Raw genomic sequence first — 115,343 nt, forward strand, 5'->3', positions numbered from 1 at the left:
CTATCAGCACCGCAACAATCCCTTTAAGTACGTCCAGCAGCAGTACCAGAATGGCAGGGCCTTTTCCTAGCACGCGCAGCGTATTCGTCGCGCCGGCATTGCCACTTCCATGCTGGCGAATGTCGATTCCTTTTAATTTTCCATACAGCAGACTGAAGCTGACAGAGCCAAGCAAGTAACTGAGTACGATGGCAACGATCTGTAAAATCAACCTATTCGCTCCTAACTTTCGTCAGACTTGCGCCGTGTAAAGATACGAATTGGAGTTCCCTCAAAGTTGAAGGCGGCGCGAATTTTGTTCTCCAGATAACGCTCGTAAGAGAAGTGCATCATTTCCGGATCATTGACGAATACAACCATCGTAGGCGGCTTAACAGCAACCTGAGTCACGTAGTTAATACGCAGACGGCGTCCTTTGTCAGTTGGCGGAGGATTAATCGCAACCGCATCGGAAATAACATCGTTCAGCAAATGCGTCTGAATACGCAAGACATGCTGCTGCGCCACATGCTGGACAACAGGGAGCAGCTTTTGCAAGCGCTGCTTTGTTTTCGCAGACAAGAACACAATCGGAGCATAGGTCATAAACAGAAAGTGATCGCGAATTTTAGTTTCAAATTGGCGCATCGTTTTATCGTCCTTATCCACGACATCCCATTTGTTTACAACAAACAGCGAGGCTTTACCTGCTTCATAAGCGTAACCGGCAATGTGCTTATCCTGCTCAATAATACCTTCCTCGCCGTTAATAACGACCAGTACGACATCTGCACGCTCAATAGCACGCATGGCACGCATCACACTATATTTTTCTGTCGTCTCATATACTTTACCACGTTTACGCATACCCGCCGTATCAATCAGTACATACTTCTGGCCGTCTTTTTCAAAAGGCGTATCAATTGCATCACGCGTTGTACCTGCAATGTCACTAACAATAACCCGTTCCTCTCCCAGAATGGCGTTAACAAGCGAGGATTTACCTACGTTCGGGCGACCGATCAAGGCAACACGGATCACATCTTCATCATAAATGTCCTCTTCCAGCTCAGGCAAATTGGACGTAATCGCATCCAACAGGTCACCAAGACCTATACCGTGGCTACCAGAAATGGCAATCGGGTCGCCGAATCCATAAGAATAAAATTCATAAATCAGATCCGCACGTGCCAGATTGTCCACCTTGTTTACAGCCACAACAACAGGCTTGCCCGAACGATACAGCATTTGGGCTACCTCTTCATCAGATTGCGTAATCCCTGCCTTCGCATCACTCATGAATACAATAACATCTGCTTCTTCTATAGCTAGTTCGGCTTGCATCCGGATGGATTTCAAGATTTCATCTTCCCCATCAATCTCAATGCCGCCAGTATCAATAATACTGAAGGATTTACCGTTCCACTCCGATATACCATAAATACGGTCACGGGTGATTCCAGGCTTATCTTCCACTATGGATAAACGATCTCCGATAATCCGATTAAAAATGGTGGATTTACCCACATTCGGACGACCGACAATAGCCACAACGGGTCTTGCCATAAATTCACTCCTCCTGTCAATTCTTCCGCTCTCATCATAGCAAAAAACATGCCTGTTAGCGATATTGTCACGTAACAACAATCGGCGAACCCTCTGGGTCCGCCGATGGTGTACGTTATGCTTATAAAGTGTATTGATTCAAACTCATTTAAATTTGTTCAGTTTATCGCCAAAACGTTCGCCAAGCGTAATGCTCAGACCAGAATTGTTCAAAGAAACGTTCGGATTGTTCAGTTCCTCACGAGGCGCGCGGGATGCACGTGGCGCTCTTTCTGCTCTTGGAGCAGCTTCTGGAGCTTCCTCAGTTTCTTTAATGCTCAGGCTAACACGTTTTTCAGTAGGATTCATTTCAAGAATTTTAACCTTAACTTCTTGTCCTTCTTCCAGAACTTCTTGTGGAGTTCCAATGTGTTTGTGGGAAATTTGGGAGATATGAACCAAACCTTCCACGCCAGAAGCGATTTCAACGAATGCACCGAAGTTAACCAGACGTTTAACAACGCCTGTTACAACGTCACCGTTGTTAAATTGTCCAGCAGCAGATTCCCAAGGACCAGGCTGTGCAGCTTTCATGCTCAGGCTGATTTTTCCTTTTTCAGGGTCCACTTTCAGGACTCTCACTTTTACTTGTTCTCCTTCAGAAACCGCATCGGAAGGTTTGTCAACATGAGTCCAGGCAATTTCAGATACGTGAACCAAACCATCCACGCCGCCTACGTCAACGAAAGCACCGAATTGAGTGAGACGTTGAACCGTACCCACGATTTCTTGTCCTTCTTTCAGCTCAGCCATTACTTTAAGCTTGTTGGCTTCAAATTCTGCTTCCAGAACGTCTTTTTGAGAAAGGATTACCTTGTTGTTCTCACGATCCAGCTCTTTCACGACAACACGCAATGTGCGGCCTTTATAATCGCTGAAATCTTCAACGAAATGGCGTTCTACCATGGATGCAGGGATAAATCCGCGCAGACCCACGTCTACAACGATGCCGCCTTTAACGACATCATTAACAACCACTTCAAATACTTCTTTGCTTTCAAACAGCTGCTCCAGCTTTTCCCAAGCATTTTCACTGTCGATTGCACGTTTGGACAGGACAAGTTTTTCTTTGCCGTCGTCGATGCTGATAATTCTAGCTTCAACCTCTTGGCCTACTTGTACTGCTTCTTCTGCGTTGTCCAAACCAGAAGACAACTCGCGAATTGGAATAATTCCATCGTATTTATATCCAATGCTTACTACCGCTTGGTTATCTTCCAATTTCACGATTGTACCTTTAACGGTGTCACCTTTTTTCAGGGAGACGATTTGATCGAGCTCGTCTTGATTTGCCGCTTCAGCAGCTTCTTGATTTTTAATTTCTTCCGACATGTCAATACCCTCCTCAATTCAAAAAAACCATTTATTTAAACCTGCGCGTAGCAGAGTTCAAAACACTGATAAACTTCTGTTCTAGTTTTCCGAGATTAGACACAATTCATGCAAGCCTTTTAGTTATTCGTAGGCTCGCCGGTTTCTCGCATTGTACGAATACGAGACATAATCTCTTCTGTTGCCAGCTCAAGTGGATCTCCTTCGATAACGGCGCCTTTTTTGGTAAGCATCCAAATTAACAGGTTTGCCGTATATCACTTTAGTTTTACGGAAAAGCTTGTAATCACCAACAATGGCGACCGGAACGGCAGCCGCTCCACTACGCAGCGCAAAGCTGGCAGCACCCTTTTTACCGATTCCCCCGGCTCCTCTGGAGCCTTCTGGAAAGATTCCCATAACCTTGCCGTCACGCAAAATGGTCAAGGCCAGCTTAATGGATTCCTTGCTCACACCACCGCGTTTGACCGGAAAAGCTCCCAGCTTGTCAATCAACGGACCAAGTACAGGAGTATTAAATAACTCGGCTTTCGCCATAAAGTGAACCTTTCGATCCAGCAAAATGCCAACTGTCGGCGGGTCCAGATTACTAATATGATTAGAACACAACAGTACTCCGCCCTCAGCAGGAACATTTCCCCTGCCTACCGCCTCAAGTCTGAACAGAAAGCGGTATATGAGACGCAAAATACGGACGCATACAGCATATATCATTGGCTGATCTCTCCATCCTTCGCCGTGGTGCAGTAAGATACAATGGTATCGACGACATCCTGAATGCCCATATGGGTCGTATCCAGCACGATAGCGTCGTCACTGCAACGAAGCGGGGATACCTCCCTCTCCTCATCAAGCTTGTCACGCGCCGCAATGTCACGTTCAAGCTGCTCCAGAGTGATATCATCAGCTCCGCTTAGTTCTTTAAACCGGCGAGAGGCACGTTCCTGAACACTTGCGGTCATAAACACCTTGACTTCCGCATCAGGAAGCACAGTGGTTCCAATATCGCGACCATCCATAACGACACCTTTACGCGCGGCCATTTCACGCTGGTTTTCAGTCAAACGCGAACGCAACCCCGCAATACTCGAATACTGTGACACCTTGCCTGTCACTTCCATCGAACGAATTACTGTCGTTACATCTTCCCCGTTACAATAAACCTTTTGGCCTGTAGGGTCCGGTACTAATTCAATCACCAGCTCAGGCACATATTGAAGCACTTTTTGTACATTTTCCGCCGGAATTTCCTTGCGCATCATGTACCATGTTGCTGCCCGGTACATCGCTCCGGTATCTACATAAACATAAGAAAGTGCTTTCGCTACCAAGCGGGCCACCGTACTTTTCCCTGCACCAGCAGGTCCATCAATGGCTACATTTATTTTATTACTTGAAGATACATGTTGCCTTGCCAACGGGTAATTCCTCCTAACCTAACCTCAAGAAAAAAGCAGGCATTGCCTGCGACGTGAAAATTATACCACACATTCAGAGTTGATGCAAAATGAACGGCAGGTTTAACAAAAAAAGAATAAACCGGGATGAAAGCTATCTCCCCCGGAATTCCAACTGACGCTCAAAGCAATATTTGATAAGCTTTTGACGCTCCTGATCAGCAATTTCCTCATATTTCAGCATGATTAGCCTGCGACCATTTTCCATTTGCTGAATACGTACAATTTCGGATTGGAACGGGACATGCTCCTGAGTTCCATTTTTATAAGGGACCAGAATCCAGCAGGACAATGATTCACCTTCTTCCAGGTGATGTGATCCTTGAGTCTGAAAAGAAACGCCTCCACCTCCTACATCATGTGTCTCAGCTACAAACCTTGATTCGTTTAATCCATACTTTACCGCTATTTCCAGGTTGGCCTGAACCCGTAGAAAATTTCGACGCTGAATTTTGCTGATGCTGTCTGGGACAGGCTTGTGAATGCGAACCATCCGGAGCACATCCTCTTTAAAGCCAGTAACGTGGGTATTGAAATAGTTTTTTATCCCGCCCTCGCTCATAAAAAATATCGACAGTTCTTCTCCTAAAAACAGTTTTTTCAGTTGCCCGCTCGTTTGAGACATGGGTATCTCTATTAGAAAGTTCTGGGACTCCTCTTCCGCAATACGTGACTTAAATTCAAAATGTTCATCCGCATGATCGGTACCAGCCACTTGTATGTATAGCACATCATTAATTGTAGGAAACAAACCGCTCACCATCCTTGTCCATTTAAAAGCTTTAATAAGGTATATAATACCACGACTTTGTGCCTATTTTAAGCATTATATTTGTTATAACCATGTCAAAAGCACAAAAAAACCTCCTTAATGAAGGAGGTTTAGCATGACTAATGGTTCATTTTTACGTATTTACCCTATTTACACTTAAACATTACTTCCAGAAGCCGGTTCGTCCGAATCTTTAACTTGCTCAATCGTTTCTTCCATCCCCGTATCAGCGTTAATGTAGATTCGATAAATGGAACCGTTGATTTTCCCGCCAAATTCGTAACACAGAACCTCTTTGGACAGTTCATTTTCAATCAGTGCTTTCCGGTGATAAGTTTCACGAAACTCAGGGTTCAGCTTCGCACGTGCTGCCTTCACATCCAGCTTAGCCTTCGGAATACGGCGGAGATGACTGTGCTCATACACGTAGTCACTCGATTGAAAACCGATCACTTGCCCGTTATCGAGACCGGATCTAACTGTGATTTTTTCTGGATAGATGATCACATCCCCTTTTTGAGTGGCAAATGTGATGTTGGCTAAATTTCCACTTTCATCATAAGAAACAGGCTTCATCCCTGGATATCCCTTACGTTGGAGATACTCACTCGCATAGCGAACCGCCTCATTGCGAGTTGATTTCTTCGGCCCAACCGTTCTCATATCATGGTAAGAAATAAGCTTGCCGCCTTTTTTGGTATAATCCATGGTGGCTACAGGCTTCTGTTTGTTATACAGAGTAGCTGTATAAGATGCCCATTCCGTTCCTTTACCATTTTCATGGACACGGATTTGGCTTTCCGGTTTCCCTGTAAATTCAGCCGCGTTCCGCTTAATTTGCTCCGCGTTCACAGCAGGAAGACTCAGCTTCTTCACAGAGCGTTTATCATAGATGCTAGCCACGGATGGTCCCCAATCCAGCTCCTTATAATTCTCCACTTTTTTGTCTACAGTTTGGAAGCCGTCAATAATGGTGTTGTCCTTAGGCCCGGTCTGGGAGCCTGGGGCTGTATCGACATCCATCCAACGCAAATTTTTGCTGAGGACTTTTTGCCGGACTTCGTGCATATTTTTCGAAATTTCTCTGGAATTAGTGTATAAGGTTTTCAGATTTGATAATTCTTTCTCATTCAATGGCTCGTGATCCAAATCACGGACAGACGTTTGATACGCAAATGCAGATAGATGTGACAATAGATCCTTCGCATGATTAAAAGGCATCACATTGAGCGGCAACTGGTTGACCTCATTTTGGGCCTCGCTTGTAATTCTCCACACATTCATCAGACATTTGCGATGCATGGCGTGTGACGTGTTGTGAACTGCAATAGCGTTCCCGAGTTGTGAATGCAACTGATCCATATGAAACGACAAATCATGAAACGCACGCTGATATTGATTTTCCGCTTTAATCGACATGCTATTTGCCTGAAGAGACACCTCTTTTCTCATCTGGCTTTCCCGATAACCCCACACAAATGCTCCTATCATAATCAGGGTAACAATCGGAAACATTACGGTACTAAGTCGTCTATACATATTGGGAGTCTCCTTTCTTCAAGTACACTAACGATAGTGTGACAAGAAGAATGCTCTCTTATGCATGGTTTTCCATAACTTCGATAATAAACTCACAGTGATCGCAGATACAGCGCTTAAATCCGGTCTGAACACTCCCTTGCTCCATCTGTCCTCTCAGTACGAAACGTTCACCACAGCTTTTACAATGTATTCTCACTTTAATACGCAAAAAAAAGACACCTCTTTCTCTAACAGGTTTGTCAGATCAGTGTGCCCCAATTTGTTACAAATTAACCTTTCCTTCCCGTTTGAACAGTCGAAATGGAGAGCGGTTATTGGCCCTACTGATTTTCGCCATCCCTCCATACCAGAGGAATGCCATCAGAGGGATGATAAACCAGATCCAGTCATGCGAAATTGTCGTCAGAATCAGGTCATATATGCCATGCCAGAACCACGGAAGTACCAGTGACAGAAGCAACATATATTTGCTTTTCCAGTCCTCTGAAAACTTGGCCTTCCCCATGTAATAGCCCATCATGACTCCAAACATCGCATGACCGGATACTGGAAGCAATGATCTCATCAGCATCATACTAACAGAAGCGTGGCCTGCCCATGCGTACAACAGATTTTCAACGGTTGCAAATCCAAGCGAGATTGCGGCGGCATACAAAATACCGTCATAAGGTTCATCGAACTCGGTATGATTATATATAAAGTGGTACAGCAAAAACCATTTGAAAAACTCTTCCACTCCGGCCGAAATGCCGAACACCTGGATTAACGTGTTATCCCCCAGCCAAAGCAGCAACCCACGTTGAAAAATCATGACAGGCAGTACCATCAAAAAGCCGAGCAAAAACACTTTGATAACCATGTGCAGCGGCTCGGATTCATATCTGTCCTTCAAGTAAAAATACATTAATAAGGCGAGACCCGGCGCAGTTGCTGCCGCTAAAACAGAAAACAGAAGCACCGATCATCCCTCCATAAAAATGAGTCGGCCCTGCATTCAGCGCAGAGCCGACAATGTCACTTCGATATTACTTTTCTTTAAGCCTCATTAAGAGCGGCTGTCAAAATGATTGCAGATGACATCAATCGCCTGTTCAGGAATGACCAGCTTGCCATACTCCTCCAGCATTGCCGGTGTTACGGATGAGCCTTCCCCAAATTCAGCAAGAACCGCGATCAAGGCCGCAAGCTTGGGCTCTTCCACTTCTTCCGGTTCCAAGTGCAGAATCCATTTTCCTCTATAATGATACAGCTTACCTGCATCCGTGGTGTTACTACGGAGCATGTGAGCCGCTTCTATGAGTACTTCGAAATCGCTAAACGCGTAGACGATGGAATCGCTGTGCTCCAGCGTAACTTCCATTTCATATACTTCCTCCGGAAGCTCATCATCAGGACCCGAACCATATTGCTGGTGGTCGTATTTCCCACGAGTGACGATAACTACCATGCCCTGAGCAGGAAGCGCAAATACTTCGACAGCTAAAGGTCCCGTGGCGTCGAAGCCCAGCTCACTATATGCCTGATCCATCATTTCGGTGAACAGCTCATGGACTCTTGGAATCTCTTGCCACATGTCGTCTTTTTGAATACCGCGTTCGCTCAAATCGTCAAAGGTAAGGAAAATCCGTATCTTGTCCTGACTCAGTCTTTCTATTTTCATACTGGACCCTCCTCCTGGCAGCCGAGTGTTATTAACAGATTATGATGCATTTATGGTGCTTGTGAAGAAAATGGTTCTATGTAATCATGTTATCATTTTATAATCGTAAATGCACGAAATAAAAATGATAAAAAAAAGAATCATTTGAACGGCTTTTACAAAAAAGCCGCAAAATGATTCGGGATAGAGGTTCCGGGTTACAAACCCGGTACGGCTGTATGAGTTTCTTTCAGGATTTGCTCGACCTCACGCTTAACATCGGGACTGGTGCTGATAAAATCTTTAATCAGCTTCATATTTTCTTCTTTATTTTGGGCTGTATGGGCGCTATGAGCTGTCTTATCTGTTGTGGAACGGTGATCGTGGTCCTTATGGGTGTCTTGCTTGTTAAGCGTAATATCACCCATTCCGGGGAACGCCGCGTCCATCATTTTGGTACGGGCTTTTTGAACCAGATTACCGCCTTTTTTTCCATCCATGTCCATAGATAAGCCTAACATGCTGCGGTTTCGGGAGATCATAGCGCTCGCCACTGCGCCCAAAACGATTCCCAGGAAAAATGAAGATGTTTTCACAATTAGAACCTCCCTTTGTGGTAGAATCAAGCATAGTGTTCGTCAGCAGAGACAAACTCATACGGTATAAATACAGGAAGGTGAGATGAATTAATGGGTACAAAAACAGCAGCCATTTTGTTGACCGCATGTCTGCTGCTAAGTGCTTGCACTGCGGCCAAGCCGGAATCGGCAGCCACAAGCAATAACCAGACCCAGGCAACGTCTGAAACCAGTGACAACACAGACAAAGGGCAGGGCACAGCTTCTTCCCCAACCAACAGCAGTGAACAAGCAGGCAGTAATCATAGTAATAACTCAACAGCCCAAACAACGCTGCAAACTGGCAAGACCGTCGCCGACAGCAACGAGGCTACAAATTTAACGGCTACCGTTGACAAAACGTATCATTTGGACAAGGCTTACAACGTGGTTCCTAACCAACAAGGGGCGGAGAAAAAGGTTGTTTTACTGACCTTTGACGACGGACCCAAGGAAGCGGTCATGATCAACGAAATCATTGATATTCTGGACAAGCACAAGGCCAAAGCCATTTTCTTCGTAAACGGTTACCGCGTGAAGGAGCACCCTGAGCTGCTCAAGCTCATACATGACCGTAGGCAGCCTATTGGCAACCATAGCTGGGATCACATCGTGCTAAAGAACAAATCCGAGGCCGAAGTGAAAAAGCAAATTGAATCGGTGCAAAAAATTGTTGAGGATACAACGGGGCAAACGCCAGTGTTCTTCCGTCCTCCTCATGGTGCAGGTGGGGATGTCGGCCGCAAGGTCGCCAAGGAAAACGGACTTTTATATATGACATGGTCCGTTGGTTCGCTCGATTGGACAATGAAAAAGAGTCAGCCAAATAAAACCGATGCAATTCTCAAGAATGTAACGGAGCAATTGCATCCGGGCAGCAATATTTTAATGCATGAGCTGCCATGGACAGCAGAAGCGTTGGATAGCCTGTTGACCCATCTGGAGCAAAAGGGTTACCAATTTGTCGATCCACAAAGTATTGAGGTGCCTGCCAGCTAACAGGCCCTTGTGCTTCTATTACCGATCCTAAACGATTGCAAAAAGAGCCTCCATTTCCCGCAAGTCATATAAGCGGGTAAGGAGGCTCTTTTAGTATACCGTTTGCAGTGCCTGTGCCTGTAAATAACTCTACTCACAAGCGACCACACAGGTTTAAAATTACCAGAGCATTTTACTAATGGGCGGTGCCCCTTTGATGCCCCACCACAGCAATGCTGCTGTAATGAGCACAAAAAGTGTGCTCAAAAAATTTAAAAACCACTTGCTCACCCGGATACGGCGGGACGGAAACATTTCTGCCCGTGTCCGGTACTCGCTGACAGGAGCATCCTCCTCCATCGTCACAGCAACTTCCCGTGCAGCAGCAACGTGAGCCAATTCCGGTGCGGGCCGTGAAGCACGGGAGCGAACCGGTTTTGGACTGTTTTCTTCCTTGCTCTTGCGTCCATTTCGGCGGCTGCCGTAAGTCTGCACTCTGCTAAGTTCCTGATTCATGCTTCATACCTCCGAAAACGTAGCGCCAAACCGGATATGAGGTCAATCACAAAATGACAAATAATCGGCGCCCACAGGCTACCGGTCTGCACGTATATGTAGCCCAAACCGTAACTGCTCAGAAAAACCCAGCCTGTTGGAATCCAATGCCGCAAATACCGGATGTGGATGACCGCAAACAAGATACTTGTCCAGTAAGGCCCAAAGCTGTACTGAATCGCCCCTCTGAACAATAGTTCCTCACAGATCGAAACGATGGCTGCTATACATACAATATGCCAGATGGGGCGGTTTTGAAACAGCATCTGGTTAATGCCCCCGTCATCCATAGCATCCTCGGGCATAACCCGAGACAGGAGCAGGTCCACCAGCAGCATAGCCGCAGCCAGTCCCAACCCCCACCATAAAACATGCAGACTGTTCGGCCACGCAAACAACTCCAGCACATTTCTTTTCTGAAAAATAATCCAGATTGCCCCGACTATCAGGGTCAGTCCCTGGGTTAGATACAAATTGTAAAGCAGCAAGCGGTCATTCAATTCATGAATTTGCGCTCTTTTCCATTTCACTTTAAGCTTTTTCATAGTAGTTAGTCCTCTGCATAGTCTTCTTAAGCATCATAGCCAAAAAGTCGAACGGATTCAAGAAGGCTTAAAACTTATTATTCTGCATTCTGCAGCTATGTATCTAGCCCGGTGTCCACGCATGTCACATGTCCTATTGACATGTCCATGTAAGCCATGATACATTATGAAAAAATTATTAGCGACAACAACAATGATGGAGAAAAGGTATTGATTTCGTCTTCAGAGAGCCGGTGCTTGGGTGGAAGCCGGTGACGGAGTAATTACTTTTAGCGCTCCTGAGTTATTGCACCGAAGCCTCGGGATGATTCCCGGCATTAGATGCAATCGGCAGAAAACCGTTATCCTTTCGGTCATATTTATGACCGCTGAAGGCAGTCCGTTGTGAAACGGCTGCGAATTAGGGTGGTACCACGATAAACTCTCGTCCCTTACTATGGAGATAGTATGTGATTCGGGAGTTTTTTTGATGCCCGCAAACCGCAAAGCGGTTCTGCATATGACCTTTTTAACCGTCAACTTGGTGCCAAATGCTATTTTACCCCTTTTCTGCGTCAATGCGTTATCACGTTAGTGCTGTCTGCGATCTTCTGTTTTTCAGAAGCATCTCAAGTTTTTTTCACGTTCTTTATGGAATGTATTTCAGTTGAAGTACATCCTGTCCATAAAAGAAGTTAACTTTGAGGAGGAAACCAAATGTTTAAAGTTTTAGTATCCGATCCGATCAGTGACCTGGGCATCCAGCAACTGATGGATGCAGACGATGTAACGGTAGACAAGAACACAGGTCTCAGCGAGGACGAATTAGTTCAAATTATTGGTGACTATGATGCACTGCTTGTTCGTAGCCAAACCCGGGTAACAGAACGCATTATGACGGCAGGTAAGAACCTCAAGGTTGTCGGACGCGCTGGTGTCGGAGTGGACAATATTGATCTGGAAGCAGCAACACAACGCGGAATTATCGTCATTAACGCCCCTGACGGCAACACAATTACGACATGTGAGCATACTTTTGCCATGATGATGGCTCTGGCGCGTCATATTCCACAGGCGTATGCCAAAACCATCAGCGGTACATGGGATCGTAAAACATTCCTCGGTGTTGAGCTGCGTAACAAAACGCTTGGCGTACTCGGTATGGGACGCATCGGCAGCGAGGTGGCCAAACGTGCCAAAGCCTTCGGCATGAGCATCCTCGGCTATGATCCGTTTCTGACGGAAGAACGCGCCGAGAAGCTGGGCATCAAGTTGGCAAGTGTGGACGAAATTATCCGCAACGCGGATTTCATGACGGTACACACACCGTTAACACCGGAAACGAAGCATATGATTGCCCGTCCGCAGTTTGAAGTGATGAAAAAAGGGATGCGTATCATCAACTGTGCCCGCGGCGGCGTTGTCGATGAAATGGCTCTCGTTGAAGCCATTGATGAAGGCATCGTTGCCGGCGCAGCCTTTGACGTATTCGAATCGGAGCCGCCAGCACAGGATCACCCTTTCCTGAGCCATCCGAAAATTATCGTTACTCCGCATCTGGGTGCATCCACGGTAGAAGCTCAGGAGAATGTAGCGATCGACGTATCCGAGCAGGTGCTGCACATTTTGCGTGATGAGCCGTTCAAAAATGCGGTCAACATGCCTCCGGTGCCATCCAATGTGATGACGCAATTGCAGCCTTATTTCTCGCTTGGCGAGAAGCTGGGCAGCTTTGCCGCTCAAGTGACGAATCAGGCTGTACGTGAAATCCAGGTGGATTACGCAGGTGATCTGTCTTCTGTAGATACACAACCACTGACACGTTATATCTTGAAAGGTGTGCTCAGTCGCCATCTGGGCAGCGATGTTAACATTGTAAACTCTGTCCACCTTGCCAAAACACGTGACATCCATCTTGTCGTGTCTCAGGCTCCGGCTACCAAGGGCTTTACCAACCTGATCACCGTCACGCTCAAAACGCAAAGCGGAGAGGAGCAACGTGTAGCAGGTACCCTGCTCGCAGGCTATGGCGAACGTATCGTCCGGTTGAACCAGTTCCCGGTGGACGTGGCACCAGAAGCGCATTTCCTGCTCATCTCCCACAATGACAAACCCGGCATTATCGGGCGCGTCGGCACTCTGCTCGGGGAGAACGGCGTGAATATCGCCTCCATGCAGGTAGGACGTAAAATTGTCGGTGGTGAAGCCATCATGATTCTGACCGTTGATAAAGCCGTTCCTAAAGACGTGCTGATCCAACTGGTTGGCTTGCCTGATCTGAATACCGCTCAAGAAGTGGTACTCGATTAATGATCAGCAGCGTTAGAGCATGTTAACATGCTCTTGCTTTAATAACAGCGGCGCCCGGCGAACCGGGCGTCTTTTTTATATATCCATAACCATCATTTGACGCACCTGTTTTGGAAGCTGAATGTTCCACGTTGAACAAGATAAATGCTGATTTTTCAACAAAAAGCACCCTCTTCCGAGGATGCCTGCGAACCGGGGTATATTCTGCTGTTGGCTTATAAACCCTGTTGCAGAGCCCGACTTTGTTTTTTGGAGATCGGCAGCAAAATAGTGAACTCCGTCCCTTCTCCCAATACGCTGGCAGCAGTGACAGAGCCTCCGTGAGCCTCCACAATATTTTTGACAATCGCAAGCCCCAGACCGGTTCCTTTGTCCACGCCCCGCACTCTGGCCTTGTCTGCCTTGTAAAAGCGGTCAAAAATATAAGGCAGGTCCTCACTGGCAATGCCCACACCTTCATCCTTAATCCGAATGCGAATCAGCTCATGCCGTTCCCCCAAAATCTGATCGGCACTAATGGTAACACTTTTTCCGCCGGGCGTATGCCTGAACGCATTATCTAACAAGTTGGTCAGCACCTGCTCCAATCGGTCTTCGTCTGCTTCAGGTAGCAGTAGATGCTGACCTTGCTCATGATAATCGAGCGTCAGCCCCTGTTCCTTTGAGCGCACCGTAAATTTACGGTGAACACGCTCGATCAGTTCATTGACATCCACTTCCTGACGGTGCATGTCTGTATGCCCTGCCTCCATTCGAGCCAGATCTAGCAGATCCTTTACCAGTCTTCCCATACGCAACGATTCATCATGAATGACCCGCACCAATTCCTCGGATTCTTCTGGTGAACCAGCCATTCCATCGAGCAAGGCCTCGCTGTAGCCCTGCATCATGGAAAGCGGTGTACGAATTTCATGGGACACATTAGCGACAAAGTCACTCCGCATCTTCTCCAGCTTGACTTCCTCCGTGATATCTCTGAGTACAGCGACAGCGCCACGAATTACATTATCCGTGTACAACGGCGCCATTTGTACCGACCATGAGCCCTGTTTTACATGAATATAGTCCCCGCCGTCCTCTCCCCTGTCCATAACGGTGTGGAACAACGGCAGCAACGGCCCAGGTACAGACACTCCGAATTCCTCCTGATCATGCTCTTGCCACTCCAGCTTTTTCCAGCTATCCAGCAGACTTTGCGCAGGCGGATTCGTTAAAATGATTTGTCCGCTTCTGTCGAAGGTCATTACAGCATCAGACATGCTTCTCAGCACGCTGGACAGATGATTCTTCTCCTCATTCAGACTGCGGATCGTCGCTTCCAGCTCCGTAGACATATGATTAAAAGTTTTCGCCAGTTCGCCAATCTCGTCACTCGTTACCAGCGAAAGCCGTGTATCATATCTTCCCTCACGGATCGCATTCGCCGCCTGAATCAACAGCTGCATAGGCTGCGTGATTTTAGTAAAAAGAAACAGAGCAAAAAAAGTCGTAAGTAAAAAGCCGACAATGCATGTATAGGTGAATAAATGCTTGATTTCCGTCGATTCATATGCGGCGAAATTCCTGTTGATGTAAGGCAACAAAAAAAGTCCCAGAAAAATAAGCACACAGCCTACCAGACAAATGATGGTGATCCACAGCTTGCCTACCAGCGATCTCCAGAAGCTCACGTTATTTTGGAACCTCCAGCTTGTAGCCGACACCCCAAACCGTTGTAATCATAGCCGCTGCCTCCGGTGATACTTTGTTCAGCTTTTCACGAAGCCGTTTGACATGTGTATCCACCGTGCGTAGATCACCAAAAAATTCATAATTCCATACGTCTTTTAGCAGCTCTTCGCGCGAAAACACCTTGTCCGGCGATACAGCCAAATAATGCAGCAGCTCGTACTCTTTAGGTGTGAGACTGATTTCAATCCCGCCTGCACTTACACGATGCGCATCATGCTCAATAATAAGATTCGGAAAAACAATGCTGTTGCTCGGCACCGTCTCCTTGGTCAAAAAAGCAGTTTCTGACGAACGGCGTAAAATCGCCTTCACCCGATAAATCACCTCACGCGGGCTAAAAGGCTTGACCACATAATCATCGGCTCCGACTTCAAAACCCTGTACGCGGTTTACTTCCTCGCCTTTGGCGGTCAGCATGATCACAGGTGTAGCTTTGGTCTGACGCAGACGTGTGCAAACTTCAATTCCATCCATGCCCGGTAACATCACATCGAGCAGAATAATGCTGTAATCGCTTGCAGTCGCTTTCTGGAGTGCAATTTCGCCATCCTCAGCTTCATCAATTTCATATCCTTCTTTTTCCAGATACATCCGCAGAAGGCGGCGAATGCGTTCTTCATCATCTACAATTAATATGCGGTTGCTTTGTTCTGACATATTCCCAGCCCCTTCGTTAAAAAAAGCATTCTCTCTATTTTACTATTTTCCCGTGTCCGGTCAAACCTTACTCTGTTCATTCAGCTCTCTTTACACCAAAAAGGCCGGGGTTATGACCCCCGTCCTGTCCGTTTCTTTTTCGTGTTGTCTGACTGTGCAAGTTGAATGAGACGGTTGATTTCGTCCTTGGTGAGGGGTCTCGTCAGGCCGCGCTTCAAATTTTGCAGCAAAAGATCGCCGAAGGCAATACGTTTAAGCTTGATGACCGGATGGGAAATGGCCTCAAACATTCGTCTGACCTGACGGTTTCTGCCTTCATAAATGGTAATCTGGATTACAGACTCTTTGCCGTTCGGGTCCACATCCTTGTATTCTACCTCAGCGGGTGCGGTAATACCATCCTCCAGCACGATCCCTTTTTTCAGCTTGTCCAGCTCGGTTCCGTGCGGAACGCCTTTGACTGTCGCTACATACGTCTTGGGCACATGATGCTTCGGATGGGTGAGCAGATTGGCGAACTCGCCATCATTGGTGAGCAACAACAGCCCTTCAGTATCGTAATCAAGACGACCTACCGGATATACGCGCTCCTTAACGCCTTTCAGATAGTCGGACACGATTTTACGGCCTTCCGGATCGGAAGCGCTCGTAATCACGCCTTTAGGCTTGTTCATCATTAAATAGATTTTTTTCTCGGTTTTGATAGGTCTACCCTTTACCGTAATTATATCCTGATCAGGGTCTGCCTTCGTTCCCAGCTCTGTTACGGTAACCCCGTTCACTTCCACGCTACCCGCCTGAATAAGCTCCTCACATTTACGTCGGGAAGCTACACCAGCCTGGGCCAGTATTTTCTGCAATCTTTCCATGTTCGCTAATTCACCTCATGCTAATGATACCCATCCATGAACAAAATCACAACCCCCGTTCACAAATCAATGCAGGAATCAAAATACAAGCAGGCAAATCGCAATCGCTGCCACAAAACCGACCACGTCTGAAAACAGCCCCACCTTCAAGGCATAACGCCCATTTCGGATACCTACCGCGCCAAAATATACAGTCAGTACATAGAGTGTCGTATCTGTGCTGCCCTGAATCGTCGAAGCAATGCGACCGATCATGGAGTCCGGGCCATACGTGCGGATCAGATCCGTCGTAAACGCAAGCGAGCCGGTGCCCGTCAACGGGCGCAACAGTCCTAATGGCAGTACCTCACCAGGTACGCCCCAGCTTTTGATCCATGGCGTTACCCAGGATATCAAGTAATCCAGAGCGCCGGACGCTCGAAAAATGCTGATAGCCACCATCATGCCTACGAGATGAGGAATGATACTGATGGCCGTAGAGAAGCCGTCTTTGGCTCCATCCACAAAGGAATCGTAGACCGGTACCTTTTTGGCATAAGCATATAAAGGAATAAAGGCAAGAATAACCGGAATGGCCCAAGTCGATACGAGATTAATGAGATAAAGCATGCCTCCCTCATCCTTTCCAAGTGGTGTTTCTGCCCTTGGCAGCCGTCATTCCTGATCCCTGAGCGGCAGGTGAAGAAACGGGCGGTGTAGCCGGAGAGGACGCAGCTACTGGCGTGCCCTGTGGTGCCTGTGTTTTCTGTGGCGGCAATGATGATGTGGAAGGTGGACTGGCCGGAGGACGACGTAACTCCCGGCTACGGTACCAGCGATCCGCCGCAATCGCGGCAAAGGTGGCTATTGCAGTCGCCACCAGCGTTGTCCCAACGATTTCTGTCGGATTTGCGGAATGATAATTGAGCCGGATCGCGATCAGCGTGGTTGGAATAAGCGTAATGCTGGCCGTGTTCAAAGCAAGCAGCGTACACATAGCGGGTGTAGCGGTCTGCTTGTCGGGATTGAGCGATTGCAGCTCTTGCATCGCCTTGATGCCCATCGGGGTCGCCGCATTTCCCAGCCCGAGCAGGTTAGCGCTCATATTGGACAAGATATACCCCATTGCCGGATGATTACGCGGAACATCAGGAAACAGAAAGGCTACAAACGGGGCGAGCAGTTTGGATATTTTCTGCAAAAGCCCACCATCCTCCGCCAGCTTCATCATACCCATCCAGAATACAAGCACACTAATCAGTCCAAAGCATACCGTAACGCCCGTGGCCGCCCCATCAAATGCCGCCTTGGTCACCACTTCAATATTTCCCTGCGCGGCGGCAAACACAAATCCAATACAAATCAGGGCCACCCATATGAGATGAATCAAGGCCGATCCCTCCCTTTCACCGATGAATGTAACCTAACCCCTATGCTCCGAACAGATTTCTTAAAATTTCGCTCCATCCGCTCGTCCAGGTACGCTTTTGGATGCTACGGCTTGCAGGAGCTTGGGCAGTCGGAATTTCCTGTTGTGGCTGTACTGTGCTTCGGGCGGGCAGCAAGCTGCCTTTGTCATACACAGGAACGGAGCCAATAAGCTTGCCTTCCAGCAGGAACTCGACACGTCCCCGCAAACCGAAGGATACGTCAGCTCTGTTAGACTTGGCCTTTTTATACAGGACCAGTCTTTTGTGCAGCTGCGCCTTCTCCCCATCATGCAGAGGATAGGCAAAGCTTGTGCCTGTCAGCAGCGGATAACCGTCAATCGGCTGCTGCTTGTCCGTAATCGGAATGAGCGGATAATATCGGAAACCGTAGTCGAGCATACGGGCATGATCGTTCCAATCGTCTCCATCATTTAAGGTAACAGCGGCAAGCTGGCGACCGTCCCGTGTAGCTGAGCTGACCAGACAGCGAAACGCTTTTTTCGTAAAACCCGTTTTCACACCATCAGCTCCCTCATAGAGCCTCAGCATCTTGTTCTTGTTATGCCATGAATAATCCCATGATTCATTCGGATTAGGCGCTTTTTTTAACTCCGTCTTCACAATGCGGGCAAAGGTCGGATTATGCAGCGCATAAGCGGTAAGCCGGGCCATATCATTGGCAGAGGAATAGTGCCCCTCGGCATCCAGTCCATGCGGATTAGCAAAGTGGGAATGGCTTAGTCCAAGCTCAACCGCCTTCTCATTCATCAAATGAACAAATCCTTCCTCCGTCCCTCCTACATGCTCAGCAATGGCGGAAGCCGCATCGTTACCGGAACGGAGCATCAAGCCGTACAGCATATTTTCCAGTGTCATTTGTTCACCCTTTTGGAGAAAAAGCGAGGAACCCTCTTTGGCAAAAGCCGTCGGACTCACCTTTACCGGATCCTGCAAGCGTCCATGTTCGATGGCTACGATCGCGGTCATAATTTTGGTGAGACTGGCAATACGCAGCTCTCGGTCACCCTCGGCAGAGTATATGATTCTTCCTGATGTGACATCAATTAGAGATGAAGCCTGTGCATGTGTAGTAAAAGCAGGTGGGAATTCCTCCTTTTTCACTGCTCCCCAAGCAGCCTGCGGACTCAGCAGTGTGAGCGGCAATGTCAAGACGAGCAGCAGTGCCAGCGGCAACACAAAAACGCGTGTCTTGGGCAAAAGCTGGCTGTGGCCCGTTTGGATTGTTGGCTTTCTTTTAAACATTTGGATTCCTCCGGTTTTGAACAAGTCTTGTACCATTCTATGTCCAAGCTGTTCAAAGTATGTCCACCTTTATAGCAGAAAATCCCTCCAGAGATAATGGTGTACCGTCCCTCTCTTCCTCTTACTTTTTGAAGGAAACCAGGCAACTTGCACTCCAGATGACATATATATAATAGTTACTAAACTTGATGAGTGAATGGAGGTTACCACATGCAGCGGCAACAGTTTGAAACGATCTTAAGAGCCCGGATTGTTGAGGCAGCTGAAGCCTTGAATCGAAGCGGTGTATCCTTCGCCACCTTTGATACAGCACGCAGCAACGAGCAATTTTGGGAATTGACGGACAAAGGCGGATTTCAGATTAAAGCAGGTATCACTCCGGCGCAGGGGATCAGGGATATTTTTGTGAATGGGCATAAATATGCCTTTGAGTGTGCGACAGCTATGGTCATTGTGCTCTACAAAGGAGTGCTGGATTCCATTCTGGAAAGTGAATTTAATCGGATTTTTGCCGATATGCTGCTGTATGATTGGCACTATGACAGTGATCTCAGACTCATACAGGAGCAAGGGAGTCACAATGCTGTTCCTGGCGATATTCTGTATTTCAACAATCCTGATGTATCACCCGAAACGCCGGAGTGGAAAGGAGAAAATGTTGTCAAGCTAAGGGAAGATTCGTTTTATGGTCATGGGATTGGCATCCACACAGCGCAAGGCATCATCGACTCCCTCAATCGTCATCGACGACCAGGGGCCACCACTTCTGCTTATTTGACAAATGAAGTGATCTACCCCGATTTTGCCTATCTGTCGCAGTTTGCCCCTGAAGGAAACCGGGAAGAAGAAATTGCGCTGAGCCCTTCACAAGAGCACCCTCCCGGTATACATGCGAGCATTGGTGGAAGACAGTATATCCGTGCATAAAAGTATTATGGTTAAGTGTATGTAAAAAAGAGGGTGTTCCTTAGCCAGTAGCTGACTTTGGAATACCCTCCTGTGCTAAAAATAACCGTTACAAAGAAGCTGGGCCAGTGTGATTGTGATCTGTGTTAACATCTACCGGGACCTGTGGAGGCGGAGTATGCATATCCACGTCGGCATTCCGGAAGATAGATTGGACTTTATCAATCAGGTATGGTGTAGAGTCGATCAATTTTTCAATCAGATGAGTCTGATTATCCAGCGGAACGATTTGTGCACCTTGTTTGCCAACAACCAAAAAAGCGATTGGATGAATGGATACCCCGCCACCGCTACCGCCACCAAAAGGATGTCCTTCCTTGCCGCTGTGAGCACCTGACGACGAGGATGTATGAAGTGCCTCTTCATCTACATTAAAATCGCTGCCCCCGGCTGCGAAGCCAAATCCCACCTTACTAATCGGCAAAATAACGGAACCATCGGGTGTTTCCACCGCGTCTCCCACAATCGTATTCACATCCACCATGGCTTTGATGTTCTCCATCGCGGTTTGCATGAGCCCTTGAATCGGGTGATCTGACATGATTATTCCTCCTCTGCTTTGTTCAAGCGTAGACTGCCTTTTCTTTCGCTATTGTGCGCAGGGGTTCAAGGAAATATGTATGGCTCATTATTCCTCATGCTTTACTGGTTTCTTGGAGAATACCCGTTTCCACGCCTCTGGACCGCCTGGTACGCGCCATATGCGGTAAGCCAACATAAGCATCGAATAAACGGCATAACCCAGTGAAATACTTGCCTCACAGGTCAAAGTGGTAGTAAAACGCAGGCGATCCACCCAATAGGGCACGACAAACAGCTTGGGTGTGCAGTTCATGCGCACAAAGCTGGAGGCAAAACCGATCAGTGACGTTTTCAGCCCCCACAGAATACCGGTAGAGGTAGCCGTATAAGCAGCGTCAGCAAGACTGATATTGGTGGACCATTCCATTTTCGACATCGTCACATGGGCTAGCGTATGACGTATCCATCGACGGAAGGACCGCGTTCCTTTCAGAAGTATCCGAACATCGTGTATAAATCGCTTAATTTTCTCTTTATCGATGGTGCCGCTGTCAATGGTGGCATCGGTTTTATGTATGTTTTTGTTGCGATCGAGTCGATAGAGAAGCCCTTTTTGCAAACCTGCCAGCAGAATAGCCGGAATGTCATAATTTATTTTAATCCACCCGTACAGAAATCTGATCTCCAGATGCGCCCGGTCATCATTATCATGCTTGGCAATATCCAGCTTCAATCGGATACGGGAGAGCAGAACAGCCAGCACAAGTAACAAAACGACGATGATGGCGATACCGATCCATTTCCACACTGGCGAGTCCTCCCTGCCTTTTTTCTCCATGGATATACCATGGCAAAAATAGTATGGCCCTTCGCCCGGAAAACATGCATCCTGAAACGCTAAACAGCCAGCCCCCATTATGCGAGGACTGGCTGTTTTCTAAATTTCGAACCTGTAACCATGAAGAGGAACCCGTAAAACAGGCTTCTGCCAGGCATCAAGACTCCGTATCATTCATAACCGGCTGGCTGTTCTCCAAACGTTCGAACAACAATTGTGTCTCTTCCTCCAGATTATCTGAGTCCTCAAACAGCTCAGGCTGCGGCAAATCCGCCAAAGAGCCCAAACCGAAATAATCCAGAAATGACTTCGTCGTTCCATACAAAATCGGCCGTCCGATGGCCTCAGCCCGACCTTTTTCCTCAATTAGCTCCTTGTTGACCAGAGTATGTATAGCCCGCTCAGATTTGACACCGCGAATATCTTCGATTTCAACTCTTGTAATGGGCTGACGGTAGGCCACAATGGCAAGTGTCTCCAAAGCCGCTTGAGACAGCGAGGCACGTGCGGGAGAATAGGCGAGCTTTTCAAAATAAGGTGCATGTTCGGATAAGGTTGCCAGCTGATAATGCCCAGCGATACGGACAATTTGCAAACCTCTTCCTCCCTGCTCCATGTCCTGCTTCATATCCTCCAGACTCTTTTCAACCAGCTCTTGCTGCTGCTCTACAATGTCGGCGATCTGCTTGGCGGACAACCCTTCCTCTCCCGCGAGAAACAGCAGTCCCTCAATAATTGATTTCAGCTTCAGATAATCCATTAACCCGTAAATCCCCTCTCCACTCCATTACAATATCATCGAAAAGCTTCTCCTGATAGCAGAAAATCTGCTTCATTTTCATCAGTTCGAGGATAGCCAAAAAGGTGACTACCACTTCATGCCGATACATATCCTCATGCATCAGCTTGGAGAACAAAAGCCGTCCTCCCGTCCCTACCATCTCCAACGCCCCGATGACCTGGCGAATACGGTCCTTGACCGAAATTTCATCGCGGTGAATACGGGTTACCGTCGTACGTCGCTCTGCTTTACGCAGCGCACGCTGAAAGGCCGCGACCAAATCGCTTGCATGTAGCCCATGCACCGGATTGGCGGGTTCGGTGGGCAGGAATGCGCTCAAATCTTCCGGCTCCTTACCATAGATCAGACTTCGTTCCCATTCACGTTCACTCAGATGGCGGGCAATCCCTTTATATTTACGATACTCCACCAGCTTGCGAACCAGTTCATCCCGCGGATCATAATCCTCTTCTTCATAAAAATCCAAATCATCATATTCCATTACAGGTGGCTTGGGAAGCAGCAATTTACTCTTAATGGATAAGAGCGTCGCCGCCATCACCAGAAACTCGCTCGTAATGTCCAGCTCCAGCTCCTGCATACTGTGCAAAAAAGCCATATACTGATCGGTAATATCACTAATCGGGATATCCTGAATATCGATCTCGGCCTTATCAATCAGATGCAACAGCAGATCTAGCGGACCCTCGAATGTTTCCAGCTTGTAATTTACGACTGTCAATGTGCTTCCCCCTGCCTTACTCCAATCATCATTCAACAATACCTTTCCCCGTTAGCACTTATGCTCGACTTTATCAATCCCTCTTTCTGTAGTATATACGTCATCGCCTTGCTTAACAATCCAATCCCTTTTTCCGGCTATAGTTATGCCGTTCTATTCAGGTAATCGCAAAATTAAAACTGCTTGCCCAGATTCGCCATCTCAATCGCAGCCAGTGCGGAATCCCAGCCTTTATTACCAGCCTTCGTACCTGCACGCTCAATAGCCTGCTCAATGTTTTCCGTCGTCACTACACCGAAAATAACAGGCACACCTGTTTTCAGACTGCTTGCCGCCACACCCTTGGCCACTTCATTGCAGACGATATCATAATGCGAGGTAGAACCACGGATCACCGTACCCAGCGTAATCACAGCATCGTATTTACCGCTTGCAGCCATTTTTTGAGCAATCAGTGAAATTTCAAAAGCGCCTGGCACCCAGGCCACATCAATCTCATCTTCCTGCGCTCCATGTCGCTGAAGTGCATCGATTGCCCCGCTTAACAGCTTACTTGTAATAAACTCATTAAATCTGCCCACTACAATACCATACTTCATACCATCCGATACGAGATTACCTTCCAGAAAACGTGCCATATAAATCAACCTCTCTTTTTTTAAATAATGAGTTTCAAAACTGTACTTTCAATGACAAACGACGACGATAATCAATCAAATCCTGAATACTGATCAGCTTCAAATGATGACGCTTGGCGATCACTGCCAAATCAGGCACCCGAGCCATGGACCCATCTTCCTTTATAATTTCGCAAATGACTCCGGCGGGTTTGGAGCCGCAGAGCCGGGCCAGATCAACAGCCGCCTCGGTATGACCCGCACGCTGCAAAACACCCCCATCGCGGGCGATCAGCGGAAACATGTGACCGGGCTTGCGGAAATCGCTTCCTGTGGCTGCTTCATCGGTCAGCGCACGCACGGTCAATGAACGCTCGGCTGCTGAAATCCCCGTTGTCGTCTCTCTATGATCCACCGACACCGTAAAGGCTGTGCCGTGGAAATCTGTATTCTGCTCCACCATCGGCTGCAATTCCAGTGCCTCTGCTCTTTGCCCTGTAATCGGCACACAGACCAACCCGCGGCCTTCGGTAATCATGAAATTAATGACCTCGGGGGACGCCTTTTCAGCCAGAGCGATAAAATCGCCTTCGTTTTCCCGTTGCTCATCATCCACCACGATCACGACTTTACCGTTCTTTAGTTCCTCCAGCGCTTCTTCAATGGAATCCAGACGAATTTCCATTTCCTGCTCCAACACACCATACTCCACTTCGTCAGCCGCTATATTTGAATGACTCTCTCTACTCCCGCTTTCCATTACGCTTTCCTCCTTATTTCTTGTGGCATCAAGCAAAGCCGTGTTTCGCCAAATAATCCAGACTCATAGGAGCTTTTTCCGGTCCCTCCGTCACCGATGATTCTCCGTAGTTCAAAAGCTGCTCCACATATTTGCCTAAAATGTCGCATTCAATATTGACGGTGTCTCCCTCACGTTTGGCCTGCAAGGCCGTCTCGGATAAAGTATGGGGGATGATAGATACGGCAAAGGTATCTCCCGTCCGCTGGGCAACCGTCAGGCTGATACCGTCGAGTGTAATCGAGCCTTTGAGAAGAATATATTTGTATATTGCCTGATCTGTAGGTGCAACTTCGTATACAACCGCATTCTGGTCTGATGTCACCCGACGAATCGTGCCCGTTCCATCCACATGTCCCTGTACGATATGCCCTCCGAACCTGCCATTCGCCGCCATAGCCCGTTCCAGATTGACCCGGCTACCGGATTTCAATTCTTTCAGATTGCTGCTTCGAAAGGTTTCCGGCATCACATCTACCTTAAAATCCTTAGTACCCACCTGTGTTGCGGTCAGACAAACACCATTCACGGAAACACTGTCTCCTATTTTCAAATCGCCCAATACCACAGAACCCGTAATGCCCAGCACCATCGCTTCTCCGCTTCTGGAAATCTGCTGAATCCGTCCCACTTCCTCGACCAATCCGGTAAACATGCCTTCACTCCTTTCCATCTAAAGTTCAGTTTATCCCTGATTCATCAGGCGTAAGCGCAAAAACCCCCAGTCCGGATCATATCCGTCATGGGGGTGATGAGAGTCGAATTTGCATTATACAAGCGCAGTCCATATACATCTTGAGACCACATGAATGATAAGTTTGCCAATAGAAAGCATGAATGAGCATACAACCAAATACGCTCAGAAGAGCCTCCGAAAAAAAGCTTGAAGAACAAGCAATCTTCCGTATGCTATCTGCAACGAAATAAGCCGTACGTACAATTACGTATGCTAAAAATCGGCACATGTCACGTCATGCACATGCGCTTCGTATCCTTCTCCCATCCAGACTATACTGTCGGTCCCGGAATTGCACCAGGTCCACCTTCTGCTGATCGTTCAGCATCCGGGTCACGGACTAAGCCGCACTGTTCATCGCAAAAGCGATTTACAGACACGTCATCACCGCCGGTGGGGAATTGCACCCCGCCCCGAAGGATCTTGCTCTTATTCAATTGAATTAGCATTAAACTTGTTACGTATATTAGCACCGACTTCTAAAAAAAGCAAGTTATCTAATGGTGGACGCTCCTGCTTTTGTTTTAACATATTGGCTGGAAAGCTCTTCAAACCAGGTTTTATCATTCATGTGAAGCGCCAGATCAATCAGATCGGCCAGTTCTTCGATCCCGAGCTGCGTAGCATGATCGAACGTAATGACCGCTGAAGCGGTTGGTCCACGGCCACCCTCCGCGCATATATCGTAATCCAGCCGTACATCAACATGCCCGTCGATAAACTCACATTTCAGAAAATAAATAATTTCGCACATTAAAATGGGGCGCACCTGCGTCTCCAGCACACAATCCATCACCTTGGCGGAATAATGCTGGTTCGTCAGCGTGAATTTGTGATCCGTCGCTGCCAGCGATGTCCGTCCAAAGTCATCCGTAAATTTCAGTTCCACTGGTGTGATATTCATGACCTTGGGTATTTGCTTCTTTATAATTTCGATTATCTCAACTGTATTCAGCTTAATCATACCTGCACCTCATTGCATCTTAAAATTCAGAGAAAGCACTAATTCAACATGTTTCACGTAGGCCTCCACTCCTATATCGGAAATCATTACCTGATTTTTTATGCTTCATCCCATAAACGACAAAAAAGATTCTTCGCGCAACAAGCGCAAAGAATCTTGATCGAACCGGTACCGTAACATCTTATAACAATGTTCAAAGTGTATTATTCAAAAAAACTGGATTATAGCTCCGAAATTTCATGTTTCTTTTTCAGAATATTCCAGCGGCGTTCAATCTCCTGATCAAAGGTAGCCAGCGTGGCTTCCTCCTTAAGAAGATGTTTTGTTTTGCCCATTAATTTGAGCCATTCCGCGGCTGGAATCCGTTTTCCCTTGTCCTCCGGATTGTACGTAATCGTCGTACTGCCTTGCTCAATCTCATACAGCGGAAAGAAACAAGATTCCACAGCGGCACCCACAATACTGGTACCCAGTCTATCCTCGGATTTCCAGTTCAGCGGACAGGCGCACAGGATTTTACCATAAGCCGTCCCCACGTTATTCGCATACCATTGTGCCTTGGCCGCTTTACGCAGCATATCCTGCGGATGGCTTTCGGCTGCGGTGAAGGCATATGGAATGTTGCAGGCTGCCATAATTTGCACCGTATCCTTGTGGTGGCCCTGTTTCCCTTTTTGCATCTTGCCTACGCCTGACGTGCTCGTCATATGACCGACCGGAGTCGAGTACGATTGCTGCGAGCCTGTATTCATGTACCCCTCGTTATCATATTCCAGCATAATCAGCTTATGGTTGCGCAGAGCAGCCCCGACAGCCGAACCCATGCCAATATCCATCCCGCCGTCACCACTGATCATAATAAAGGTCGGATCATCCGCCATCTCAATCTCATTGCGGCGCTTCATCTCCATATAAGCCTCCAGCGCTCCAGAGAGCGTAGCAGCCCCATTTTGAAAAAGATTATGGATCATCGGTTGCTTGTGTGATGTATACGGATAACCTGTTGTGACCACGTATACGCAACCTGTCTGGAACAGCACGACGATATCGCCCTCGATGCCTTTGAAAAACAGCTCCAACGCAGACAGCGCTCCACAGCCTGGACATGCCCCATGACCCGGCGTGAGACGGCGTGGTTTGGTCGTCAGCGAACGTAACGGCGGCACCTTGACCTTGAGCTTCCCGGTCGCCTCATCCGGCGTAACCTGAATCAGACCCGTACGGTACGCATCTCCCCGTGGCGGCTGCATAACCTGCGGCATGACCTTGTCCGGGGACCCCGGATTAAGCCCATAATAATCAAAAGGCTTCTCGGTCCGTCCGGCTTCCGCCGCCTCAATCGCAAGCTGGAAGAACGCCTCAGCGTCCTCCGCATAAAAATCCTTGCCGCCCAAGCCAAAAATGCGGCACAATACAAGCGTCCGATTCAGTGGGTCCTCCTGCAAGGCCGCCTTGATTTCGTGCGTCAAATTACCGCCATCGGCGCCGTACGAATCCGCACGTTCACCCACCAGCAGCGCCTTGACATGGCGCAATGCCTCACGCAGCTGCGCGGCCGGAAACGGCCGAATAATATTCGGACGAATCACACCGGCCTTAATGCCGCGCGCGCGGAGCTGATCGGCTACATCCTTAGCCGATTCAGCCGCCGAATTCAGCAGGAATACTGCAACCTCGGCATCCTCCATATGATAGAGATCCAAAATCGGATATTCCCGCCCAGATAATGCGGCATATTCTGCGGCAACCTGCTCATATACTCCTTCTGACAGCTTTAACGCCTCAGATAACTGAGCATGATTATTCGTCAGGTCATCGCCGTTCATATGCGCCCCGACAGTAACCGGATGGTCAAAATCGGAAATATTCGGATAATTCAGATTCGGGTTCGGCCCCACAAAACCGCGCACGGTTTCGGCATCGGCAAAATATTGCACCTTACGCTTCTGATGGGACGTGTAAAAACCGTCATAAGCGACCATCACAGGCAGCCGAACATCACTGTGCTCTGCGATTTTCAGCGCCATGATGTTCATATCATACACAGCCTGCGGCGTGCTTGCGGTCAAAATCACCCAGCCCGTATTCAAACCATAATACAAGTCTGAGTGATCCCCACGGATATCCAGCGGGCCACTAATAGCCCGGGTCACCAGATTCATAACCATAGGAAAACGAGTGCCGGACTGCACAGGCAACTGCTCCAGCATATACAGGAAGCCTTGCGAACTTGTTGCGTTCACAACTCTCGCTCCCGCTGCCGCAGCACCATAGCATATCCCTGCCGATCCATGCTCACCGTCTGCTGCGACCAGCTTAATGTCATGCTGACCTCTCGTTCTCATCTGATCCAGATATTGCGCCACCTCGGTCGAGGGTGTGATTGGAAAATATCCCATCATATGATAATTGATCTGCGCAGCCGCCGTAGCCGCCATTTCATTGCCGGATTCGAACGTTGTCACCTGTGCGGCGCCTGTCTGCTTGAGCTCTTCCTCCAGTTTCGCCATTACACACGACCTCCTTCATATACCGGAAACTGGTGGGCAACCCGATGCTGCTCCGCCCATCCCCATTGCTCACGGCGCGAGCTTAATGCCCCCGACGGGCAAATATCTACGCATTTCAAGCATCCTTTGCAATACTGGTAATCAATCCCTTGCAAAAATGGTAGCATTCTTCCCCGTTTGTCCGCCTGTTCTTCCCATACAAAGCAGTAATCCGGGCAAATCGAATCACACTTGGCACAATGCGTACATTTATCAGCTTCATATTCAGGCACAAAGCCCTGACGTGAACCGCTGACATCTCTCGTCATGCTGTTTCCCTGCGTGGCAATAACACCTCCCGAGGGTTGTGTTTCATAACCCAGCAAAGGCTGCGGCCGTTCAAAAATCCGATCCTGTGCATCATTCGTAACCGGATATACGTGCAGCTCCATTTCCTCAAAGCCCCGGTTAAACGTACGCAAATTAGGCTCCACCAGCTGTGGATTTTTCTTCTCAAAGGTACTGCGAATAACCGATCTCATCGCCTCCGGATCTAAAAAATCACAGACACGGAACAGCGCACCCAACATGGACGTATTCAGTTTGGTCCGCTCCTCCAGTGCGATGCCCATGGCATCCACTACCGCCAGCGTGCCGGATACCAGTCCCAAATCAGCCCGTATTTCCTCTGTCGGACGCGTGGAATTGACCACAACGATCCCATCCGCCGGAAGCCCGCTGATGACATTGACCGTTTTGTACAATGTTTCATGAAAAATGCCTACCACATGCGGTTGCTCGATCGGACTGTGATCACGGATATCTACCCCGGGATCACAGAACCGTACAAAGCTTTTGACCGGGGTTCCCTTCTTTTCAGAACCATAGGACGAAAAATTGGAAGCATTAAGCCCCAGACCAAGCACGCCCGTTTCGGCCAGCATTTTACCAGCCAGATTAGCGCCGAGTCCACCAATGGATTCCAGCCGGATTTCAAAAAAATCCGAGTCGATTTGTACGCGTTAAAATAGACAATGTGATAAGCCCCCTTCTTTTGCAAATCTTACTGTGCTTGAAAAGCTCATATCCAAAAATGGAAAATGCATTCTAATGAAAAGGCTATCACAACACTTACTTTTCGAATGTGATTTTATTCACTTTAATACCTGCGTGTTTGCGATAAAACAGCAAACCGACAAACAAAAGACAACAAAAAGCCGCACTGTCCAAAGACAGAACGGCTTAGGTGTAACGTTATACAAAAAGATCATGCATTTAACGGTATATTACGCGTCAAATACTTTAACCTCTTTCATTTTGTCGCCTTGTTTTACAGCATCAATGAATTCCATACCTTTGGTCACTTGACCAAATACAGTATGTACTCCATCCAAATGCGGCTGTGGTGCGTAGCAGATGAAGAATTGGCTTCCACCTGTGTTACGGCCTGCATGCGCCATGGACAGAACGCCCTTGGCATGCTTCGTTGTGTTCGTAGCTGTTTCGCAGTCGATTGTGTAGCCAGGGCCGCCTGTGCCTGTTCCATTAGGACAACCACCTTGGGCAACAAAGCCTGGAATTACACGGTGAAAGCTCAAGCCGTTGTAGTAGCCGCTGTTTGCCAGTTTTTCAAAGTTAGCAACCGTGTTTGGCGCTTCTTCTGGAAAAAAATCAATTTCGACGATACCGCCATTTTCAAGATCTATTCTACCTTTTTTCATTGTTTGTAGCTCCTTTTCAACCTGTTTTGAAAGCTAAATAGCATCAAGCTCCAGTTTACTATGAATTGCCGCGCTTAGCAAAGCCTTGTCCAAAAAAAGAGACCATTATCCCCGGTATATCACTTCCGGCTAAATGGTCTACTTCGTCACGCTTATCAAAATCAGGAAGAAACCGTTATCTTGGCGTTGGGATGAACCGATGAACCGGCTTGGTCACGAACCAGGCGCTGTGGCACGACATCATTCCGAACGATATCCTCATAGCTTTCCCGGCGCACCACCAGCTCGGCCTCACCATTGTTTACAAATACAACCGCTGGTCGGCGTATCCGGTTATAATTACTCGCCATGGAATAATTGTAGGCTCCGGTTGAAGCAACAGCGAGCAAATCCCCGTTGGTCGGACGCGGCAGCTCCACATCCCAAATGAGCATATCGCCGCTTTCACAGCATTTGCCCGCAATGGATACCGTCTCCTCGTTCGCATCGTACGCTCGGTTAGCCAGCATGGCTTCATACCTCGCCTGATATAGCGCTGGACGCGGATTATCCGTCATTCCACCGTCCACCGAGACGTATTTCCGTACCTGCGGAATATCCTTGATACTTCCTACCGTGTATAAGGTTGTGCCTGAATCGCCCACAATACTGCGTCCCGGCTCAATCCAGATTTCTGGAAGCTCATCATAAAGCCCGGAAAAATGAGTTTTTACCGCTTCGCCGATAGCCTGCACATAGGTGGAAATTTTCAGTGGTGTGTCCTCTTCTGTGTAACGAATGCCAAATCCCCCACCCAGATTAATAACCTTGAAAGAAAACTGAAGCTGTTCCTTGATTTCTCTGGAAAAAGCGGCAACCCGTTCGGCAGCCATTTGGAAACCGTTCACTTCAAAAATTTGCGATCCGATATGGGAATGTACCCCCAGTAAGTTCAGATGATCCAGCCTGATAGCCTGCTCCACCGCATGACGTGCTGTACCGTTCGCAATGTCAAAACCGAACTTTGAATCCTCTTGGCCTGTGCCCATATATTCGTGCGTATGCGCTTCAACCCCCGGTGTAACCCGCAATAAAATATTTACCTGCTGATTCCGCTCGGAGGCAAGGGCCTGAAGCAAATGCAGCTCCATCTCGCTGTCGACCACGAAGCAACCAATTTGCGCATCTAGCGCCATTTCAATTTCTTCCGGTGTTTTGTTGTTGCCGTGAAAATGGATTCGCTCTGCCGGAAATCCAGCTTGCAGCGCGGTGAACAACTCTCCACTGGAAACGACGTCGAGCGACATCCCTTCTTCTGCAGCCAAAGCACACATTGCCATTACGCAAAATGCTTTGCTTGCATAAGCGACTTGAAACTTCAACCCGGTTTCACGAAAAGCTTCTATAAACTCCCGGCAACGCTGGCGTACTAACTGTTCATCTACAATATATAGCGGTGTTCCAAAACGCTCCTTCAAAAACGTTGTATCACATCCGCCAATCTCCAAATGTCCATTGCTGTTAATTTTACTGCTTCCATGCAAATACATGTTCTGGCGCCTCTCTTTCTGGAACAAACAAAGTCATATTCCATCGAATGTTAACACCAGTATAGCAAAAAAAGCATCAAGAAGAATGGATTTTTATGCAGATCATTTATATTAATGTTCTTGCCTGTTGCCAGAGTTCGAATCCGTGCTTGCATCCGTGTTCGGCATGCGCGTATTGTCCCGCGTTTTGTTAGATGACGGACGGTTAGGCGCATTCAGCACAGGCATACGGAACAAGATAGAAGCCATCGCCTTGGCATTAAAAGGAATGAACGGCCACAGGTAGGAAGAATTGTATGACCGGTGCAGTGTTAGCATCAAAATGATCAGTGTCGTGCCTACGATAAAACCCGGAACGTGGAAAATAGCCACAGCGATCAGCAAAAACAGCCGGATTAGCCGATTCGCCAATCCCAATTCATAGCTCGGTGTTGCGAACATCCCGATAGCAGCCACAGCCATATACAGCACAACTTCGTTGACGAACAGTCCCGTTTTGACCGCAATATCCCCGACCAAAATGGCGGCGATCAAGCCCATCGCGGAAGCCAGCGGTGTCGGTGTATGGACAGCCGCCATGCGCATGAGATCGACCCCTAGCTCCACAATGATAAACTGTGCGATCAGCGGGAGATGGGCTTCCTTTTGAGGACCGATAAAATCAAGAAACGCCGGTTTTAGCTCGGGATTGATGACCATAAGCAGCCACATCGGAAGCAAAAACATCGAGGCAAAAATCCCTATAAAGCGAACCCAGCGCAAATAGCTCCCCATAAAAGCCGTTTGCCGATTCTCTTCTGCATGCTGGCAAAGGTCAAAAAAGGTGGTAGGCAAGATCATCACGCTGGGTGAGGTATCGACGAAAATAACGAGTCGCCCTTCCATAATATGCGAAGCCACGACATCTGGTCGCTCCGAATATCGCACTAATGGATATGGATTCCAGCCTTTATTAATTATCGTCTCCTCTAATTGCTTATCCGCCAGCGGGATGCCGTCCAGATCGACGTTTTTAATTTTGTCGCGTACGGTATCCACCATCACTTTATCCACGATATCATCAATGTAGCCCAAGCATACGTCTGTCCGGGTGCGGCGACCAACCTGCATCGCCTCAAATTTAAGGCCGGGGTCCCGCAAACGGCGGCGAACCAGACCCACATTTGTCAGCATCGTCTCTGTAAAGCCGTCACGGGCACCGCGTACGACGCGCTCCAGTGACGGCTCCTCGGGATTGCGTACCGGGTAATTACGGGTATCCAAAATGACCGAAAAGCGCTCACCTTCCATAAAGAAGGCGCTATAGCCTGTCAGCACCTTGTTGATGACAACCGACATTTTTTCGCTCTTTTCCACCTGAATATGCGGAATATAATTTTCAAAATACGATTGCAGTCCATCCGTAGACAGATCATCCGGTGTTAGATAGGTGAGCCGCTTTAGCACTTCAACCATGACTTGGTCCTTGGCAAAGGTATTCAGAAACAGATAGCCGATATGACGCCCACCTAGTGTCATCTCCCTGAATACGACGTCAAAGGTCTCCCCCAGACCGATTACTGCTTTAAGCGTTTCCCGATTATCCTTCATCCTTGGCGATATATCATCCTTACCCTGCCAATAGAGGACGGATTCCTCTACGTTATCAGAGCGCTCACTCTCTTTTTTATGTTTATAATGTGCTGACTCCTGTGCCTGCCTTTTTTTCCACGGGCTCATTTCTTCCTTGCCAGCAGTATAACCTTCATTCCCGATGGCTCCGTCCTCCTGATGATCTTGATGATCTTGATCCGGTCTATGCTCCATATCTCTTGCCCCCTTCACTTTCCTCGTTATCGGTTGTATACGAACCAGTCAAAAAACGAACCAGTCACCTTACCCAGCACCATCGCCATCAGCAAGCCAAACATATACACGGTCATATGGAGCCGCTTGGCGAGTATAGGCAAGAGATTCAGTACCTCAGTCAGTGCTGCGGCAAGTAAACCGATAAACACTCCGCAAAACAACCCCGGTATCCACGTAAGTACACCCGGCAACGGCAAGCAAATATTCCAAAAATCTGCCACCGTTCCCACCACTGAACCCAAAATCATAGATTTTTCATATGCTCGTGATTGTTTATAGGTACGGGTAAGCTGTGCCAGCCGAGGAATCATATCCAGCACAATAAAAAGTGCGATCACGCCACCACCCACCGCTACGCCTCCAGCGATACCTAAGATGATCTGAAGTACACCCTGTACATATATCATCATCGGCGCTTATCCTTCGTATGCATGCGGGCCATCTTTTCATATTCCTCCGCCACAACGTACTGATCCACGTTTTCCTGATACAGATACATTTCCACTTCCAGCGGCGTCGGCTCCTCGTTCCATTTTTTTTGAACAAATGATTAAAGAACACAATCATGCCGAAGCCGATGCCGATCGAATACGCAATCTGGAACAGATATGGATGCTCATCCTTGTGTCCGGTAATCATTTCAACAATCCGCACCTGCACCTCCATCATGCTGACGTCAGCGTGGAAATTCATAATCGTGAGCGCAGATCCAAAGAACAGAAGCAACCATACCAAAACAAACAATATTCTGGATGGCTTACGCGGTTTCTCCACGATTTCCACAAGCACATGCGGCTTGCCGAGAGATTCCACGACGACACCCGGAATGCGTTCTCTAATTTTCGAAATGATTTGCAGCATGTCCACCAGTATCAGATTACCGTCCTGCTGCTGCGGCCGCTTGAGAACAAGCTCCAGCAGATCGTTTTCCCATTCGGGATCTGCCAGCAGATGGGCTACATCTCCCAAACGCAAGTCATGCCCCTGTAACATGCGTACTCGACTGCGGAGACGTAAATAGACTATGGGAGCCACTGTAGGAGCCGGATTATGAGTCATCCGATCCCCTCCTTATCCTCGTAATTACCTTATTATGAGACGAAGCCAAGAAACATATTCTGCGCACTTTCTTTTTCTCCACGCAAAAAGGGTATTCCTGACCATTAACATGGCTTGTGAATACCCTTTTGAATTACACAGGCATGAGGATTTAGCAAAATTCCTAACCGATATTATTGAGCAATCTGATCGCGAATCGACTGCAAAATCTTTTTTCCAGCCGCGATACCTGCACCTGGGAAATACCAAGTCGGCTTGCGACCTCCGATTGGGTCTGATCGCGATAATAACGTAGATATACAATGAGCCGTTCCCGCTCAGTCAGCCCGCCGATAGCCTCATTCAGCGCCAGCTTATCGAACCATCGCTCCTGCGATTCATCAGCAATCTGATCCATGAGCGTAATCGGATCACCGTCATTTTCGAACACTGTTTCGTGAATCGAGGTTGGCGGCTTGTTAGCCTCCTGGGCAAAAACAACATCCTCTGGTGTAACTCCCAGTTCATCTGCGACTTCCTTGATCGTAGGTAAACGGTTCAGCCGTTTGGACAGCTCGTCCTTCATTTTGCGAACCTTATTGGCCGTCTCCTTTAAGGAGCGGCTAACCTTGAGCGTGCCGTCATCGCGCAGAAAACGTTGAATTTCCCCAATAATCATCGGGACCGCATACGTTGAAAATTTGACTTCATAGCTTAGATCGAATTTGTCCACCGATTTTAACAAACCGATGCAGCCGATCTGAAAAAGATCGTCAGGTTCATATCCCCGGTTCATAAAGCGCTGCACGACAGACCAGACGAGCCGGATATTACTATTGACCAGCGTCTCACGGGCATCATTATCACCGGATTGACTCAGTGCAATGAGCCGTTTGACTTCAGCATCCTCCAAATAGCTGTTCGAAGTTTTTTTTCCTCCTGCTTCCATAGGATCAACCCCTAATTATATAAAGCTTTCTTGGATTCAATCCTTTTCTTCATCCGGACCGACGTGCCTCCGCCCGGCTCACTGACTGCTTCAAACTCATCCATGAAATTTTCCATAATAGTAAAACCCATGCCGGACCGTTCCAATTCAGGCTTCGACGTATACAGTGGCTGCTTCGCCAGCTCCAAATCCTCAATCCCTCTTCCTGCATCTTCAATCACCAATGTTACCACGTCCGTTTCAATCCCAACCTTGATCGTCACGACTCCAGACGGATCGCTGTCATAGCCGTGAATAATACTGTTCGTCACCGCCTCGGACACCACGGTTTTCAGATCGCTTAGCTCGTCCATCGTCGGATCAAGCCGGGAAATAAAGGCAGCGACAGCGACGCGGGCAAACGCTTCATTCTCGGATTTGGCGGCAAACTGCAAGCTCATGAAATTGTTTCCTGTACTTTCTCTCATGACACCACCTCCAGTTCCGTGAGCGCATTTCCCTCGTTTTCATATACAGGCATGATTTTAAACAAGCCTGACATATCCAGCAGTCGGTGTACCGGCGGATTGACATCACAGACAGCCATCTTCCCGCCCTTTTGTTTAATCAGCTTGTAACGTCCCAAGATAACGCCAAGGCCGGAGCTGTCCATAAACTGGAGATTCTTCAAGCTGAGCACGATATGCTCGCATTGGCGGCGCTGAATCGCCTCATCCATTTGCATACGGACCATGTCCGACGTATGGTGATCAAGCTCACCGGACAGCCTTACAATCAGCACCCCCCGGTGATGCTCCATTTCAATTTGCAGGTTCATGCTTACTCACTCTCCTCCCGGTCTTGGACAAGGATTTCTACGCAGCCGCAGACGATTCCTGCCCTCCGACAAAACTAGAAGAAAACCCCTTAAAATCTACAAAGAAAACAGATTCGACATGGTACGTTTAAACAATTTCCACCATCCAGCCTTCTCCACCGCTACGGGTGCGGTTATGTTAAACTCCTTGAGCCGTTTACCATCCTGATAGACAACCAGCTTGCCGACCGGATCACCTGCACGGACAGGAGCTTTCAGACTTGGAGCGAGTTGCAGCTCATGACGCAGTGTTTCCTTAGTTCCTCCCTTTTTCACCAGCACACTGTAGGAACGATCTGCCTGAATTTTCAGCTCCGGCAGTACACCCTTCTCGACTTTCACGCTTCCCAGCAGGTCACCCGGCTTGTACACTGATTTCATCGTGTATTGGGAAAAAGCATAATCGAACATGGAAGATACTTCATTGTTACGTGTTTTAGTATTCGGTTCGCCAAGTACGACAGCGACTACACGCATACCATCACGCTTGGCAGTAGCGGAAAGGCAAAATTTCGCTTCCCCTGTATAGCCTGTTTTCAGCCCGTCCGCTCCTGTATAGAAACGAACCAGCTTATTCGTATTCACCAACCAAAACGGCTTGGCCGAGGATTTGCGTAAATAGTCCTGATACGCTCCTGTATATTTTGTAATTTGAGGATATTTCAGCAGTTCACGGCTCATGACCGCAATATCATGCGCAGAAGAATAGTGATTTTTTACCGGCAAACCGTTGCAATTGGCAAAATGGGTATCCTTTAAACCAAGCTGCTGCGCCTTGGCATTCATCAATTCGACAAAAGCCTGCTCAGAGCCCGCAATTTTCTCAGCCATCGCCACGGAAGCATCGTTGCCGGAAGCCATCGCCACTCCCTTAAGCATCTCATCGACCGTCATTTCTTCTCCGGGCTCCAGAAAAATTTGCGATCCGCCCATCGAAGCCGCATATTCGCTGGCCCGTACTTTGTCGGTCAGCTTGAGTTTGCCATCATGAATAGCCTCCATCGTCAGCAGCATAGTCATAATTTTGGTAATACTCGCCGGAGGAAGCTTTTCACGGCTATTTTTTTCATAGATGACTGTACCCGTATCCGCATCCATCAGGATCGCTGAGAGAGCCTCGGGAGCCAGCTCAGCCGCAGAACCCTCCTTGGGCTTGCTTTCAGGTTTGCTTTCCTCGGCCCAACCGCCGACGGGGACAGCAGTCAAGGCTACAAGACAAGCCAGGATGAACGCTACCACTTTTTTCTTCACAATCGGTTCCCTCCTCAACATATTGGCGTAAAGCACCGGAGCCCGTAAGCTTACTCCTCCGGCCTATTCGCGTGCTGCTAACCATTGTCGTCAGATTGGATGAAAAATATTCCATACACCTGAAAACATCAAATAGCACCAAGCTGAGTCAGCATGGTGCAGATTTTCCAAAATTAAACTGTACCCTTTTATTTCAAAAAGACTTTTTATCCGTTTATACAAATTCTCATCTCTAAGCAGACAGTATTCTTTTTAGATTACCGCTATTGACTTGTAGGGCGAATGATCATTTTATTAATAGCTACATCCGAAGGTTAGTCGTAACCATTCCTTGCGATATAATTGTTGTACGAATATTGTTGGCATACTCCTCTTTACGCAGACCCTCAGAAATCGTACGCACAGCAAACTTGGTACCAACCCGCTCAAGTAAACGCAGTGCTGTATCGCGCGCTTCCCGTTCATTTAATATCCCGAGTTCTCTGGGTGCAAACATGATATTTTTTAGTACACTGAAATGAGGAAACAGGTTGAAATGCTGAAACACCATACCAATATTCTCGCGTGCTTTGTGACACAGACAACTTCACCTTCGGTGACCGACATATCGATTTCCTTTCAGAACCTGATTCGTGCCAAAACTTTTCTTTAATCCTTCAACCTTAATTTTACCCACGACGAACCTTCACCTCCAGATAGTCAGCAATTTTAGTCAATGTTATGATGACAATCTTACCTGATTGCGTCAACTCCACAAGGCCAATGACGGATAAGATCGACGTATCTTTCAATGTAATAACCATCTAATTAATAAATGAAGGGATCATAATCCGTATTGCCTGAGGAATTACGATCTTCATCATAGCTTTACGATAAGGAAGTCCCAGGGAACGGGCGGCTTCCATCTGTCCACGATCAACCGATTGAATTCCCCCGCGGAAGATATCCACAAATACGGTAGCAACACCACGAAGGAACTTATTTTGTCCCACTTTCATAAAGCCAAAGATGCACTCCCCTGCAAGGTCATCTTCTTCTCGTCCAGCCGGGCTTGAATTCGGTATTGAGTAAGCGCCTGAGCTTCAGCATCCCCTGTGGCTTGTGAAATGGCAGATACAGGAGATGGTTTAGCGGTAGCGCTACCCGTACTCATGATTGGGCATGTTGTCAGAACCAGAGCGAGTTTGCTGACTGCTGTTTTTCTGATTAGATTTGATGTTAATGAACTTGAATGGTTGATATAAATCTCTCCCTCGAATGGATTGTGAAGCACAGATGCAAGTATAGAAGGCCAACTTTACCCTGTATTAATACGTATCTTAAATTTCGTTTAAAAAAAGTGGCTGTTTGTATTAAACAGGCATCATAAGTGAAAAGTGACTACCTTCCTCACCTAAGGATTGGACGAATATCCGATGTTTTAAATAGCTCAAAACAAAAAAACCGCCATTGCGGCGGTTCTAATTCGACGTTGAATCCTGATTATGTCCGAACTATAACGCTTGCGTGCCCGAGGATCGCTGGGGACGTAAGTTCATGATGATCAAAGATGTGGAAAATAAAGTAAGGATGACCCCTAGCAAGTGGATTCCCATTACACTGAACGTATCTCCCATGATGATTCCGATTAACAATGACGACAAAATGGTACCGAGGTATCGCGAAGTATTAAAAATACCCGAGGAGACACCAATCATTTCTTTTGGTGTGCTCTTGAACAGGGCAGCCTGCATGCCGACGCTATTCAATCCGTTACTTATACCAAATACAGCCAAGGCGAGGATTACACTGAACATCGGCGAAGCTTCATTCAAGGTGATGATTAATACGGACCCGAATGTCATTAACACTGCAGAAAGGATTAAAGCCAGCCGCGTTCCAGATTTGTCGATCCAGCGTCCTGCGAGAGGAGAACTGATAAGTGAACATAAACCGAGGGTTAGCATAATTATTCCTGTATGAATTTCGTTAAGATGACGTACTTGCTGCAAATAAGACGGTATTCCAAAAAACAGAGCGTAAAAAAGAGTGTTAACCAGCATAAATTGTACATTCACCCAGGTCATTTCGGGATATGTAGCAAATGCCCGCAGAGGAATAAAGGGGGATGGTGTTTTCAATTCATGTCGTATAAAAGTTGCTAATGCAATCAAACCGATCCCCCCTACCATAAGGTGCCATGTTGAAAGATGTCCGGTTGATTTGACTGAAAGCAAGCTAATTAGCAGAGTCACCAAAGCGACTGTGAACAAGAGTATGCCCGGCGCATCAATCAGCAGGAGCCATTTCCTGATGGACATGTCACCAGAGGTGGATTTGAATGACTCCTCTTTGGGAATGGTTTTCCAGGCGAAGATAAAGCTTGCGATTACAAATGGAATATTAACAAGGAATATGCTGGGCCAGTCCCACCAATGAATCATTACACCACCAATAAAAGGGCCTACCGCTGCTGCTCCGGATAGGAACATCGCAAGGACAGACAAGGCGGCTGCCTGTTTCTCAGTAACATGGATTCTTACAATCGCCATTCCGACGGCTACCATCATGCTTGTGCCGACAGATTGAACGATCCGGAATACGATGAGCCAAGAAAAGCCAGGAGATAACGGAGCTAACATGGAGGAAACGAAGACAACAACCAGACCGATAAGGAATATCTTTCTGCGGCCGAACAGATCACTGCACTTGCCCATGACCGGTTGAGCTACAGCACTCGCAATGTAAAAGGAAAAAATAATCCACGAAACGGTCGTAACATCAAGTTGATACACATGTTGCAGTCTTGCAATGGCTATAGATATCATGGAGGAATTTAACGGATTCAGCATGATTCCCAAGCCGACAGATATCATTAACCATATATTTCGAGCGTTCATTTTGTATATACCCCCTTCTTCTCTGATCATCTTAATGGAATCCTGTTATTTATTCCAACGCATTTTATGTTATGATTTGATGAACTAAAAGGAATAAGAGAGTGGTGCGAAATGGAGCTTCTTCAGCTACGCTATTTTCTGACGTTAGCCCGGTGTGAACATGTTACGGAAGCTGCGGGTAAGTTGCATGTCACTCAATCCTCACTGAGCAAAACGATACAGCGATTGGAGGATGACTTGGGTTCACCGTTATTTGATCGATTGGGCAGAAAGCTGCGGCTAAACGAATTCGGAAGAACATTCCTTCGCCGGACCGAAAAAGCCCTATTCGAATTGGAACAGGGAAAGCAGGAAATTGCTGACCTCTCCAACCCGGATCACGGTACACTCCAATTGGCGGTCACCACAGCAAGCACATTGCCAGGTATCTTGCGGGAATTCCGGAAAAATAAGCCGAACACCCAGTTTCATGTACAAATGGTAAATTTGGAAGACATGTCTACACTTCTTCATCGAGGGGAGATCGATTTTTGCCTGTCCTCTCCTCCGATCCAAGGTGATGATATCGACTGTCAGATCCTATTCGAGGACCCCATCGTAGTAGCGGTGCCTCTTGGTCATCGATATGCGGATCGAAGCAGCATCACATTAGCAGAGCTTAAGGATGAGTGGTTTGTGGGTGTGAAAAAAGGATACGGCATTCGTGATCTGGTGGACTCCAAATGCCAATCAGTCGGGTTTGTACCGAAGTATGTATATGAAGGAGATGAGCCTGCAAGATTAATCGCACTAGTGGAAGCGGAGATTGGGCTTGCCTTTATACCAAGTACAGCAAGAAACCCACAGCAACGCATTGCATATCTTCCGATAGAAGATCAGAGACTTGTGCGGGAGATTGCTTTATTGTCGCAAAAAAACAGATATATCTCGAAAGCAGCTATCGCGTTTCGCAGCGTTGTTATAGACTATTTCGGTGCAATGTCCAAACCAATTGATGAATGACCATCCCGAAGACCCCGCTCTCCATTGTATGTGAGAGCGGGGTCTTTTCTTTTAGGGTATCCGCTATGCCTATTTCCGCCAAAAAGTTGAACAGTTTGCCTTCTCCGTAATATTGAATTCAATCATTCTTTCCAGTAATGAGAAATCAACCGGCCCATCCCACCGGATACGCACCAACTCCTTGGTGTGATCATAACCGGCCTTCGCAATTTCATTGGAAAAATGATTAATCCCAGCCTTTTCAGGCGCCACAGCCAAATGATGTTTGGATACACTAAATCCAATAATAAATGTGCCATGATCGGTAAACATGGGCTGATTCCACGCTATTTTTGGTACTAAATGTGGGTACTTCTTTGTAATCCACTCTAGAATTTCTTCCGTTCGATCCCGATGTCCCAGGTTATCAATTCGTGCTAGATATTCTGCAAAAACGTCCATGTGATCTTCTCCTAACCCAGATTTAATTCGCATACTTAATCTTGAAAAACCCTCTGGTCCAGATTTACCAAAGGGTTGAAATAATATACTGGTTATGACTCAATATAAGCAGCAGAAGTAACGATATTGATTTTCTTCGTTGTTGCACTCCAAAACAAAACTAAACCGTCATTGGTTTCGAAAGAACTCAAGATGAGATTGATTGGGCAGCTTTAGAGCATAATTTTCAAAGCAATATGATTAAATTTTTTTATACTATCCCACGTTTCCATAATCCGTTAGGAACTCCGTACACGGCAAAAGATAAGCAACGACTGGCAGAACTCGCCAAAGCCTATGACGTTTACATCGTTGAAGACAATTATCTAGCAGATCTGGAAACAAACAGTAAAGCTGATCCAATACACGCGTATCATGGGGCCAGTCATGTCATTTATCTCAGAAGTTTCTCCAAAGTGCTGTTGCCTGGATTAAGGATTTCTGCTGCCGTTGTCCCCAATTCACTAATTCCATTAATGCAATGGCACAAACATACAGCGGGTTTAAGCACCTCAGTGCTATCCCAAGGTCTGCTTGAGAATTATATGAGTCGGGTATGTACGATCATTATGCAAAGCAGATGAAATCCTTGTACCATGAGCGCATTAAACATCTAAAGGAAGTTTCACAGCAATTACTACCCAAAAATGAAAGAACGTCTATCGTCTACTTGAAAGCGACTTACATTCGGCTGATCGTGAGATACGTAAGTCCTCCACCCGGTAAAATATCCGTTTTATTTTGGCTGAACACCCGTATATCAATGAAAGAATCGGCCTCCAGCTTCAGTTCAATCGTTCCACTCAAAGCACTGTAGTTCGGCCCGCCAATCACCCGATCATCAAGATAAGCATACGCCGAGCTGCCGGCAACCTGTTCATCATTCACATGGAGCGCCAGCCGTGTACGATTGCCATCCACTTGAGGATCTGTCGAAATATAGGCTTGTATTCTGTACTTCCCGGCTTGTTTGGCCCGCCAACGGCTGCCCGTTGCCTCAAACTCGGTCAGTTCATCATAGCTGATCTGGTTGAAGTTTACCTTCTGCCAACTGCCTGCGAGGATATTTTGTCTTGCTCCCAGATAGGCTTTGACAAAGGTTTTATCCAAATGCTCGATTCCGTTGTTCGAATATTTCTCTACTAGCAGCAAAGCCTGCCCTGTCCCGTTGTTTTTATAATAACGGTTATCCACGTAATTGAAATCCAAATGCGAACGAAGCGTCGCCTGCTGAGTGGATGAGCTGCCGGAGAAGGAAACCAGATTCCTCAAATTGCGTGGATATCCACCCACCTCATCCACTAAAATTTTTTTACCAATGACCACATCTACAAAATAGTCACATACTGACCAGTAGTTGTCGTCGTTTTTGTCCCTGAATTTGTCCGCGATAGCTAAAATGGAGTCGCGAAGAGCGACATTCTTCGTCTCCTTCGTGGCACCAATTTGAATAAAAGACGGAACCGTCACTCTATGTTCTAAGCTTAGCCCCTCAAACCAGCAGCCTATAAATTCGGCATTCATAAAATCATCAATTCGAATGGGTATATCACTTGAGCTTCCGTCCTTAATGTGCTGGCTGGCCAAAAATCTGGCGCCATTGGAGCTATTCAGATCGAGCGCCGTATCATTCCCCAGTGTAAAAAGCGCAAGGCTGGTAAACTGTGAACTTCTGTTCTGCAAGTGAATACCCGTTTTATTGTAATTAATCTCCGTACAATTAAATAAATCCACATCGCTTTCGTAGCCCCAAAAAGCCGTCTCAAAATGCTCAATCAACACATTATCCAGCGTAACTCCGCCGCCCTTCCAATCTTGAATGCCTAAAGTACCTTTTCCATAATATCCGCGCTTTACTTCCTGAGAAAAAGGATTATTTAATGCTGCTCGATCCGTCCCTTCGTACCGGATGGCCAGGTCATGAAACTGCACATTTTGAAAGCCGCTAAACGATGGAAGACTCTCGTCTCCAATTTGAAAACAAGGACCCGTACCATAGTATTCAATCGACGTAACCCCCTTACCCTGTCGGTATCTGCCCTTATGAATGCCAAAAATGCGTACGCCCTGTTTGCGAATCTGAAGGGTGGAGGTTATTTTGTATCGTCCACTTGGGATATGAAGTATGGAATAGTCGGGAGTCTTATTGATCAGTTCCTGCAAAGCTGCCGTATCGTCCTGGACACCGTCACCTACTGCTCCAAACCAGCTAGCATTTACACTACGTTGGATGAATTCCTTTTCAATGCTTTTAAAGTTTTCATTTAATTGCTGCGGCGTTAGCTCTGTGCCCGTACCACTCAAATTCAACTTCAAACGATCTGTGAAACGATCCGTCACCCGAACACCCCCATTTATAAAAACTTTGAAAATATATCTTTCAGACAGAGCTGAAGGATTTTGCATTTTCTTAGCATGGACTGAGTATATGCACGGGACAGCTTGCTCTACACTTGAGAAAATGAAAATAAAAAATTTTATTATTGCACAAAAAGATACATTTTGTATAAAATAGATACATATCGTATCCGGGTGGTGAATGTGTGAAGACTGTCCTTACAGTGGTCGGTTTACTGGCTTTTTCCATTCCTTATGCCTGTCAGGGCTTGTCTCCCAGAGTGATCGCAATTTCCCTGCTTATCCTGTTGTTTAGCTATCTGATGCTGTTGCCCTCGCTAAAGCCACTGATCGCAACCTTGGCTGATAATCCGTTGCTGACCTTGCTCATGATGTACATAGCTGCCTCCTGTTTATGGGCTGAACAGGAACAGACCTCATCCATGCTGATGGTGCTTAAATTCGTTACTTTTTCCACCTTCGGACTTTATCTGGTTACCCATTATACGACGCAAGGCTGCATCCGCCTGTTGGTCATTACGTTAAGTATTTTGAGCGTACTCAATCTACTGGCGGTAGTGCTCGTTCCCTCCTTTGCCATTCATGGGGGCGTCGAACATACAGGGCTGTGGAAAGGCATTTCCGGTCATAAAAACACACTGGGAACGCTCTCTCTGCTATGTTTTGTTTCACATGTCATTTATTTTTTCAGGGGAACACGCAAAGCTTTGCATGTTGGCTTTATTTTGCTGAATGCCTTACTGCTCATCAAATGCCAATCTACCACCTCGTTGCTGCTAACTTCTTCCCTGTTCACGTTCATCCTGTTTATATTGCTATTCAAAAGAATCCGAAGCGTTGCGCTGCGTGGTTTCTTCATTAGCAGCTCCTGCCTGCTTGTGCTTTTGGGTCTCGTGTTCGCCTTTATTTACGGGGATGCGATTGCATTGGAATTCGGCAAGACAACAACCTTGACTGGAAGAACAGAGATCTGGCAGGGGATTGCAGGCGCCATTGACAGTCACTACTGGTTTGGTCATGGTTACGGTTCCTTCTGGGCAAACCGGCCCAGCATCTATGCCAATGGAATCCGATTTGATCTGACAAGCAGTCACAGCGGGTTTCGGGATCTGTGGATCGATATCGGCCTCACAGGACTGTTGGCAACCATTACACTCGCCATAACCACTTTATTTAAATTCAGAATCGGTAAAACCGATATGTATACATGGCTGACGGCAGCTGTCTTTTTCCTATTCATTGTATTAAACAATATTACGGATAGCCGCTTTCTGAATTCTCTGGCCATCTACTGGATCATATTCGTTGTTATTGTGATTAAGGTACAGGAACGGCATAGACTGACAGTAGCAGAAAAGGCGAATACGAAAGCCATACAGCACGCCTCCATCACATTAGGAACTACCAACCGAACAGCACGCAAAAAAGAACCCCGTTTTCCTACGCCTTAAATGGCGTTTGGAACGGGGTTCTTGGGATGTGACAACCTACATTTGTGGAATAATCGCCAATACGAGATTCAAAAATTTCTCACGTACCTTCTCTGCTGTCTCCATTACTTCATCGTGGGACAGAGGCTGATCCAAAATGCCTGCCGCCATGTTCGTGATACAGGAGAAGCCCAGCACCTCAATGCCTGCATGACGGGCTACAATGACCTCGGACACCGTGGACATACCCACTGCATCTGCACCCAGTGTGCGCAGCATAACGATTTCAGCAGGCGTTTCATAGTTTGGACCCAGCAATCCGGCATATACGCCTTCCTGCAAGCTGAAGCCCTGCTGAGCAGCGGTTTGCTTGGCAATCTCGCGCAAGCGACGGCTGTATGCCTCTGACATGTCAGGGAAGCGAACACCCAGAGCCGCATCGTTCGGTCCAATCAGCGGATTTTGTCCGGTCAGATTGAGATGATCCGAGATAACCATCAGATCGCCCGGCTCGTAAGACGTATTGACACCGCCTGCCGCATTCGTCACCAGCAGACTTTGAATACCCAATTGCTTCATGACCCGAACCGGGAAAGCCGTAAGCTGCGGGCCATAGCCCTCATACATATGGAAGCGGCCCTTCATCATAACTACAGCGCGACCTTCAATGGTACCTAGCAGCAATTCTCCTTCATGACCTTCTACCGTCGATACGGGAAAATGGGGGATATCCTGGTAAGGAATACTAATTCCATCCTGAATCAAATCGGCCAGAATGCCGAGACCCGAGCCCAAAATAAGGCCGATTTCCGGACGGATTCCGCTCTTGGCACGGATATAATCTGCTGCTTCCTGGATCGTAGCTTGGTTGGCTGTTGACATCAATATCTCTCCTGTCTTGTACAATCGTTAGTTATAGTTGCTGTTATCGTTATTACTGTGATCGTTACTATAATGATGACTACAATCATCACCATTAGTAAATCGTCTCGTCATATACGATCCTTCCTGTCGCTGGACGGACGATTGCCGCCGTGCGGGTGATGCTTTTCGTATACTTCCTTCATACTTCGCTTGGCTGTCTGCGCATAAACCTGCGTCGTGGACAGATCGGCATGGCCCAGCATCTCCTGTACGGAGCGCAAATCCGCTCCGCCCTCCAGCATATGTACCGCAAAAGAATGCCGCAGGGTATGCGGTGTAATATCCCCGCTTATGCCTGCTTCCTGACCATACTTCTTGATCATTTTCCAGAAACCCTGTCTGCTGAGACGCTGACCGGACACATTGAGGAACAAGGCTTCCTGTTCTATCTGAGCCTCCTCACCCTGCCCGGACCGCAGCAACAACGCACGCTGCTCGTCCATATACGCTTGTGCCCACTGCGATGCCTCACGGCTGATCGGCACGACACGCTCCTTCCCCACCTCACCGCCACAGTGAACGAAACGCAGATCGGTGCGTACATCACGCACGTTCAGGGCGATCAGCTCGGATACACGGATGCCTGTCGCATACAGCAGTTCCAGCATCGCCTTGTCCCGTCCCCCTTGCGGGGTGGAAACATTCGGCGCTGCCAGCAGACGCTCTATCTCATCCTGCGTGAGCACAGAAGGCTTCTTTTTGTTGGCCTTCGGCAGCTCCAGCAAGACAGACGGATCATGCCCCGTAATCCCCTCCCGAATGAGAAAATGGAAAAAGGAGCGGATAGAGGCTACGCTGCGCGAAATCGTCGCTGCGGCTTTTCCCTGTTCCTTCAAACGTCCCAAATACAGCACCAGATGGGAGCGTTGAATATTGTCCGGCTGCTCAATGCCGCAGCTTTCAGCGAACTCGACAAACTGCTGCACGTCCCGCTGATACGCTTCCAATGTGCTGGGCGACAAGCCCTTTTCGTCTTCCATATATCGAACAAAAGGTTGAATATACATTTTCATGAGTTCCAGAAGTCTCCTTGTCCTGCATACAACGGTTCAGTCGGATCAGTCTCAGCGTCTACATGGACTATTCTCCATACCAGTAAAAGAAACGTAAACGCTCCGACACTGCCGTCTTATGCTCGGATACGTCGGATAATTCCTGCCCGCCGAATACCTTGACTGCATGTCCTTCCGGTATCCGGTAATGATCCACAGGTGTAATCCAATCCCTGAATAACCCAAGGCTATAGTAGAACATACATGCCAAAGCCCCGAACAGTATGACCAAACGCAGCCATTTCAGTCCTCTCCGCAACGATAGTACCATGTGAATCAGCCGCCTTTTTTCCAGATTATAGGGCCTATTAAGGCTCTCTATGGAAGGGTATGACAAGCTGTTACTTTTTATACCGCTTAATGTCGTATAGCAGATCCTGAACCCAAAAAAGCTCCCCCGAACGCGTCTTCGCCGGTGAGAGCTTGGGTTGTCAGCTTATTAATCCTGAGATTTGTTTTTCTTGGTTTTACCCAAAAATTTCTGGGCGGTCGTATCGTTCTTCGCCTTGCAACGATAACAAATACCGTGAAAGTCCAAACGGTGGTCCACTACGGTAAAGTTATATTCCCGTTCCAGACGCTCTTCCAGCGGTCCAAGCCAGTCCTCCAGTATTTCATCCACACTGCCGCACTGCACACATATCAAATGGTGGTGGTGATGCTTGGTCGTATCGCCGCGCAGGTCATAACGCGCAACGCCATCACCAAAATTGATTTTCTCCACGACGTGCAGTTCACTTAGCAGTTCTAGGGTACGGTATACGGTTGCCAGACCAATTTCGGGAGCTTTCTCTTTAACGAGCATAAATACATCTTCCGCACTCAGATGATCATCTTCGTTCTCAAGTAAAACTCTGACGGTGGCTTCCCGCTGAGGCGTTAGTTTGTAGCCCTGGGATTGCAGCTGCTGCTTAATTTTTTCGATCCGTGCTTCCATGTGTCTCCCTCCCCCTGCAAAAGCTACTGCCCACTGCACTTTTTTTCACTCCTATTATTATAGGGGGTCTATACAAATAAAGTCAAACATTTTGAAACGGAGTCAAGGAGACACGGAAGCAGTCAGCATAGGAGTAACCCACTGCATCATAACCGGGGTAATCCAAGTTTCAAAGGACGCGCTTCCAACGAGGAGCAACATCATTGCCGCGGTCAGCCCTGCGTAGGACAGCAACGGACGCAGCATTCCGTCAGATGGCCGTGTAGCGAGTATTTTAGTTTTGATCATATGAATGGAAAAGGTCATCGCAGCCACACTGCACACGAGCAGTACCGGAATGACGATTAAATTGTGGGGAGCCACGGAGACGAGGGAAAATAACAGCCCCTTCCACGAATATTGTCCTACCATATACCCTACCGAAAATCCGATCAACACACCCTTGAGGAAATTCAGTACGAGAATGCCAGGAAGACCGATGACCGAAAGACCACATACCCAGATTAAACCGACCCATTTTAGATGTAGAGACACACTATCCCAAAAGGTTGAGGTCGCTTGCGAACCAGCAAAGCCCTGCTCATTTTGATTAACCGTCACAAAAAAATCCTTCAGATAACGCGACAAATCCTGAAGCTGCTCCAGCGAGAGAGCGTTCACCATCAGTGCACCAAAGACGACTCCCACCAGAAACAGCACGCCAAAAAAACATAATACGGCGTTTGGTCCTTTAACGTATGACGAAACCATTGCATCGGCGTCCTGCCCCTTTCATCTGCTTGTTTGTCCAAAAAACAACCGTAATCCGACAGCTGATGGCTAGGGTTCGGGGCAGCTTGCGCTGCAAAAGAAGATTCACGAGTGATGTGCCAAGCCAACGGCATAGATATTTAATGGTTATGAACAAGCAGACGCCGATATGACTTTAATAGGACATGACTTTATGGGGACAAGACTTTACTAGGACTTGGCTATTTTGCCGTAGGTTCCGCCACCACCGGATACGAGGGAAAGTCGTCCTTCCCGGGAAAGGACAATTTGCTCTGCCAACACTTCTCCGACAACCGCCGCCAATTGTTCCTGTGTAACCTCATGTAAAATATTCATTTCTGTTCCGAACGCATTCAGCAGATGGTTCAGCTTGGCTTTGCCCAGACCGGGGATAAACTCCAGCGGAATCTGGTAAATGTACGGTGGACGATGCGATGGAATCACGGGCTGCTCACGGTCAGCAATACTCCATATCCGATCCAGTACGCCCCGCACCAGCTTGGTATGACCACAGGCAGGGCAGCGTTCGTCCGCCATCTCTTGCTCATCCATAATCGTACCGCAGCTTTGACAGTAGGAACGATGGTACTTGCCCAGCTTCGGATTTAATCCGTAATTGGCAGACACCCGTCGTCCTTCCCGGCGCTCCAAAGCCATTCTGAATTCATCAAAGCTCGGCTTTGCCATGGATAATTTGTTGTACTCCCGTCCAATTTTGCCGAGCGAATGGGCATCCGAATTGGTCAGGAAGCTGAAACGGTCCAGCTCCGATATCAATCCGGCCATAGACGAATCCGCACTTAACCCCAGCTCCACCCCGCTAATGAGCTGCATATCCAGCAGTTCCTCCATACGGGCCGCAGAGCTGCCGTATATGCCCTTATGAGGGGTGAATACATGCGCTGGCACCATTATGCCTCCACGGCCGTAAATTTGCTGCTGTAGCTCGCGTGGCGGAGCATAGATACGCTGCGAGCTAAGATTGACATTTTTCATGTGCCGAGCCATCCATTGCGTAAAATCCTCCATCGCCTCCAAATTGGGAAAATAGGCCAGGATGTGTGCCTCGGGACGGCCTTCCGCCCGAATCTCCAACTCCGTTCCCAGCAGCACAACCGTATCCCGGTACGCGATACCGCCACCCCTGATTTCCGCCATTTCACCTGTTTGCAAATAAGCGTGGATATCCTCCTGCACGTTCGGGGCATGGCAGTCAATGATACCGATCAGTCCGATCCCCTTGCGACCAGATGCTTCCTTGGCAATGTTGGCAAAAGTCAGGTCCCGACTGCCGCTAATTTTGACCGGATCTCCCTTTTCCGTTCTGCCGATATGAATATGGAGATCAGCATAGTAGTCTGTAAGTTCCACCGTATTTCCATTCATACCGCTTAGAAGCTCCCTGTGTGTTGGTGAAGCTGCCACGCATAGACGGGCCAGAATCGTTTTGGCGTCACTAATCCGACCTTCGCGAATGAGTGCCTGTGCTTCCTCCAGCGTCACCTCAAACAGCTCCAGAAACTCATCCTCATCCGGTTCCATTTCTCCCAGTTCCAGTTCTTCAGCCACATACAGATGAATGATTTCATCCGCAAATCCGGGGGAAGTATAAAAGGAATGTAGCAGCTTCAGCGACTTGGCAGTATAGCCTGTCTCTTCTCTCAGCTCGCGTCCCGCCGCTTCCATTGGATCTTCGCCCTTTTCCAGCTTGCCTGCCGGGATTTCCACCTCACAGCGGCCCATCGCCTGTCTGTACTGATCCACGACCAGCATTTTCCCCTCATGCAGCGCCAACACGGCCACCGCCCCCGGATGCTTCACGATTTCACGCTTACCCGTGGAGCCGTCGGGAAGCTCTACCGTATCCACCTGTAACGTAATCACTTTTCCTTCAAAAATGGGCTGCGTGGATACCGTTTTTTCCTCCAGCGCAGGATTGGAATAAGGCTTGCGGTCTGGGTTGTTCACCTGTTCGTTCACTGGATCTTTCTTATGATTGTTCATCAGCATGTTGCCTCCTTCGTCATCTATCTCTTCATTAGCTATCGCCAGCTTTAGTCTAACTTGTCCACTTCGGACATATGGTGGTATTATAACAAATTTCTCTGTTCAAAGGAGATTCGCCAATGAAAAGCTACCGTACCGAAACCACTCTCCATATTGTCGGCAAAGCCTGGCAGATCCAAGCCCTACTGCGGCAATGGCAAAAAGAACACGGCTCCGCTGCCACGATCGCCTCGCTCATGGTTCCAAAAAAGGTTCAGGTCTAAAGACAAGGGAACGCTATCCCTGTCTTTAGCCTGAACCTTATGTGTATCGCGCCAGTCTTACTTCGTCGCCTCTTGGATAAGAGCTAGGACCACTTCGGCAACCTTCACCAGATCATCTGCCTTGATTTTTTCCTGTGTTGTATGAATGTTCTGGTAGCCAACAGCCAAATTCACCGTTGGAATTCCCAGTCCATTGAATACATTGGCATCCGAGCCACCACCGGAATGGAAGGTCGGCGTTGCCAGTCCCAGCCCTTGTATAGCACGCTGCGCAACCTGCACAATTTCATCATGCTCTGTGAAGCTGAATGCCGGATAAATGACTTCGCTGCGGAATTCTCCTTGTGCACCAAATTCACGCGCGGTAGTTTCCAGTGCTTCACGCATATGCTGGATTTGATGATGAACCTTCTCCTGCACAATACTACGTGCCTCTGCCCGGATCAGCACAAAATCGCATACAACATTCGTTGCTCCGCCGCCCTCGAAGCTGCCGATGTTAGCAGTCGTTTCCTTATCAATCCGTCCCAGCTTCATGTTGGAAATGGCCTTGGAAGCTACTTGAATGGCACTGATGCCATCTTCGGGATTTACACCCGCATGAGCAGATTTTCCAGTAATTTTCATTTCAATACGAGCCTGCGTTGGCGCAGCCACACAAATGGAGCCTACTTCACCATTGGAATCCAATGCATACCCAAAGTCCGCATCCAGCAATTCTGGTTTCATTGCCCGTGCGCCGAACAGACCGGACTCCTCACCTGCCGTAATCACAAACTGAATTTGTCCATGGGGAATTTTCTGCTCACGCACGACACGAATCGCCTCGAACAAAGCGGCAATCCCTGCCTTATCGTCTGCCCCCAAAATGGTTGAACCGTCACTGCGAATCCAGCCATCCTCACCCAGCTGCGGCTTAATGCCTTTGCCTGGTGTAACGGTATCCATGTGGCAGGTAAAAAACAATTTAGGTGCTTGCTCCGCGCCTTCCGCTTTCCAGGTTACGATCAGATTACCCGAACCATGTCCGGTTCTTTCGCGGGAATCATCTTCTGTTACCTCCAGCCCAAGTGCATTGAATTTTTCTTTCAGAACACGCGATATTTCCTGCTCGTGCTTGGTTTCGCTATCCACCTGTACGAGTTCCATAAATTCTTGTACGATTCGGTCTTTCACTACTTTTGCTGTCATTGAACTTCCCTCTCTTTCCCGTTTACGCTACAATACGGATAGATAGTCTTATATCTGACTTAAACCTATCCTAAAGGAGTTACACATGCCAAACAAAAAATGGGTTCGTTTTTTCGTCTACATTATGCTCGCCGCGATGATTGGCTCTACGCTGTTCATGGTGATTGAGCCGTTGATTATGCCACTATAATGGATTGCGCCGCTCAAGATATTCTCCCATCCCAGTGCTCCATGGAGACTCTAGGCGGACAAGCTGTGGCGCAAGAAAACAGGCGGGCTTCCGTGTACATCACAGAATAGCCCGCCTTTGCTTTATAGGAGGGAATGACTTTGCCATTCCGCCGCAAATGAAAATTGCTCCTCAAAGTAAGGTACAATCTCCTTCGCAATCTGCTCCACTGAAAAAGTCTGCTGTGTGCAGTCCTCCAATGAAGTTACTCCATATTCCTGAATTCCGCATGGAACGATACCCTGAAAGCCCTCATGCTGTATCCCTGATTTGATATTGAAGGCAAAACCATGACTGGTCACAAAGCCCCGACGGTGCTTACATTTGTTGAATTTGACTCCTATGGCCGCGATTTTAAGATTCCCGACCCATACCCCTGTGTATTCAGGCTTGCGACTTCCTTCAATACCATGGGAAGCCAGCAACCGAATGATCACCTCTTCCAGACTCCTGAGGTATCCGTGCAGGTCAAGCGCCTTCTGGTTGCCCAGCATAAGCAGGGGATATCCGACCAGCTGCCCCGGCCCATGATATGTAATGTCTCCCCCACGGTCAATCTGAAAGACGCTGATTCCCTGAGCTTTCAACTGCTCCGGCGTGAGAAGCAGATGCTCAGGATGCCGCTGAGAGCCAATCGTGTAGGTCGGCGGGTGCTGGAGAAGCATAAGCGTTTCCCTCGCCTCCCCCGCATCCAGCTTCCCTACAATATCCTTCTGGACATCCCATGCATGGGCGTACTCCATCCTATTCGTATAGGTTACATCCAGCGGTCGTCTGTTCACGGCCTGTCACTTCCTCTCCGTCCATTTACCCAACTGTTCGGATGATTAGTACAGCTTCGTATCCAAGGTGTAGCCTTCCAGGTTTTCTTTGATCCGTTGCAGGAATCGTCCGCAGATCACACCATCCAAAATGCGATGATCCAGCGACAGACACAGGTTAGCCATTGAGCGAACCGCGATCATATCATCAATCACCACTGGTCTTTTAACGATGGATTCAAAGGTCAGAATCGCAGCCTGCGGATAGTTAATCACCGGATATGACAGTATTGAACCAAAGGAGCCAGTGTTGTTCACAGTGAACGTCCCACCCTGCATATCGTCCAGCTTGAGCGTACCTTCACGTGTTTTACGTGCCAAATCGTCAATTTCACGCGCCAGTCCGGCAATATTTTTCTGATCCGCTTTTTTAATAACAGGTGTAAGAACTGCGTCCTCTGTACCCACGGCCAGCGAAATGTTGATATCTCTTTTGACGATAATTTTGTCTACAGCCCATACCGAATTCATGATCGGATATTCCTTGATGGCATTCACGACTGCTTTCATGAGGAAGGCCAGGTACGTAATGTTAATGCCTTCTTTTTGCTTGAACTCATTTTTGATCTTGTTGCGGAGCATCACCAGATTGGTTACATCCACCTCAATCATCGTCCAGGCATGTGGAATTTCAGAGACACTTTGCCGCATATTGCGGGCAATCGCACTGCGAATCGGTGTAACGTCGATAAAATACTCCGATCTGTTATTGTTGCCACCCTCAACTTCGATCACGGGAGCTTTCGGAGCTTCCGTCAAATGAATGCCGCTGTTGCGCACCGGAATTGCAGGGTCCATATTTTGAATCGGTGTACTTTGCTGAACAGCAGACTGCTGTCTTCCGGCAAAAGGAGAGCCTTGCGCTGGTGTCGTTGCAGTTGGCTGTTCGGATACCCCTGCCTGAGCGGAACCACCCTGTTGTACATAATTCAGCACATCTTTGCGAGTAATTCGTCCACCCATGCCTGTGCCTGTCACCTGATTCAGGTCTATGCTGTGCTGAGCAGCCAGCGTTTGCACCGCTGGAGAAAAACGTCCCCGCATGGATTGATCTGAGGCAGCACCCTGTTGGGATTGTACTTGTTCTTGTGCGTTGCCTTGAGGTGGTGGCGCAACGGGAGTCGCTCCAGTTGATACAACAGGTGCAGCCGACTTCGTCTGAATACGGCAAATCAATTCTCCAACGGCTACCGTCTGACCCTCCTCTGCCAACAGATCACCCATAATTCCGTCCAATGTCGATGGAATTTCCGCGTTCACTTTATCTGTAATGACCTCGCAAATCGGTTCGAATTGCTCCACCGTTTCGCCAGGTTGTTTCAGCCATTTTGCAATTGTCGCCGATACAAGCGATTCTGCCAATTGGGGCATGGTCACGTCGGTCCATTGTTTTTGGTCTGACATTTTTTCAACTCCTTAACATCATAGGAGAGCGCGTTTTACCGCAACCCCCGCTACACTTTTGGAATGCTTTCGTCCAATCCGCTCTATATTAATACATTGCAAGACGGCGCATCGCTTCCTTAACCTTATCTTTGTTCAACATATAAAACTTCTCCATCGGCGGGCTGATCGGCATTGCAGGCACGTCTGGAGCGCACAAGCGCTCAATCGGCGCATCCAGCTCGAACAGACATTCCTCATTAATAATAGCGGATACCTCGGCACCGATGCCGCCCGTTTTGTTGTCTTCATGCACGATGAGTACCTTGCCTGTATGCTTTGCAGCTTCAATAATGGCCTGACGGTCTAAGGGCTGGAGTGTGCGCAAATCCACAACATGTGCGGTAATACCCTCTTCCTTCTCCAGCTCCTCAGCAGCCTGCATAACAAAATGTAGCGGTTGGCTGTACCCGATGACCGTAATATCGTCACCTTCACGCAGCAAATTGGCTTTACCAATCGGAACGATGTAATCATCATCAGGTACTTCACCCTTGATGAGCTTGTAGGATTTTTTGTTTTCAAAAAACAACACTGGATCAGGGTCACGAATGGCTGCCTTCAGCAATCCTTTGGCGTCATAAGGTGTAAAAGGCGCTACAATTTTCAGACCCGGTGTGCCAAAAAAGATAGATTCCGGACACTGTGAGTGATATAAGCCGCCAAAGATCCCCCCACCGATGGGCGCACGGATTACAATAGGGCAACTCCAATCGTTGTTAGAGCGATAGCGAATTTTAGCTGCTTCACTAATAATCTGATTGGTTGCCGGAAGCATGAAGTCCGAGTATTGCATTTCGGCAATTGGCTTCATTCCGTACATGGCCGCACCAATCGCAACTCCGGCAATAGCCGACTCTGCCAATGGCGTATCCAAGACACGCTGCTCACCGAATTGATCCATAAGACCCTTGGTGGTCGTAAAGACACCACCCTTAACACCAACATCCTCACCTAACACAAAAACCGTTTCATCCTTCTCCATTTCTTCCTTCATGGCAAGACGAATCGCATCAATATATTCCATAACCGCCATAATTACCGGCCCTCCCCATCGCTGTCAGCATAAACATGCAGTAGCGTATCTTCGGGCTTCGGAAAAGGCGCATTATCCGCATATTCAATCGCTTCCTTGACCTCGAGCAGCAGCTCAGCAGACAAATCCGCGTCCTTGGCCTCATCCCAAATGCCGCATTCCAGCAAATAATTTTTCATACGGGCAACGCCGTCCTTGGCCCAGTTCTCATCCACTTCCTCTTTGGTCCGGTAAGCCAGATCATTATCCGAGGTAGAGTGAGGAGACAGGCGGTACATCATCGCTTCAATAAGCGTTGGCCCCTCGCCACGAATAGCACGTTCACGCGCTTCCTTGACGGCTGCATACACTGCCAGCGCATCGTTACCATCGACCCGAATCCCAGGGAATCCGTATCCCAAAGCACGGTCGCTCACCTTGCCTGCCATTTGCTTATGAACCGGAACTGATATCGCATATTGATTGTTTTCACACATAATGATAACTGGCAGCTTCTGCACACCTGCAAAGTTACAGCCTTCGTGAAAATCCCCCTGGTTGCTGGAGCCTTCACCAAATGTAACGAACGATACAAAATCCTTCTTCTGCATCTTGGCAGCCAGCGCTACACCCACTGCGTGTGGAACCTGCGTCGTCACCGGACTGGAGCCTGTCACAATACGCAGCCGTTTACTGCCGAAATGACCGGGCATCTGCCGGCCACCGCTGTTGGGATCATCCGCCTTGGCAAATTGCGACAGCATCAGTTCGCGTGGCGTCATACCAACCGCAAGTACGAATCCGTAATCCCGGTAATAGGGAAGAAAATAGTCCTTCTCCCGGTCCAGTGCAAAAGCCGCACCTACTTGTGCCGCCTCCTGCCCAATGCCGGAAACGTGAAAATTAATTTTCCCTGCCCGTTGCAGGAGCATGTTGCGCTCGTCAAATCTTCTTGCGAGCAGCATATATCTGTACATGTCAATAACTTGTCCGTGAGTCAGTCCCAGCTGTTCATGTCTGAAGCCAGCGTCTACAGCGCCTTTTGAACTCATTGAGGCACCTCCTTAAGTGTCAAACATCCTACTACCAGCACCTAGTACCATCTTGTCTTAAAACCTGGTACTAAACTCTGGCTAACTCCATTATAATCCTTTTCTCCCCAAAAAGAAAAGCACCGATTTATTTGAATTATTTAAATCCCTATCGCCTGTCCATCAACCGCCAGCATCGCTTCTCCCAAAATCTCCGACAATGTTGGATGCGGATGAGCCAGCTGTCCGACTTCCCACGGCGTAGCATCCAACAGCTGCGCAAGAGCCGCCTCGCTGATGAGATCCGTTACATGCGTACCGATCATATGTACACCGAGAATATCATTTGTTTTCTCATCGGCAATCACTTTAACGAAGCCGTCCCGACTACCGTACACCAGCGATTTTGCGATAGCTTGAAAAGGGAACTTCCCTGTCTTCACCTGATGTCCACGCTCACGGGCTTCTTGCTCCGTCAAGCCGACACTCGCTGCCTCAGGACGTGTATAAATACAACGCGGAATCAGATAATTCGGTATGCTGTGAACCACTTCGCCCGCCAGATGATGGACCGCCAGCAGCCCTTCATGGCTCGCTGCATGCGCCAGTTGTAAGCCCCCGATGCAATCCCCGATCGCATAAATATGCGGCTCATTCGTCTGCAAATGCTCGTTAACCGATATAAAGCCACGCTCTACTCGGATATCCGTATTTTCCAGCCCGATATTTTCCACATTCGCCTGACGACCTACCGAAATAAGCAGCTTGGAAGCGCTGATTGTTTCGGTTTCGTCCCCCTTTTGCACGTCAATCTGTACGCCTTCCTCATCCTTACCGTACGTTTCAGCCAGCACTTGCGAGCCCGTCAGCACCTTGACTCCACGCTTGGTTAACAGGCGCTGCATTTCACGCGAAACGTCCTCGTCCTCGGTTGGAATAAGCCGATTCGCCGCCTCAACCACCGTAACCTCCACGCCAAAATCGTTCAGCATGGAAGCCCATTCCACGCCAATAACGCCACCACCTACGATAATCAGGGAAGCGGGCAGTTCTTCCATCGTCAACGCTTCGTCACTGCTCAAAATAAATTCGCCATCCGGCTCCAATCCGGGCAGTACACGCGGTCGTGATCCCGTTGCAATAATAAGATGGGCAGGAACAATCGTCTCCATCTCGCCATCTTCCAGCTCCACGGCAACTGCACCGCTTTTTGGTGAAAAAATCGACGGCCCAATTACGCGTCCTTTGCCGCTCAGCACCGTGATTTTATTTTTACGCATCAAAAATTGCACGCCCTGATGTAGCTGCTCCACAACGGCTTCCTTGCGCTCTTGTACCTTAGGGAAAACAAGTTGCGCTCCCGAGGTCTCAATGCCGTATTGCGCACTTTCCTTAATCGTCGCATATACTTCCGCACTGCGCAGCAAAGCCTTGCTCGGGATACATCCACGATGCAGACAGGTTCCACCTAGTTTGTCCTTTTCAATAATAACGACTTCCTTGCCGAGCTGGGCTGCACGAATTGCTGCCACATATCCCCCGGTTCCTCCGCCCAAAATTGCAACATCACAATGTATAGTCATGCTTCTCCTCCATTAACATTGATTATATATAGCTTATTGTACTCTCTTTATTTCTCTGTACAAAATATAGTGTTATGCATAGACTACAGGCTGTCTAACAACCTGCAGCATATCATTCATATAAGGCATCCCGTAATTTGGTAGACATCCTTGACGTTTGGGCTGATTTGGCCCGTAGTGCTTTGCGAAACGATTCATTTTGCTTGCGCAGAAGATCAAGCTCCGTCTCCAGCTCCGTGATCAACTCTTGTGCCTGTGGGCTTACCAGCCCTTGCTCCAGTAATGCTTCTTTTTTGGCACTATAATCCGTATCTTTTTGGTCCATACCTGTCCCCTCTTCCCCTTTATTCCACTATACTTCACCTTATCATGCTCACGGCAACAGAGCAATGACGTCCACATTTACATTCAAAGAATAGATATACAATAACATGTCGAAAAACAATATATTTTCTCTAGTCTGTTTGCTGCACATTATGGTAATCTATAATGGCCTTTTCTTTCGGGAATGATGATTCACAGCGTTATGCGCATGTTACAGAGAGGGGAATTCGCGTTGCATACAGGACGAATTACGATCATTACAGGCCCCATGTTTAGCGAAAAATCCGGCGAACTGATTCGCCGCTGTCAAAAATTAATTCAATACGGACACCGCAAGGTGGTCGCTTACAAACCAGCTGAAGATAATCGCTACGCCAAGGACGAAATTGTAAGCCGCATCGGATATCGGCTGCCTGCCATCTCCATTCCGAAAAAACTCACAGATGAGCTCGTTCAGCGGATTTTGGAAGAAACGAAGGATGCCGATGTGGTCGCCTTTGATGAAGTACAGTTTTTCAGTCGTCACATCATGACGTTGGTGGAGGAGTTAGCCTACTGTGGCAAGCATGTGATTGCAGATGGACTCAATTTGGACTACCGGGGTAAGGAATTCGGATATGTCGGCGGTTTACTCGCCATGGCAGATGACATCGAAAAGCTAGCTTCCTTTTGCGCCGTATGTGGAAGTTCAGAAGCTGTATATACCCAGCGTATGGTGAACGGAAAGCCTTCCACTGTAGGACCCATCGTAATGATCGGCGACTCAGAGGCGTATGAGCCACGTTGCCGTAATTGCTTTATACCACCCCATAAAGTGAACTGCGATTAGCACGGAAAATTTGCCGTCAGGCTGCGATAAAAGCACGACAACCAGCGGATTTTTTCTTGTGTTTTTTTGGAACGATTCGAGCAATTGCCCCGTATATCCGGTTAAGCTGTACAAGTTTTCTTAGTTTTCGTATGAATACTATGACCATGATATTATCGGGGGGCTTACTTATGAGTTTTTTCAACAAGATCTTGGCAAGTGCAGGAATTGGTTCAGCTAAAGTCGATACATTGGTGGACCAGGCCGTGTATGTCCCTGGCGAGGAGCTTAGTGGCATCATGCGCATCAAAGGTGGTAAAATTGATCAGGAAATCGGCAAAATCGATATCGAACTTAAAACCGAATATATCGAAGAGCACGATGACAAGAAGACTACTTCCACCTGCTGCATCGCTCGGGTCAAGGTATCCGACGGCTTTCATTTAAAGCAAGGTCAGGAGCTTGAAATTCCTTTTTCTTTTCGGTTGCCATTGGAAACACCTGTCACTCATGCCAAACAACCTGTATGGCTGGATACAGCATTAGACATCGGTATGGCCTTGGACCCGACCGACCGTGACTCGCTCAAAATCGAGCCGCATCCCTATATGAATACGGTGTTTGAGGCCGTTCACCTGTTGGGCTTCCGATTCCGTTCTTCCACCTGTGAACGTCATCCCAAGCTGGGACGCGGTGTTCCATTTGTACAGGAATTTGAATTTACGCCCGGATCGGAATATGCACGCGATATCGAGGAGCTGGAGCTAATTATGCAGTTGGAGCCTGAAGGCGTCCATGTGCTTGTGGAAGTGGATCGCAGAGGTAGAGGATTGTCCGGTTGGCTGGAAACTGCCTTTGATATGGACGAGCGTCATGCCTGGTTGAGCTTAAGCAAGCAAGAGCTGTCTTATGGACCAGATCATATCGCAGAGGCGCTGAAGGAACTGCTCGACAGACAGATTCGATAAATATGTTGATATAACAAAAAATCCCCGCCGTTTAAGTCACGATTGGGGATTTTTATGCTCTTCAAAATACTCTGCCATTTCCGTATCATCTGCACCGGCTAAAGTGGCAGCATGTCCTGTCGTTCCGCCTTGTGCTTGCAATCCTTGCATACCCCGTACAGAGAACCATTGTCATCTGCGTAAAAGGTTAATTTGTCTTCTTTTTTACAAAAGGAGCATTTTTGCTTGCCCGTGCTCTGGATAGAGTCAGACAGTCCAAACCCAGATTGGACTTGAATACCAGCTGCATTTGTATTCGCGCGGGAATCCGAAGATACCTTAGATTTGGACACGTTTCCGGTCCGGGATTGTCGGGCAGACTTACGAGGACGAAATTCAACGACATTACTGTTCCGCTGTCCATTCACTTGTTTTTTGCTGCTGCGACCACGCCATGCCATAACAATCCAACCCAACGCCACCAACAACACGCCGACGATCACCCAAGTTAGACTATTCCACATGCCTTCATCCCCGCCTTTGCTTTAAAATCGTTTGGTTTGCTTCCACTTCCTCGTACAGTACAGGCTTTATTTTATTTCGTCTAACGGAATCCCGTTCAGTGCAATAACCTTGCCTATCACCTTATTCGTTGAAATATATCCAAGAAGACGACTGTCTGTGCCGTTCATCCGATTGTCTCCCAACACAAAAATCATACCTTCCGGTACAACATTCGACTCACCTCTTAACGGGAAATTAAGCATGTTAGGTAAGTCGCCTTTTTACAAATTGTACATCATCCTTCTGAAAAACGATAATATCCCCTCGCTGAAAACTGTTTTCCTTGTAATAATGCTTATCCACTGCCATATGATCCTCTGCCATCATAGTAGGCTGCATCGAAGGCCCATGCACTGAGTATGGCTTTACATCATCACTTATATTGATAATACCTAGTGCTAAACAAAAACAGTCACCCCCCGAGAGGATGACCTATTCATAAAGTTTTTATCATTTACCATAATTATCAATATATTAACATATCTGAGGTTATTGGGCTATCTTTTTTAATCCTTCCCAATTTTCTTTGGAGTTTCCACTACAGAAGGTTTTTTAGTGACTTTCAGATAACATTCGGCACAAATCACAATTCCTCTATACAGAACGATCGACTCTTTACTATTACAGAATATGCAATGGTGGAAATGGGAACGTACTTTAAGCTTGTGTAATTTCCCTGTCATTCAGCATTCCTCCTTCATATATAACATGAATCATCTTTGAACGCCTATTTCGTAAATGTATCATCAATACCGAGCAATTCATAAACTAATCGCCTATATCGTTTAGCTTTGCGGGTTCCATGGATTAGATTCGATAGGCGGGACGTGGGAATTTGGTAAGTCTCGCAAAAGGTTTGTTGATCCATATGCCTTTCAACCAACTTCTGCTTAATCGCCCATCCAAAATCAGTTACAGTATGTTTATTGTTATTCAAAAGACTCCTTACGACTGCATAGCCGTCGTTCTATCCCGTATGCTGGAAGATTTAAACCAGCTTGAGTTGGTATTTGAAATCGCGGAGGAATTACATCATTCAGATAAACCGAAGGAAGCTGTTCCTTTCTATGAATACATAGTGGAAAATGAGAAATATCAGCATTCGGAGCGTTTAGCCATAAGCCACTATAGGCTTTTTCGTGCTGCACTTGGTCAGAATTTGGAAAAGAACCGTGAAGCAGCGATACGTTTTGCGCCTTTTCGTAACCTTTTACCTGTAAACTATCAATTAGATGGTTATTATAAACTGACAGGTACATCGTTTAATCAGCATAAATGGGATGAAGTCGAGGTATACGCTGATGAATTCCAAATCGTTGTAAAAGCTGCATACAATGATAAAATACGTAGACTAGAAAGCAAGAAGAAGGCTGAACCACTTGTAACAGATCATCCTTTTGTTTTTTATTACGGATATAGTTATCTCTCGAAGTCTACAGCCCTTCAAAAGAAGGGAGAATATGAGGAAGCAAAAAAATACATTTCAGCCTACGCTGATCTGAGTTGGATGCAAGGTTTACATGCAGATGATCGAAAACAAATAGAACAATTTAAATTATGGGCGGTAGGTAATAGATACACACTCGACTTACTTTCAGGCAACATGGCGGTAATCCCCGGTTACATACAATATTTAAAAGAGCATCCTGATGAAATACTAGCGGGGCTACTTACTATTTTAGAATCAGCGAATAAATATGGATTTCTTGTGGACGAAACATTAGAAGAATTCCGAGAACACACTTTAGGATTTGACCAGCGTAACGATATGACACACAGTACTTATTATTCCTCTTTTCTCCAAGAGCTTGCGATCTATAATTTCAAAATTCAGAGGATGCATGAGGGCCTCAATTGCGCCTTGCATTACCTAATATTATCCATTATTATGAATAACGACAGTGATTTCAAGCAAAGTGCTACAATGTTTGAATTTTACAAAAAGTCTGCTTCCCCTGAGCAAAAAAAAGAGTACGAAAAAATTATTAAGGAGGAATGGAACCGTGAAAAAGTCTCTAATTATTCATCTCATTCTGACTTTTGGACTACTTAGTTTAATTCAACCGATATGGTAAACCTCAACTAATGCTAAAGATAGTATCACAATAAATAATCATGGAATGAGTTAAAATACTGCACTTCGCTTATAGCAGAATACATCTATTTCTAAAATGAAACCTCGTTATAAAGACACTTCATTGGACTACATTCTAATTTACTACCAAAAAAGTTAAGCTCATCCCACTTTCAAAATTCGGGATGAGCGTTTTAGCATTCAATTTCATTGATTCTAATGTATGACTTGGATAATAAGCATTAATTCCTAGCTAAAATTATTTTCAAAGTTAGATTCATTCTCTAGTTTATAATATTTCAAATTCAAATGCCCCTGTCATTCCGTGTAATACATCACATGTTATAAACACATTGGAGGATCTTACTGGTAAGAGACATAATCTAACCGATATGCTGGAATATATTCCAAGTAACGCAAAAGACGATCACACTCCTGCTTGATAGAGGGCGATCGTCTTCTGTTTTTTTGCTAAACTATACTTTCTCTTACTCCCCTCGATAATAAAAATCTACGAACCTTTTCGTCAACGGATTAAACTTATCAAAACGTTTTCGATGCGTTAAAAAACCTGATTTATGAACTTGCTCTGCCAATGCTTCTACATCTTCAAATCGCTTAAAAAACGGTAGCGTATACGCGTCGATGTCTTCAACAATCTCTTGGACCACCCGCCCCCTTTCTGTTTCCGTAGACACATGGTAATCGTAATCCTTGTTTTCCGTATACTTCTTGGTCAGAGCAATCAACTCACTGTGAAAACAAGACCCTGTACCGCACTGTTTTTTTATTTCTTTGGATTCCACGATTATGTAAACTTTTGTTCAGTATTGGATTGCCCCAAAATAAAAAGAGACAGCGTGTTATTACACACACCGTCTCTGCTGAATCCCAGCTTGATTTATGTTGATCTGAGTTATACTTTGAATTTGCCGATTTGTCCTTGCAGGTCCTCTGCCATGGTAGACAGGTTTCTTGCAGCTGAAGCAATTTCCTCCATGGATGCCAGTTGCTCTTGTGTTGCAGCAGACACATGTTGTGTTCCTGCTGCGGCTTCCTCAGCAATCGCTGAAATTTGTCTGACAAAGCCTACAACTTCATCCGTACTTGCAGACATTTGCTCTGAGCCAGCGGATACCTCTTCAATCTCACTCGCTACTTTATTAACTGTTTCCTGAATCAGTTCAAAGGATGCACCTGCATTCTGCACGACTTCCCGACCTGTCATGACATCTTTTCCATTGGACGCTACAGCCTCGATCGCATGGGCAGTGTCCTTTTGAATCAAACCAACAAGTTCCGTAATTTGTTGAGCAGAATGAGCCGATTGTTCAGCCAACTTGCGCACTTCGCCTGCAACTACAGCAAATCCGCGACCGTGTTCTCCTGCGCGGGCCGCTTCAATCGCAGCGTTCAGAGCAAGAAGGTTGGTCTGACTCGAAATATTGGTGATTACATCAATAATCTTGCCAATTTCATCTGAACGCTCTCCCAATCCAGCCATAAGACCAGCCAATCCCTCCATGGAGTGATTTACAGCGTTCATCTGCGTAACAGCCTGTTGAATCATCTGGTTACCTTCAGCTGATTTGTGGGCCGCATCCTGAGCAGATGCAAATACATTTTGCGCACGAATAGCAATTTGTTCTACACCGATGGACATTTCCTCAATAGCCTGGGACGACTTTGTCACCATATCCACCTGTTCGCCCGTTCCTGTAGCTACTTCTTGTACCGTTTCGGTTATTTGTGCAGAAGCTTGGCTATTTTGCTCTGCGCTGGCTGTCAATTCTTCCGAGGAAGTGGTTACCAGTTCAGACGTCTTACTAACCGATTGAATCAGTTGGCGAAGGTTCTCAACCATGGCATTAAAGGAATGTGCCAACATGCTGATCTCGTCCTTGCCCTTCACAATTATAGCTTCACTTGTTAGATCACCCGATGCAATGCTTTCAGCAGCACGACTGATTCGCAGAATGGGTTTAGAAATAATTTGGGCGATGATGATTGCCACAATCAGTGCCAATACAATAGCCGCAATACTCAAAACGACGACCATTTGTCTACCTGAGATAAAGTTGTCAACGCCTTCTTGTGTAATCTGTTTTGAGCCATCTGAGTTCAGCTTGATGAGCTGAAAGATCATATTGTTCGCGCTATCCCATAGCGCATAGGACTCTTTGTGCAGAATGCTGGATTGAACATAATCGTTAGCTTTCCCTGCTGCAATCACCTCTGGCAACTTATTCAGATAATCTGCATATTTTTTGGAGAAATCATCATACATTTCACGTTCTTTAGGAGTAGCAATTAATTTTTCATATGTTTTCCGGCCGCTCTCGACCTTTTTCAAAACCAAATCGTATTCCGCCTGAACCTTCTCCACCTCTCTCGGGTCGCGTTCTACAATAATATTCAAGGAAAGCCGTTCTACATCAGATACATCGCCGTTTAGCGTTCCCAGGATAGTCACACTTGGCATCCAATGGCTATCAATTTCCATCGAAGTGTCACCCAAGTTTTTCATTTTTGAGATGGATACCAAACTAATGATAATCAATAAAGCAATTACCGCAAGAAACCCCAATAACAATTTTGCTCGGATGTTAAATTTCATACATTCGCCCCTCAATTTCTTTATAGTACATATTATATCGACATGAATCGACACATTGTTTATATCAACTTAAAGAGATTTTTCAGAACTGTTTCCAAAAGGAAAATTTTACTTGTGATGATTAGTGAAGCTGATTCTGGTTTGTTTTATAAACAGCGTGGGACGTGTTATGTTTCATGATTTCCAGCAATTGTTCCGCCATATAGCGAGGGGAATGCTTAAAATCTTCATTTACCCATTCTATGATCATCCCCAAAATAGCGTAGGCGTAGTAACTAGCTTGGGATATCCGTTATGGTAATGTCCTTTAAATCTTTTTCTTTTAAAAGGAGAACTATAGATTCCCTTAATAGTTTTTTCGTTCTTCGAATGCGTTTATCCTCAACTAATTTTGGATTAGGCATGGAGCATCACCGTTAATTTAAAATTTATTTACACAAGGCAGAAATACTGTTCAAAAAGCAACAAATTCCTGCTTATTTGCTGATTTTTATTCATTAATAAGTATGATTATACTATAAATAAGGTATAACTGTACTTTATTGAACAAGTGTTTAACGAAATGAATTACACTTAACTGAACGTGCGGAGGGATCATCATGAAACTTCAAGGTAAGGTGGCAGTAGTCACAGGATCAGCCTCTGGAATGGGTAAGGAAATAGCCATTTTGTATGCTAAAGAAGGGGCTAAAGTGGTTGTATCTGATATCAATGTAGATGCGGCAAACTTGACTGTAGCAGACATTAAATCCAATGGCGGAGTCGCTACTGCTATTGTAGTTCGGAAGGTCCTTCCTATTTTCACGGACAAAGGTGCCGGGGTCATTATTAATGTTGCCTCACTTGGCGGATTGCAAGGCTCTAGAGCTGGTGCAGCTTGTATATACATGCCGTTGTTGGCCTGACTAAAAATGTAGGCTTCCAATACGCTAATAAAGGCGTACGTTGTAACGCAATCGCTCCTGGTGCTGTTTCCTTGCTTCGGATGATTCCAGCTTTGTGAATGGGTACCGTCATTACAGCCGATGCTGGTTGGTCTGCTTATTAAAAGATGTAGGTAATGTAAAAAAACCAGTCCAAACACGAAAGTGTCGGCTGGTTTATTTGTTGTACTACGTAAAATATTTAGCTCTGCGAACCTTCTTTATTCGCTTACTTTCCCTAATTAACCCTTTCAGGACACCTTATTCTCAATCCGAAGCTTGTCAGCTACCATCGCAATAAACTCTGAGTTGGTCGGCTTGGATTTGGAGATATTAATGGTGTAGCCGAACAGATGAGAGATGCTGTCGATGTTGCCACGTGTCCATGCTACCTCGATGGCATGACGAATGGCGCGTTCCACGCGGGATGCCGTCGTTTTAAATTTTTCGGCGATTGCGGGATATAATGTTTTGGTGATGGCACCCAAAATTTCGATATTATTGTACACCATAGTAATGGCTTCGCGTAAATATTGATAGCCCTTAATATGAGCTGGCACACCGATTTCATGGATAATGGCCGTAATACTGGCATCCAGGTTTTTCGTTTTGCCCATTGGCACCACATTAGACCGCATGGAAGAAACCGTCACCGGACTGCTGCTGACTAATTGTGGTCCCACCAATTGACGAACACGGTTGGCAAGCACTTCCATGTCAAACGGCTTCAAAATATAATAAGATGCCCCGAGCTGTACGGCTCTTTGCGTAATATTTTCTTGACCGAATGCAGTCAGCATAATGATTTTCGGCTGTGGAGACAGGTTCATTTCTCTCAAGCGCTCCAATACGCCGAGACCATCCAGATGAGGCATGATAATATCTAAAATAAGTACATCAGGTACGTTGCGGGATTCTGCGATGTGTTGGAGCACTTCTTCACCATTATAGGCGATTCCTGTAACTTCCATATCCTCCTGATCGGAAATATATTCGGCAAGCAGATTCGTAAATTCCCGGTTGTCATCAGCCAACAATACCTCAATTTTTTGCAATGTACTTCCTCCTTATTGAGTGTTATTCAGTTGGTACATCAGTTTACAGCAAATAAATATTTCTTGTCGGAGTATATGATTTCGACATCGAATTATGAATCCCTTCTGTCGAAAATTATTTTTATTTATTTTTTTTATGGTTTCCATTATAATTAATTATTTAACTTGCTATTACGAGTTTATTCTTGGCCTTTCGACAAAAAAATCTTAAGGCCACTAGCTCGCCTTAAGATTAGAGGATGATTTCAAGCTTACGTTATTCTGCATGATTCCTGCATCGCGCAGCATCCATTCAATAAAGCAGCCGTAGCCTGATTTCGGATCGTTAACAAATACATGCGTCACAGCCCCTATGAGCTTCCCGTTTTGAATAATTGGGCTTCCACTCATCCCTTGTACAATTCCCCCGGTCTTATCCAGCAGCTTTGGATCTACGATACGAATAACAAGTCCTTTGGTTGCCGGTTTATCCTGTTGAGAAATGTGTACGACCTCTGCCTGAAACCGCTGAATCTGCTGACCTTCCAGTACAGTCAAAATTTCTGCAGGTCCTTCCTTTACTTCATTCGCAAGTGCCACAGGAATCGGCTTGGAATACAAACCATATTGCGGCTCATCTGACATCTTCCCAAAAATCCCGAAGTTCGTGTTTCGTTCAATATTACCTAACACCCGATGATCCTTGAGAAAATGTGCGCGTTTTTCCCCAGGTTCACCACTTTGACTTTTCGCAATTGACGTCACATTGGATTGCACTATTTCCCCGCTCCCCACAACAATGGGGGTCTGGGTATTCATGTCGGTAATCACGTGCCCCAAGGCCCCGTATACCCCCTGATCCGGTGCGTAAAAGGTCAAGGTGCCTACACCCGCAGCCGAGTCCCTAATATACAGTCCAAGCCGCCATGCTTTGTCATCACGATCATAAGCTGGTGTTAGCTTGGTGGAAATCGTCTGCTCCCCTCGGCAAAGCGTGATGTCGAGCGGCTTTTTGTTCTTGCCTGCTTCCTCTACAGCCTCCGCTACCCTTGTCAGGCTATCCAGCGGTTTGCCATTCATATGGGTGATCCGGTCACCGAGACGAATTCCGGCAGTCTCTCCAGGTGACACCTTGCGGTCCATACTTTCCTGAATGACATGATGACCAACGACAAGCACTCCTGAAGATTTTACTTTGACCCCGATCGTCTGACCCCCTGGATACACCTTCAAGTCGGGGATCATGTTTTCTTGAGGCTTCTTCACTGCATGGGAACCGAATAATTCCAGAGAAGCTTGTGAAGGCAGCGCTGCATGCACATGCTTGGCGTTACCGATACAACAAATAAGAAAAACAAGCAAAAGACCGAGCAATTTGATCCTGGAGTAAAAATTCAATGGCTGTCACGCTCCCTTTGCTTCTTTCGCTTGACGAGTAAAGGTGGTCGCCAATTGCGTACCTATAAGGTAACCTTGCCCCCAGGCTTTTATAACTGTTAATCATTACGCCAGCCGCTCTTTTCAGGCTTTCTTTCCTTCCGCCAAATTCAGCATTTCCTGTGCGTGATGCAAAGTTTTTTCGGTAATTTCCACGCCGCCCAGCATACGTGCCAATTCCTTTACACGTCCGTCCTCATTTAACGCTTCAATTTGCGTCATTGTACGTTCGTCATGAACATTCTTCTCGATAAGGTACTGGTGATCCGCCATACATGCCACCTGCGGCAAATGAGTGATCGAGAATACCTGACAGACAGAAGACAAACGATACAGTTTTTCGGCAATGGATTGAGCGGCGCGACCGCTTACCCCGGTATCCACCTCGTCAAAAATGAGTACCGGAATTTGATCATGACGTGCAAAAATACTTTTCATCGCCAACATGATACGGGACAGTTCACCACCCGAAGCAATTTTGCCCAGCGGACGAAGCGGCTCCCCCGGATTCGGGGAAATCAGAAATTCTGCATTATCGATGCCCTGCTTGGTTGGTCGTACCCGCCGACCTTTATATTCATATCCGCGCGGATCTTCAATCGGATCAATACGTACCTTGAGTGACGTTCTTTCCATTTGCAGATCCTTTAGCTCCTGCTCTACCTGCTCGGCCAGCTCTTCAGCACAAATTTCACGCGCTTCTGTAAGCTCTTCTGCAATCTGAAGCAAATCCGAAAGCAACTCATCCCGCTTTGCAATTAATTGCTCCAGCCGTTCATCCTTATTCTCCAGCATATCGGTTTCCTGCTCAATACGGCTATAGTATTCCAAAATCTGCTCTATACTATCACCATATTTTCGCTGTAACCCTGTAATTTGATTCAGACGTTGCTCCACTTCATGCAGCTTGCCCGGATTAAATTCAATATCCTCACGGTATGAACGTAATTGGAACGCCGCATCCTCCAGCTGGTAAAAAGCAGATTGAATCTGCTCCGCAATAGGCTGAAGGCTTTTGCTGTCGTAGCTTTGGACATCATTCAGTCTGGACAACACGTTATTGATCATATCCAGTCCACCTCTGCCACTTAGCAGATCGTAGGCTCCTGATATCCCATCCATCATTTTCTCACTATGGGATAGCTTGACCCGTTCTTCTGTCAATAATTCATCCTCTCCCAATTTAAGCTCGGCAGCGGCAATTTCCTCCAACTGAAATCGATACATGTCCAATAACTGATAGGCCTTTTGACTGGAACTTTGCAGCTCCCGTACTTCTTTTTCCGCTTTGACAAAAGCATTGTAGCGCTCTCTGTAAAGCGTTTTGACCGGACCGATGACCGAATCACCGAACGTATCCAGCAACGCCAGATGGCGGTCTGCACGTAGCAAACTTTGATGCTCATGCTGACCGTGAATATTGACGAGCTGCTCACCCACCTCACGCAGCATCGTTAAATTGACCATTTGACCGTTAATCCGCGATGAACTTTTGCCTTGAACGGTCAGTTCCCGCCGAATTAATAGATGTTCTTCCGCATTCGCCTTGATTCCTTGCTCTTCTAACGTTGCCCAAACCGGATGCTTAACCGGCAGCTCAAACAGCGCCTCCATCTCTGCTTTATCACACCCATAACGGACCAGATCGGCGGAACCTCTGCCTCCAGCAATCAGACCGAGGGCATCAATAATGATCGATTTACCTGCGCCTGTTTCCCCGGTCAATACGTGGAACCCTTTATAAAAATGAACATCGACAGCCTCTACAACTGCCAAATTTCGTATAGATAAAGTGACCAGCATCGTTCTTTCACCTCTATGATGTACAAATTCAAACGTCTAAATAGGCCTAAGAAATCATGTTTAGGAAATGTAGCCCATAAGACGATTCACAATGGCCTCGCTGTTCTCTTCTGATCGGCAAATAATCAAAATGGTGTCATCCCCGCTAATGGTACCCATAATTTCAGGCCATTCAATGTTGTCCAATAATGCAGCAATCGAGTTCGCCGTTCCCGGAAGACACTTCATCACGATCAGATTGGTCGTATAATCAATATGTAAAAAGTTGTCGACCAATGTACGTTTCAGTTTCTGCGCCGGGTTATATCGCTGATCTGAAGGCATCGAATATTTGTACCTGCCATCATCCATCGGAACTTTAATAAGCAGCAGTTCCTTGATGTCCCTAGATACAGTGGCTTGAGTGACCTGAAAACCAGCCTTGCGTAAGGCTTCAACCAGATCGTCCTGCGTTTCAATTTCCCGTTGTGAAATAATTTCCCTGATTTTAATATGTCGTTGACCCTTCATAAAATCCTCCTATGGATTAATCCTCATATTCCTCTTCTTCGATGTCTTCCGCCAATGTAATAAGGCGGATATTTCGTTCGTCCGTATCAACGTACAATACGCCCGCACAGCCCGGATAAAGCAGCAGATAAGGCATAAGCCTGTCCCGCAAATCAGGACCATTCCACTCCATCGGTTTCTTGCGGCGTGACGTTTTGACCATATATGTTGAACCATTTCGCACAGCCACATAGTCTATAAACAAACGGCTATACATGGTATGTCCATTCACTTTAAAAGCAAGCGGTATTTTCATTTTTCCGCCCACCAGCTCATAACCCGCGTCTTCCAGCAAGTCCACAGCAGGCCCTTCGTCCAACTCCTCGTTAATCGGTATAGTCTTTAATACAAGCGGTCCCGGCTCCTTTAACCAGGTACGCAGGCCGTAAAAAGCCCATACCGCTAATATTACGCCGATCACGACAATGATAACCGTATCATATCGCGTGTCCATGAATCGATCACCTCATGGACATATTCTAGGACAGAAGGTGGAATCCCTTTTCTTCTGTTATTTCATTATAAGCGAACATGAGTTCGTTAATCAATCCCTCACACCAAAAAGAGGTTCCCTTAAGTTCACAGAACTCTTGAGAACCCCTGAATGTTACTTACGCGACGGACCATTATTGAAGGTCTGCCCTGCTTCCTGAACAGTAAGGTCAATTAACGGACGGAAATCAACGCTTTCCTGTTGCGGGTCAGCAATAGCAGGCTTATCCAAACGCCAATGTGCCAAAAATTCAATATTGCCTTCTCCACCGGTAATAGGAGAATAAGCCAATCCTTGCAGCGAAAGTCCAAGCTCGTGCGAGAACGTCAGGATGGTTTGCAACACTTCTTTGTGCGTTGCAGGATCGCGGACGACGCCGGATTTCCCCACCTTTTCACGTCCGGCTTCAAACTGTGGCTTAATCAGAGCCACAATGTCAGCAGGCTGACGCAGCAACGCAAGCAATGGTGGCAAAATAATGCGCAGCGAAATAAATGAAACATCAATACTTGCAAAATTCGGTACAGGACCGTTCAAATCTGCAGGTGTCATATACCTGAAATTCGTTTTCTCCATTACGCATACCCGTTCGTCATTTCGAAGGGACCAGTCCAGCTGATTATATCCCACGTCAATGGCATATACATACTCCGCTCCATGCTGGAGGGCACAATCCGTAAAACCTCCGGTGGATGAGCCGATATCCAGCATCGTTCTGCCCTTCATATCCAGCTCGAATTGACGGATAGCCTTTTCCAGCTTCAACCCTCCACGGCTTACATATGGATGCACTGCACCCTTTACTTTAAGCTCGCTGTCGCGTGGTACCTTCATACCCGCCTTCTCGATCCGTTCACTGTCGGCCAGTACCAGACCTGCCATAATTGCGGCTTTGGCTTTTTCACGGCTTTCAAAAAAGCCTTGCTCTACAAGTAATACATCAATGCGTTCCTTCGGAACAGACATGTTAATCTCCCTTTAAGGCAGCTACGCTGCTCTTGTCATACTTTTTCATAAATATCAACGTTGTCGCAAATTCCCCTATACCGATTGTCCCATGCCATACACTGGCTCGGAAGCCCATTTGCGAAGCTTAAGGCACACAGCTTCAATGGTAAGGCCCGCTTCTGCGCGTTGCTCCTTGATCGAGCCATGCTCCACAAACATATCGGGAATCCCCATCAGACGCACCTGTGCATTTTGCATTTCTTCTTTGGCGTAAAATTCCAGCACGGCGCTACCCAAGCTTCCCGCTTCAGAAGCTTCTTCCAAAACGATCAGCTTCGTATGCTGGCGGGCCAGCTCACGCAGCATATCCTCATCCACAGGCTTAAGGAAACGCGCATTGACGACACCCACTTGCAAGCCTTCGCGTTTCATTGCCTCCGCAGCCTCTGTCGCCACCTGGAGCATCGGGCCTGAAGCGATTACAGTGTAGCCCTCACCCTTGCGGAGAAGCTCCCAACTGCCGATGGGTATAGCTTTCAGTTCTGTGTCCAACGGCACACCAACCCCATTAACACGAGGATAGCGATAAGCAATCGGACCATCGTCGTAATCAAGCGCTGTTTTCATCATATGGCGCAGCTCGTTTTCATCCTTAGGCATCATAAGCACCAGATTGGGGATATGACGTAAAAATGCTACGTCGAACACGCCATGGTGCGTTTCTCCGTCAGCCCCCACAAAACCGGCACGGTCAATCGCAAACATCACATTCGCATTATGACGGCAAATGTCATGTACAATTTGATCATAAGCACGCTGCATAAAAGTGGAGTATACCGCAAATACCGGCTTCATCCCCTCCATTGCCAACGCAGCACACATAGTAGCCGCATGCTGCTCTGCAATGCCGACATCAATCATCCGTGTAGGGAATTCCTTGCTAAACGGCACCAGTCCCGAACCACCAGGCATGGCAGGCGTAACCGCTATAATACGTTCGTCCTTTTCAGCCAGCTCAATCAGCGTCCGTCCGAAAATTTCCGTATACATGGGGTTGCCCACAGCCTTGAGTACCTGACCGGATTCCATTTTGTATGGACTGATTCCGTGCCATTTGTGTGAATCTGCCTCCGCAGGCTTGTAACCCTTGCCCTTAATGGTTACGACATGCACCAACACAGGGCCAGTGACGTTATCAGCCTGCTTGAAGGTTTCGATCAGCTTCGGCAAATCATGTCCGTCGACCGGACCGAGATACGTAAGCCCCAGCTCCTCAAACAGCACGCCCGGCACCATCATATATTTAAGACTGTCCTTAACACGGCCAGCCGATTTGGCAAGTTTACCGCCGATAGCAGGTATTTTTTTCAGCAAAACTTCCAGCTCATCCTTTGCTCGCAAATAATGACGGTCCGAGCGGATTTTGCTCAAATAATTATGCATGGCCCCAACATTCGGCGCTATCGACATTTCGTTGTCATTCAGAATGACCATCAAATTTTTACGTTCATGACCAATATGGTTCAACGCTTCAAAGGCCATGCCTCCGGTTAATGCTCCATCTCCGATCAACGCAATAACTTTATTGTCCTCGCCCTTCAAATCTCGTGCCAAAGCCATCCCCATTGCGGCTGACAGAGATGTGCTGCTATGACCAGCTTCCCAGACATCATGCTCGCTTTCGCTTCTTTTTACAAATCCACAAAGTCCATCACGCTGACGAAGAGTATCAAACCGATCCATTCGCCCTGTCAATATTTTGTGTACGTAGGCCTGATGCCCAACGTCATAAATCATCTTGTCCTTCGGGCTGTTATAGCAGTAATGCAGGGCGATTGTGAGCTCAACCACTCCCAGATTCGATGCCAGATGCCCCCCAGTCACGGACAGCTTCTCAATCAAAAAGCTCCTGATTTCCTCGGCTAGAGAAGCCAGCTCCTCAACCGACAGTGATTTCAGATCGCCCGGTTGCTTTATGTGTGGAAGCAGCACGCATATCTCCCCGCTTTCCTTCAAGTTTGTGTGTAAAGTTAACAAATATTATATCACACTTTGTGATCTTGCTTAAACACTAGACAAGCCAATGATGCCTTAACCGCACTAATGATCACGCTTCATAAGATAGTCCGCAATCTCTAGCAAACGCGACGAATCCGGTATACCGCCTTCTATTAACGCTTTTTTGGCAGATGCCGTGAGTTTCTCTACTTGCTGCTGGGATGCCTCCATACCGATAAAAAACGGATAAGTTACCTTTTCCTGTACAACATCACTTTGCGTTTTTTTACCCATTTTGCTCTCATCGCCTATAAGATCCAGTATATCGTCCTGAATTTGAAAAGCCAAACCCAGGTCTCGTCCAAATTGGCGAAGCGCTTCTAATTGATTCTTGTCCGCTCCGCCGATCCGTCCACCTGCCAAGAGGGAGAAAATGATCAAATCTGCGGTTTTATGGAGATGGATGTATTCCAGTTCCTCGATACCTGTCATCCCCTGCTCGCCGGACATATCCGCGACCTGACCGCCTACCATGCCCCGTGCCCCGCTCATTTCGGACAGCTCCTCCACGATGGACAGTAGCGCATCGGAGGAAACCCCGTGACGCCGACCTGCTTGTACGACGCTATGAAAGGCATGGGTCAGCAATGCATCCCCTGCAAGTACAGCAACCGCCTCACCGTATACCTTATGATTCGTCAGTTTGCCCCGGCGATAATCATCATCATCCATGGCTGGTAAGTCGTCGTGAATCAGGGAGTACGTATGTACCATTTCTACCGCACATGCTACTGGTAACGCGGCCTCCCGGCTTCCGCCGAATGCTTCGGCAGCTGCGATCACAAGCAGAGGCCGCAGGCGTTTTCCGCCTGCGGTGAGTGAATAATTCATGGATTCACGGAGAACGGCGGGAATGCTCCAATGAGCTGGGAATTGCTCGGTCAATGCAGACGAAACCGCGTCCACCGTCCCGGTCAAATATTCCTTGAACGACGATCTATTCAACGCCTTCACCACCGTTTTCATCTAACCCGCTGCCGAAAGGCTTCTTGCGCAAATCTCCATCCTCTTCCACAATCATTTCAATTTTACGTTCAACTTGCTCCAGCTTCTGACTGCAAAGCTGAGACAGCTTCATGCCACGCTGGAACAGATCAATGGCTTGCTCCAGAGGAACGTCTCCGTGCTCCAGTTGTCCGACAATTTCTTCAAGAGCGGCCATGGCCGCTTCAAAATTCAATTCCGTTTCATTCGCCACCGTGCTTCGCGTCCTCCTTCATTCCCCATACTTGGCAGTCCAACTGCCCGTCACTCACTTTAATCTTAATGGAATCTCCCGGCTGTACGTCTTTTAGCGACTTGATCAGCCGTTTCTCTTGCTCATCATACACAAGGCTGTAGCCTCGCGACATGACCTTGAGCGGGCTAAGTGCATCCAACTGACGAATACCCGCGTGCAGCTGCTGTCGTCCCGTCTTGGTAATAGCACGCATTGCAGTCTCCAGCTGACGCTGTGCCGCATCTGTCTGCTTGTGGGCCGACCGGATTTGTTCGCGCGGGTTAAACCGCTCCAGCACCTGACGCATACGCGCGTTCTTCTCTGCGTTCAAGCGCGAACGGTTACCTGCTGCACGGATGAGCCGCTGATGCAACATATCCATCCGCTCCGCATGCTGTAGCATATAGCGGCGCGGGTGCAGCAGCACCGGGGAGCGCCGAAGCCGGATCAACCGTTCACGGCTGGTTTCCAGCCGTTGACGGAGCGCGTTGCGTAATCGCTGTTCCCGCTGGAGCAGCTGATCTCGCAACTCTTGCTGATGAGGCACAGCCAGCTCGGCGGCAGCGGTCGGCGTAGCCGCACGCAAATCGGCCACAAAATCCGCGATCGTAAAATCCGTTTCATGACCAACAGCCGAAATGACCGGAATCCCCGATGCAAAAATGGCACGCGCAACCGCTTCCTCGTTAAACGCCCATAACTCCTCCAAAGAGCCACCGCCCCGCCCGACGATCATCACCTGAACCTCCTGCATACGGTTCATGGCTTCAATCGCCTTAACAATAGCGGGAGCAGCACCTTTTCCCTGCACAAGCACAGGATATAACATAATTCCAGCCTGCGGATATCTCCGTTGAAGCGTCGTGATAATATCGCGTACGGCAGCTCCGGTTGGTGAAGTAATGACACCAATTGTCGTAGGGTGAGCAGGCAGATTGCGCTTGCGAGCGCTGTCGAACAGCCCTTCAACATCCAGTTTTTGCTTGAGCTGCTCATATGCAAGGTAGAGACTTCCGACGCCATCAGGCTGCATCTGGGTTGCATAAAATTGATATTGTCCATCCCGTTCGTACACAGATACGTTTCCCCGGGCAATAACACGCGTACCTTCCTTTGGTACGAAGGGAAGCCGCTGATTATGGGTTGCAAACATAATCGAACGGATGCGGCTGCCCTCATCCTTGAGTGTAAAGTACATGTGACCACTCGAATGATGCGTAAAATTAGAAATTTCCCCACGTATCCATACGTCGGACAGCACCTGATCCGATTCCAGCTTCATCCGGATATAGCGATTCAAGTCCTTAATAGAGTAAATACGCTGTTCAGCCACAGACAACCGCCCTTATGCCAAACCGTGCGACCGCTTGGCCGCTACGAGCGTATTTTGCATCAGCATGGTAATCGTCATTGGACCTACACCGCCGGGAACAGGGGTAATCGGACCACATACTTGCTTCACGCTCTCAAAATCAACGTCACCCGCCAGTTTTCCGCTCTCCAGACGATTCATGCCTACATCAATGACTACCGCTCCAGGCTTCACGAACGAAGCATCAATAAAGTTGGCTTTTCCGATGGCAACCACCAAAATATCCGCTTGCCGACTCAGCTCGGCGATATTCGCCGTACGAGAGTGACACATGGTCACCGTAGCATTTTCGCGCTGCAACAGCAGCGATACCGGCTTGCCCACGATATTACTGCGACCAATGACCACCGCATGCTTACCCGCAATTTCTACCCCCGCACGCTTGATCAGCTCAATGACACCAGCAGGAGTACAAGGCAGGAGACTATCATCACCGATGACCAGATTCCCCACGTTCACCGGATGGAATCCATCCACATCCTTCTCGACTGCAATGGCGTCAATGACTGCTTTTTCATGAATGTGTTTGGGCAACGGAAGCTGTACCAGAATCCCGTGAATATTACTTTGGAGATTCAGCTTGTCCACCAGCTCCAGCAATGCTTCCTGTGAAGTATCCGCTGCCAACCGATGTACCTCGGAATAATAACCGAGATCATGACATGCCTTTTCCTTGTTTCTAACATACACCTGAGAAGCAGGATCTTCACCTACCAGTACGACAGCCAGTCCAGGCTGAAAGTTGTGCTCCTTCAGACGGACAACCTCCTGCTGAATGCTTGCGCGAATATCCTTAGAGATTTGTTTGCCATCAATGATCGGTGCTGACATATTAACCACTCTCCAACCTGAGTAAAATAATCTCAACTTAAAACTGTGCTTTCAGTTGCTCCAGCTCTTGTATAATCCGTCCCAGAACACCGTTGACAAATTTACCCGACTCCTCGGTGCCAAAATGCTTGGACAATTCAATCGCTTCATTGACTGCAACTTTAGCTGGAACATCCTCACGGAAAATCATTTCATATGCCGCCAGTCTCAAAATTTGGCGATCCACGCGTGAAAGTCTGCTGATCTGCCAGCCTTTAAGATAATCCACCAGAAGTTTGTCAATCGCTTCCTTGTGTTCCCAGGTACCCCGTACATGCTCCAATACGTAAGCCCTTAACACTGCTGCATTTTTTATGACTACTTCCGCTTCGTTATCCTCTGCCGCTTCCTGGAGCAACATATCTACTGCTGCTGCTGCATCCACTTCATTCATTTCCATATGGTACATGCTTTGTACCGCTATTTCCCTCGCCAGACGTCTTTTCATGCCCTGCCTCCTACGCTTGCCTGTATCTATTTTTTCATTTTAACCAATTCCACAAAAAAACCTGTGAACGCATCCTCCAAAACGTTGGGCGCAAAGAAGCTACAGCTCTATTTTGGAGAAAGCGTATCACAGGGTTCATTTAAAAGGACGCCAACGTTGCGACAGCCAGTCGCTCCATTCCTTCCAAGGGAGGAGGGAACCAAGCGCTGCGTCGCTACGTCTTCCTAGCGTATATCCGATGAACACCATCAATGCAAAGAACAACATATTCCAAAAGCCTGCCCACAAATAAATAAACCCGAAAAAAATGCCGGCCGTAATCCCTGTGATCCGGCCCTTGTAACTTCCCCATATTTCTTTCCAGGGCATCAGGGAAAATCACCTCTATTCCACACGACTCTTAAAGCTTGGTGACTGAGAAACATTGGCGATGTACACAGACACATTGGACACAGGAATTCCCGTAATTTCTTCCACATGGTCGTGTACCCCCTTTTTGTACCTCGGAGGTTAACACCGGAATAGAACTTTCCCCGTCCACAACCGCCCGAATCGTAATATCAAGTCCCGATTCCAGCACGCGAATACGTGCTTTCAAATCCTGTATCCCACGAAATCTGGAGGCCGCTTTGAGACACAGATTTTCGATGGTATCCACTGAAATCTGAATGTCACCGTACTCCGTTCGTTGATCTATAGAATGCTGTACCGTTTGGTTCCGGCGAATGGAGATATAGAAAATCCGGAGACTCAAAAGCAGCAGCACTCCAGCAATAATCAAGCTGGTAAACCACACAATCCGCTCATCCTGAATGCTTAAGGCATACGGAATGGCCCCGCTCAGGAGGAGGATGGCGAGAATGGAAATAATTCCGATACTTAAGCTGTACAAGAACAGCAGAAGTCTGTCCATAACTTTAGCCACGAAACGCACAGCCTCCTTAAATTAGAGTAAACCCTCGACCCTTAAGGGTCGGGGGTTTGTACAAAGTATCGCTCTATTTAACCCGTCCGGCGCCCAGAACTTCCGGCTCTTCTACTTTTTCGGCACTTTTGAATTGAACATCATGAATTTGCACGTTCACTTCAACAACGTTAAGACCTGTCATGGTTTCAATGGAACGCTTAACGTTCTGCTGAATAGCAGCAGCCACCTCAGGCAGACGGTTACCGTACTCAATAATGACAGAGACGTCTACAGCTGCTTCACGCTGTCCGACTTCCACTTTTACACCTTTGGACAAATTTTTGCGGCCCAGTAGTTCGGCAAACCCGCCTGCAAATCCGCCACTCATTCCCGCTACGCCCGGCACCTCAACGGTTGCCAGTCCGGCAATGACTTCAATAACCTCTGGGGCAATCTGAATCTCCCCAATTTCCGTACGCTCGAATTCGGTTGGCACTGTGCTCATACCTTCAACACCTTTCGGTCAAAATAAGTTTCACTTCAGCTTTGGATTTCAAAGCAGACATGCTCACTTATTATCCATACTATATCATTTGGCGTTCATTATGACAAACTAAGGAAATATACCGATTAAACTTCGTTTTCCTCCAAAAATTTAATATCAAAATCGCCCTTGACGAAGGTCGGATGCTCCAACAAACGTTGATGAAAAGAAATCGTTGTCGGTATGCCTTCAATAGCAAATTCGGACAGAGCCCGCTTCATTTTGGCAATCGCTTCCTGACGTGTAGGCGCCCACACAATCAATTTGGCGATCATGGAGTCATAATAAGGAGGAATGCTGTAGCCCGGATAAGCTGCGCTGTCTACGCGTACCCCTGGGCCGCCTGGAGGCAGATAAAATCCGATTTTACCCGGTGCAGGCATAAAATTGCGATCCGGGTCCTCGGCGTTAATACGGCACTCCATCGCCCATCCATTGATGGTGACTTCTTCCTGTGTAAAGGAAAGCGGATGCCCCTCAGCGACCAAAATCATTTCCTTAATCAAATCCACACCGGTAATCATCTCCGTTACGGGATGTTCTACCTGAATACGTGTGTTCATTTCCATAAAATAAAATTGATTATCCGGTCCAAGCAAAAATTCCAGCGTTCCCGCACCGGAATATTGTACAGCCAAAGCCGCACGAACGGCTGCCTGGCCCATTTCTTCACGCACATCCTGCGAAAGTACAGGACACGGCGCTTCCTCCAGCAGCTTCTGACGACGGCGCTGCACAGAGCAGTCCCGTTCGCCCAGATGCGCAACATTGCCGTGCTTGTCCGCTATGATCTGAATCTCCACGTGCTTCATACCGGTCAAATATTTTTCCAGATACACACCTGCGTTACCAAACGCTTTTTGCGCTTCCTGCTGGGCGGTAGTAATTTGTTGAATAAGATTATCCTCATCCTCGGCGATACGGATACCTTTACCGCCGCCACCTGCTGTGGCCTTGATGATTACCGGATAGCCAATATCGCGAGCAATGGTAATGGCATCCTGCAAATCCTCCACCAGCCCGTCCGAACCCGGAATGACCGGAACCCCGGCATCCTTCATCGTCTGCTTGGCAACAGCCTTATCCCCCATTTTGTTAATCGCTTCTGGAGAAGGACCAATAAATGTAATATTGCAAGATTCGCAAATTTCAGCGAAGTCGGCGTTTTCAGCTAAAAATCCGTAACCTGGATGAATCGCATCACATTCAGTCAATGTCGCAACGCTCATCAAGTTCGTAAAATTCAGGTAGCTGTCCTTGGACAGCGTCGGTCCGATACAGTAAGCCTCATCTGCGAGACGCACATGTAACGAATCCTTGTCGGCTTCCGAATATACGGCAACCGTCGAAATATTCATTTCGCGGCAAGCGCGAATGATACGAACCGCAATTTCCCCACGATTCGCAATCAATACTTTTTGAAATGTCATGACTTTATCCTCCCTGGGAGCAGCCTGGCTGAACCCTCAAAACAGAGGGTACAAGCGAGCGTATTACTCCGGTTTCACAAGGAACAATGGCTGGCCATACTCGACCAACTGTCCGTTTTCGGCCAAAATTTCCACAATTTCGCCCTTCACTTCAGCTTCCAGCTCGTTCATCAGCTTCATCGCCTCAATAATACACACCGTTGTTTTCTCGCCTACTTTACTGCCGATACTCACATACGAAGCCGTATCCGGGGATGAAGAACTATAGAAAGTGCCCACCATCGGAGATACGATTTTATGTAGATTGCTTGCATATTCCTTAGTCTCCCCAACAGATGCATGTCCTGCATCGGACTGTGCTTGTGGATTCGGAATAGCAGCTTGTGGTGCCACCGTATAAGTAGGTGCTGCCACAGGAGCCTGTACCGTAACGATCTCGCTTTTGCCCGGTTTACGGATCAACAGGCGAGTTCCTTCATTTTCAATTTCAAGCTCATGTACAGACGTTTCATCCACCAGCTTGATCAATTCCTTAATCTCGCTTAATTTGAACATCTCTATTAATCACTCCTTCAGCATTTTGCCGGTTGCTGATAACATTGTTGAAACAGCTTTATGTATTATATCACAATCATTAAAAATAGAAAGAGCCCGGAAATGTGCAGAAATCCGGGCTTTTTCTCGATTTTTGTCTTATTGTGTAACATACTGGACGCTGATCTTGTCCTGTGTTACGTTCAGTTCTTTCATGACCTTATCGACGATCGTTACCGCTTGCTTGGCATCCAGTTTTTCACTCAGAACCACTACCTTGTATTTATCAGCATCTTCCTCACGAACCACCGCATTGGCGAACTGCTGTTGAAGCTCTTCCTCAATTCCAGTGATTTTCGCCTGTTTGTCTTCCAGCACATGCAATTCTTTTTGTGCTTCTGCGGCTTTCTTGGCAGTGCTATCGTTCATTGCAGTCGTCAGCTCATCATTCTTCTTTTGATTCGCCACATCCCGCTCCAGCAAGTAGTTGTCGATAACAGCAGCGGCCGTTGGCTTCGCGGCTTGTTCCGTTGCCACCTGATCGAGCACCTGCTGGTCCGTTTTCGCAGTGGATGCTGTTTTGTCGTCACTTTTTGCCGCAGTATCCGGCACGGTAGCAGTAGTATTTTGATCCGATTTAGCAGACTCAGTAGCCTGGGCAGCGGCCGTATCTTTATTTTCGCCTGTAGTAGATTCGGTAGCAGGATCCGTTGCGGCAGCCGTGTCCGTCTTCGCGGAAGAGGCAGTTCCTTCTCCGGTTACTTCTCCATTAGTTACCACTTCATTCACTTTCAGCTCGTTTAATTGCTCTTCTGCCTTACCTGTCGCTTCCTGGGCGGTATCCTGCTTAACCTTGCTCACTTGCTCACTGTCCGCCACAGGCGGGTTAGCCGGGCTGGAGTCCTCCGTAAACAGATAGTACGCAGACAGCACGACCATTAAACTCAACATGGACACCAGCCAAACGGTTTGTCTTTTGTTATTCATGTTCCGTCCTCCAATATCATTAAATTAGGATTTCATTTATCCCTGATTAGGATTTCAATCTATCCCTGCTTGCGCGGGACGACTGAAATTTTATAGGAAGGCACATTGAGTCCCTTCTGTACGGCATCCACAATCAACTGCTTCACGGTGGGGTTTTCTGCTCCCATCGCCACCACCAGCACTCCCCTCACCTGCGGCTTTACTTTTTTTGTAACAATCGGGGTGTGCTGACCTCCTGACGATTCATAGGTGACAATCTCTCCATCGCGTGTATATTGAGTGGTATGTCGCTGACCGCCATTGGCATCCGTCTCGTTATTTTCTTCCTGCATATCCTTCACATTACGTTGAACGATGACTTCCTCGGTGGAGTCAACTGTAACCATGACATCGACGGTTCCTACACCAACAATCTGCTCCAGCATCTGCTTCATATTATCTTCGAACACCCTCTCAATTCCGGCAAAGGAACTTTCCTCCCCCCCCCGTTGTCTGAAGTGCGGGTTCATTTTTCATCACTCCAGGCGGCTCCCGCCCCACGTTTTCCGGGTCCACCTTTTTCACATTGACAAACGAGTTAAAAAGCATGATCGCGACCCCGATAAGACCGAGAATAAGCAGCCAGCGAAATGAATTGAACCTTTTGGGCCCGTCTGCCCCCCCGCCCATCCATTGCTCCAGCTTTTTCATCCATTTGCCCATTTCTGCTCACCTCCTGTTACCATTCATGTGTACCGTCCTGCGAAGAAAGTACCTGCACATTTTTGCTGTCGACACCCCATTTTTCGTGCAACAGTCCCGTAATTAAACCGAAAGCTTGCGTATCTGCTGTCTTTTCAACATCAGAGCCTTCCGCATGGTTGTTGGCACCCTCTAACGTTCCCTTCTCTTGGTCCGATGCTTTTACAGGTGTTGGCTCTATGCGGATATTTACTGCTTTTTCAGCGACAGGCTCTACCATAATCGGCTTGGAGTCCAAATCTGGCGGGACATTCGTGTTTTTCTCCTTACGCCCAGACTGCTGCTCCGCCAACTTAACCACAACCGACTGAATCCCCGTTCCAGCCTCCAGATCGGACGCTCCCTGCTTCATCTGAGCAAGCGTAACCTGAACCGATTGAATTGCTAACCCGGTACTTTGCTCCAGCTGTCCCTTGATTTCCTTGGCGACCTCTTGGCCAGCCCATTGCATGGAGCTTTGCTCCTGTTGCTGCTTCAACTTGTTGCCTTTTGCCAATATTTCCTCCAATGTTGGTTCGCCCTTACCCGTCTCTGCCTGACGTTGAAGATCAAACGCGCGCCCCAGAAGCTCAGAGGGACTGGTACTCAGCAAACGCACGACCGGAGAGAGCAGCGTCAGTAGAATAAGCAGGCTGAGTACGAGCTTGACATACCTTTCCATGGAACGGCTTGGCAAGATCATATCGATAAAAGAAGCCAGCAGCACAATCAGCACCAGTTCCTTAAGCCAGCCTCCCAGCCAGGTCACGTCACTCCCCTCCCTCCGTTTGATTTCCGATCATTCTCTCACCTCATCATGACTGTCATATTGCCTGCCGCGAGCATGACCGTAATCGCAAGGAAGGACATTAAACCCACTGCCGCCAGCGCTGCGAAGACATAAATCATGCTTTTACCGATTGCGTCCAGGCATTCCACAATAGGCGTATCTCCCAAAGGCTGCATAATTGCTGCTGTGACTTTATAGATCAGGGCCAGCGTTAGAATCTTGAGGGCAGGGAAGGCGCAGAGGAACAAGATAATGATGACTCCCACTAGACCAATGGCATTTTTCACGAGCAACGAAGCCGAAATGACCGTATCTGTCGCATCTGCCAGCGCCTTGCCAACCACCGGAACAAAACTGCCTGTAATATACTTGGCCGTGCGGATCGTTAATCCGTCAGTTACAGACGACGTCAAGCCCTGTACGGAAATGACACCCAGAAAAATGGTCAAAAGCACCCCCAGCACCCCCACTCCGGCGTTACGCAGCAGATCGGCTAACTGGGTCAGCTTGTATTTGCCTGTCAGTGAGTTGACCAGATACAACACCGCCGAGAAGAACAGCAGCGGGAACACCAGCGTATGAATGACCGTCCCGACCGTGTTGATCATAAATACAATCAGCGGGTGGGTGACCGAAACCGTTACGACGTTGCCCATCGAAGCCAGCATGGTAAACAGCAGGGGCAGCATCGCCATCATAAACTGAATCATGCTGTCAATGGCTTCCTTTGCATAACCGATCGCTACACTAAAGCTGTTAATCGCCAGGATGATAATGACCATGTAGACAATGGCGTAGGCGACTTTGCTGACCTGATTACTTTCAAAAGCACTTTGCAGAGTTTCCAGCACCATACTCATAATGCTGAGCATGACAATGGTGACGAGCAGCTTGGCATTCACCCGAATTTCGTGGATGAAAAAGTCGGCTATGGCGCTCAATACACCTTTAATGCTGAACCCTTCACCGCCCGGAAGCAGCATATCCATGAAGGAAGGCGTTTTCTGATCAGGGAAAAATCCGCCATATTGCTGCATCAGCCCGTCCCAATAATGCTCTACCTCATCTTTGGGCATCTGCTCCGCCTGTTGTCTGATCCATTCATTCGCAGGTGTATCTGCAAACATGACCACAGCCGAGGCACACCAGAGACATAGCAGCAAAATGGCAACCACTTTGAGATTCGGCATGCCCTCCAGCCTTTTCATGGCATCACCCCCTCAGGCGGGCATCAGCTTCAGAATCGTGTCAATGATAATGCTGATAATCGGGATCGCCAGCACCATAATGAGCACCTTTCCTGTAAGCTCAATTTTGGAGGCAATCCCGTCTTGTCCCGCATCCCGAACCACCTGCGCTCCAAATTCGGCAATATAAGCGATACCGATAATTTTCAGCACGGTTTTAAAATAAATCATATCCATGCCAGATGACCTTGCCAGACGCTCCAGCACAGCAACTACGGACCCAATCTTGCCAATCAACAGTAAAAAAATGACGATTCCCGCGGCTGTCGCAATCAGAAAAGCAAACATCGGCTTCTGTTCCTTAATGACCAAAATAAGAACTGTGGCAATCAGGGCGAAGCCGACCACCTGAATGATTTCCATGTGTCCACCTACTGAAAAAGAAAGATAGATTTGATCTCTTGCAGAAGGTTATCCAGCATTCGTACCACCATGAACAGCACCACAACAAAGCCGATGACCGTTACCCAGTGGGCCATGTCTTCTTTGCCCATTTGCTTGAGTACGGTATGAATCATGGCGATAATAATGCCAATTCCGGCAATCTGAAAAATAGCGTTCACTTCTAAATTCATTCGAGCACCCCGCTAATAGATCAAAATGACGATCAATGCTCCGATCAGCAGTCCCAGGCTTCTGCTCATGCGCTCGTATCTCACCTGATCCGCCTGCGCCTGCGCTTCCTCATGGGATAGCTGCTGGATGGTTAGCGCAATGTGCTTGATCTGGTCTTCACGGTCGCTGGTTCCGAGACTGTAAGCAAGCTGCCGCATCGCTTCCTTCTCGGCCTGCTGCATACTGGAGCGGCTCCACGAGGCTTCAATCGCTTTATGCAGGCTTTCTCTGGCGGTCAGCCCAAAGGAGGGGTGCATCCAGTGTGAGGCTTGCTTGAACAAGGTTCGCAGCGGCTCCCGCAACGGCTCTCCCGTCTTGGCAAAAGCATCCGGTAGCGGTGACACCCCGTAGGAAACCTCGGTGGTCAGCCTTTGCAGCGCGAGAATCAGCTCTCTGATCTGCCGCGGCCTCAGCGCAAACTGCCTTGCCCGCTGCCAGCCAGCCAGCGTAGCGGCGAGTATAACCAACGCGGCACCCAGCAGCTTAAGCATAAGATATGCCTCCGTTCTGCCCTTCCCCAGACAGTGTCAGCCTGCGCTGTTTGGCATCTGCCAGCCGGAAGGAGACGCCCCGGCTCGTCCGCTCCAGCATGACGTAGAGCTGAAACAGCTCCTGTCCTGTAGTCAATCCGGCAAAAGCAGGCCGGGTCGCCATTTCAGCCACATCACGTCCATGTGCGGAAGCAATGACTGCGATCCCCGCATGAAGCGCTTCACGCACCGCTTCGGCATCCTCAGGTCGGCCGATTTCATCGACGATCAGCACATCTGGCGACATGGAACGAATCATCATCATCATGCCTTCTGCTTTCGGACATCCATCCAATACGTCGGTTCGAGGTCCAACATCAAAACCGGGAATGCCCTTGTGACTGCCGGCAATCTCCGAACGTTCATCTATAATGCCTACTTTGAGCCCGCTTCGACGCCCCCCATTGCTTTCCAGCCCCCCGTAGCTTAGTTGCCGGGCCAAGTCCCTAAGCAGTGTTGTTTTGCCATGCTGAGGCGGGGACAAGATGAGGGTATGAAGGATTTTACCGGATTTTCGATCCGCTACATAAGGCAATATGCGATCAGCTATACCGGGAATCGCCCGGGCAATTCTTACATTAAAGCTGCTTATATCCCTCAAATGCTCCACTCGCCCCCTGCTAAGCACCGTTCTCCCCGCCAACCCGATCCGGTGACCCCCGGGAATGGTAATAAACCCTTTGCGAAGCTCCTCCTCCATGGTGTACAGGGAATGATTGCTGATAAAATCCAGCAAACGGTGGGCATCCTCCCGGTCCGGCTTATAGGCTTCCATATGGTTCAAAGTCAGCCGACCGGCGGACGTTACAAAATGGTGTTCACCATTTGTATTAATTTCCAGCGGCCTTCCTTCCCGGACCCGAATTTCCTCCAGTTGCTTGAATATCGTTTCCGGAAGCTTTCCGAGTATACCGTGCAACGGTTCGGGAAATAACTCCAGCCATTCCATACCGATGCCGCCCCCTCACAGTTGTCCTTTTTCTTTAAGACAAGTCTATGGCCGACTCTCGCTTTTTATGCCGAAAATATATCGAAAACCTAGTCATTGATTTCAAAGCTCCTATCCGCCTTTAACAAACATATTCCCCGCCACCTAAAGCTCCTTCATGGAATCTGCAAAAATCAAAAAAGGCACCCCGAAGCCTTGACGGCTAAGGGATACCCTGGAACAAAAACAATAGATTCACAATAAAAGAGGCTGCCCTTCAGCCCATCACTCGCTGAAAAAACAACCTCTTACCTACCGCTATATTCTATGATTATAAAACTATGAATTTAGGAGGCGCAATATTCCCATTCAATTACCGACGGTCCTGCGGTCCACCTACAAATGCTTGCTCCTCAGTATCCAGATTGTACGCTGTATGCAGCGCCTGAATAACCCCATGGAGTTTGCCAGCCTCGATCACACACGATACCTTGATTTCAGATGTGCTTACCATTTTAATGCTCACGCCTTGTTCTGCCAACACAGCAAACATTTGCGCTGCAACGCCTGGATGGCTGACCATACCTGCACCTACGATGGATACTTTGACGAGGTTTTCTTCAGACGTCACTTCACGGTATGGAAGCTCTGTGCGAATGCCTTCCAACGTCTTCAAAGCTGCTTCGCGATCCGTTAGAGCCACTGTAAAGGAAAAGTCTGCTTTGCCAGCCTCAACACCGCTTTGCACAATAATGTCTACATCAATTTTGGCTCCCGCCAGCGTTCCGAATACTTTCGCCAATACACCAGGAGTATCGACTACGCCCAAAATACTGATTCTTGCTACATTTTTATCATATGCAATCCCACTGACTACTACGCCCTGCTCCATTACTGCATCCTCCTTTACGACCGTTCCTTCATTATGGTTAAAACTGGACCGCACAATCAGCGGTACCCGGTTATGTTTCGCATATTCTACCGCACGCGGATGCAACACTGCCGCACCCAGATTGGCTAATTCCAACATTTCATCATAGGAAATTTCTTTCAGCTTACGGGCAACCTCCACGATCCGTGGATCTGTAGAATATATGCCATCCACATCCGTGTAAATTTCGCAAGCATCCGCCTGGATCGCCGCCGCCAGCGCAACCGCCGTTGTGTCAGAACCACCACGTCCCAGCGTCGTAATATCTCCTTCAGCAGACATCCCCTGGAAACCCGCAACCACGACAATTTTATTACTGCTTAGTGCATCCAGTACCCGCTGAGGTTGGATGTCCGTAATTCTCGCCCGACCGTGCTCGGATTCGGTACGGAAACCAGCCTGCCATCCCGTAAACGATACCGCCTCATGTCCCAACTGCTGAATAGCCATCGACAACAATGCAATCGAAATTTGCTCGCCAGTCGTCATCAGCATATCCAACTCACGTGCAGGCAACTGCTCATTCAGCAATTTGGCCTGGTCGATCAGTTCGTCTGTTGTATCCCCCATCGCAGAAACAACAACTACACATTGATGCCCTTCACTCTGTTTCTCAACAACGCGTTTTGCCACGCGTTTCATGCGCTCCGTATCACCGACGGAACTGCCTCCGAATTTCATGACATACAAAGACAACGATATTCACTCCCTCAGACTCAACAGTATGTAACCTTGAGATGGCACAACCGACTTTGAACGTGACATCCTACGGCATAACTTTAGTACAGTATAATACGAAAGTGCTGTGCGGAGCCAATGTTTTTTAATAACAGTTGTCCATAACAAATAATCCCCTGCCCTTGACAAGGACAGAGGATATAACGAAGCTAGACCATTCTATGCGCGGGAAATGTATTTACCATCGCGTGTATCAATCAGCAGTACATCATCCTGGTTGATAAACAAAGGAACCTGAACATTTAGTCCTGTTTCAACTTTAGCATTTTTGGTAGCACCTGTAGCGGTGTTGCCTTTAATGCCCGGCTCCGTGTCAATAACCTTCAGCTCTACGCTGTTAGGCAGGTTAATCCCGAGAATTTCACCATTATAGCTAATGATGTTTACATTCATGTTTTCTTGCAGGAAGTTAAGTTCCCATTTCAGTTGATCACTGGAAAGATTGAATTGATCGTATGTTTCGTTGTCCATGAATGTATGCTCGTCTGCGCTCGCATAGAGGTAGGACACACCACGGTTTTCAATTTGCGCGCGGCCAATCGTTTCACCCGCACGGAATGTACGTTCAACCGTGTTGCCGTTACGCAGGTTTTTCAGCTTGGAGCGCACGAATGCCGCACCTTTACCTGGTTTTACGTGTTGGAAGTCCAGCACTGTAAAAATATCTCCGTCTACCTCGACGGTCAAGCCTGTTTTGAAATCATTAACGTTAATCACTAAAATACCCCTCCTACAGGACTGTTATCGTTATTAAACGACTGTAAATTCTTTGCTTGAATGTGTTAATACCTTGATGCCGCTATCTGTAATAACGATATCATCCTCGATCCGTACGCCGCCCAATCCAGGTACATAAATACCTGGTTCAACCGTTACAACCATGCCAGGCTCCAAAATATCATCGCTCGCCTTCGACAGACGCGTGGATTCATGGACTTCCAGACCCAAACCATGACCTGTGCTGTGTCCGAAATTGTCTCCATAGCCATGGCTTGCAATAATATCCCGTGTCAGCGCATCCGCTTCTCGGCCCGTCATGCCCGGCTTAATATGTTCCAACGCGTGAAGCTGCGCCTTGAGCACAATATCGTAGATCTCACGTAGCTGCGGCGACAAATCCCCTTGTGTAGCTACTGTACGTGTCAAATCGGAGCAATAGCCATCCAGCAACGCACCGAAATCAAACGTAATCAGTTCGCCCGCTTGTACCAACTTGGAGCTAGCTACACCGTGAGGCAGTGCCGAACGAACCCCGGATGCCACAATCGTGTCAAAGGAGGAAGACGTAGCTCCCTGCTTGCGCATGAAGAATTCCATTTCCAGATCCAGCTCACGCTCGCTGACACCCGGTTTGATGTAAGGCAAAATGTGTGCAAATGTAGCATCTGCCAAATCCGCCGCCCGCTGCATCACTTCCAGTTCTTCCGCATCCTTGTACACCCGTAGCTTTTCTACAATTCCCGATACCGGAATCAATGTAACAGGGGACAAATCTTCACTGTAAGCTTTATGCGTCGCAACAGATACATGATCCTGCTCGAAGCCTGTTTCGCCGATCTGATGGGAGGACAACAGCTCTTTCACCGTTTCCATGACTTGCGCAGCGTGCTGCACCACCGTAAAGCCTGCCGCTTGTTCGGCCGCCTGTGTCATATAACGAAAGTCGGTCAGCAGATAGCTGTGAGATTCCGTAATCAGCACATAACCCGACGAACCAGTGAATCCTGTCAAATATCGGCGGTTGACAGGGCTTGTAATCAATATAGCCCGCAGATCATGCTCGCCCAGCGCCTGCCGCAGCTTTAACACCCGGTCATTCTTCATCTTTCATCCCGCTCCCCTCTGTCAAATAACCAAATGCTATTTTAACACAGGCGATAGCCGCTTGAGAAGTTTTTGTTGTGCTCAGTCCCCAGCTTTCTCAGGCTCGCGCTTTCTCTCGTCCGTATACTCAACAGCAACGGTGTATCCGATAAATAGCCCCCACAGTATAAACACACAAATTTCCGTATAAATGGAGTTCCAGGTTAAACGATAAAGCGGATTCATCATTCCAAGCTTGGGACCTATCAACACGAATAAAATAACCCACCATACCAAGCCGTAAACGATGCCGGGCGCAGGCCCCTTATACCTACGCAACATCAATGTGTACACCAGTGACGCTACAACGGATAATGCGATAAAAAACAATAAACCCACCAGATGTCCCGCCGTTGTTTTCATGAACGAATGTTTAAAAAAAGGCTCTGCCAAAAATGCCGGTGCGACTACCGTAAAATGTAACGTATAAAACAACCAGCGCAGTAATCCCCAGAGCAAGCCTGCAAAAAATCCCAATTCGAGTGCAAAAGGAATAAGCGGCGTATGTATTTTGCCCGACTGCTGTCTTCCTCGACTGCTATTATTGTTATTATGGTCGCGTTGATCCTGAGATTCGCCAGACCGATCCTGATCATGGCCTGCATTGGGTATGGAGTAGGTTTCACTCATGTTGTTTGATCCCCTTTCAAGATGCAAAACTTTTTCCATGCTAAAAGGATGACTTTTATTGGCGCATGAAGAAGGCTGCATTTCCGATGGATTCTTGCATCATTTTGCTGGTAGTATGCTCTGATGGGGATGAGTTTAACACTGAACTTGGTGAGTTGTTGTTACATATGGGGAAGTGCTGCTGGGGTGGTGACTCATTATGTGTGCATATGTGTCCGCTACGAGAACGGATCATTCTTCCGATCGCTGTTGCCTCCAGATTTCTGATTTATACCCTCAAGGGTAGAAATCCGGAGGCAAAGGCGAACGCTACCGCTTCTTCAGAACGATTCCGTCCTCTCCGCTGCTTTTTGTGATTGTGCCACTTTTTTTGCTGTTCAACATCTAACGAACATTAAGAAAGAAACGTATTTACGCTATTGTTCAACAATTCAAAAGCTCTGAAAATAGAATTTGGGAAAATAGCAGCAAAAGCACACATCAAACTAATAACGCGCCTTTTTAGCATTTGAAGTCCAACTTCCCCTCCCCCAACCAAGGCAAATCGAGAGGTGGGCAGCAGCGGAAAGCTCGGATTCGTCCTGAAGAAGCGGTAGCGTTCGCCTTTATCCCCGGATTTTTACCATTACATCTTTTACAAAATCAAAAAATCTGGGGATAACAGCGATCGGAAGGATGATCCGAGCTTGGAGCGACTTCCTTCACCGCTTGAAGCAGCCTAAATACTTCCTCTCATTTCCCCCAACTAGATATTCCCTTCCAAATTCGATACAATATACAAAAAAGCACGTGTAAAGAGAGGTGAGACGGTTGTCACAAGCATCCAAGCCTGTAAGCTACGGTGGTCAGGCAGTCATTGAAGGTGTCATGTTCGGCGGCAAGCGTGTCAATGTCACGGCAGTTCGCCGCAAGACTGGCGAAATCACATATTTGGAAGTACCGCGCAAGGAGCAATCCTGGGTGTCCAAATTTCGCAGAATTCCATTGTTGCGGGGAATTGTAAGCATCATCGACTCCAGCGCCAAGGGTACAAAGCATTTGAACTATTCAGCAGACGCGTATGCTGATGATGAAGTAGACCCGAAAGAACGCGCTGAACAAAAGAAAAAAGAAGAATCCCGCTGGAGCCTGAGTATGATGATCGGTGTAGCTGCGGTCGGCATTTTATCCTTCCTGTTCGGCAAAATTGTGTTGACCCTCGTTCCGGTTATCGTGGAAAACTTCCTGTTCGGAAATTTATTTCACAACCAGATTCTGCATAACCTTGCGGAAGGGGCCATTAAGCTAATTCTGCTATTGGGTTATTTATGGGGCATTTCCCAAACTCCGTTGATCAAACGACTGTTCCAGTATCACGGAGCGGAACATAAGGTGATTACCGCATATGAAGCGGGTGAAGAACTAACTCCTGCTAATGTGCAAAAATACAGTCGTCTGCATTACCGTTGCGGTAGCAGCTTCATCATGCTCACGGTGATCATCGGGGTACTCGTATATTCCCTGTTTACGTATGATAATCTGTGGGAGCGTATGGGACAGCGGCTTTTGCTGCTTCCAATCGTGCTGGGGCTTTCTTTTGAATTTCTCAAGCTAACCAATGCCCTGCGGGAGATTCCGGTACTCCGTTATTTGGGATACCCCGGCCTGTGGCTGCAACTACTTACCACCAAAGAACCGACCGATGATCAAGTAGAGGTATCCATTGCTTCATTCAAGCGTATGCTGGAATTGGATGCCGAGTTGGAAAATGTACCTGTAAAGGAGACCTTCAACAGCTCGGTCCTTGATCCTGTGAAAGGATGAGTGAAAGATGAACAGACATGCGGTTATTTTCTGGCTTACCCTTGCCTTGGGCGCATATGGGATTGTGGATATGGTATGGAGAGGAAGCTGGGGCTTTCTTATGAGTTTATTGATTCCTGTCCTTGTTTTTGCAGTTATATTTCTGCTGTACAAATACCTGTCAGGACGACGCACCCGTACTCCCAAGATTAAACCCTCTGCACGCACTATGGCCAAAACAGCCAATACACGCAAGCAGCAGACTACAGGCAAGCGCAAAGCGTATCCTTTTCATGTTATTGAAGGCTCTAAGGGCAAAAACGAAGAAGAACAACCTAAGTATCATTAGTCGATCACACTCTAACATGATACACAAAGGAGCCATCACCCGCGTAATGAAAAATGACCGGGAAATGGCTCCTTTTTTAACCTCTTGATTCCAGCTCCAACTAGCAAGTAATTATTTCATGGCATACATCGTATCCTTCATTAATTGATACTTGTTATACTGCTGTTGGTAAGAAGCGATGCTCCATTTGTGGAAAAATGCGTCTCCTGCCTGCACACCAGAATCATAAAGCAAATTGCTTTGCTCAGGAGAAATGTTGAACTGTGCTGTGCGAATGCCCAGCGTCGGGATTTTAATCGTCCGATATCGGTTCTCCTGCTCAATATAACGCTCATCATGCGCTGATAGCATCGTATCAAAAATAGCTTGCAGCATCGTCAACGGCCCCCGTATATATGAAACCTTCGTTTCGGTTCCCGTTTTGCCCACCATCTGAAAGCCTACTGTTGGAATTGTTTTGGCCTTTCGTTCATTTACAGGCTCATCAAAAAGCCATAAAGGCAGATTACTTAGCAGTGCCCCATCGACAACAAACACAAATTGCTGTGAAAATTTTTTCCCTTTCGTGTGCAAAGGATCAAGTCTTAGCATAACGGGGTCGAAAAAATATGGGATGCTTGTGCTCATCCGAATGGCTTTGGCCACCTCCAGTGAAGAGGAGTTCATACCGAAACGTTTGATATCCTCAGGAAGCACCAGAATGCGTCCGTTCGTTATGTCTGAAGCAATAATGCGCAGCTTGCCTGGAGGCAGATCCGCGAACGTACGCACTCCCTTGGCAAGCAACAGCTCCCGCACCCAATGCTCCAATGCTTCTCCGGAGTACAGCCCTTTTTTAAGAAAAATACGAGCTGCCGGTCCAACCCATTTGATGTTAAACACCGGAGAACGCCGTAACAAGCTGACCAAGGGGGTTTTCTCGATCACGGCTTTCATTTCATCTGCTGAATATCCTGCCGCCAACAAAGCAGCTACAATAGCACCTGATGATGTACCCGCTACACGGTTGAATACAATTTCATGCTCCTCCGCAGCCTTGACTGCACCCGCCAGCGATATACCCTTAACCCCTCCACCCTGGAACACAGCATTGATCAGCATAGATCAAAAAACCTCCGTTCTCTTGGGAGTAAGCAGTACTACTGCTTATGTATGAGAACGGAGGCTTATTTAGAACCTATATGATCCATTTTACATAATTATTGATAATAATTTTGAAGAAGCTGAATGAGTCCGTACGGATTTTTCCGTAAATGCTGGGCACTAAAATAAATGTCCCCTTTGATCTGGTTATAATTTTCGTTCAGCTTGAGTTGCTTAATCAGCTCTTCGGCAGATTGCCAGCCCTTTTCAGGAGTGCCGATTTTATAAGGAGAATGTCCGATGTACAGCTTAACATCTGAATTTTTGACCTCATTGGACCACCATGCCACAAGCTTGTCATAGCCAGCGGCCGGGAAACCGATACTCCAATAAATCTGTGGAGCTACATAATCAATCCAGCCTTTGTTAATCCAGGTACGTACATCGGCAAATGTCGTATCATACGCTGTAACGCCTGCCTTCGTATCTGATCCGGTTAAGTCCTGAGACTTGTTGCGCCACACTCCAAAAGGACTAATACCGAATTGCACTTTGGACTTGCTTGCATGAATGCTTTTGCCCAAATCACGGACAAAGCTGTTCACATTATCTCTCCGCCAGTCGCCTTTGTTAGAGATTTTGTTGGCATTATAAGCTTGAAAAGTCGCATCATCATCAAAAGTACCGCTGTATGGATAGAAATAGTCATCCAAATGAACGCCGTCAATATCATATCCGTCCACAACCTCCATAATCGCAGCAATGACATGCTGGCGAGCGGCGGGAATACCGGGATTGATGTATAGCTGACTGCCATTCTTAACGATCCAATCCGGATGTTGGTTAGCGACATGGTTTGCAGCTAAACCACTGGTCGTTCCTGTAGAATTGGCGCGGAAAGGGTTGAACCAGGCATGGAACTCCATCCCCCGCTTGTGCGATTCACTAATCATAAATTTTAAAGGATCATAGCCCGGATTTTTACCCTGGGTGTTCGTCAGGTACTTGCTCCATGGCACAAGATTGGACGGATACAGCGCATCCCCGCTGGCCCGGACCTGAACAAAAACCGCATTAATACCCATACCCTGCAAATCATCAAGCATTTTGGTAAATTCCTGCTTTTGCTTCTCGGTACTGCTTCGGGCGGCGGAAGAAGGCCAATCCCCGTTAATCGTAGAAATCCAAGCCCCGCGCATGGAAGTCGAAGCTTTCACTTGCACGACATTTCCCTGCGAAGAATTGGAGCTGCCCTCATTGGTTGATGTAGACGGAGAAGTAACACTCGCTTGCACATCATCATTGATTCCCTGATTCGTATCTACACTTCCCGGATTGTCAGATGTGGACGTATTGGAGCTGGAGCCGCCACCGGAGGATGTTGTTCCGCCAGTGGCGGCACCCTCTTTACCACTATTTAACGTAATGACTCGCTCTGAAGCCTGCCAGTCCACTTTTAATCCCAACTCTTCCCCAACAAAACGCAGCGGCACCATGACTCTTCCGCTCGTCATACGCGCAGATGCGTCCAATCGAACTGACTTGCCATTCACCATAGCACTCTGTCCGCCGTTTTCCATAGAAATGTTCTTGTCTTGTGCTGTAATGGTTACCGTACCGGACGATGCTGACCAGTTGACCTGAGCGCCTAATCCCTCACTGATCACCCGCAAGGGTACCATCGTTACGTTGGCTCCCTGTACAATGTACGGCAACGCATCACTTTGCAGCGGTTGCCCGTCCAATATAATTTCAATCTCTCCGTTTGGAGCCGCTTGCGCTCCTGGCACAACTGCCGTCTGCACCGCCAGCAGTAAACCCGCAGCCAGTGCCCATGTTTTCTTCCAATTCATATGATTACAATCCTCCGCTAACCCGTTAATTTTTAACCCCTGTCTTGTCCTGCTATATAATGGATAGACGCTAATACCCGGGTATTTGTTGCGGTAGGGACAAATAAAAAAGCATCTGTCCTTACGGACGATGCCTGTCAGGAATCACCACTCAATTCCTTGTGTATATCGTGAAGCTGGCGCAAACGATCTTCATCCCGGCGGAAATATTCGACCAATGTCTCAATGCGGGTGATGGAATCCCAGCTTAAATGGTGCTCAATACCTTCCACATCTTTATAGATCAGGTCCTTGTCGACCCCAATCATATCCAGAAATTGCTCTAGTAACTGGTGGCGATCAACCAGCCGTTTGCCGACCTTTTTCCCTTTGGGTGTTAAAATTAATCCCCGATATTTCTCATATACGAGATAGTCATCCTTATCCAGCTTCTGGATCATCTTGGTAACGGACGAAGGATGGACCTCCAGACCCTCTGCGATATCCGAGACACGGGCGTATCCCTTCTCATCAATCAGCTGGTAAATGCGCTCCAAATAATCTTCCATGCTTGGCGTTGGCACTTGTTTCCCTCTTTTCTGTTATTGAACGGGCGCTTACCGCCTTCATTTCCTGCGTTGAACCTACATATGTAATGATACATGTTATCATTGCCTATTGGCAAGTCTCATCCCTCTGCTCACAGCTATTGCCACGTTTTGTTCAATTTAAGCAGGGCATACTAATAGCGTCCTTGTATCATTCTCCTATGGCATGAGTTAGAGTTGGACACCCAAGCTACTACTGGATATTTATTCCTGAAAGGAGCGTTACCCATGTCCACGCTTAAGCGTACTCCTGTCAAAACCAAAGGAACCAAACCGTTCGTGCCTGATCTGGTATTTTTCGAGCCGGACGCACTGAATTATCCCAAGGGTCAGCGTATTATGGATTGGGTCAAAGCCAAAGACATTCCGTATCGTATGACCACATCTCATAACCGGATTACCAATTTACCGGGCGAAACCGAAGTTGAAAAATATCGAATGGCGAAAAAGACGTTGGTCGTCGGTATTCGCAAAACGCTAACCTTCGACCAATCCAAGCCCTCTGCTGAATACGCCATTCCTATTTCGACCGGATGTATGGGACACTGCCACTATTGTTATTTGCAAACGACATTAGGGGCAAAGCCGTACTTACGCGTCTATGTCAATACCGATGATATCTTATCGGCAGCTAAAGGCTATATCGAGGAACGTGCACCCGAAATAACTCGTTTTGAAGCAGCCTGTACCTCCGACCCGATCGGTTTGGAGCATATCACCGGATCGCTCGGAGAATTGATTCGTTTTATGGCAGACGAAGAATTTGGTCGCCTGCGTTTTGTTACCAAATATCATCATGTCGATCCGCTGCTAGATATTCAGCATAATGGTCATACCCGCATCCGGTTTAGCATTAATTCCGATTATGTTATTAAACAGTTTGAGCCTGCGACTTCGCGCTTCGAGGAACGCATTGGAGCAGCGGGCAAAATCGCCCTAGCCGGTTATCCGCTAGGCTTTATTATCGCGCCAATCATCTGGTATGACGGCTGGGAAGAAGGATATGGCGAGCTACTGCGCAAATTGGGTGAAACCTTGCCTCAGGATGCCACAAAAGATCTGACGTTCGAATTGATCCAGCATCGTTTTACCAAAACATCCAAGGCTGTGATCGAGAAGCGTTATCCAAAAACCAAGCTGGAAATGGACATGGAGAAACGCAAGAAAAAATGGGGACGTTGGGGACAGAACAAATACGTTTATCCCGATGAACAGCAAAACGCACTGCGAGAATTTATCACCGAGCGCATTTTTGAACATTTTCCATTAAGTCGTATTGAGTATTTCACATAACCAGCATCCAATCCGGCGTAATCCGTTGTAAAAACAGCGTTACACCCGTCATATGATCCGTTACTAGCAAAATTCCGGTGATGATCAGCAGTATACCGCCTGTTTTGACGATAATTGACGTGTAACGCGAGGATAGACGAACAGAGCCGACCAGTAAAGCCAATGCAAAAAATGGAATCGCAAAACCAAGCGCGTAGCCTGTGACCAGCTTGAACCAGGTATGATGCTCTACTGCCGCCAAAGCGATAATAGCTGTCAGCATGGGACCGATACAGGGAGACCAGCCTGCCGCAAATCCGATTCCGATCACAAAGGAACCGGCATAACCGGCAGGCTTCCATGTCCAGCGAAGCTTATGCTCCCGCATCAAAATCAAAGGCCGTACCACGCCAAGAGATACCAGCCCCATCACCAAGATCAGTATCCCCGCAACCACCCTTAGCGTATCCCCATAATTGCCAAACCATTCTCCCAGCAACCCTACACTTGCACCCAAGGAATAAAACACAACGGAAAAACCCAGTACAAAAGCAAGGGTATGTCCCATCGTACGGTAACGCACCTCAGCCTTATGCCGTCCTTCGGCCAGTTCATGTGCCGACATCCCCGTCATGTAAGATAAATAAGAGGGATACAGTGGCAAACAGCAAGGTGAAAAAAAGAAACCAATCCTGCTATGATCGCCAACCCGGCGTTAACATCCGTCATCATCATTTCCTCCCGCCTGTCTTAAGTAAACGCGAGCAAACAAGCCCTATTACTAAAACATACGTGAGGACGCAGCAAAATATGTTGCAACCCAAAAAGCGTATGCCCCGGCATAAAAACCGAAAGACATACGCTCATTACTTGTTTTATTTATTTTACAATCGCGCCGTTAGGCATGCTTTCCGGTACTGTAGCCAGCGTAAGCTGATCTCCGTGCGATGCTGCTAAAATCATGCCTTGTGACAGCTCCCCACGCAGCTTCACAGGCTTAAGATTGGTCACACAAATCACCTTGCGTCCAACCATATCCTCCGGCGTGTAAAACTTGGCAATGCCCGATACAACCTGACGCTGCTCATAACCAAGATCAAGTTGGAGCTTCAACAGCTTGTCGGCCTTCTTCACAGGCTCACAGGCGATAACCTGAGCGACGCGCAGTTCTACCTTGGCAAAGTCCTCAATACCAATCTCTTCCTTCGCCTCTGGCGCTTCCTGGCCCGCCTCAGCCGCATTCTGCGGTTGAAGCTGCGCGGTAGCTTCCTCTGGCTTCTTGCCACCCGTCATCGCTTCGACTATGAAAGCAACCTCCTGCTCTGAATCCAGACGCGGGAAGATGGGATTGCCTTTGACCAGTTGCGTTCCTTCCGGAATGCGACCAAACTGCTTGCCGCTTTCCCATGTAGTCAGTTCACCTTCGTTGATGCCCAGCTGTTCCCAAATTTTATGCGGAGCGCGGGTCAAGAACGGCTGGAGCAAAATAGACGCGATGCGCAAGCTTTCTACCAAATGCACCATAACGGATGCCAGCTCACGGCGTTTGTCCTCATCCTTGGCCAGGTTCCATGGTTGTGTTTCGTCAATATACTTATTGCTGCGGCTAATAAATTGGCTGATCGCCGCCAGTGCCACGGAAAACTCCATGTTTTCCATCGCTTCTTCTACTTTACTGTAAGTCACTGTTGCCATTTCTTCCAAAGCCCCGTCGAATGCTGTTACATTCGCTTCATAAGCCGGAACCTTGCCTTCAAAATATTTGTCTACCATCGCTACGGTACGGTTCAACAAATTGCCCAGATCATTCGCTAAATCAGAATTGACCCGATCAACGAAGCTTTCCGGTGTAAAGGTTCCATCCGCGCCGAAAGGCACCTCGCGCAGCAAGTAGTAACGAAGTTGATCCAGACCATAGCGGTCAATCAGCGTTACAGGGTCTACGACGTTACCTTTGGACTTGGACATTTTACCGTCCTTCATGAGTAGCCAGCCGTGTGCAAATACTTTTTTAGGCAACGGGAGATCCAGCGCCATCAGCATGATTGGCCAGTAAATCGTGTGGAACCGTACAATTTCCTTCCCTACGATATGCACATTGGCAGGCCAAAATTTATCGTATAGCTCGGTATTGGAGGAACCATAGCCCAGGGCTGTAATGTAGTTGGAGAGCGCATCAATCCACACGTATACGACATGCTTCGGATCACCCTTCACCTTAACGCCCCAGTCAAAGGTTGTACGGGATACAGCCAAATCCTCCAGCCCCGGCTTGATGAAGTTGTTAATCATCTCTTTTTTACGGGATTCCGGCTGGATAAACTGCGGATTCTCCTCATAAAATTGCAGCAAACGATCAGCATACTTGCTCATACGGAAAAAGTAACACTCTTCCTTGACCAGTTCTACAGGGTGGCCACTGTCCGGGCTTTTACCTCCAGCCACGTTGCCTTCCGCATCCTTGACCACGTCAACCAGTTGAGTTTCCGTGTAATAAGTCTCGTCAGGAATGCTGTACCAGCCTTCGTATTCGCCCTTGTAAATATCCCCTTGCTTGAGCAAACGATCAAATATTTCCTGTACAACGCTCTTGTGCCGTTCTTCCGTTGTGCGAATAAAATCGTCATTGGAAATATCGAGCTTCCGCCATAAATCCTGAATCCCTGCCACAATATCGTCAACGAAACGTTGCGGTGTTTTGCCAGCCGCACTCGCCTTCTGCTCAATCTTCTGTCCATGCTCATCCGTTCCTGTCAAATAGCGCACCTCGTAGCCGCGCAGCCGCTTGTAGCGTGCCATCGCATCTCCGGCTACCGTAGTGTACGCATGACCGATATGTAGCTTGTCGCTTGGATAATAAATCGGTGTCGTAATGTAAAATGTTTTCTCATTGGACATGTGTATTGCCTCCTGTTTTGTTCATGGCAGCAAAATAAGGCATGCTCCCCTGAATTCGGTACTCCAATTCATGTTTTTCACACCAATTGGGCACAAAAAAGACCCCCGTCCCTATGGGACGAGAGTCACCTCACGCGTTACCACCCAAATTTCCCGTATCCTCGCAGACTACAGGCTTCACCAGTCACTTCTGACCGCCCATTAACGCTGGATCACGCCTTTCCCTTACGGTTGCCCCTATAAACATTGAACTGCTGGCAAACACGCTCGAAAAAGGTTCCTCCAGGACCATATTCAGGCTTCGTTCCAGACCGGTTTGCAGCTAACCCCGGCTCTCTGTACTGGACGGCTGACCCTACTCATCCCTTCACAGGAAAACATTATTATCCAAAATATAACCAAACCCGCATAGCTATGTCAAGTCAATCCCTTCCCGGTACGGTCAGCAAAACGATCTTCATCGGATCTATTCGCCCTCTTTTTAGCAGGAGGCACCAGATCTACACCACCTGGATGAAAGGGATGGCACTTCGCTATACGTTTGGCGGCCAGCCAGGAGCCCTTGAGCACACCATGCACCTCCACCGCCTCAAGTGCGTACTTTGAACACGTCGGATAGAAGCGACAGGTTGGTGGCTTTAACGGTGAAATATAGGATCGGTATAACTTAATCGGAGCTTGAACCACTCTGCGTGTGGTAATCTTCATTTCAGTAGCCTCCGTGGCTGTGAGTGTGACCGCTCGCCTGTTTGTATCCCCCATTAGAATTGGCCTCTGCTTGCCCGTTCTTCTTCTGGCATTCCTTGCAATAACCGAAAATCTCAAACTTGTGTTCAACGATTTGGAACTGATCTGTCGTATCTGTCATCTGCATCGGGCAGAAAGAGATCGGTAAAGTTTTCTGACAGCTCAGGCAAATCATATGATGGTGGTGATGATGCTCATTGCAGCTCACCTTGAACTTCATCCCATCCTCAAAAGATACCTGCTCCAGGACACCCAATTCCTGCATCACACGCAAATTACGGTAAACGGTGTCAAAGCTGAGTCCGCTGTATTTTTTACCCATATATTCATAAACGTCTTTTGGGGACAGATACCCTTCATTCTCGGAAAATAACGTGGCCAGCGTCTTGCGCTGATCCGTAATACGCAGTCCCTGAGTGGACATTGTTGCGATAATTTCATCCTTTGTCAGCATGCGTTTCACCCTCCCCTGTCTGTAGTTTCAGGTTATCTGATGCAGGCTTAGGCTTGCATCTACTTATTATACCACGATTAAAGTCAAAGTTATAAGAGATATTCGCGCTCTTGATAAAGAAAAAGACGTTCTCCTGTGCTTGAACCGAATCCGCAACAGGAGAACGCCTTTATTCTGTAAGTGATCTGACTTTAAACGGTGAATGATGAGACCCTTCGGTCTAAAGCGATAAACAAAACCGGATGTTCATATTAATTTTTAATAGCTGGTAATGGCATAACTACCACGGAAACTGGCAAGTTACTACCCGCCGCAGCAGTGAAATACATCTCTACACTTTCCTCGATATGACCTGTACGATACAGTACACTCATCTCATTCGGAGCCCACACGGAGCCGTTCGTCGGGATACCCACTACCTGATTATTCACCATAGCATAGCCAGAGTATTCACCACCACGCGGATTAAATGTAATCAGGGAATACGGCGCTACGCGATCCAGTTTAACCTTATACACAACACCAAAATTACCCGCATTGGAGGAAGAAGAACCGTCCAGACCGTCTGAACCAAGCAGGTTCGGGTCTACTTTATTGTCGCCAAGAACGATACGCTGAGCTGTTTTACCAACCTCTTCCGTATATTGAAGCGTAATATCCGAATTCGCATACGTTCCACGGTTATGAATGCCGTCCTTAGGCAGTTTTGCGAGAGTAGGCATTGCAGTCAACGGATCTGCATTTGCATCTAACACAACAACTGTGTATTGAATAGGTTGATCCGTATACAAGTCGGATAAGAGAGAAATGACCTGTTTTTGCTTAATTTTTTGCGCATTCAAATCCTGTAAAATAACGCGGCTTTCGCCTGGATTCAGAATTGTGCTGGAACGTTTGCTTCCATCCTGCATGGATTGAAAGTACCGCTGAATCGAAATCTTACCCGCAGCCGTCGCAAACTCAGATGGGCCGGCGAAACCGGAATTTTCGACGTTCAGATTGGTAGCAGTAATATTATTGTTGGTTGCGATAACGTACATTTTTACATCTCTGCCCGTTTCATTCACATGATGGACGAGTATACGTGTGCTGCCTGATCCCATTTCCTGATACACAATGCCATCCTGGAATACACGTTCCGGGCTGTTAGCACGGATCAGAAGGCGTGGTGAAGATGTACTGGTTACCGGAATGGTAGCCATGGTAGGCACCTGACTGCCATCTACACTGTATTTATCACCAAAGGGCGTGAAGATTTTGTTGAAATCATCTTCATTGTACAGCAGTTCATTCGTAATTTTAATCGTTTGACTTACTGTACCCGTTTCGCCATGTTTGTCGGTCACGGTCAGTGTAATGGTCACATCACCTGGCTCGAAAAACGCCAGCTTCTTGTTCACCCAGTCACGCTTGGTGATGGCATTTTCATCGTCCGTACTCAAGTCGGTAATGGTAATTTTTTCACCCATTTTGTATTCTTTTTTATCAGTCGTAAACAGAGCCACCGGCGGTTGGTTTGGCGGTCTTACTGTGATGGTCACGGAGTAAGGATCGCTCCAGTTCCCTGCCGAATCAAGAACGGAATATGTAACTACATATGTACCCGGCTCCTGAAATACATCCTGCTTGCCTTCCCAACGCTGGTTCACAATCGGAAGACCTGTAGGAGAAGATTCCTTCGTAAGATACGTAACTGTCGTTTGGCCTGCATAGATATCTTTTTGCTGAACCGTGAAGGAAGCTTTAGGCTTTTGATTCAAATCCATAATAACCTGTTTTGTAATATTATTTACAGTATAAGGAATATTCAAGGCCTGTGTAATAGAGGTCAACGGCACCATAAATACGTTCTTTTGCTGGAATGCCGGTCCCTTCATTTGTCGAGCCTCACCGTTAACCGTATAAATTTTGCTATCAGTCTTGAAGCGTAGCACGTTTGTACCTTGGGTGATAACGGTTTCCTTGGTAGCAGTGTCATAACTAAACTGTAATCCGACGCGGCTGACAAGCGAACGGATAGCTACATAAGAAACACCGTCCTTGACTGTCATCGGCTGAGTCGCCGTGTACACCTGTCCGTTTTGTTCCATTTTTGCGCTGTTCAAATACAAAATCAGTTGATTTGCACTCATGGATGTTGGAGAACCACCAGGGTTGATGATCGTTCCGTCCCCACCGTATACATCATTGGATACGTTCGATCCGTTGGTTGTATCCGTCGGCAAACCAGACAATGGATCATTGGATACGCCTGTGTTATCAGGTGTCACCATGTCATTTTGTGTTCCAGTGCTATCTTGTCCCCCGATGCTATTATCAACGCCGGAATCTGTGACATTGGCCTGAGCCTGCTGTCCGCTAACCGAATCGGTGGATTGAACAGTGGATACTGCTTCTGCTCCTACAGGGGCTACTGCAGCCACCTGGGCTACCGCAAGCGCGGTGAGCATGGTCCATTTCTTGAAATTCATTCTCTGTCTCCTTCTATTACCAAATTATTATCATCCCCGTAAAAAGTCATACTATTAGACGCGGCTGTTGCCCAAAAGTTGCTGGGAATTTTTCTGAACATGAAAAAAAGGGAACTTTCTCCTGTGGCTGCAAGAAATACTACAACAAAAAAACGCCGCCCCATCTGACCTGATGGGGCGGCGGCTTCATAAACAGAAAGTATTTTAACGGTCATTCAACATTATGACGGACGGACGGCGACATTTATCCCTGCAGTCTCCAGACGGCCCTCTTCAATGAGACGGTAAGCCCGTTGGACCTCTTCATCTGTAGGGGAAGGAACCCCTTCCAGCGGATACGCCTTGCCGAGCATTTCCCACTTGTATACACCCATTTGATGGTAGGGTAAAATTTCGAACTTTTCGACTCCGTTCAACGTTCCGATAAACCGTCCCAAATTCAGCAGATCCTGCTCATCATCATGAATACCCGGTACAAACACGTGTCTAATCCACATCTTGCGCCCTTGTTCAGACAACCAGCGTGCCGTACTCAGCATACGGTCATTGGACTTGCCTGTAAGCTTAATATGCTTGTCGTTGTCAATATGCTTAATATCCAGCAACACCAAGTCTGTTACGTCCAGCAGTTCATGGATACGGCCTGCATCATTAAAACCGTTACTGTCCAGCGTCGTGTGCAAATTCCAGCGTTGCTTCACTTCTTTGAACAGCTCTGCTACAAAATGAGCTTGCAGTGTCGGTTCTCCACCGGATACGGTCAATCCGCCTCCCGAAGAACGGTAGTAGGCTAAATATGGCTCAATTTCAGCCAATACCTCTTTCAGTGTCATTGGATTGCCTTCATTTAAAGCCCAGGTGTCCGGGTTGTGGCAATATTGACATTTTAACAAGCATCCTTGCATAAAAAGCACGAAGCGGATGCCAGGACCATCTACGGTCCCGAAGGTTTCCAATGAGTGTATGTGACCTTTCAGCATGTTGCATCTTCCTTCCCGCATCCGCTATGCGTGCGTCGTTGTAATATGTGATACGTAAAGCTTTGTTACATTGTACCGTGGAAAGTACGATTAATGACATCCAGCTGTTGTTCACGAGTCAGCTTGATAAAGTTAACGGCATAGCCTGATACGCGAATCGTAAGCTGTGGATAGTTTTCTGGGTGATCCATCGCATCCAGCAATTGTTCACGAGCAAACACGTTAACGTTCAGATGATGCGCATGGCTTCCAAAGTAGCCGTCCATCATGGAAACGAGATTCGTTTTGCGTGTTTCTTCTTCTTTACCCAGTGCTTTAGGCACGATAGAGAAGGTATTCGAGATACCATCCAGACTGTGCTCGTAAGGCAACTTAGCTACGGAGCTAAGGGAAGCCAAAGCACCTTTTTTGTCGCGTCCGTGCATTGGGTTCGCACCTGGTGCAAACGGTTCGCCAGCTTTACGTCCATCCGGTGTTGTACCTGTTTTCTTACCGTACACCACGTTGGAAGTAATGGTCAATACAGATTGAGTAGGAATCGCATTCCGGTAAGCTTTGTGCTTGCGGATCATGCCCATGAAGGACTCTACCAGTTCTACTGCGATGTTATCTACACGATCATCGTTATTACCGTAGCAAGGGTATTCCCCTTCAATTTCAAAGTCAATGGCGATGCCTTTTTCGTTACGGATCGGTTTCACCTTCGCATGTTTAATGGCGCTCAGGGAATCGGCTGCAACGGACAGACCAGCAATACCACAAGCCATCGTACGGACAATATCACGGTCATGCAACGCCATTTCAATCCGTTCGTAGCTGTACTTGTCATGCATGTAGTGAATAACGTTCAAAGTGTTCATGTACAGTTTTGCCAACCATTCCATCATTGGCTTGAAGCGGCTCAGCACTTCCTCGTAATCCAACACTTCACCTGTAATTGCAGGATATTCAGGGCCCACTTGAGCACCTGATTTTTCATCCACACCACCGTTGATGGCATACAACAAAGCTTTAGCCAAGTTGGCACGGGCACCAAAGAATTGCATTTGTTTACCGATTTTCATTGCCGATACACAACAAGCGATACCATAATCATCGCCATAAATCGGACGCATCAGATCATCATTTTCATACTGAATGGAGCTAGTTTCAATAGAAACTTTGGCACAATATTTTTTGAAGCCTTCAGGCAATTTTTCAGACCACAGTACAGTCAGGTTTGGCTCCGGTGCAGGTCCCAAATTGTACAGGGTGTGCAAGAAACGGAAGCTGTTTTTAGTAACCCGAGTTTCTCCAGTAATGGACATACCGCCAATGGATTCAGTTACCCATGTTGGGTCTCCGCTGAACAGTTCATTATAGTCAGGTGTGCGCAGGAATTTAACAATACGCAGTTTCATAACAAAATGATCGACCAATTCTTGTGCTTGCTCTTCTGTCATTGCGCCTTCTTCCATATCCCGTTGAGTATAAATATCAAGGAAGGAAGATACACGTCCCAAGGACATTGCAGCACCATTTTGTTCTTTGATCGCTGCAAGATAGCCAAAATACACCCATTGGAAAGCTTCTTTTGCGTTGTTAGCAGGCTTTGAGATGTCGAAACCATGCTCAGCAGCCATTTGTTTCAGCTCGTTCAAAGCGCGAATTTGCTCGGAAATTTCTTCACGCAGACGAATTACGTCTTCTTCCATGGAATCCACTTCAAGGCTTTTCAGTTGAGCCTTTTTGTCTTTAATCAGGAAGTCTGCGCCGTACAGTGCTACACGACGGTAGTCACCGATAATGCGACCACGACCATATGCATCTGGCAAACCAGTGATAATACCCGCTTTACGAGCTGCTCTCATATCATCGGTATAAGCGTCGAATACACCCTGATTATGCGTTTTGCGAATATGAGTGAAGATATCAACAATGCTTTGCGGTACTTCAAAGCCATAGGCTTTGCAAGCGTCGATCATCATCCGGATTCCACCAAACGGCTGCAAAGAGCGTTTGAATGGAGCGTCTGTTTGTACACCGACAACTTGTTCTTTATCCCGGTCTAGATAGCCCGGCTTATGTGAAATAATGGTGGATGGCGTATTCACGTCTACATCAAGCACGCCACCGTTTGCCAACTCTTTTTTGGTAAGATCGGATACAATATCCCACAGTGCAGTTGTGTTGGCAGTAGGACCAACTAGAAATTCCTCGTTACCGACATAAGGTAAGATATTGGTTTCAATAAAATCGTTGACGTTGACTTCTTTAGTCCATTTACCTTTTTTGAAACCTCTCCAGCCAGATTGTTGCTCTTGTAATTCTCTCTCAATCACCGACATGTAAATCCCTCCAAATTGTTTGGTCTTCCGGACTTGTGATTTTTTTCACATTAAAATAGTGTCTCGAGCCCGGCCTTTTCACCGATGCCTTACGCTCAGTGTCGGGACCTTTCTTACACCCTTATTGTAGAATAATGATAGAGTGTAGTATGTGACAAAAATCACAATACAGGTGACATTTATCACTTTATTTTCTTTAGCTTCACGCCCGTACTTTTATCCTTGCCGTTCACCCCCCTTCCCAAACCAACAGGCCCTCTATATAGAGAGCCTGCGTTGGTATTAACGGGAAAATGCTTAGTCACAAGCCTCTTCGTACCTATATATTATTGGTCAAAACGTCCGTAGAAGGCATTGCGGTATACATCAGCCAATTCGGTAACCAGCGGCAGCTTCGGATTCGCAGTTGTACATTGATCCTCAAAAGCGCGGTCAGCCAGATAATCTACACGCGATTCAAAATCCTTCGCATCGAAGCCGATTTGCTGGAACGATTCCTCGATACCGAGTGTTTTGTTCAACTTGCGGATCGCTTCGATCAGACTGTTAACCCCTTCTTCCGTTGTACGGGCAGGCAGTCCCAGTATGCGTGCAATTTCTGCATAACGCTCATCCGCAACAAAGTGCGAATATTTAGGGAACGAAGCAAACTTCGTTGGTTTTTTCGCATTATAACGAATGACGTGTGGTAACAAAATGGCATTCGTGCGACCGTGCGCTGTATGGTATTGTCCGCCCCATTTGTGCGCAAGACTGTGGTTAATACCCAGGAATGCATTGGCAAACGCCATCCCTGCCAGTGTGGAAGCATTATGCATTTTTTCACGAGCCAGCTTGTCGCCAGTCAGAGCCGATTGCTCCAGGTATTGGAATACCAGTTGAATGGCTTTAATCGCCAGACCGTCTGTGTAGTCACTAGCCATTACGGACACGTAGGCCTCGATAGCATGCGTCAGTACGTCCATACCTGTATCCGCTACAGCTGTTTTAGGCAGCGAGTATACAAACTCAGGGTCAATAATTGCCACATCAGGAGTCAGCTCATAGTCAGCCAGCGGATACTTCGTGTTGCCCTGATTTTTGTCTGTAATAACTGCGAACGACGTAACTTCCGAACCTGTACCCGAGGTTGTAGGAATGGCTACAAATTGTGCCTTCTGACCAAGACGCGGGTATTTGTAGATCCGTTTGCGGATATCCATGAATTTTTGTTTCAAGTTGTTGAAATCAGTATCTGGGTATTCATAGAACATCCACATGCCTTTAGCCGCATCCATCGGCGAACCGCCGCCCAATGCAATAATGCAATCCGGTTGGAAACGTCTCATCATTTCAGTACCACGTTCTACCGTAACTGTCGATGGATCTGGCTCTACTTCAGAGAACACTTCGATAGCTACTGGCGTTTGGCGTTGGTGTAAATAATGAATGACACGATCCACATATCCGAGTTTCACCATCATAGGGTCTGTGATAATGGCTACACGTGTGATATCAGGCATTTTAGCAAGATACTGAGTCGAATTTTTTTCGAAATAAATTTTGGAAGGTACTTTGAACCATTGCATATTCACCGTTCGTTTCGCCACCCTTTTCACATTAATCAAGTTGACTGCCGATACGTTCGACGAAGTCGAGTTACGTCCGTACGAACCACAACCCAGTGTCAGCGATGGAAGGTTGGTGTTGTAGAGGTCACCGATCGCACCATGTGTGGAAGGCGAATTTACAATGATACGGCCTGTTTGCAAACGGTTTGCGAACCGAGCGATAACGTCCTCATCGTTCGAATGAATAGCGGACGAGTGGCCCATGCCCCCGAATTCCACGACTTCAGCAGCGCGTTGAATACCTTGTTCCGCATTTTTTACTTTATAGCAAGCCAATACAGGACTCAATTTTTCCGCAGACAATGGGAATTTTGTTCCTACCCCTTCAATCTCAGCGACCAAAATTTTAGTTCCTGCTGGTACTGTGATACCACTCATTTCAGCAATTTTTACAGCAGACTGCCCGACAATAGCTGGGTTCACTGCACATTTCTCGACATTCATAGCTCCTTGAGTGAGCTTAGCTGCTTCTTCTTTATTTACAAAATAGCAGCCGTTAGCGATCATCAATTTTTTCACTTGTTCGAAGATTGGCTCTTCGATAATAACCGCTTGCTCGGAAGCACAAATCATACCGTTGTCAAAAGATTTGGAGAGGATGAGATCGTTCACAGCCTGCTTGATGTCTGCTGTTTTTTCAATAAAGCAAGGCACGTTACCTGGGCCTACACCCAGAGCAGGTTTACCGCAGCTATATGCCGCCTTAACCATGCCTGATCCACCAGTTGCCAGAATCAGCGCCACATCCGGGTGATTCATGAGTGAATTTGTCTTATCCATCGATGGAGCTTCAATCCATTGAATACAATCTGCCGGAGCACCATGTTTGACGGCTGCTTCAAGCAAAACGCGAGCTGCTTCCGCACTACACGATTGAGCGGATGGATGGAAACCAAAGATGATCGGGTTACGTGTTTTAATAGCAATCAACGCTTTGAACATTGTAGTTGAAGTCGGATTAGTCACTGGAGTGATCCCCATAATGATGCCGACGGGCTCTGCTATTTTTTGAAAACTGTCAAAGTCATTATCTTCAATGACACCAACGGTTTTTTCATTTTTGATGCTATGATAGACATATTCTGTTGCAAACATGTTTTTAATGATTTTGTCCTCATACACACCGCGTCCTGTTTCTTCAACAGCCAGCTTCGCCAGATGCATGTGCTTATCCATCCCTGCGATTGCCATAGCTTGTACGATTTCGTCAATCTGCTCCTGATTCATACTCATAAAAGCCTTCTGTGCCCGGTTCCCCCGGTCAATCAGTGTTTGAATATACTGCTCAGCGCTTTGCTCTTTTTGGATAACCTCGTTTTTAACAGCCATTTCCCTCATCCTCCTGTTATCTCGTGTACTATCTCTTGTTCACGCACTGATCGTAACACAGCTTTTCAAGATATATTGTGATTTTTTTCACAATCTATTTAAAATTTTATTTTATGAAGTGAATTAAATCACAAAGTTTGGAATTCTGCCACTTTTACCCCCTCTTCTTGCCCCAAAAACGCATAGCACAGGTATATAATGAATTTGAATTGATCAAGTTGCAGATAAAAAAACAAAGGAAACAAAGGGGAAATGGACGATGAGAAACCCTGCAAACGTAATGGAAGCCCGCGGCAACACCTGTTGCTTCTCGGAGACCAGCTTCAACCGGCTGCAAGTGATGATGAAAGATCGGGTCATGCCAGAAAGCTCACATCTGTTCTGGGAAGGAGATACAGCGGATAAGCTGTTTTATATCAAGCGCGGACGCGTGAAAGTAACGAAAACAACGGATGAGGGTAAGGAACTTATACTATATATGTACCAAAGCGGCGATCTGATTGGTCAAGCTGATCCATTTTTCGGTACCAAGCACTCCTTTTCTGCCGAAGTTCTGGAGGACAGTGATATCGGTGTTGTCGATCATACGGATTTGGAGCTGCTTATTTGCCAGCACTGTGATTTTGCCATTGACTTTATGAAATGGATGGGGTCCCACCACCGTATTACTCAGACCAAATTTCGTGATCTGATGATGTACGGCAAGCCCGGTGCTCTATGCTCCACGCTAATCCGCCTGTGTAACACCTATGGTGAGCCTCATGGGGAACATATCCTTATTCATAAAAAAATCACTCATACCGACCTCTCCAATATGATCGGTGCCACCCGCGAAAGTGTAAACCGGATGCTGAGTGATTTGCGTAAAAAAAATGCAGTCGAATATGATAATGGCATGATCGTCGTAAAGGATTTGGAAATGCTGCAAGGTGTATGTCATTGTGAGCTGTGCCCGCGTGAGATTTGCCGGATCTAAATTATTGTTTTATTTTATGTAAAAGAGAGTGTTCTGTAAACTGTATGGCTTACAGAACACTCTCTTAATTTTACACTCCCACTCCACCTAAATGGCGGGCAGCAGCGGAGCAATCCATTTGAATCTGAAGAAGCGAAGCATTCGCCTTTGCAGCGGGATTCTCACCTCTAAATGTTTGATAAAACCCAAAAGAATCCCGCTGCAACAGCGATCGTAAGATCAAATGGATCGCGAAGCGCCTAACATCCCACCAACACCCTTCTCCACATTTTTAGAACTGGAAGCACAGATAACTTAAATTCCCCATCTCATAGCTCCTGTGGATGACCTTGGCCTTATTCGCCGGATCTCCACTCCCCATGGCAATAAGCAACGGTACAAAATGTTCAGCTCTCGGTACCGCTTGACGAGCATATGGGGCTTCGCTTTCATAGCGATCCAAAGCCTCCACATCTCCACTCTGTACATTTTCAATAATCCAGTCATCAAAATCAAGTGCCCAAGGCTCTGTTTTCGTTTCTCCCCATTTGACGATGCGCAGATTATGAACAGTTACACCACTGCCAATGACCAAAATATCCTGCTCACCCAACCCCCGCAGCACTTCACCGATAGCATATTGTGCTTTAGGCGATAGAAACGGATTCACGGAAATCTGGACTACCGGAATATCCGCCTCAGGATACATACGATGCAAGAGTGTCCAGGACCCATGATCCAGCCCTCGCACCCGGTCCGTTTGTACGTCAATACCCTTTTGCTCATATAATTCTTTCAACTTGGCCGCCAGCTCCACCGAACCATGCGCTGGATATTTCACCGCATACAGCTCCGGCGGGAAACCGCCAAAATCATAAATCGTATCGTAAACGTCGTCTATCGAGCTAATTGTCAATGCCTGCGTCTCCCAATGGGCGGTAAAGATAACAATAGCTTTCGGGCGAATACTCTTTCCAAGCTGCTCCAGAAAAGCAGTATATTCTGTCTGTTCAATAGCAAGTATAGGTGATCCGTGGGCTAAAAACAAAGATGGCATCATGTGAAAATCCCCTTATCATTTATCAATTTATTTTTCTCAACAAGTAACTTTATGTAAGTGATAATACATAAGTAACAAGGTTATGTCAATGCAGATTTTAGCATACACTTAAAAAACGTCGCTTCCTTAAATAAAGATTGATATAGGTATAAAGTCATAGTAATATATAACTAATAAATTTAAATATTCACTATAACTCGATATAAAGGACTGGTTTCTATGGAGATACATACTGCTAATTGCCCAAAGTGTGGTTCCGTTTTCCGTAAAAATCTTAGAAACCTGTGCAATACTTGTATTCAAGAAGAAAATTTATTTTATGACCGCTGTTCTAACTATTTGTGGAAACATCCCACTACTCATACTCGCCAGCTTAGTGAAGTAACCGATACACCTATGGATT

109 protein-coding genes, 12 pseudogenes, 1 riboswitch and 1 other annotated feature (1 of these 123 only partly in view) are annotated in these 115,343 nt (G+C 47.3%); of the genes and pseudogenes, 16 read left to right on the forward strand and 105 right to left on the reverse strand.

Features of this window, described 5'->3' with window-relative positions; genetic code table 11:
* The 10 genes and pseudogenes from plsY to QMK20_RS15065 form a co-directional block, all read right to left on the reverse strand.
* On the reverse strand, positions 1 to 211 hold the 5' portion of the coding sequence (gene plsY, locus QMK20_RS15020) for a glycerol-3-phosphate 1-O-acyltransferase PlsY (RefSeq protein WP_283652258.1). The gene continues 398 nt to the left of window position 1, outside the view; only the first 211 of its 609 coding nucleotides appear in the window; the start codon lies at positions 209 to 211; its stop codon lies beyond the left edge, outside the window.
* A gap of 11 nt (positions 212 to 222) precedes the next feature.
* Positions 223 to 1,545: a ribosome biogenesis GTPase Der gene (gene der / locus QMK20_RS15025; RefSeq protein WP_044646792.1), complete on the reverse strand. Its 1,323-nt coding sequence runs from the start codon at positions 1,543 to 1,545 to the stop codon at positions 223 to 225.
* A 144-nt stretch (positions 1,546 to 1,689) separates the two neighbouring features.
* Entirely contained in the window at positions 1,690 to 2,916 is a 1,227-nt protein-coding gene (gene rpsA, locus QMK20_RS15030) for a 30S ribosomal protein S1 (protein ID WP_283652259.1), read from the reverse strand.
* A gap of 119 nt (positions 2,917 to 3,035) precedes the next feature.
* Positions 3,036 to 3,630 (reverse strand): annotated as a pseudogene (locus QMK20_RS15035) (lysophospholipid acyltransferase family protein).
* Complete coding sequence (gene cmk, locus QMK20_RS15040; protein ID WP_044646795.1) at positions 3,627 to 4,334, reverse strand: (d)CMP kinase; 708 nt, start codon at positions 4,332 to 4,334, stop codon at positions 3,627 to 3,629. Before cmk ends, QMK20_RS15035 begins: the two are co-directional and overlap by 4 nt.
* A 133-nt stretch (positions 4,335 to 4,467) precedes the next feature.
* A complete protein-coding gene (locus tag QMK20_RS15045) occupies positions 4,468 to 5,124 on the reverse strand; it encodes a flagellar brake protein (RefSeq protein ID WP_283652260.1) in 657 nt (218 codons plus the stop codon).
* A gap of 177 nt (positions 5,125 to 5,301) precedes the next feature.
* Complete coding sequence (gene ypeB / locus QMK20_RS15050) at positions 5,302 to 6,684, reverse strand: germination protein YpeB (RefSeq protein WP_283652261.1); 1,383 nt, start codon at positions 6,682 to 6,684, stop codon at positions 5,302 to 5,304.
* Positions 6,685 to 6,949: 265 nt separating this feature from the next.
* Positions 6,950 to 7,645, reverse strand: a complete 696-nt coding sequence (gene prsW, locus QMK20_RS15055; protein WP_283652262.1) for a glutamic-type intramembrane protease PrsW — start codon at positions 7,643 to 7,645, stop codon at positions 6,950 to 6,952.
* Between the two features lie 87 nt (positions 7,646 to 7,732).
* Positions 7,733 to 8,347, reverse strand: coding sequence for a genetic competence negative regulator (locus QMK20_RS15060; protein WP_283652263.1), 615 nt, complete (start codon positions 8,345 to 8,347; stop codon positions 7,733 to 7,735).
* A 197-nt stretch (positions 8,348 to 8,544) separates the two neighbouring features.
* The gene (locus tag QMK20_RS15065) at positions 8,545 to 8,922 is read right to left on the reverse strand and encodes a hypothetical protein (protein ID WP_283652264.1); all 378 of its coding nucleotides are present in this window, start codon (positions 8,920 to 8,922) and stop codon (positions 8,545 to 8,547) included.
* Positions 8,923 to 9,015: 93 nt separating this feature from the next.
* On the opposite strand from QMK20_RS15065, the gene QMK20_RS15070 reads away from it, so the two are divergent.
* The gene (locus QMK20_RS15070; protein WP_283652265.1) at positions 9,016 to 9,942 is read left to right on the forward strand and encodes a polysaccharide deacetylase family protein; all 927 of its coding nucleotides are present in this window, start codon (positions 9,016 to 9,018) and stop codon (positions 9,940 to 9,942) included.
* A 159-nt stretch (positions 9,943 to 10,101) separates the two neighbouring features.
* Here the strand turns inward: QMK20_RS15070 and QMK20_RS15075 are convergent, their stop codons facing one another.
* Both QMK20_RS15075 and QMK20_RS15080 read right to left on the reverse strand, forming a co-directional pair.
* Positions 10,102 to 10,437: a hypothetical protein gene (locus QMK20_RS15075; protein ID WP_283652266.1), complete on the reverse strand. Its 336-nt coding sequence runs from the start codon at positions 10,435 to 10,437 to the stop codon at positions 10,102 to 10,104.
* Positions 10,434 to 11,021 carry a type II CAAX endopeptidase family protein gene (locus tag QMK20_RS15080; RefSeq protein ID WP_283652267.1) on the reverse strand — a complete coding sequence of 196 codons (588 nt, stop codon included), beginning with the start codon at positions 11,019 to 11,021 and terminating at the stop codon, positions 10,434 to 10,436. Before QMK20_RS15080 ends, QMK20_RS15075 begins: the two co-directional genes overlap by 4 nt.
* A 184-nt stretch (positions 11,022 to 11,205) precedes the next feature.
* Positions 11,206 to 11,456 (forward strand) — a binding site (T-box leader).
* Between the two features lie 261 nt (positions 11,457 to 11,717).
* Between QMK20_RS15080 and serA the strand changes: the two genes are divergently transcribed.
* The gene (serA, locus tag QMK20_RS15085; RefSeq protein WP_283652268.1) at positions 11,718 to 13,310 is read left to right on the forward strand and encodes a phosphoglycerate dehydrogenase; all 1,593 of its coding nucleotides are present in this window, start codon (positions 11,718 to 11,720) and stop codon (positions 13,308 to 13,310) included.
* A gap of 215 nt (positions 13,311 to 13,525) precedes the next feature.
* Here the strand turns inward: serA and QMK20_RS15090 are convergent, their stop codons facing one another.
* The 6 genes from QMK20_RS15090 to QMK20_RS15115 all read right to left on the reverse strand — a co-directional run bounded on the left by QMK20_RS15090 (position 13,526) and on the right by QMK20_RS15115 (position 19,239).
* A complete protein-coding gene (locus QMK20_RS15090; RefSeq protein ID WP_283652269.1) occupies positions 13,526 to 14,980 on the reverse strand; it encodes an ATP-binding protein in 1,455 nt (484 codons plus the stop codon).
* Position 14,981: 1 nt separating this feature from the next.
* The gene (locus QMK20_RS15095) at positions 14,982 to 15,698 is read right to left on the reverse strand and encodes a response regulator transcription factor (protein WP_014282126.1); all 717 of its coding nucleotides are present in this window, start codon (positions 15,696 to 15,698) and stop codon (positions 14,982 to 14,984) included.
* A gap of 110 nt (positions 15,699 to 15,808) precedes the next feature.
* A complete protein-coding gene (locus tag QMK20_RS15100) occupies positions 15,809 to 16,567 on the reverse strand; it encodes a pseudouridine synthase (protein ID WP_025685819.1) in 759 nt (252 codons plus the stop codon).
* A gap of 78 nt (positions 16,568 to 16,645) precedes the next feature.
* Entirely contained in the window at positions 16,646 to 17,176 is a 531-nt protein-coding gene (locus QMK20_RS15105) for a spore maturation protein (protein ID WP_283652270.1), read from the reverse strand.
* A 7-nt stretch (positions 17,177 to 17,183) separates the two neighbouring features.
* Positions 17,184 to 17,936: a nucleoside recognition domain-containing protein gene (locus QMK20_RS15110; protein ID WP_283652271.1), complete on the reverse strand. Its 753-nt coding sequence runs from the start codon at positions 17,934 to 17,936 to the stop codon at positions 17,184 to 17,186.
* 40 nt (positions 17,937 to 17,976) lie between these two features.
* Positions 17,977 to 19,239 (reverse strand): D-alanyl-D-alanine carboxypeptidase family protein, encoded by a 1,263-nt coding sequence (locus QMK20_RS15115; RefSeq protein WP_283652272.1) that lies wholly within the window; start codon positions 19,237 to 19,239, stop codon positions 17,977 to 17,979.
* A 210-nt stretch (positions 19,240 to 19,449) separates the two neighbouring features.
* Between QMK20_RS15115 and QMK20_RS15120 the strand changes: the two genes are divergently transcribed.
* Entirely contained in the window at positions 19,450 to 20,166 is a 717-nt protein-coding gene (locus QMK20_RS15120; protein ID WP_283652273.1) for a protein-glutamine gamma-glutamyltransferase, read from the forward strand.
* A gap of 88 nt (positions 20,167 to 20,254) precedes the next feature.
* On the opposite strand, the gene ytfJ is transcribed toward QMK20_RS15120, so the two are convergent.
* The 23 genes and pseudogenes from ytfJ to QMK20_RS15235 form a co-directional block, all read right to left on the reverse strand.
* Positions 20,255 to 20,746: a GerW family sporulation protein gene (gene ytfJ, locus QMK20_RS15125; protein WP_137063497.1), complete on the reverse strand. Its 492-nt coding sequence runs from the start codon at positions 20,744 to 20,746 to the stop codon at positions 20,255 to 20,257.
* Positions 20,747 to 20,833: 87 nt separating this feature from the next.
* Positions 20,834 to 21,535: a DUF2953 domain-containing protein gene (locus QMK20_RS15130; RefSeq protein WP_283652274.1), complete on the reverse strand. Its 702-nt coding sequence runs from the start codon at positions 21,533 to 21,535 to the stop codon at positions 20,834 to 20,836.
* 187 nt (positions 21,536 to 21,722) lie between these two features.
* Positions 21,723 to 22,325 (reverse strand): SMC-Scp complex subunit ScpB, encoded by a 603-nt coding sequence (scpB, locus tag QMK20_RS15135; RefSeq protein WP_283652275.1) that lies wholly within the window; start codon positions 22,323 to 22,325, stop codon positions 21,723 to 21,725.
* A complete protein-coding gene (locus QMK20_RS15140; protein ID WP_044646810.1) occupies positions 22,294 to 23,088 on the reverse strand; it encodes a segregation and condensation protein A in 795 nt (264 codons plus the stop codon). The genes scpB and QMK20_RS15140 overlap by 32 nt, the downstream gene beginning before the upstream one ends.
* A gap of 173 nt (positions 23,089 to 23,261) precedes the next feature.
* Positions 23,262 to 23,726, reverse strand: coding sequence for a 6,7-dimethyl-8-ribityllumazine synthase (ribH, locus tag QMK20_RS15145; RefSeq protein WP_283652276.1), 465 nt, complete (start codon positions 23,724 to 23,726; stop codon positions 23,262 to 23,264).
* 34 nt (positions 23,727 to 23,760) lie between these two features.
* Positions 23,761 to 24,465: a 3,4-dihydroxy-2-butanone-4-phosphate synthase gene (gene ribB / locus QMK20_RS15150; RefSeq protein WP_283652277.1), complete on the reverse strand. Its 705-nt coding sequence runs from the start codon at positions 24,463 to 24,465 to the stop codon at positions 23,761 to 23,763.
* Positions 24,466 to 24,493: 28 nt separating this feature from the next.
* A complete protein-coding gene (gene ribE, locus QMK20_RS15155) occupies positions 24,494 to 25,159 on the reverse strand; it encodes a riboflavin synthase (RefSeq protein WP_283652278.1) in 666 nt (221 codons plus the stop codon).
* A gap of 332 nt (positions 25,160 to 25,491) precedes the next feature.
* Positions 25,492 to 25,665, reverse strand: a riboswitch (FMN riboswitch).
* A 68-nt stretch (positions 25,666 to 25,733) separates the two neighbouring features.
* A complete protein-coding gene (locus QMK20_RS15160) occupies positions 25,734 to 26,204 on the reverse strand; it encodes an IDEAL domain-containing protein (protein WP_283652279.1) in 471 nt (156 codons plus the stop codon).
* Between the two features lie 221 nt (positions 26,205 to 26,425).
* Positions 26,426 to 28,714 carry a thiamine pyrophosphate-dependent enzyme gene (locus tag QMK20_RS15165; protein WP_283652280.1) on the reverse strand — a complete coding sequence of 763 codons (2,289 nt, stop codon included), beginning with the start codon at positions 28,712 to 28,714 and terminating at the stop codon, positions 26,426 to 26,428.
* Positions 28,714 to 29,728 (reverse strand): annotated as a pseudogene (locus tag QMK20_RS15170) (2-oxoacid:acceptor oxidoreductase family protein). The gene QMK20_RS15165 and the pseudogene QMK20_RS15170 overlap by 1 nt, the downstream one beginning before the upstream one ends.
* 251 nt (positions 29,729 to 29,979) lie before the next feature.
* Positions 29,980 to 30,414 (reverse strand): peptidylprolyl isomerase, encoded by a 435-nt coding sequence (locus QMK20_RS15175; RefSeq protein ID WP_014282150.1) that lies wholly within the window; start codon positions 30,412 to 30,414, stop codon positions 29,980 to 29,982.
* 161 nt (positions 30,415 to 30,575) lie between these two features.
* Positions 30,576 to 31,943, reverse strand: a complete 1,368-nt coding sequence (gene lysA / locus QMK20_RS15180; protein ID WP_283652281.1) for a diaminopimelate decarboxylase — start codon at positions 31,941 to 31,943, stop codon at positions 30,576 to 30,578.
* 111 nt (positions 31,944 to 32,054) lie between these two features.
* Positions 32,055 to 33,749: a spore germination protein gene (locus QMK20_RS15185; RefSeq protein WP_283652282.1), complete on the reverse strand. Its 1,695-nt coding sequence runs from the start codon at positions 33,747 to 33,749 to the stop codon at positions 32,055 to 32,057.
* A 26-nt stretch (positions 33,750 to 33,775) separates the two neighbouring features.
* Entirely contained in the window at positions 33,776 to 34,198 is a 423-nt protein-coding gene (locus QMK20_RS15190; protein WP_283656287.1) for a stage V sporulation protein AB, read from the reverse strand.
* Positions 34,198 to 34,850: pseudogene (locus QMK20_RS15195) on the reverse strand (stage V sporulation protein AA). The gene QMK20_RS15190 and the pseudogene QMK20_RS15195 overlap by 1 nt, the downstream one beginning before the upstream one ends.
* Before the next feature lie 173 nt (positions 34,851 to 35,023).
* Positions 35,024 to 35,778 (reverse strand): annotated as a pseudogene (gene sigF, locus QMK20_RS15200) (RNA polymerase sporulation sigma factor SigF).
* Positions 35,779 to 35,789: 11 nt separating this feature from the next.
* Positions 35,790 to 36,245 carry an anti-sigma F factor gene (gene spoIIAB / locus QMK20_RS15205; protein WP_014282156.1) on the reverse strand — a complete coding sequence of 152 codons (456 nt, stop codon included), beginning with the start codon at positions 36,243 to 36,245 and terminating at the stop codon, positions 35,790 to 35,792.
* The gene (spoIIAA, locus tag QMK20_RS15210; protein ID WP_014282157.1) at positions 36,242 to 36,595 is read right to left on the reverse strand and encodes an anti-sigma F factor antagonist; all 354 of its coding nucleotides are present in this window, start codon (positions 36,593 to 36,595) and stop codon (positions 36,242 to 36,244) included. The genes spoIIAB and spoIIAA overlap by 4 nt, the downstream gene beginning before the upstream one ends.
* 96 nt (positions 36,596 to 36,691) lie before the next feature.
* The gene (locus QMK20_RS15215; protein ID WP_283652283.1) at positions 36,692 to 37,885 is read right to left on the reverse strand and encodes a D-alanyl-D-alanine carboxypeptidase family protein; all 1,194 of its coding nucleotides are present in this window, start codon (positions 37,883 to 37,885) and stop codon (positions 36,692 to 36,694) included.
* A 409-nt stretch (positions 37,886 to 38,294) separates the two neighbouring features.
* A pseudogene (locus tag QMK20_RS15220) lies at positions 38,295 to 38,561 on the reverse strand (ATP-binding cassette domain-containing protein); the annotation flags it as partial.
* Positions 38,554 to 38,892 (reverse strand): annotated as a pseudogene (locus tag QMK20_RS15225) (ABC transporter permease subunit); the annotation flags it as partial. The pseudogenes QMK20_RS15220 and QMK20_RS15225, both read right to left, overlap by 8 nt.
* Entirely contained in the window at positions 38,880 to 39,038 is a 159-nt protein-coding gene (locus QMK20_RS15230; RefSeq protein ID WP_283652284.1) for a hypothetical protein, read from the reverse strand. The gene QMK20_RS15230 and the pseudogene QMK20_RS15225, both read right to left, overlap by 13 nt.
* A gap of 340 nt (positions 39,039 to 39,378) precedes the next feature.
* Entirely contained in the window at positions 39,379 to 40,764 is a 1,386-nt protein-coding gene (locus QMK20_RS15235; RefSeq protein ID WP_283652285.1) for an MFS transporter, read from the reverse strand.
* A gap of 111 nt (positions 40,765 to 40,875) precedes the next feature.
* On the opposite strand from QMK20_RS15235, the gene QMK20_RS15240 reads away from it, so the two are divergent.
* Positions 40,876 to 41,766 (forward strand): LysR family transcriptional regulator, encoded by an 891-nt coding sequence (locus tag QMK20_RS15240; RefSeq protein ID WP_044646823.1) that lies wholly within the window; start codon positions 40,876 to 40,878, stop codon positions 41,764 to 41,766.
* A gap of 69 nt (positions 41,767 to 41,835) precedes the next feature.
* On the opposite strand, the gene QMK20_RS15245 is transcribed toward QMK20_RS15240, so the two are convergent.
* Positions 41,836 to 42,207: an iron chaperone gene (locus QMK20_RS15245; protein WP_283652286.1), complete on the reverse strand. Its 372-nt coding sequence runs from the start codon at positions 42,205 to 42,207 to the stop codon at positions 41,836 to 41,838.
* 197 nt (positions 42,208 to 42,404) lie between these two features.
* Between QMK20_RS15245 and QMK20_RS27700 the strand changes: the two genes are divergently transcribed.
* Positions 42,405 to 42,830: an aminotransferase class I/II-fold pyridoxal phosphate-dependent enzyme gene (locus tag QMK20_RS27700; protein WP_404529621.1), complete on the forward strand. Its 426-nt coding sequence runs from the start codon at positions 42,405 to 42,407 to the stop codon at positions 42,828 to 42,830.
* A gap of 97 nt (positions 42,831 to 42,927) precedes the next feature.
* Here the strand turns inward: QMK20_RS27700 and QMK20_RS15250 are convergent, their stop codons facing one another.
* A complete protein-coding gene (locus QMK20_RS15250; RefSeq protein WP_283652287.1) occupies positions 42,928 to 44,586 on the reverse strand; it encodes a glycosyl hydrolase family 28-related protein in 1,659 nt (552 codons plus the stop codon).
* Between the two features lie 203 nt (positions 44,587 to 44,789).
* Between QMK20_RS15250 and QMK20_RS15255 the strand changes: the two genes are divergently transcribed.
* A complete protein-coding gene (locus QMK20_RS15255; RefSeq protein WP_283652288.1) occupies positions 44,790 to 46,055 on the forward strand; it encodes an O-antigen ligase family protein in 1,266 nt (421 codons plus the stop codon).
* A gap of 36 nt (positions 46,056 to 46,091) precedes the next feature.
* On the opposite strand, the gene QMK20_RS15260 is transcribed toward QMK20_RS15255, so the two are convergent.
* From QMK20_RS15260 to QMK20_RS27395, 7 genes and pseudogenes are all read right to left on the reverse strand, one after another.
* Positions 46,092 to 46,916 carry a purine-nucleoside phosphorylase gene (locus QMK20_RS15260; protein WP_283652289.1) on the reverse strand — a complete coding sequence of 275 codons (825 nt, stop codon included), beginning with the start codon at positions 46,914 to 46,916 and terminating at the stop codon, positions 46,092 to 46,094.
* Positions 46,917 to 47,026: 110 nt separating this feature from the next.
* Positions 47,027 to 47,971, reverse strand: coding sequence for a site-specific tyrosine recombinase XerD (gene xerD / locus QMK20_RS15265; protein ID WP_283652290.1), 945 nt, complete (start codon positions 47,969 to 47,971; stop codon positions 47,027 to 47,029).
* A gap of 67 nt (positions 47,972 to 48,038) precedes the next feature.
* Entirely contained in the window at positions 48,039 to 48,281 is a 243-nt protein-coding gene (locus QMK20_RS15270) for a YqzK family protein (protein ID WP_044647628.1), read from the reverse strand.
* A gap of 168 nt (positions 48,282 to 48,449) precedes the next feature.
* Positions 48,450 to 48,947 (reverse strand): ferric iron uptake transcriptional regulator, encoded by a 498-nt coding sequence (gene fur, locus QMK20_RS15275; RefSeq protein WP_137063517.1) that lies wholly within the window; start codon positions 48,945 to 48,947, stop codon positions 48,450 to 48,452.
* A gap of 102 nt (positions 48,948 to 49,049) precedes the next feature.
* Positions 49,050 to 49,702, reverse strand: a pseudogene (gene spoIIM / locus QMK20_RS15280) (stage II sporulation protein M).
* A gap of 205 nt (positions 49,703 to 49,907) precedes the next feature.
* On the reverse strand, positions 49,908 to 51,104 hold the full coding sequence (locus QMK20_RS15285) for an endonuclease Q family protein (protein WP_283656288.1): 1,197 nt from the start codon (positions 51,102 to 51,104) through the stop codon (positions 49,908 to 49,910).
* 126 nt (positions 51,105 to 51,230) lie between these two features.
* Positions 51,231 to 51,728 (reverse strand): annotated as a pseudogene (locus QMK20_RS27395) (NUDIX domain-containing protein); the annotation flags it as partial.
* 116 nt (positions 51,729 to 51,844) lie between these two features.
* Here QMK20_RS27395 and mciZ point away from each other — a divergent pair.
* Positions 51,845 to 51,988, forward strand: a complete 144-nt coding sequence (mciZ, locus tag QMK20_RS15295; RefSeq protein WP_014282169.1) for a Z-ring formation inhibitor MciZ — start codon at positions 51,845 to 51,847, stop codon at positions 51,986 to 51,988.
* A gap of 57 nt (positions 51,989 to 52,045) precedes the next feature.
* Here the strand turns inward: mciZ and QMK20_RS15300 are convergent, their stop codons facing one another.
* Positions 52,046 to 53,179, reverse strand: a complete 1,134-nt coding sequence (locus QMK20_RS15300) for a tripeptidase T (protein WP_283652291.1) — start codon at positions 53,177 to 53,179, stop codon at positions 52,046 to 52,048.
* 85 nt (positions 53,180 to 53,264) lie between these two features.
* Between QMK20_RS15300 and prli42 the strand changes: the two genes are divergently transcribed.
* Positions 53,265 to 53,369: a stressosome-associated protein Prli42 gene (gene prli42 / locus QMK20_RS15305; protein ID WP_014282171.1), complete on the forward strand. Its 105-nt coding sequence runs from the start codon at positions 53,265 to 53,267 to the stop codon at positions 53,367 to 53,369.
* A gap of 122 nt (positions 53,370 to 53,491) precedes the next feature.
* Here the strand turns inward: prli42 and lipB are convergent, their stop codons facing one another.
* From lipB to QMK20_RS15335, 6 genes are all read right to left on the reverse strand, one after another.
* Complete coding sequence (gene lipB / locus QMK20_RS15310; protein ID WP_283652292.1) at positions 53,492 to 54,190, reverse strand: lipoyl(octanoyl) transferase LipB; 699 nt, start codon at positions 54,188 to 54,190, stop codon at positions 53,492 to 53,494.
* A gap of 45 nt (positions 54,191 to 54,235) precedes the next feature.
* The gene (locus QMK20_RS15315) at positions 54,236 to 55,633 is read right to left on the reverse strand and encodes a dihydrolipoamide acetyltransferase family protein (RefSeq protein WP_283652293.1); all 1,398 of its coding nucleotides are present in this window, start codon (positions 55,631 to 55,633) and stop codon (positions 54,236 to 54,238) included.
* Positions 55,634 to 55,721: 88 nt separating this feature from the next.
* Positions 55,722 to 56,708 carry an alpha-ketoacid dehydrogenase subunit beta gene (locus tag QMK20_RS15320; RefSeq protein ID WP_044647636.1) on the reverse strand — a complete coding sequence of 329 codons (987 nt, stop codon included), beginning with the start codon at positions 56,706 to 56,708 and terminating at the stop codon, positions 55,722 to 55,724.
* Positions 56,709 to 56,710: 2 nt separating this feature from the next.
* Entirely contained in the window at positions 56,711 to 57,739 is a 1,029-nt protein-coding gene (locus QMK20_RS15325; RefSeq protein ID WP_283652294.1) for a thiamine pyrophosphate-dependent dehydrogenase E1 component subunit alpha, read from the reverse strand.
* A 140-nt stretch (positions 57,740 to 57,879) separates the two neighbouring features.
* A complete protein-coding gene (lpdA, locus tag QMK20_RS15330) occupies positions 57,880 to 59,301 on the reverse strand; it encodes a dihydrolipoyl dehydrogenase (RefSeq protein ID WP_283652295.1) in 1,422 nt (473 codons plus the stop codon).
* Positions 59,302 to 59,413: 112 nt separating this feature from the next.
* Positions 59,414 to 59,626 (reverse strand): hypothetical protein, encoded by a 213-nt coding sequence (locus tag QMK20_RS15335; protein ID WP_283652296.1) that lies wholly within the window; start codon positions 59,624 to 59,626, stop codon positions 59,414 to 59,416.
* A gap of 231 nt (positions 59,627 to 59,857) precedes the next feature.
* Here QMK20_RS15335 and QMK20_RS15340 point away from each other — a divergent pair, with 231 nt between their 5' ends.
* Both QMK20_RS15340 and QMK20_RS15345 read left to right on the forward strand, forming a co-directional pair.
* Positions 59,858 to 60,454: a thymidine kinase gene (locus tag QMK20_RS15340; protein ID WP_283652297.1), complete on the forward strand. Its 597-nt coding sequence runs from the start codon at positions 59,858 to 59,860 to the stop codon at positions 60,452 to 60,454.
* 170 nt (positions 60,455 to 60,624) lie between these two features.
* Positions 60,625 to 61,401 carry a sporulation protein gene (locus QMK20_RS15345; protein ID WP_283652298.1) on the forward strand — a complete coding sequence of 259 codons (777 nt, stop codon included), beginning with the start codon at positions 60,625 to 60,627 and terminating at the stop codon, positions 61,399 to 61,401.
* Positions 61,402 to 61,499: 98 nt separating this feature from the next.
* Here the strand turns inward: QMK20_RS15345 and QMK20_RS15350 are convergent, their stop codons facing one another.
* The 4 genes from QMK20_RS15350 to QMK20_RS15360 form a co-directional block, all read right to left on the reverse strand.
* Positions 61,500 to 61,904 carry a hypothetical protein gene (locus QMK20_RS15350; RefSeq protein WP_283652299.1) on the reverse strand — a complete coding sequence of 135 codons (405 nt, stop codon included), beginning with the start codon at positions 61,902 to 61,904 and terminating at the stop codon, positions 61,500 to 61,502.
* Positions 61,905 to 61,970: 66 nt separating this feature from the next.
* Positions 61,971 to 62,147, reverse strand: coding sequence for a S26 family signal peptidase (locus QMK20_RS15355; protein WP_283652300.1), 177 nt, complete (start codon positions 62,145 to 62,147; stop codon positions 61,971 to 61,973).
* 1 nt (position 62,148) lies between these two features.
* Positions 62,149 to 62,373, reverse strand: coding sequence for a S26 family signal peptidase (locus QMK20_RS27705; RefSeq protein ID WP_404529622.1), 225 nt, complete (start codon positions 62,371 to 62,373; stop codon positions 62,149 to 62,151).
* A gap of 298 nt (positions 62,374 to 62,671) precedes the next feature.
* Positions 62,672 to 62,881, reverse strand: coding sequence for an XRE family transcriptional regulator (locus QMK20_RS15360; protein ID WP_283652301.1), 210 nt, complete (start codon positions 62,879 to 62,881; stop codon positions 62,672 to 62,674).
* Between QMK20_RS15360 and QMK20_RS15365 the strand changes: the two genes are divergently transcribed.
* Entirely contained in the window at positions 62,780 to 63,997 is a 1,218-nt protein-coding gene (locus tag QMK20_RS15365) for a DNA-binding protein (RefSeq protein ID WP_283656359.1), read from the forward strand. The genes QMK20_RS15360 and QMK20_RS15365 overlap by 102 nt on opposite strands.
* A gap of 509 nt (positions 63,998 to 64,506) precedes the next feature.
* On the opposite strand, the gene QMK20_RS15370 is transcribed toward QMK20_RS15365, so the two are convergent.
* The 3 genes from QMK20_RS15370 to QMK20_RS15380 form a co-directional block, all read right to left on the reverse strand.
* Positions 64,507 to 64,824: a hypothetical protein gene (locus QMK20_RS15370; protein WP_283652302.1), complete on the reverse strand. Its 318-nt coding sequence runs from the start codon at positions 64,822 to 64,824 to the stop codon at positions 64,507 to 64,509.
* Positions 64,825 to 64,934: 110 nt separating this feature from the next.
* Complete coding sequence (locus tag QMK20_RS15375; RefSeq protein ID WP_283652303.1) at positions 64,935 to 66,635, reverse strand: methyl-accepting chemotaxis protein; 1,701 nt, start codon at positions 66,633 to 66,635, stop codon at positions 64,935 to 64,937.
* Between the two features lie 121 nt (positions 66,636 to 66,756).
* Positions 66,757 to 66,885: a TetR-like C-terminal domain-containing protein gene (locus QMK20_RS15380; protein WP_283652304.1), complete on the reverse strand. Its 129-nt coding sequence runs from the start codon at positions 66,883 to 66,885 to the stop codon at positions 66,757 to 66,759.
* A gap of 349 nt (positions 66,886 to 67,234) precedes the next feature.
* Here QMK20_RS15380 and QMK20_RS15385 point away from each other — a divergent pair.
* Positions 67,235 to 67,683: pseudogene (locus QMK20_RS15385) on the forward strand (SDR family NAD(P)-dependent oxidoreductase).
* A gap of 126 nt (positions 67,684 to 67,809) precedes the next feature.
* Here QMK20_RS15385 and spo0A read toward each other — a convergent pair.
* The 29 genes and pseudogenes from spo0A to QMK20_RS15530 all read right to left on the reverse strand — a co-directional run bounded on the left by spo0A (position 67,810) and on the right by QMK20_RS15530 (position 93,183).
* A complete protein-coding gene (spo0A, locus tag QMK20_RS15390) occupies positions 67,810 to 68,613 on the reverse strand; it encodes a sporulation transcription factor Spo0A (protein ID WP_283652305.1) in 804 nt (267 codons plus the stop codon).
* A 216-nt stretch (positions 68,614 to 68,829) separates the two neighbouring features.
* Positions 68,830 to 69,990 (reverse strand): SpoIVB peptidase, encoded by a 1,161-nt coding sequence (gene spoIVB / locus QMK20_RS15395; protein ID WP_283652306.1) that lies wholly within the window; start codon positions 69,988 to 69,990, stop codon positions 68,830 to 68,832.
* Positions 69,991 to 70,113: 123 nt separating this feature from the next.
* Positions 70,114 to 71,832 carry a DNA repair protein RecN gene (gene recN, locus QMK20_RS15400; protein WP_283652307.1) on the reverse strand — a complete coding sequence of 573 codons (1,719 nt, stop codon included), beginning with the start codon at positions 71,830 to 71,832 and terminating at the stop codon, positions 70,114 to 70,116.
* 60 nt (positions 71,833 to 71,892) lie between these two features.
* Positions 71,893 to 72,342, reverse strand: a complete 450-nt coding sequence (gene ahrC, locus QMK20_RS15405; RefSeq protein ID WP_014282217.1) for a transcriptional regulator AhrC/ArgR — start codon at positions 72,340 to 72,342, stop codon at positions 71,893 to 71,895.
* 16 nt (positions 72,343 to 72,358) lie between these two features.
* Positions 72,359 to 72,835 carry a hypothetical protein gene (locus QMK20_RS15410; protein WP_283652308.1) on the reverse strand — a complete coding sequence of 159 codons (477 nt, stop codon included), beginning with the start codon at positions 72,833 to 72,835 and terminating at the stop codon, positions 72,359 to 72,361.
* 153 nt (positions 72,836 to 72,988) lie between these two features.
* A complete protein-coding gene (locus tag QMK20_RS15415; RefSeq protein ID WP_283652309.1) occupies positions 72,989 to 73,840 on the reverse strand; it encodes a TlyA family RNA methyltransferase in 852 nt (283 codons plus the stop codon).
* A gap of 75 nt (positions 73,841 to 73,915) precedes the next feature.
* On the reverse strand, positions 73,916 to 75,814 hold the full coding sequence (gene dxs / locus QMK20_RS15420) for a 1-deoxy-D-xylulose-5-phosphate synthase (protein WP_283652310.1): 1,899 nt from the start codon (positions 75,812 to 75,814) through the stop codon (positions 73,916 to 73,918).
* Positions 75,815 to 75,922: 108 nt separating this feature from the next.
* A complete protein-coding gene (locus QMK20_RS15425) occupies positions 75,923 to 76,846 on the reverse strand; it encodes a polyprenyl synthetase family protein (protein ID WP_283652311.1) in 924 nt (307 codons plus the stop codon).
* The gene (gene xseB / locus QMK20_RS15430; protein WP_283652312.1) at positions 76,818 to 77,078 is read right to left on the reverse strand and encodes an exodeoxyribonuclease VII small subunit; all 261 of its coding nucleotides are present in this window, start codon (positions 77,076 to 77,078) and stop codon (positions 76,818 to 76,820) included. The genes QMK20_RS15425 and xseB overlap by 29 nt, the downstream gene beginning before the upstream one ends.
* Positions 77,068 to 78,432 (reverse strand): exodeoxyribonuclease VII large subunit, encoded by a 1,365-nt coding sequence (gene xseA / locus QMK20_RS15435; RefSeq protein WP_283652313.1) that lies wholly within the window; start codon positions 78,430 to 78,432, stop codon positions 77,068 to 77,070. Before xseA ends, xseB begins: the two co-directional genes overlap by 11 nt.
* 12 nt (positions 78,433 to 78,444) lie before the next feature.
* Positions 78,445 to 79,302: a bifunctional methylenetetrahydrofolate dehydrogenase/methenyltetrahydrofolate cyclohydrolase FolD gene (gene folD, locus QMK20_RS15440; RefSeq protein ID WP_283652314.1), complete on the reverse strand. Its 858-nt coding sequence runs from the start codon at positions 79,300 to 79,302 to the stop codon at positions 78,445 to 78,447.
* Between the two features lie 37 nt (positions 79,303 to 79,339).
* The gene (gene nusB, locus QMK20_RS15445) at positions 79,340 to 79,789 is read right to left on the reverse strand and encodes a transcription antitermination factor NusB (protein WP_044647653.1); all 450 of its coding nucleotides are present in this window, start codon (positions 79,787 to 79,789) and stop codon (positions 79,340 to 79,342) included.
* Between the two features lie 135 nt (positions 79,790 to 79,924).
* Positions 79,925 to 80,158, reverse strand: coding sequence for a DUF2273 domain-containing protein (locus QMK20_RS15450; RefSeq protein WP_014282226.1), 234 nt, complete (start codon positions 80,156 to 80,158; stop codon positions 79,925 to 79,927).
* A 15-nt stretch (positions 80,159 to 80,173) separates the two neighbouring features.
* Positions 80,174 to 80,714 (reverse strand): annotated as a pseudogene (amaP, locus tag QMK20_RS15455) (alkaline shock response membrane anchor protein AmaP).
* A 73-nt stretch (positions 80,715 to 80,787) separates the two neighbouring features.
* Positions 80,788 to 81,201 carry an Asp23/Gls24 family envelope stress response protein gene (locus QMK20_RS15460; protein ID WP_014282228.1) on the reverse strand — a complete coding sequence of 138 codons (414 nt, stop codon included), beginning with the start codon at positions 81,199 to 81,201 and terminating at the stop codon, positions 80,788 to 80,790.
* Between the two features lie 125 nt (positions 81,202 to 81,326).
* Positions 81,327 to 82,670 (reverse strand): acetyl-CoA carboxylase biotin carboxylase subunit, encoded by a 1,344-nt coding sequence (gene accC / locus QMK20_RS15465; protein WP_137063557.1) that lies wholly within the window; start codon positions 82,668 to 82,670, stop codon positions 81,327 to 81,329.
* A gap of 63 nt (positions 82,671 to 82,733) precedes the next feature.
* Positions 82,734 to 83,225 (reverse strand): acetyl-CoA carboxylase biotin carboxyl carrier protein, encoded by a 492-nt coding sequence (gene accB, locus QMK20_RS15470; RefSeq protein WP_283652315.1) that lies wholly within the window; start codon positions 83,223 to 83,225, stop codon positions 82,734 to 82,736.
* A 138-nt stretch (positions 83,226 to 83,363) separates the two neighbouring features.
* On the reverse strand, positions 83,364 to 84,191 hold the full coding sequence (locus QMK20_RS15475) for a SpoIIIAH-like family protein (RefSeq protein WP_283652316.1): 828 nt from the start codon (positions 84,189 to 84,191) through the stop codon (positions 83,364 to 83,366).
* A gap of 59 nt (positions 84,192 to 84,250) precedes the next feature.
* Positions 84,251 to 84,893, reverse strand: a pseudogene (gene spoIIIAG, locus QMK20_RS15480) (stage III sporulation protein AG).
* 16 nt (positions 84,894 to 84,909) lie between these two features.
* Positions 84,910 to 85,680, reverse strand: a complete 771-nt coding sequence (gene spoIIIAF / locus QMK20_RS15485; RefSeq protein WP_283652317.1) for a stage III sporulation protein AF — start codon at positions 85,678 to 85,680, stop codon at positions 84,910 to 84,912.
* Between the two features lie 38 nt (positions 85,681 to 85,718).
* On the reverse strand, positions 85,719 to 86,909 hold the full coding sequence (spoIIIAE, locus tag QMK20_RS15490) for a stage III sporulation protein AE (RefSeq protein WP_283652318.1): 1,191 nt from the start codon (positions 86,907 to 86,909) through the stop codon (positions 85,719 to 85,721).
* 12 nt (positions 86,910 to 86,921) lie between these two features.
* Positions 86,922 to 87,311 (reverse strand): stage III sporulation protein AD, encoded by a 390-nt coding sequence (gene spoIIIAD, locus QMK20_RS15495; RefSeq protein ID WP_025683336.1) that lies wholly within the window; start codon positions 87,309 to 87,311, stop codon positions 86,922 to 86,924.
* A gap of 8 nt (positions 87,312 to 87,319) precedes the next feature.
* On the reverse strand, positions 87,320 to 87,523 hold the full coding sequence (gene spoIIIAC, locus QMK20_RS15500) for a stage III sporulation protein AC (protein ID WP_010345636.1): 204 nt from the start codon (positions 87,521 to 87,523) through the stop codon (positions 87,320 to 87,322).
* A 12-nt stretch (positions 87,524 to 87,535) separates the two neighbouring features.
* Positions 87,536 to 88,054 carry a stage III sporulation protein SpoIIIAB gene (gene spoIIIAB, locus QMK20_RS15505; RefSeq protein WP_014282236.1) on the reverse strand — a complete coding sequence of 173 codons (519 nt, stop codon included), beginning with the start codon at positions 88,052 to 88,054 and terminating at the stop codon, positions 87,536 to 87,538.
* Positions 88,047 to 89,042, reverse strand: a complete 996-nt coding sequence (gene spoIIIAA / locus QMK20_RS15510; RefSeq protein ID WP_283652319.1) for a stage III sporulation protein AA — start codon at positions 89,040 to 89,042, stop codon at positions 88,047 to 88,049. Before spoIIIAA ends, spoIIIAB begins: the two co-directional genes overlap by 8 nt.
* Before the next feature lie 352 nt (positions 89,043 to 89,394).
* Positions 89,395 to 90,648 carry an aspartate kinase gene (locus QMK20_RS15515; RefSeq protein ID WP_283652320.1) on the reverse strand — a complete coding sequence of 418 codons (1,254 nt, stop codon included), beginning with the start codon at positions 90,646 to 90,648 and terminating at the stop codon, positions 89,395 to 89,397.
* A gap of 201 nt (positions 90,649 to 90,849) precedes the next feature.
* Positions 90,850 to 91,407, reverse strand: a complete 558-nt coding sequence (gene efp / locus QMK20_RS15520) for an elongation factor P (RefSeq protein WP_044647663.1) — start codon at positions 91,405 to 91,407, stop codon at positions 90,850 to 90,852.
* Between the two features lie 33 nt (positions 91,408 to 91,440).
* The gene (locus QMK20_RS15525; protein ID WP_283652321.1) at positions 91,441 to 92,514 is read right to left on the reverse strand and encodes a M24 family metallopeptidase; all 1,074 of its coding nucleotides are present in this window, start codon (positions 92,512 to 92,514) and stop codon (positions 91,441 to 91,443) included.
* A gap of 81 nt (positions 92,515 to 92,595) precedes the next feature.
* On the reverse strand, positions 92,596 to 93,183 hold the full coding sequence (locus QMK20_RS15530; RefSeq protein ID WP_283652322.1) for a YqhR family membrane protein: 588 nt from the start codon (positions 93,181 to 93,183) through the stop codon (positions 92,596 to 92,598).
* A gap of 810 nt (positions 93,184 to 93,993) precedes the next feature.
* Here QMK20_RS15530 and QMK20_RS15535 point away from each other — a divergent pair.
* Both QMK20_RS15535 and QMK20_RS15540 read left to right on the forward strand, forming a co-directional pair.
* Positions 93,994 to 94,986 (forward strand): DUF1385 domain-containing protein, encoded by a 993-nt coding sequence (locus QMK20_RS15535; RefSeq protein ID WP_283652323.1) that lies wholly within the window; start codon positions 93,994 to 93,996, stop codon positions 94,984 to 94,986.
* Positions 94,987 to 94,993: 7 nt separating this feature from the next.
* Positions 94,994 to 95,314, forward strand: coding sequence for a hypothetical protein (locus QMK20_RS15540; protein WP_283652324.1), 321 nt, complete (start codon positions 94,994 to 94,996; stop codon positions 95,312 to 95,314).
* Between the two features lie 111 nt (positions 95,315 to 95,425).
* Here QMK20_RS15540 and QMK20_RS15545 read toward each other — a convergent pair whose 3' ends face one another.
* The 3 genes from QMK20_RS15545 to mntR form a co-directional block, all read right to left on the reverse strand.
* Positions 95,426 to 96,415, reverse strand: a complete 990-nt coding sequence (locus tag QMK20_RS15545) for a patatin-like phospholipase family protein (RefSeq protein ID WP_283652325.1) — start codon at positions 96,413 to 96,415, stop codon at positions 95,426 to 95,428.
* Between the two features lie 98 nt (positions 96,416 to 96,513).
* Complete coding sequence (locus tag QMK20_RS15550) at positions 96,514 to 98,250, reverse strand: family 10 glycosylhydrolase (protein ID WP_283652326.1); 1,737 nt, start codon at positions 98,248 to 98,250, stop codon at positions 96,514 to 96,516.
* A 137-nt stretch (positions 98,251 to 98,387) separates the two neighbouring features.
* Positions 98,388 to 98,813 carry a transcriptional regulator MntR gene (mntR, locus tag QMK20_RS15555; RefSeq protein ID WP_007430946.1) on the reverse strand — a complete coding sequence of 142 codons (426 nt, stop codon included), beginning with the start codon at positions 98,811 to 98,813 and terminating at the stop codon, positions 98,388 to 98,390.
* 252 nt (positions 98,814 to 99,065) lie between these two features.
* Here mntR and splB point away from each other — a divergent pair, with 252 nt between their 5' ends.
* Positions 99,066 to 100,130: a spore photoproduct lyase gene (gene splB, locus QMK20_RS15560; protein WP_283652327.1), complete on the forward strand. Its 1,065-nt coding sequence runs from the start codon at positions 99,066 to 99,068 to the stop codon at positions 100,128 to 100,130.
* Here the strand turns inward: splB and QMK20_RS15565 are convergent.
* The 8 genes and pseudogenes from QMK20_RS15565 to adhE all read right to left on the reverse strand — a co-directional run bounded on the left by QMK20_RS15565 (position 100,123) and on the right by adhE (position 112,925).
* Positions 100,123 to 100,838 (reverse strand): annotated as a pseudogene (locus QMK20_RS15565) (cytochrome c biogenesis CcdA family protein). The gene splB and the pseudogene QMK20_RS15565 overlap by 8 nt on opposite strands.
* Before the next feature lie 150 nt (positions 100,839 to 100,988).
* Positions 100,989 to 103,007, reverse strand: a complete 2,019-nt coding sequence (gene metG, locus QMK20_RS15570; protein WP_283652328.1) for a methionine--tRNA ligase — start codon at positions 103,005 to 103,007, stop codon at positions 100,989 to 100,991.
* A gap of 417 nt (positions 103,008 to 103,424) precedes the next feature.
* The gene (gene yidD / locus QMK20_RS15575; RefSeq protein ID WP_283652329.1) at positions 103,425 to 103,715 is read right to left on the reverse strand and encodes a membrane protein insertion efficiency factor YidD; all 291 of its coding nucleotides are present in this window, start codon (positions 103,713 to 103,715) and stop codon (positions 103,425 to 103,427) included.
* A gap of 1 nt (position 103,716) precedes the next feature.
* Entirely contained in the window at positions 103,717 to 104,208 is a 492-nt protein-coding gene (locus QMK20_RS15580; RefSeq protein WP_044647275.1) for a Fur family transcriptional regulator, read from the reverse strand.
* Between the two features lie 251 nt (positions 104,209 to 104,459).
* Entirely contained in the window at positions 104,460 to 106,679 is a 2,220-nt protein-coding gene (locus tag QMK20_RS15585; protein ID WP_283652330.1) for a copper amine oxidase N-terminal domain-containing protein, read from the reverse strand.
* A gap of 221 nt (positions 106,680 to 106,900) precedes the next feature.
* Positions 106,901 to 107,659: a pyruvate formate-lyase-activating protein gene (gene pflA / locus QMK20_RS15590; RefSeq protein WP_283652331.1), complete on the reverse strand. Its 759-nt coding sequence runs from the start codon at positions 107,657 to 107,659 to the stop codon at positions 106,901 to 106,903.
* A gap of 65 nt (positions 107,660 to 107,724) precedes the next feature.
* Positions 107,725 to 109,986, reverse strand: coding sequence for a formate C-acetyltransferase (gene pflB / locus QMK20_RS15595; protein WP_283652332.1), 2,262 nt, complete (start codon positions 109,984 to 109,986; stop codon positions 107,725 to 107,727).
* Between the two features lie 326 nt (positions 109,987 to 110,312).
* Positions 110,313 to 112,925 (reverse strand): bifunctional acetaldehyde-CoA/alcohol dehydrogenase, encoded by a 2,613-nt coding sequence (gene adhE, locus QMK20_RS15600; protein WP_283652333.1) that lies wholly within the window; start codon positions 112,923 to 112,925, stop codon positions 110,313 to 110,315.
* 259 nt (positions 112,926 to 113,184) lie between these two features.
* Here adhE and QMK20_RS15605 point away from each other — a divergent pair, with 259 nt between their 5' ends.
* On the forward strand, positions 113,185 to 113,901 hold the full coding sequence (locus QMK20_RS15605; protein ID WP_283652334.1) for a Crp/Fnr family transcriptional regulator: 717 nt from the start codon (positions 113,185 to 113,187) through the stop codon (positions 113,899 to 113,901).
* A 271-nt stretch (positions 113,902 to 114,172) separates the two neighbouring features.
* Here QMK20_RS15605 and QMK20_RS15610 read toward each other — a convergent pair whose 3' ends face one another.
* Positions 114,173 to 114,940, reverse strand: a complete 768-nt coding sequence (locus QMK20_RS15610) for a DODA-type extradiol aromatic ring-opening family dioxygenase (RefSeq protein ID WP_283652335.1) — start codon at positions 114,938 to 114,940, stop codon at positions 114,173 to 114,175.
* Positions 114,941 to 115,343: the final 403 nt, after the last annotated feature.

It is taken from the genome of Paenibacillus sp. RC334 (genome assembly GCF_030034735.1).
GTDB classification, from domain to species: domain Bacteria; phylum Bacillota; class Bacilli; order Paenibacillales; family Paenibacillaceae; genus Paenibacillus; species Paenibacillus terrae_A.

What these genes read in the sequence shown, in the direction of transcription:
- der (WP_044646792.1), bottom strand. Translation starts at nt 1,545, where the DNA reads ATGGCAAGACCCGTTGTGGCTATTGTCGGTCGTCCGAATGTGGGTAAA.
- rpsA (WP_283652259.1), bottom strand. Translation starts at nt 2,916, where the DNA reads ATGTCGGAAGAAATTAAAAATCAAGAAGCTGCTGAAGCGGCAAATCAA.
- ypeB (WP_283652261.1), bottom strand. Translation starts at nt 6,684, where the DNA reads ATGTATAGACGACTTAGTACCGTAATGTTTCCGATTGTTACCCTGATT.
- QMK20_RS15060 (WP_283652263.1), bottom strand. Translation starts at nt 8,347, where the DNA reads ATGAAAATAGAAAGACTGAGTCAGGACAAGATACGGATTTTCCTTACC.
- QMK20_RS15070 (WP_283652265.1), top strand. Translation starts at nt 9,016, where the DNA reads ATGGGTACAAAAACAGCAGCCATTTTGTTGACCGCATGTCTGCTGCTA.
- QMK20_RS15075 (WP_283652266.1), bottom strand. Translation starts at nt 10,437, where the DNA reads ATGAATCAGGAACTTAGCAGAGTGCAGACTTACGGCAGCCGCCGAAAT.
- QMK20_RS15080 (WP_283652267.1), bottom strand. Translation starts at nt 11,021, where the DNA reads ATGAAAAAGCTTAAAGTGAAATGGAAAAGAGCGCAAATTCATGAATTG.
- serA (WP_283652268.1), top strand. Translation starts at nt 11,718, where the DNA reads ATGTTTAAAGTTTTAGTATCCGATCCGATCAGTGACCTGGGCATCCAG.
- QMK20_RS15095 (WP_014282126.1), bottom strand. Translation starts at nt 15,698, where the DNA reads ATGTCAGAACAAAGCAACCGCATATTAATTGTAGATGATGAAGAACGC.
- QMK20_RS15100 (WP_025685819.1), bottom strand. Translation starts at nt 16,567, where the DNA reads ATGGAAAGATTGCAGAAAATACTGGCCCAGGCTGGTGTAGCTTCCCGA.
- QMK20_RS15105 (WP_283652270.1), bottom strand. Translation starts at nt 17,176, where the DNA reads ATGCTTTATCTCATTAATCTCGTATCGACTTGGGCCATTCCGGTTATT.
- QMK20_RS15115 (WP_283652272.1), bottom strand. Translation starts at nt 19,239, where the DNA reads ATGTTTAAAAGAAAGCCAACAATCCAAACGGGCCACAGCCAGCTTTTG.
- QMK20_RS15120 (WP_283652273.1), top strand. Translation starts at nt 19,450, where the DNA reads ATGCAGCGGCAACAGTTTGAAACGATCTTAAGAGCCCGGATTGTTGAG.
- ytfJ (WP_137063497.1), bottom strand. Translation starts at nt 20,746, where the DNA reads ATGTCAGATCACCCGATTCAAGGGCTCATGCAAACCGCGATGGAGAAC.
- scpB (WP_283652275.1), bottom strand. Translation starts at nt 22,325, where the DNA reads ATGGATTATCTGAAGCTGAAATCAATTATTGAGGGACTGCTGTTTCTC.
- ribH (WP_283652276.1), bottom strand. Translation starts at nt 23,726, where the DNA reads ATGGCACGTTTTCTGGAAGGTAATCTCGTATCGGATGGTATGAAGTAT.
- ribB (WP_283652277.1), bottom strand. Translation starts at nt 24,465, where the DNA reads ATGGAAAGCGGGAGTAGAGAGAGTCATTCAAATATAGCGGCTGACGAA.
- ribE (WP_283652278.1), bottom strand. Translation starts at nt 25,159, where the DNA reads ATGTTTACCGGATTGGTCGAGGAAGTGGGACGGATTCAGCAGATTTCC.
- QMK20_RS15160 (WP_283652279.1), bottom strand. Translation starts at nt 26,204, where the DNA reads ATGATTAAGCTGAATACAGTTGAGATAATCGAAATTATAAAGAAGCAA.
- QMK20_RS15165 (WP_283652280.1), bottom strand. Translation starts at nt 28,714, where the DNA reads ATGGCGAAACTGGAGGAAGAGCTCAAGCAGACAGGCGCCGCACAGGTG.
- QMK20_RS15175 (WP_014282150.1), bottom strand. Translation starts at nt 30,414, where the DNA reads ATGAAAAAAGGTAGAATAGATCTTGAAAATGGCGGTATCGTCGAAATT.
- lysA (WP_283652281.1), bottom strand. Translation starts at nt 31,943, where the DNA reads ATGTATTTGCATGGAAGCAGTAAAATTAACAGCAATGGACATTTGGAG.
- QMK20_RS15185 (WP_283652282.1), bottom strand. Translation starts at nt 33,749, where the DNA reads ATGGAGCATAGACCGGATCAAGATCATCAAGATCATCAGGAGGACGGA.
- QMK20_RS15190 (WP_283656287.1), bottom strand. Translation starts at nt 34,198, where the DNA reads ATGATATATGTACAGGGTGTACTTCAGATCATCTTAGGTATCGCTGGA.
- spoIIAB (WP_014282156.1), bottom strand. Translation starts at nt 36,245, where the DNA reads ATGAGAGAAAGTACAGGAAACAATTTCATGAGCTTGCAGTTTGCCGCC.
- spoIIAA (WP_014282157.1), bottom strand. Translation starts at nt 36,595, where the DNA reads ATGAACCTGCAAATTGAAATGGAGCATCACCGGGGGGTGCTGATTGTA.
- QMK20_RS15230 (WP_283652284.1), bottom strand. Translation starts at nt 39,038, where the DNA reads ATGAGTACGGGTAGCGCTACCGCTAAACCATCTCCTGTATCTGCCATT.
- QMK20_RS15235 (WP_283652285.1), bottom strand. Translation starts at nt 40,764, where the DNA reads ATGAACGCTCGAAATATATGGTTAATGATATCTGTCGGCTTGGGAATC.
- QMK20_RS15240 (WP_044646823.1), top strand. Translation starts at nt 40,876, where the DNA reads ATGGAGCTTCTTCAGCTACGCTATTTTCTGACGTTAGCCCGGTGTGAA.
- QMK20_RS15245 (WP_283652286.1), bottom strand. Translation starts at nt 42,207, where the DNA reads ATGGACGTTTTTGCAGAATATCTAGCACGAATTGATAACCTGGGACAT.
- QMK20_RS15260 (WP_283652289.1), bottom strand. Translation starts at nt 46,916, where the DNA reads ATGTCAACAGCCAACCAAGCTACGATCCAGGAAGCAGCAGATTATATC.
- xerD (WP_283652290.1), bottom strand. Translation starts at nt 47,971, where the DNA reads ATGAAAATGTATATTCAACCTTTTGTTCGATATATGGAAGACGAAAAG.
- QMK20_RS15270 (WP_044647628.1), bottom strand. Translation starts at nt 48,281, where the DNA reads ATGGTACTATCGTTGCGGAGAGGACTGAAATGGCTGCGTTTGGTCATA.
- fur (WP_137063517.1), bottom strand. Translation starts at nt 48,947, where the DNA reads ATGGAAGCACGGATCGAAAAAATTAAGCAGCAGCTGCAATCCCAGGGC.
- QMK20_RS15285 (WP_283656288.1), bottom strand. Translation starts at nt 51,104, where the DNA reads ATGAATGGAAATACGGTGGAACTTACAGACTACTATGCTGATCTCCAT.
- mciZ (WP_014282169.1), top strand. Translation starts at nt 51,845, where the DNA reads ATGAAAAGCTACCGTACCGAAACCACTCTCCATATTGTCGGCAAAGCC.
- QMK20_RS15300 (WP_283652291.1), bottom strand. Translation starts at nt 53,179, where the DNA reads ATGACAGCAAAAGTAGTGAAAGACCGAATCGTACAAGAATTTATGGAA.
- prli42 (WP_014282171.1), top strand. Translation starts at nt 53,265, where the DNA reads ATGCCAAACAAAAAATGGGTTCGTTTTTTCGTCTACATTATGCTCGCC.
- QMK20_RS15315 (WP_283652293.1), bottom strand. Translation starts at nt 55,633, where the DNA reads ATGTCAGACCAAAAACAATGGACCGACGTGACCATGCCCCAATTGGCA.
- QMK20_RS15320 (WP_044647636.1), bottom strand. Translation starts at nt 56,708, where the DNA reads ATGGCGGTTATGGAATATATTGATGCGATTCGTCTTGCCATGAAGGAA.
- QMK20_RS15325 (WP_283652294.1), bottom strand. Translation starts at nt 57,739, where the DNA reads ATGAGTTCAAAAGGCGCTGTAGACGCTGGCTTCAGACATGAACAGCTG.
- lpdA (WP_283652295.1), bottom strand. Translation starts at nt 59,301, where the DNA reads ATGACTATACATTGTGATGTTGCAATTTTGGGCGGAGGAACCGGGGGA.
- QMK20_RS15335 (WP_283652296.1), bottom strand. Translation starts at nt 59,626, where the DNA reads ATGGACCAAAAAGATACGGATTATAGTGCCAAAAAAGAAGCATTACTG.
- QMK20_RS15345 (WP_283652298.1), top strand. Translation starts at nt 60,625, where the DNA reads ATGAGTTTTTTCAACAAGATCTTGGCAAGTGCAGGAATTGGTTCAGCT.
- QMK20_RS15350 (WP_283652299.1), bottom strand. Translation starts at nt 61,904, where the DNA reads ATGTGGAATAGTCTAACTTGGGTGATCGTCGGCGTGTTGTTGGTGGCG.
- QMK20_RS15355 (WP_283652300.1), bottom strand. Translation starts at nt 62,147, where the DNA reads ATGCTTAATTTCCCGTTAAGAGGTGAGTCGAATGTTGTACCGGAAGGT.
- QMK20_RS15375 (WP_283652303.1), bottom strand. Translation starts at nt 66,635, where the DNA reads ATGAAATTTAACATCCGAGCAAAATTGTTATTGGGGTTTCTTGCGGTA.
- QMK20_RS15380 (WP_283652304.1), bottom strand. Translation starts at nt 66,885, where the DNA reads ATGATCATAGAATGGGTAAATGAAGATTTTAAGCATTCCCCTCGCTAT.
- recN (WP_283652307.1), bottom strand. Translation starts at nt 71,832, where the DNA reads ATGCTGGTCACTTTATCTATACGAAATTTGGCAGTTGTAGAGGCTGTC.
- ahrC (WP_014282217.1), bottom strand. Translation starts at nt 72,342, where the DNA reads ATGAAGGGTCAACGACATATTAAAATCAGGGAAATTATTTCACAACGG.
- QMK20_RS15410 (WP_283652308.1), bottom strand. Translation starts at nt 72,835, where the DNA reads ATGGACACGCGATATGATACGGTTATCATTGTCGTGATCGGCGTAATA.
- QMK20_RS15415 (WP_283652309.1), bottom strand. Translation starts at nt 73,840, where the DNA reads ATGTCTGTTCCGAAGGAACGCATTGATGTATTACTTGTAGAGCAAGGC.
- QMK20_RS15425 (WP_283652311.1), bottom strand. Translation starts at nt 76,846, where the DNA reads ATGAAAACGGTGGTGAAGGCGTTGAATAGATCGTCGTTCAAGGAATAT.
- folD (WP_283652314.1), bottom strand. Translation starts at nt 79,302, where the DNA reads ATGTCAGCACCGATCATTGATGGCAAACAAATCTCTAAGGATATTCGC.
- nusB (WP_044647653.1), bottom strand. Translation starts at nt 79,789, where the DNA reads ATGAAAAGACGTCTGGCGAGGGAAATAGCGGTACAAAGCATGTACCAT.
- QMK20_RS15450 (WP_014282226.1), bottom strand. Translation starts at nt 80,158, where the DNA reads ATGCCCTGGAAAGAAATATGGGGAAGTTACAAGGGCCGGATCACAGGG.
- QMK20_RS15460 (WP_014282228.1), bottom strand. Translation starts at nt 81,201, where the DNA reads ATGAGCACAGTGCCAACCGAATTCGAGCGTACGGAAATTGGGGAGATT.
- accC (WP_137063557.1), bottom strand. Translation starts at nt 82,670, where the DNA reads ATGACATTTCAAAAAGTATTGATTGCGAATCGTGGGGAAATTGCGGTT.
- accB (WP_283652315.1), bottom strand. Translation starts at nt 83,225, where the DNA reads ATGTTCAAATTAAGCGAGATTAAGGAATTGATCAAGCTGGTGGATGAA.
- QMK20_RS15475 (WP_283652316.1), bottom strand. Translation starts at nt 84,191, where the DNA reads ATGAATAACAAAAGACAAACCGTTTGGCTGGTGTCCATGTTGAGTTTA.
- spoIIIAE (WP_283652318.1), bottom strand. Translation starts at nt 86,909, where the DNA reads ATGAAAAGGCTGGAGGGCATGCCGAATCTCAAAGTGGTTGCCATTTTG.
- spoIIIAD (WP_025683336.1), bottom strand. Translation starts at nt 87,311, where the DNA reads ATGGAAATCATTCAGGTGGTCGGCTTCGCCCTGATTGCCACAGTTCTT.
- spoIIIAC (WP_010345636.1), bottom strand. Translation starts at nt 87,523, where the DNA reads ATGAATTTAGAAGTGAACGCTATTTTTCAGATTGCCGGAATTGGCATT.
- spoIIIAB (WP_014282236.1), bottom strand. Translation starts at nt 88,054, where the DNA reads ATGCTTAAGCTGCTGGGTGCCGCGTTGGTTATACTCGCCGCTACGCTG.
- spoIIIAA (WP_283652319.1), bottom strand. Translation starts at nt 89,042, where the DNA reads ATGGAATGGCTGGAGTTATTTCCCGAACCGTTGCACGGTATACTCGGA.
- QMK20_RS15525 (WP_283652321.1), bottom strand. Translation starts at nt 92,514, where the DNA reads ATGAAGAATGACCGGGTGTTAAAGCTGCGGCAGGCGCTGGGCGAGCAT.
- QMK20_RS15530 (WP_283652322.1), bottom strand. Translation starts at nt 93,183, where the DNA reads ATGAGTGAAACCTACTCCATACCCAATGCAGGCCATGATCAGGATCGG.
- QMK20_RS15540 (WP_283652324.1), top strand. Translation starts at nt 94,994, where the DNA reads ATGAACAGACATGCGGTTATTTTCTGGCTTACCCTTGCCTTGGGCGCA.
- QMK20_RS15545 (WP_283652325.1), bottom strand. Translation starts at nt 96,415, where the DNA reads ATGCTGATCAATGCTGTGTTCCAGGGTGGAGGGGTTAAGGGTATATCG.
- QMK20_RS15550 (WP_283652326.1), bottom strand. Translation starts at nt 98,250, where the DNA reads ATGAATTGGAAGAAAACATGGGCACTGGCTGCGGGTTTACTGCTGGCG.
- splB (WP_283652327.1), top strand. Translation starts at nt 99,066, where the DNA reads ATGTCCACGCTTAAGCGTACTCCTGTCAAAACCAAAGGAACCAAACCG.
- metG (WP_283652328.1), bottom strand. Translation starts at nt 103,007, where the DNA reads ATGTCCAATGAGAAAACATTTTACATTACGACACCGATTTATTATCCA.
- yidD (WP_283652329.1), bottom strand. Translation starts at nt 103,715, where the DNA reads ATGAAGATTACCACACGCAGAGTGGTTCAAGCTCCGATTAAGTTATAC.
- QMK20_RS15580 (WP_044647275.1), bottom strand. Translation starts at nt 104,208, where the DNA reads ATGCTGACAAAGGATGAAATTATCGCAACAATGTCCACTCAGGGACTG.
- QMK20_RS15585 (WP_283652330.1), bottom strand. Translation starts at nt 106,679, where the DNA reads ATGAATTTCAAGAAATGGACCATGCTCACCGCGCTTGCGGTAGCCCAG.
- pflA (WP_283652331.1), bottom strand. Translation starts at nt 107,659, where the DNA reads ATGCTGAAAGGTCACATACACTCATTGGAAACCTTCGGGACCGTAGAT.
- pflB (WP_283652332.1), bottom strand. Translation starts at nt 109,986, where the DNA reads ATGTCGGTGATTGAGAGAGAATTACAAGAGCAACAATCTGGCTGGAGA.
- adhE (WP_283652333.1), bottom strand. Translation starts at nt 112,925, where the DNA reads ATGGCTGTTAAAAACGAGGTTATCCAAAAAGAGCAAAGCGCTGAGCAG.
- QMK20_RS15605 (WP_283652334.1), top strand. Translation starts at nt 113,185, where the DNA reads ATGAGAAACCCTGCAAACGTAATGGAAGCCCGCGGCAACACCTGTTGC.
- QMK20_RS15610 (WP_283652335.1), bottom strand. Translation starts at nt 114,940, where the DNA reads ATGATGCCATCTTTGTTTTTAGCCCACGGATCACCTATACTTGCTATT.